Here is a 115,343-nt window from a genome sequence, read left to right on the forward strand (position 1 = left end):
TTTTTATCGTTGAATTTGAAACTCTTATTTCTTAGGAGCAATATCCATCAACTTCATGAATTCATCAAGCTTGGGCATAATGATGATCTCCGTTCTTCTGTTTTCTGCTCTTCCAGAAACACTCATGTTTGTCGCTTTAGGATTGTATTCAGAACGTCCACCTGCAGTAATTCTTGCAGGATCAACTCCAAATTGAGACTGTAAAACTTTAGCAATCGACGTACCTCTCAATGCAGAAAGATCCCAGTTGTCTCTCGGTAAATTTGGAGAACTTAAAGGAGAATTATCTGTGTTACCTTCGATCAATACTGAATATTTATCATAATCATTAATAACTTTAGCAACTTTTCCTAATACTTCCTGAGCTGCAGGCAACACATTGTAGTCTCCCACTTTGTATAACATTTTGTCTGAAAGTGAGATCATAACCACACCTTTCAATACTTTTACCTGAACATCATCGTCAGTTACGTTATCTAAAGATCTTTTTAATTTGTTTGATAACGCTAAATTTAAGCTGTCATTTTTAGCATTATTAGAAATCAACTGCTTGATATAAGAGTTTGAAGAGTTGATCTCGCTTACCAATTTATCAATATTTGCAGAGCTTTTTCCTGTATTAGATAAACAAGCGTCCAATGATGATTTTAAAGCATCATGCTGACTTTTTAGTAAATTATTCTCTCCTGATAATGCAGAGTTTTGAGATTTCAGATCTTGAATTTCTCTCTGTCTTTCGCCAATGTTTTCAATACATTGCTTGTAGTTTGAACTTAGAGCATCGTATTGCTTTTTGCTGATACAAGATGTCATCCCCAACGCCATCGCAGAAACTGCTAGAATTTTAATAATCTTCATAAATAATCTTTTTTAGACGAATCAAATTTAGGAAAATTCATTTTAATTAATGGTTTATCTTTGTATAAAAGAAATTCGCAGCACAGATGTTGGACTATTTAAGTTTTAAAAATCAATTAAAAAATCTTATTGAATCACCTGAAAATCATTCCTATTTATTGGCAGTGAGTGGCGGTGCCGATTCTATGGTCTTAGCCTCTCTTTTCCATGATTCTGGGCACAAATTTCATGTAGCGCACATCAACTATAAACTTCGTGGAGAAGATTCTGATCTGGATCAAAAAGTGGTTCAGGATTTTTGTGACAAAAATAACGTTCCATTTCACTTGTATGAAGTTTCTGAGAAAGATCAAAAGCCTGAAAATTCTATTCAGCTTTGGGCGAGAGAACTTCGATATAATTTCTTTAAACAAATCCAACAGCAAGAAAAGCTTCAATTTCTGATTACAGCCCATCATTTGAATGACCAACTGGAAACTTTTATCATTAATCTATCAAAAGCCGCCGGAATTAATGGTTTGAGTGGAATTCCTGCTAATGACAACAATATTATTCGTCCGCTTCTGCAATTTTCAAAAGAAGAAATTTATGAATTTGCGAAAGAAAATAGTATTAAATTCCGTGAAGATCTTTCCAATAAAAAAAGTGATTATTTAAGAAATAAAATCCGAAACGAAATTGTTCCCAAGCTTTTAGAAACGAACGAACATTTCCTTGAAAACTTCAAAAAAAGTTCTTCATATTTAAATCAAACCAAAGATTTTGTCCAGAATCAAATCAAAGAAATAGAAAATCGGCTTTCAACATTTAACAAAGACCATAAAATCTTATCCAAAGAAAAGCTGGATCGGGAAAGTGATTTTGTAAAGTTTGAGATCTTAAAAAAATATGGCTTCAATCAGGAAGAGGAAATTTCTAAAATTTTCAAAGCTGAAAACGGAAGCTCTTTTTTTTCAAAGGATTATCAATTGATGATTAGTCGAAATGAATTAATTCTTTCACCAATCAAAACATCTGATATTCTGAATGAAGAGCCTGAAGAAATTATTTTAGAAATTAAAGATCAAGAAATAATACTTCCAGAAAATATCGAATTTAAAACTTCAAATACTGAATCACTAGAATGGCATTTTGACTTTGAAAAAGTTAATCTTCCTTTAAAGCTAAGAAAAAAGAAAGAAGGTGATAACTTTTACCCGCTCGGAATGACAGGAAAAAAGAAGGTCTCTAAATTTCTGAGAGACGAAAAATTATCTTTTTTTGAAAAAGAAAATGCGTGGTTATTGTGCGATGCGAACGATCAAATTTTAGGAATACTTCCCTACAGACAAGACCGCAGATTGTGTACCGGCAAGCACACTCAAAAAACGCTGAAAATAAAATGGACAGAAAAACAACAAATACTCTAGTAATAGATGATTTCAAAAAGAACAGCAATGTAGCTTTCGCCATTTTATATCAACAATACTTTACCTACACTAAAAAATTTGTACTTAATAATAAGGGAAACCTGGAAGATGCTGAGGATATTTTTCAAGATGCATTGCTTATTTTGTACGAGAAATTATATGCTGACAACTTCAAGGTATACACTTGTCTTGGCATTTATGTTTCAGGAATCTCAAAAAATTTATGGTTAAAAAAACTAAGGAATAAAGAATTTTTAATAGAAATTCCAGAAAATTATTACAAAAAAAATCAGGCCGAAATTAATTTAGCTATTGAAAACGAAAGAGATTATTGGCATAAACTTAATGATTATATCAATTCTATTTCTACCCACTGTAAAAATCTAATTCAGGATATTTTTATGAAAAATAAAAGTATTGAAGAAATCCAAAGCAAATATCAATATTCCAGCAAGCATAATGCACAAAATCAGAAGCATAAATGTGTAGAGCAAATTAGAAAAATCAAAAACAATGATAATTTTTAAGACTGAAATACAGTTAATTATAAAAATAATTCAAAAGAACGGGTGATTTTTTTTTGTTTTTGGAACTTACTATTAAATATCAATATTATGTTTAAAACAATTGTATTAAGTCTGTGCTTATTGATCGGAATTTCCGCTAATGCACAAAGTAAAATAGGAATCGACTTCCAAAAAATTGATTTGGAAGCTGCAAAAAAGATCGCGAAAAAAGAAAATAAACTCATTTTCATAGACATATACACAACTTGGTGTGGTCCGTGTAAACTGATGCAGAAAAATACATTTACCGATCCTAAAATCGGAGAGTTATTCAACAAAAACTTTGTAAATCTTGCGATAGATGCAGAAAAAGAAGGTGTTGCGCTGGCAAAAGAATTTAAAATTGTCAATTTCCCTTCGTTTTTATTTTTAGATGCAGATGGGAAGTTGGTACAATATGATTTTGGATATTATAATGCTGAGCAATTTTCAACAGTCGGAATGTCAGTTTTAGATAAAGTTTCATCTCAATCAACTCCAAAAACGCTGGATATGGTGAAAGGAAAAATGGTTGGAGATAAAATTGCTGATTTTTCGGCAAAAGATCATTTGGGGAAAACATTTTCTTCATCAAATGAAAAAGAAAAATTAATTTTAGTTTTCATCCGTGGACAATGGTGCCCTTACTGTAATAAATATATTGAGTCTCTTCAAAATTTAGCTCCGGAATTAAAAGCTAAAAATGCAAGACTGGTTATTATCTCTCCTGAAAGACCGGAATTTATAGAGAAAACGATTTCTAAAACAAAAACCGGATACACTGTTTTGTATGATGAAGGATATAAAATTGCCGAAGCTTTTGACGTTCTCTATACTCCCGATAGTAAAACTTTGGCTGCCTATACTTCAAAAGTAGACGGTTTTGCGACAAGCAGATCTGATAATTCAGGAAGGCTGCCTGTTTCTGCAACATTTATTTTGGACGAAAATAAAGTGATCTCTTGGAGACATTTTAATCCTGATTATAAAGAAAGGGCTTCTGCAGAAGATATTTTGAAACAGTTATAAAGATATTTTCAAATCGTATGATTGAACGTATTGAGAAAATCAATAGAAGTACTTTTATGCAAAATTTTGATTCAAAAGCATACGTATCTCTATTACTACTAAGGTAAAATATATCAACGAGCATCTTTTGTAAAATTAATTGGTAGGAAAAACGAGATTCCTGAGTTTTTTTAAGGAGTAAAAATTAGCTATTTTAGCGAAGTAAAAATTTTAATCTTACTTGGAGAAAAAAATAATCCTTTTTTGGTTAAAAACAGACAACATGCATGGGATGAGAAAACAAAAAACATTCTCAAAACTTTTAATAAAAGAAAAATGAAATTTAAAAACTGGTTTTTATTAATACTGCTGTTTTTAGCAACAGGAATTAATGCACAAATCAAAAATCCTGTAAAATTTAAACTTACGGTTAACGAATTAGGAAACAATCAATATGAAGCCGTGTTGAATGCAACAATGGAAAGTGGTTGGCATATTTATTCTAAGGATATTCCTGAAGACACGGGAATTCCGACAGAATATAAAGTTTCCGGAAAAAATATTGAACTGATCGGAAAATTTACCGAAACAGGTAAAAAGCATGAAGAATTTTCTGAAGCTTTCGGCGGAACAATTATTTTTTATTCCAACAGTGCTGGTTTTAAGCAGAAATTTAAATTAAAAGACGGAACAAAACCTGGTGATGTAGTTGCAGAAATTACCTATCAGACTTGCGACGACCGAGTTTGTCTGGCTCCGAATACGCTGGAATTTACTCAAAAAATAACACCAAAAGGCGTAACGGAAGAAGTTACGGCAACAACAACTGAGCCTGCAAAAGACTCTGTTAAAACAATAGAAACGGCAGTACAAAATCCTGTAAAAACAGAAACAGCATTGGTTCTAGGAGCTTCAAAATTAGACCCAAAACAATTAAAAATAAAATCAATTGATTTCCAAAAACCTTTGACAGATTGCGGAACAGCAGCCGTTAAAGACAGCGAAAATTATTGGACTTATTTGTTCTTAGGATTTATCGGAGGATTGATTGCATTGTTGACTCCGTGCGTTTTCCCGATGATTCCTTTAACGGTTTCGTTCTTTACAAAAGGGAATAAAAATAAGGCAAAAGGTAAAAGAGACGCATTGATCTACGGATTTTTCATTCTTCTGATCTTTGTTTTATTAAGTGTTCCTTTTCATTTAATTGACGGAATTGCAGGAAATGTTTTCAACGAAATTTCCACAAGCATTTGGCTGAATATCGTATTCTTCATCGTATTTATTTTCTTTGCAGGAAGTTTCTTCGGATATTATGACATCTCGTTACCAAGTTCAATCGCAAACAAATCTTCAAAAGCAGAAGAAGCTGGTGGAATCATCGGTATTTTCTTCATGGCTTTGACGTTGGTAATCGTTTCTTTCTCTTGTACAGGTCCTATTTTAGGAAGTTTATTGGGAGGGTCATTATCCGGTTCATCACATATTCCAACGTTATTAACTTTGGCTTTAACAGGGTTTGGTTTAGCTTGGGCGATTATTTTCGGATTGCTGGCATTATTCCCGCAAGCATTACAAAGTCTTCCAAAATCTGGAGGATGGATGAATACAGTGAAAGTTGTGTTAGGATTTATTGAATTGGCTTTAGCGTTGAAATTCTTATCAAAAGCAGATCTTGTTTCTAAAACTTTCTTATTAAAAAGAGAACTTTTCATCGTGATCTGGATCGTTATCGGAATTGGATTAACTTTATATCTATTCGGATTAATAAGATTCCCGCATGATGATAAAAAACCGAAAATTTCTATTACTAGAAAAGTTTTAGGAGTATTGGGAATTGGTTTTGTGGTTTATATGATTCAAGGATTAATCCCATCAGAACGTCCGAAATTGCAATTGTTAAGTGGAATTTTACCTCCATTGAACGTAAGTTATTTCCACGACGAAAAAGACGGAATTTTAGGAATGCATCCTGAACATGACTTCTTCAAAGCTGTTGAACTAGCTAAAAAAGAAGACAAGCCTGTATTAATTGACTTCACAGGTTACGGTTGTGAAAACTGTAGAAAAATGGAAGAATTCGTTTGGAGCGAACCGGATATTTTGCCGATCCTTCAAAACGACATTGTTCTGGCTTCATTATATGTTGACGACAAAGAAGAACTTCCTGAAGATCAAAAAACTAAAATTGATCTTGGTGAAGGACAGGTGAAAAAAGTAAAGACTATTGGTGACAGATGGAGCTTGTTTCAACAAGTGAATTTTAATAATAATTCTCAACCACACTACGTCTTGATCACTCCGGACGGAAAAGTTATCAATTCTCCGGTTTCAGGTTATATGCCGAAAGAAGATTTCAAAAAATTCTTGGAATGCGGTGTTAATTATTACAAGAAGAGTAAATAAAAAATTTCAAAATATTATTTAAAACTCATACTGAAAAGTGTGAGTTTTTTTGTTTTACACAATCAAACACAATTACTTAAAATATCCTAAAACCTTATGAAATTAAAAACTCATGATGTTTTTTAATGTTAAATAATAATTGATTTTAGAAAATTTATAACATTTTGCAATTTTAGGTATAAACTTTGTATAGATTTTCTCAAATAAAGAACAATTATTCACTCTTTATTAAAAACTGTTTAACATTAAAAAATATTAATTATGGCTGAAGTAGTTGCACAAGAAAAACAAGGCGGCAAGCAAAAGAAAAAATTAATCAGAGTTGACATGACTCCAATGGTAGATCTAGGATTTTTATTAATTACCTTTTTCATGTTTACCACTAATTTTACAAAACCTAATGTGATGGATCTTGGATTGCCTGCGAAAGATCCGAATCCAAATCCAATTAACACTCCTGTGGTTGACGTGAAAAATCAAGTAACTTTTATTCTTGGTAAGGATAATAGAGTATTTTACCATCAACAAGATAAAGAAGATTTAAATACAAGCAATTTAAAAGAAACAGACTTCAGCGGAGTAAAGATTTCCAAAATTATTTCTGAAGCTTACAAAAACGCTCCAAAACCTGAAAATTTCACAGTAATTGTAAAACCTACAGATGAAGCGAATTACAAAAACTTCGTAGATATCTTAGATAATATCGCAATTTCTAAAAAAGAACGATACGGAATTACAGACATTAAACCTTGGGAAAAGAAAGTTTACGAGGATTTAACAAAATAAAACGAAAGGGCATTTTTAAAATGCTCTTTTTTATTTAATTTTGAGACTATAATTTTAAATATTGATGAAAAATCTAATAACCGCAATTACTATCACAACTTTAGTTGTTTCATGTTCAAAAAAAGACACACAATCGACACCAAATCAATCAGACAGCACGAAAATCGTTGATTCTATTAATGCAGCCCGAACAAAAATTAACGACAGCATTAAAGCCAAAAACAGTGAAAATAATTTCAAAGATTTTAGCGGAGATCACAAATTCACTTATCAAAGTCAAAATTCCTCCACAAAAACAGGCTCTGTAAATTTCAAAAAAATGGGCAGAGATGATTATGATGTTGCCGGAAGTATAAAATCGGGCGAAAATTCTGTAATCATTAAAGGCTCAGCTATTGTTGTTTCTCCTAAACATATGAATTTCACAGGGGAAATCACTCAACGTATATCTTCAGACAACAACGGAAAACCTTACACCAGAAAAGGCACAAAAACATTCATGTCTAAAGACGGTGGAAAAACCTGGAGACTTCAGGATATGGTAAACGGTTCGGGATTTGTAGATTATATTGATATTCATTTTTAATATTTGAAATCATGCTACATTTTGAGAAAAAAGGAAACGGAAAAGAGACATTGGTATTACTTCATGGTTTCATGGAAAACAGTTCCATTTGGAGCGATATGGAACCTCATTTGTCTGAAAATTTTTCATTATTAAAAATAGATCTTCCAGGCCACGGAAAATCTGATATTCTCGCAGAAATCCACACCATGGAACTGATGGCAGATGAAGTAAAAAAAGTGTTGGATGCTCAAAAATTAGAAAAAGTCCACTTACTAGGACATTCTATGGGAGGCTATACTTCCTTAGCTTTTGCAGAGAAATATCCCGAAACACTGAAAAGTTTAACCTTATTTTTCTCAACATATTTCCCCGATGATGAAGAAAAGAAAGAACAGCGTATAAAAAGTTACAGAATCATAAAAGATGCTTTTGCGCATTATGTAAGAGCAGGAATTCCTAATTTATTTAATCCAAACGAAAGAGATATTTTGGAAGGAAAAATTGAAACCGCTTTGGAGACTGCACTTTCAACAAATAATCTGGGAGCTTTAGCCTGTGTAAAAGGCATGGTTGCGAGAACCGACAAAAAGCATGTCCTAGAAAACCTTGAAGCGAAAATTTTAGTTCTCGCAGGAAAACATGACAACGCCGTAAAAACAGAAAAAACCATTAAAAATCTTCCCGACAAAACTAATATTAAGTCTTATGTTCTTGATTGCGGACATAACGGACACTGGGAAAAACCAGCAATTTGTGCTGAAATCATCAACACTGAGCTTCTTCACAATATGCCGAAAAATTTAGTTTTCTAAAAATAATATATGAGAATTTTAATCTTTTCACTAGTATTTCTTTCACTGCTTAGTTGTAAAAAAGAAACTCCATTTTCAAAAAAATCACTTCAAAATGATTCTGTTGCGGTTGTAGAAAACGTTTCAAAAGACACTTTAAAAGTTGAAAAAAGTGAACCGGAAATCTTTAATTTCCAAACTGAATTATGCGAAAATAAAGGTTATTTTGATGGAAGCAAATACACAAGAGAAGAACTTGAAGGAACGTACAAACTTTACTTTCAGCTAGGTTCAGTAATGTTGAGTACACCGCAGGTTTTCAGGCTTGAAGCACTGCAACAAGTAAGAAATAACAAGACTCAGATTCTCGAAAAATTAGATAAAGATTTCGCTGAAAAGAAAAATTTAATTGAAAATTTAAAGATTGTTAACATACCTTACTGGCAGAATATAAAGAAACAAACCTACGAATCTCTTCTCAAGGAATATGAAATGAGAAAAACAGAAGTTATTGCATTTTCTGATCCTTCCATTTTATTAAACAAAAAACATTCTAAAAACTGCGATCGTTTTGTAAAAGCTTTAAATTCCAACGAAACCGAAATGGTGGAAGAATGGCGAAAACTACGCGAAGAAATGAGCAAAAGAAACAGCGATCCACAAAGAATTATGAACGAGTTTGAAAGTCGCCTGAATTCTGTTGATAAAAAAGATTATGCTGTTTTGGATCTGGTTGTTTTCGGTTGGGGAAATTGTGCTAATGATGAAATTTCAGGTCCATTTCATGATGAGAAAATGATTAAAGAATTCAACTCGCTTTTCATAAAAATAGACTCTGATTGCGATGAGCCTTAATATTTTTTTATTAAAAATTAATGTATCTTAGTACAGATTAATATTCTCAATGGGGCTATTCTCTTTCAAAAAAAAGAAACCAATCATCGGCTTGACACTTTCAGGCGGAGGAATGCGCGGAATTGCCCACATTGCGGTTTTAAAAGCGTTGGAAGAATATAACCTAAAGCCAGATATCATTTCAGGGACGAGCGCCGGATCTATCGTAGCAGCTTTCTATTCTTTCGGAAAATCTCCGGACGAAATGATGGAAATTGTGAAACAAACCACATTTTTTTCGAGATCTTATTTAAGACTTTCAAAAAACGGAATTTTTAGTTCAAATTTTATTTTAAAACTTTTAAAAGATCATTTCCCTGAAGACGATTTTAAAATCCTGAAAATCCCCGTCTATGTCGCAGCTACAGAAATGACCCATGGAATTGTCGATTTCTTTTCTGAAGGCGAACTTTTCTGGCCTCTTTTAGCCTCATCAAGCGTTCCTTTTGTACTTCCACCAGTAAAAGTGGGCGAAAAAATATATATTGACGGAGGCGTTCTTGATAACCTTCCTATCGAGCCTATAATTGATAAATGTGATTTTTTAATTGCATCTCACGTCAATTCTATAAGCTATGACGGATTGCAAAATATGAGCTTAATGAAAGAATTTGACCGAATTTTACATTTAGCCATCGCAAAATCTGTTTACTCCAAAGCAAAATCCTGTGATATTTTTCTGGACCCGCCAAAAATGACAAAGTTCAGTTTATTCAACAAGAAAAATCTTGATGTAATGTTTCAGGAAGTTTACGAATATACGTGTAAAGAATTGGAAGACAAAGGTTACAGTCGAGTTTCTTGAGTGAGAGAGTTTGAGCATGATAGTGTTTTAGCGTCATTGCGAAGAGCCACAGTGACGAAGCAATTTCTTTCGAAAAGATTCTTCAAACGACTTATTTCGTTCCGAATGATAGACACATTATAGTCAACCAATTTCGCCCAATTACAAATTTTCCTCCGCTATTTTAGCTTTAAAATTTTCAAGCGTATCTGCTAAAGATGCATTAGATTTTCCGCCAGCTGCATTAATGTGACCTCCTCCACTGAAATATTTTCTCGAGAACTGATTTACATCCACATCATCTTTGCTTCTGAAAGATATTTTAATGAAATCATCATACAAATCTTCCATAAAGAACGCAGACATTCTTACGCCAACAATACTCAATCCGTAATTCACAAAACCTTCGGTATCTCCTTTCTGGAAACCGTATTCCTGAAGTTCTTTTCTTGTTAAGTATAAAACAGCTACTTTACCGTCATTCACCACTTCAATTCTTCCTAAAATCAAAGCCAATAAATGAAGACGTGAAACCGTGTTGGTATCCCAAGTATTGGAAGTTATAATCGAAGGATCGGCTCCTTTTTCAATTAAATTGGCAATAATTCTATGTGTCGCCGCACTTGTAGAACGGAAACGGAAACCTCCTGTATCCGTCATAATTCCTGTGTAAAGACATTCTGCAATATCTTTATTCACCAAATGTTCATCATTCATTGCTTCAATAAAGTGATAAACCATTTGACACGTTGCAGGAATTATGGTATCAGAATAGACATAATCAAATTGTTCAGGCTGCTGATGGTGGTCAATAAGAATTTTTTTAGCTCTGGCTTTTACTAACCAGTCACCCAAAATGCCGATTCTTGCAGGCGAATTAAAATCAAGACAGAAAATAACATCAGCTTCATTAATAAGATCAAAAGCTACCTTTCTTTTGTATTCTGCAACAATGTTTTTTCTTGCCTCAGGCATCCATTTCAGAAACTTAGGAAAATCGTTAGGTACAACCACTTCCGCATTGATCCCTTTTGCGTGCAAATAATGCTTCAAGCCCAAGCTAGAACCAATAGCATCTCCATCCGGATTATAGTGTGTAAGAATAACTATTTTGTTTTCAGGAATAAGAAGTGTATTAATTTCTAAAAGTTCTATGGGTGTAAACATTTATTTTCTTTAAATTTGAGTCTTCAAAGATAGAGCTTTTAAATAAATCATTAGTCATTATTTTTAAACAGCGCGTAAGTCATTTATTCATGGGCGTGATAAAATTAATGATAAAAAAAGATTCAACTTTTTCTAAAAAAAGAGTGGTTAAGTTTGGAACTTATAAAAAAATCTATATCTTTGCAACCTGAAAAATTAATATTAATTACGACTTAAATATATAGTAATGAGTAAAAGAACATTCCAACCATCGGAGAGAAAAAAAAGAAACAAACACGGTTTCAGAGAAAGAATGTCAACGCCTAACGGGAGAAGAGTTTTGGCAGCAAGAAGAGCTAAAGGTAGAAAGAGTCTATCTGTAAGTTCTGCAAGAGCTAAGAGATAATATCTTAAATTACAATATACAAAAATGCTTGAGAAGAACTTTTTCAGGCATTTTTTGTTGTTAAAATTTACTAAAATTTAGTTTCTTTAGGTTTCTTTTTTCTATTTTTAAGATCTGAAAAAATATTTTAGAAATAGCCTCTTAAATTTGAATTATGCCACATACAAATATCTCCGGAGATAGCATCATAAGTTTACAACACGCGAAGATTGCTCAAAAAAACTTCACGGTTCTTTCTGATGTGAATCTTAACATCAAAAAAGGCCGATTCTGTTATCTTATCGGAAAAACCGGTTCCGGGAAAAGCTCATTATTAAAGACTCTTTACGGACACATCCCGTTAGCGTCAGGACATGGAGCTGTTGTTGGTTTTGATCTCGCAAAAATGAGAACTTCCGACATCCCAAACCTTAGAAGAAAATTAGGAATTGTTTTCCAGGATTTCCAATTGCTTTCTGACAGAACTGTTGAGAAAAATCTGAAATTCGTTCTTGAAGCTACCGGATGGAGCGATAAAATAAAAATGGAAGACCGTATCAACGAGGTTCTTGGAAGCGTAAATATGAAAAGTAAAAAGCACAAAATGCCTCACGAACTTTCTGGTGGAGAACAACAGCGTGTGGCGATTGCAAGAGCTTTATTAAACCATCCAGATCTTATCTTAGCCGATGAGCCAACGGGAAACCTTGACCCTGAAACTTCAAATGAAATTATGACATTACTGAAACAAGTTGCTCTAGAAAACGGAGCTGCGGTAGTAATGGCAACACATGATTATCATATGATTCAAAATTTTCCTGGAGAGGCGATCAGATGTGAAGATGGAAAAGTTTCTGTATTGGATACAGCAGAATTATTTGAATAAAATTAAAAGATTCAGAAAATTAAGAGATTTAGATATTAATAACTTTTAAAATCTAATTTCTAACTTCTTTAAAGACATGAAACTCTTTCGTGAGTTCAAGATATTGGTCCGAGTATTGTCTCGGACTTTTTTCTATAATAAATTCAGATTCTTCGAGTTGATTTTCAATTAAAGAAAACTCCAAGATCAATCTTTTTACTTTTGAATTTTCTATTCCTTTAATGTTGATTCTTCGCGTTAAAAATAATTGATTTTCTTTAGCAATTTCAATAAAATCACTTCCAACCTCGGCAGGAATAATTACAGAAAAAATTCCTTTTTCAGAAAGTAACTTAGATGATTTTGAGATTAATTGTTGAAAGTTTAATTCAACCGTTTGCCGGGCAATTTTATCTTTTTCAGATCCGGATTCTTCAAAATAAGGTGGATTAGAAACTATTAAATCAAATTTTTCTTCTGTTTCAAAATTTTTAAAATCATGAAGAATATTTTTTAACCTTGAATTAAATTTAGACTTCTCGAAATTACATTTTGTAAGATGTACAGCTTCTTCATTAATATCTAAACCTAAAAATTCAGCTTTTGGATTTCTTTGAGCTAACATTAAAGAAATCAAACCCGTTCCTGTTCCGACTTCTAGGACTTTAGACTTGTTATCAATATTCGCTAAAGCGCCTAACAAAACCCCGTCTGTTCCTACACGGAAGACATTTTTAGACTGATAAATTTCGAATTGTTTAAACGTAAAAGGCTTCACTATAAATTGGTTGGCAATGTGATTGTGAATGTTGAACCTTTTCCTACTTCAGATTTCACAGAGATTTCTCCTTTGTAATCTTCCACCATTTTTCTGACCATGGAGAGACCAAGTCCCATCCCACTATTTTTTGACGTGAAATTAGGCTCAAAAATCCTTTCATATATATTTTCAGGAATCCCAATACCATTATCTTGAATAGAAACCATCACCCTTCTCTGATGCTGTTCTACATCCACATTAATAATCAATTTTCTTTCATCACTTTCGGCTTGTTTAGCATTGGTAACAAGATTTGTAATGATTCTGGACAGATAAATCCTATCCATATTGATCATGATATTACTCTTATTGGAATGTATAAAAATACTGTCATCATTGAAAACGCGCAGAATATCTTCAACCTCGCTATTCAGATTGATTACCTCATTATTTTTCTCAGGAAGTTTCGCAAATTCTGAAAAAGCAGACGCAACTGTGGCAATCAAGTCGATCTGATCAACCATTGTTTTACTCATCTGCTTTACTCTTTCTCTAATATTTGGATCTTCGGGATCGAATTTCCTTTCAAAATTTTGAATGGTTAATTTCATTGGCGTTAAAGGGTTTTTCACCTCATGAGCAACCTGTTTCGCCATCTCCCGCCAAGCTTCTTCCGATGCTTTAAAACGTAATCTTTCTTTTTGATCCTGAATTTGGAGAATCATCCTATTGTAAGCCCTTGCAAGAGCATTTAGTTCGTCATTTTTGTAATATCTGATAGGATGCATTTCATTTTCAAACAATGTAATACGGGTGATCATATCAGAAAATTTAGTAATCGTTTTTGCTAAATTATTAGAAGTAACCCAACTCAGCCAAATGCTGAATAAGATAAGAAAAATATCAACCAATAAAATGTATTTAACATATTGGTGAAGAACATCAAGATACGCAGATTCATTGTGATACAAAGGAATGTATACAATACCAACAGGATCCAGAACATTATTTTTCAACACTAAATAAGACGAAGTAAAAACCGCATCTTTAGCCTGATCATATCCTCTGATATCCACTCTGGCATCGGTAGCCAGAATTTTATTGACAATATTTAGAGGAATTGTTTTTTGCTCAACCAAACTTTCATCTTTATTAGAAAGCAGGTAGTTGCCTTTTAAATCATAAATAACAATATCGTGTTGATTGATATCCGCAATTTCAAGAATTTTATTTCCTAAAACTTCGGTAAGATCTTTTGTTTCCACAAGAGATCTACTCACAGCATAATCCAAATATCCCATAACGGCATTAGTCTTATCCTGCATATCTATCCTACTCTGTTCCAGAGAATTACTTCTTAAAACAAAATACGGAACCAGAGAAGAAGCTGCAACACTTAAAAGACATACGAGCAAGAAACCGAAAAAGACCCGATTTCTTAAACTATACCCTTTGTATTTATTTATTGCCATTCTGTTTATTAATTAACCTAGCAATATACTTACCAATTATGTCAAATTCCAGATTAACTTTATCTCCGATTTTAAGATGCTGCATATTGGTAAACTCCCATGTATATGGAATAATTGCTACAGAGAATTGAGAATCTTCACTTTTTGCAACGGTTAAACTAATTCCGTTTACTGTAATTGAACCTTGAGGAACGGTTACAAAGTTCCCGTTAGATTCATATTTTACGGTAATAAAATAGCTTCCGTCTTTATTCTCAATTCCTACAACCTCTCCCGTGTGATCCACGTGACCCTGAACGATATGACCGTCTAATCTTCCGTCCATCTTCATGCAACGTTCAAGATTTACAACTGTACCTATATCCCATTTTCCAAGGTTGGTTTTTTCTAAAGTTTCATTGATTGCCGTAACGACATATTGGTCACCTTTGATCTCCACAACAGTTAAGCAACAACCGTTATGAGCAAGGCTTTGATCTATTTTTAATTCATTGGTAAAAGGGCATGTTAAAGTAAAATCAATGTTACTTCCTTTTTCCTCAATCTTTTCAATAACTCCAACTGCTTCAATAATTCCTGTGAACATATTATTTTTTGCTAAATTTGTAAAATTATAATCTTCAAAGATAATCAAAATGAGCCCAAAAAACCATAAAGTACGAGTAGGAATTTCAATCGGGGATTTCAACGGCATAGGACCAGAAATCATCATGAAGTCTCTGAAAGACAAAACTATTACTGATTTTTTCACTCCGGTAATTTTTGGTTCGGGAAAATTATTTACCTATCAGAAAAATATTTTTAAGCTTAATTTAAACTTTAATTATATCAACGAAACTTCTCAGGCACAGGCAGGAAAGATCAATATGCTGAATCTTGTGAAAGATAATTCTAATGTAGAACTGGGAAAACCAACAGAAGAATCAACCAAATTGGCTATAGATTCTTTGGAAGCAGCAACTGAAGCTTTAATGAATGGAGAAATTGATGTTCTTGTAACAGCTCCTATCAATAAGGATGAAATGATGAAGATGGGCTTTAAACATGCCGGTCATACAGGATATTTTGAAGAAAAATTTAATAAAAAAGGATTGATGTTCTTAGTAACAGACGATTTAAAAGTTGCCGTTTCTACCCATCACATTCCATTGGCAAAAGTGGCGGAAAATATTTCTAAAGAGAAAATTAAAAAGCAGATTCGAGCTTTGAACCAAACTTTAATTGAAGATTTTAATATTTCCAGACCGAAAATTGCGGTTTTAGGATTAAATCCACACTCAGGAGACGGCGGCGTGATTGGAAATGAAGAAATTGAAATTATTTCTCCGGCGATCAAAGAACTTTCTGACAACGGAATTTTAGCTTTTGGACCTTTCCCGGCAGACAGTTTTTTCCAGCCTAGTAAATATAAAAGCTTCGATGCTGTTTTAGCAATGTATCATGATCAGGGCTTGGCACCGTTTAAAACATTAGCTTATGAAGAAGGTGTAAATTACACTGCTGCGCTTCCCTTTATCAGAACATCTCCCGACCACGGAGTTGCGTACGACATCGCAGGACAAAACATTGCAGATGAGCAGAGTTTTACAGAAGCAATCTTCACCGCGATTAAAATTTTCAAGAATAGAAGCGAATACAACGAATTGATGAGCAACCGTATGCAGCCAAGAAAAATGGTTACTGACAACGGAATTGACGAAGATTTACCTGATGAAACTGAAGCATAAATCATTAAAACCAACTTTAAATTAATTTGTTGGAGATTTTATTTGTAATTATAAAAAAAATGCATATTTTTGCACACTCATTTTATGGACAAGTTAAGAAACTATGACGTGAGCTTTTCCGGACTGAAAACCGGGAAGCATCAGTTCAAATTTGAGATAGACAAAACGTTCTTTCAATTATTTGACACTGAGCAGGAATTTACAAATCCTAAGATCACAGTAGATGTTTTTCTTGAGAAACATACTACTTTTTTAGAATTTGAGATTGAAACATCTGGGACTGTAGATCTGGTTTGCGATATTACAAACGCAGATTTTGAACATCCCATTGAAAACGACATTAAAGTTTTGGTGAAGTTTGGAGAAGAGTACGATGACAGCGAAGAAGATGTTATCACAATCTCAACCAGCGACCACGCTTTCAATGTAGCACAGTTGATTTACGAAAATGTAGCCCTTTCCATACCAATGAAAAAGGTTTCACCTAACGTAAGCGATGAAGATCTGGAAATTCTTGAAAAATTCAGCCCAAAAGAAGTTGAAAAAGAAAAAGAACCGGAAAGTGACCCCAGATGGGAAGCACTTAAGAAATTAAAAGATAAAAATTAAAATAATTTAAATATGATGAGAGGATGAAAAGAATCTCATCGCTCATCAAATTAAAAAAGTTATTACAAGATGGCACATCCAAAGAGAAGACAATCGTCCACAAGAAGAGATAAGAGAAGAACTCACTACAAAGCTGTAGTTCCTCAATTAGCTAAAGATGCAACAACAGGAGAAATGCACCTTTACCACAGAGCTCACTGGCATGAAGGGAAACTTTACTACAGAGGTAAAGTAGTATTGGAAAAAGAAGTAGCAACTACTGAAGAAAACTAAGAAGTCGTTTTTCACTGAAAAACACTCGTTTTTATACAAAAACCGCCCAATTTTTATAAAATTTGGCGGTTTTTTGTTGTTTTTTACGTTTTTTTGGTATCTTTGACCCAAAATCAAATATCAAATTTATGGACATTAAAGACATACAAAATCTTATTAAGTTTGTATCTAAGGCGGAAGTTTCTGAAGTGAAGTACAAAACTAAAGATTTCGAAATCACTATTAAAACTCCATTAGCTGGAAGCGAAGTAGCATATGCTCAACCTGCAGTTTACCATACTGCTCCTCAACAAGCTGCTCCTGCACAAGCTCCAGTTGCTACATCTACACCTGCTGAAAAAGCTGAGGCTGCATCTGATGACAGCAAATATATTACAATCAAATCTCCAATGATCGGAACTTTCTACAGAAAACCATCTCCTGATAAAGATGTTTTTGTAAACGTTGGTGATGAAGTTTCTGTTGGTAAAGTTGTTTGTGTAATTGAAGCAATGAAATTATTCAACCAGATCGATTCTGAGGTAAGCGGAAAAATCGTTAAGATTTTAGTTGATGATGCTACTCCGGTAGAATATGACCAACCTTTATTCTTAGTAGATCCATCTTAATTTAGGTTACAGTTTTTAGGTTGCAGAATAAATGTTTTGCAGACTAAATTTTCTAGTACCTATTACCTATTACCTAAAATCTAAAAAAAGATGTTCAAAAAAATATTAATTGCCAATCGTGGCGAAATTGCAATGCGTATCTTACGTACTTGTAAAGAAATGGGAATCAAAACTGTTGCAGTATACTCTACTGCCGACAAAGACAGTCTTCACGTAAGATTTGCTGACGAGGCTGTTTGTATTGGTCCTGCAATGAGTAAAGACTCATACCTAAAAATCCCTAACATTATTGCTGCTGCAGAAATTACAAATGCAGACGCAATACACCCAGGTTACGGATTCTTATCTGAAAATGCTAATTTCTCAAGAATCTGCCAGAAAAACGGTATCAAATTCATTGGTGCATCTCCTGAGCAAATTGAGAGAATGGGAGATAAAGCCAACGCTAAAGCTACCATGAAAGCAGCAGGTGTACCATGTGTACCTGGTTCTGAAGGATTAATTGAATCTTACGAACACGCTGTAAAAACTGCTGAAGAAACAGGATATCCTGTAATGATCAAAGCAACTGCCGGTGGTGGTGGAAAAGGAATGAGAGCTGTTTGGAAAGCTGAAGACCTTAAAGATCACTGGGAATCTGCAATTCAGGAAGCTGTGGCTGCATTCGGAAACGGAGGTATGTACATGGAAAAACTGATTGAAGAGCCTAGACACATCGAAATTCAGGTTGCGGGTGACCAATTTGGTAAAGCTTGCCACCTTTCTGAAAGAGACTGTTCTGTACAAAGAAGAAATCAGAAATTAACAGAAGAAACTCCTTCTCCGTTTATGACTGACGAACTTCGTGAGAAAATGGGTGACGCAGCCGTAAAAGCAGCCGAATTCATTGCTTATGAAGGTGTTGGTACCATTGAATTCTTGGTTGATAAACACAGAAATTTCTATTTCATGGAAATGAATACGAGAATTCAGGTTGAGCATCCAATTACTGAGCAGGTTATTGACTATGACTTAATCAGAGAACAAATTCTTTTGGCGGCTGGAACTCCAATTTCTGGAATTAATTATTATCCAAAATTACATTCAATCGAATGTAGAATTAATGCTGAGGATCCTTACGCAGATTTCAGACCATCTCCGGGGAAAATCACAGGATTAAACATTCCTGGCGGACACGGAATCAGAGTTGATACTCACGTTTATTCTGGATATACAATTCCTTCTAACTACGATTCAATGATTGCAAAACTGATCACAACGGCTCAAACTCGTGAGGAAGCCATTGCTAAAATGAGACGTGCTTTGGAAGAATTCTATATTGAAGGTGTAAAAACGACTATTCCTTTCCATAGACAATTGATGGATGATGAAGATTATCTTTCAGGAAACTATACTACAAAATTCATGGAGAGCTTTGTAATGGATAGAAAATATGATAATCATTAAGATTATTTTTAAATAAAAAAATTGAAAACTGTCTCATTTTGAGGCAGTTTTTGTTTTTATGTCTTCTCGTATTAAATTATTAACTTTGTACAAAACCAAAAATATATGTCAACAGTAGAAACAGCAAAAAACTCACAGTATTTTATTGACCTTGAGGACAAACATGGCGCACACAATTATCACCCACTTCCTGTAGTTTTAGACCGTGGAGAAGGCGTTTTTGTTTGGGATGTGGAAGGTAAGAAATATTATGATTTTCTTTCTGCTTATTCTGCTGTAAACCAAGGACATTCTCATCCTAAAATTGTTGAAGCTTTAGTAAATCAGGCTAAGAAATTAGCTTTAACATCAAGAGCTTTTTACAATTCTAATTTAGGAGAATACGAACAGAAAATCACTACCCTTTTTGGTTTTGATAAAGTTTTACCAATGAATTCCGGAGCAGAAGCTGTGGAAACTGCGGTAAAATTAGCAAGAAAGTGGAGTTATGAAGTAAAGGGAATCTCAGAAAACGCTGCAAAGATCATTGTTTGCGAGAATAATTTTCACGGAAGAACAACAACCATTGTTTCTTTTTCAAACGATCCTGATGCGAATCAAAATTATGGCCCTTTTACACCTGGTTTTATTAAAATTCCATACAACGATATTAAAGCTTTAGAGGAAATTTTAACTCAGGATGCTCAAAATATTGCGGCATTCTTGGTTGAACCAATTCAAGGTGAGGCCGGAGTTTATGTTCCGGATGAAAACTTCCTGAAAAACGCTTCTGAACTTTGTAAAAAACATAACGTTCTTTTCATTGCAGATGAAGTTCAGACAGGAATTGCAAGAACAGGTAGATTAATTGCTTGTCACCACGAAGATGTACAGCCTGATATTTTAATTTTAGGAAAAGCACTTTCTGGCGGAATGTATCCAGTTTCGGCTGTATTAGCAAACAATGAGATCATGAATGTTATTAAGCCTGGACAACATGGTTCGACATTTGGAGGAAACCCAATCGCTTGTGCAGTTGCAGTTGCAGCTTTGGATGTTGTTGCAGATGAAAAATTATCTGAAAGAGCAGAAGAATTAGGTCAGTTATTCAGAAGTGAAATAGAAAAAATCATTGAAAAATCTGATTTAATTACGAAAGTAAGAGGAAAAGGATTATTAAATGCTATTTTAATTAATGATACTCCGGACAGTTCTACAGCGTGGAATCTTTGTTTACAGTTAAAAGAAAACGGATTGCTGGCAAAGCCTACTCACGGAAACATTATCAGATTGGCACCACCTTTAGTAATTACAAGAGAGCAATTGCTAGATTGCGTACAAATTATAGAAAAAACACTAAATGAATTTTAAATAAAAAATGCCACTTTCCCTCGCGGTCATTACTTACAATGAAGAAGATAATATTGTAAGATTTTTAGACTCACTTATAGACACAGTTGATGAAATTATAGTCGTTGATAGCTTTTCAACAGACAAAACAAAAGAGATTTGTACTCAAAAATATCCTCAAGTAAAATTCTTTGAGAAACAGTTTAATGGGTATGGTGAACAAAAAAACCATGCCCTTACTTTATGCTCAAACGAATGGATCTTGTTTCTGGATGCGGATGAAGTTCCGGATGAGGATCTAAAAAAATCAATAAAAAAAATTATTTCTTCTGACAGCCCCGAATTTAATGTTTATAAAACGAAATTCAACAACCATCTTGGAATTCACCTGATAAAATATGGAGGTTGGGGGAACGTTTGTCGCGAAAGACTTTTCAAAAAAAGTTGCGCCCAATATTCTGATGATAAAGTACACGAATTTTTAATTACAGATGAAAAAAAAGGTCTACTGGAAGGAAAACTAGATCATTATACTTACAAAAGTATTCAGCATCACATTACCAAGATCAATAAGTATTCTGATATGATGGCAGAAAAAATGTTTGAAAAAGGCAAGAAAATCAAACGATTTAAAATAATTGTAAGTCCAATATTTGAATTTATAAAGGTTTTTATTTTTAAACTTGGTATTCTCGATGGTTTTCCAGGCTTTTATATTGCAAAAACAATGTCTTATTATACCTTTTTGAAATACATAAAGCTGTATGAAAAAATCAGGTTAATTGAAATCGAAAAAAAGCACGGTAAAATATTATGATTTTTTATTCTCTTATACTTTTATCCGCAATCTTTATTATATTCTATTTCCGTCTTTATCTTTTTATTTTTCAAAAGAATAGACTGATTATTTTAATGTATCATCAAGTTGAAAAAGAAAGCAGTGAAGATCTCACTATAAATCTGGAAAATCTTGAAAAACAATTTAAATATTTAAAAGAAAAAAATTACTTCCCAAAGTTTTTTACAGAAATCAATATCCCCTCAAAAAAGAGTGTAATTCTAACCTTTGATGATGGCTATAAAAATAACTTCGAATATTTACCTTCTTTGCTAGAAAAGTATGATTTGAAAGCAACAATTTTTATTTCAACAAAATTTATTCAGAAAGGTTATAAAGAGTATGACATGATGACTTTTGAGGATATCAGAAATTTAAATAAAAAATATTTCGAAATAGCGCTTCACACTCACGCTCATGAAGATTTCAGAAACGTGTCGATTGATTTTATTGAGAGTGATTTGAAAAAAAACATGCAACTTCTTACCAATGAAAACATAAATTATTCAACTGTTTTAGCTTATCCCTATGGAAAATATCCTAAAGAAATTGCTAACAAAATGAAACTTTTTTCAACTTTAAAAAATTTAGGAATTGATTTTGCATTAAGAATAGGCAATAAAGTGAATTATTTTCCTACAAACAAACCCTATGAGCTTTGTAGAATAGATATAAAAGGCAGAGATACGATAATAAAATTCAAATTAAAACTTATCTTTGGAAGATTAAAACTGTTTTAAAAAGATATAATTTTTATAGTTTTTAAACCTAATAACCGTTATGATGAATATAAGTGGCTTAATCATAACACAAAATGAAGAAAAAAACATACAGCAAGTCCTTGAATGTTTCGATTTTTGTAATGAAATAATTATCGTCGATTCATTCAGCACAGATAAAACTGTAGAAATTGCAGAAAAGTTCCCAAACGTAAAAATAATTCAACATAAGTTTGAAGATTTTACAAAACAAAGAAATTTGGCTTTAGATACTGCAAAAAATGATTGGGTGCTATTTCTCGATGGTGATGAGAGAATTACACCTGAATTAAGAAAAGAAATAATAGATGAATTAAATAAAGATCAGCAAAAAGACGCTTACTATTTTTATAGAAAATTCTTTTTTGCAGAAAAACCTATAAATTATTCAGGAACTCAGACAGATAAGAATTTTAGACTTTTCAGAAGGTCTAAGGCTAGATATATTGCTGGGAAAAAAGTTCATGAAACGTTAGAAGTTAACGGAACAATCGGAGAATTTAGAAATAAATTACTACATTATTCCGTTTCGGATTATGAGTCGTATAAACAAAAGATGATTCATTACGGAGTTTTAAAAGGACAGGAATTAGCTATAAAAGGTAAGAAATATAGTATTTTGGCTCAGTACGCTAAGACAGCATTTAAGTTTTTTAAAGCTTACATTATGAGACTTGGAATTTTCGACGGGAAGGAAGGTTATCAGCTTTCCTACCTGCAGTCATTAAGTGTTTTTGAAACTTATGAATCATTAAAAAAAGAGCAAAATTAGTTGATGAAGATTTGTATAATTAGTTATGATTTCTGGGGATATGATCAATATATTGTTGAGACATTAAGCAAAAAAGGCATTAATGCTCAACATATTAAGATCGCTTCAATCACTCACTCTAACTTTGGAGAAAGGGCTACAAATGCCCTAAGCAAAACTTTTCTCAACAGAAACTTAAAGAAAGAAAAAAGACAGCAATTTGTTCTGGATTCATTAGATGAACAAGGTCATTATGATCAGATCTTAGTTTTAAATCCGGACACATTCAGCATATTTACTTTAGAAAAAATAAAAAAACATACCAACAGGCTCATCACTTATCTTTATGATAGTCTGGACAGGGTTCCTGTAAGTGAAAATAAGTTAAAACTTTTTGATAAAATCTTCTCATTCGATATCGCAGATATTGAAAAATTTGGGTTTGAAAAATTAACAAATTACATTTATCTATCTCATTTGTCAAATGATGCACAGAAGCCTGAGATGGATCTTTTTTACATCACTTCTTACGACAACAAAAGGGTTTCGCTCATAAAAACACTGGCAAAAAGGTTAACAGATCTTAATCTAAAATTTCAGATCATGATCATTGGGAAAAAAGGCTGGAAACATCAATTTAAAAATATGTTTATCACAATTCCCGAAAACTTATCGATTATCTTTAGTATAAAAAAAATATGCCATCAAAAGCTTCCTGAATATTATCAAAATTCAAAAGCCTTATTGGACTTGACACGCGAAAATCAATACGGTCTTAGCTTCAGGGTTTTTGAAGCATTAGCTTTAGATAAAAAAATTATCACAGATAATGAAGCCATTAAAAATTACGATTTTTATAATCCTAATAATATCTTGGTTTTAAACGAAACATGTAGTAATCTTGACAAAGATTTCTTTGATAAGCCTTATGAAAAAATTCCGGAGGATATTTATCACCAATATACGCTTGATCATTGGACAAATAGAGTTTTTGAATTAAATAAAAACTAATAAATGGGAATCCTAAAGAAAATAAAAAAATATTTCAGAAGAAAAGAAAAACTCAAAGCTCTTAACACTAGTGATATTGTCAATATAGAATTATTTGATTCATCAAAAAAAACAATATTATTCGCTTCAAGAGACTTCCCTACTCATGATAAAGATTCCGGATCAAACAGATTAAAAGAGATCATTCTGATTTATAAACAATTGGGATACAACTGTATTCTATTTGCACCCAATATGTTTGAAGACGATTCATATGTAAAGTTTTACAAACAACATCAAGTTATTGTATTTGTAGAAAATACAAAGTATAAAGATATTTTTAGTTTTATTTCCAGCTTTAAAACTATTGATTATGTTTGGTTTAACGGTCCACTTGCTTTAAATTTATTCTACAAGAAAATGAAAAGCATTCTACCCAATACAAAATTCATCTATGATATGGTGGATATTCATTTTTTAAGATATAAAAGAGCAATCGAGATTGAACCTACCCGTATTTCTTTAAAGAAAAAATACAAACATTTCTTTCATCTAGAAACGGTAATTGCACCACAATTGGATTATATTATTGCAATTTCTGACAAAGAAAAAGAGGTAATGAGCCAATATGTGGATAAAAATAAGATCATTACCATTTCAAATATTCACTATCCGAAAATTGATATTTCCGAAAGAAAATCGTTTAACGAAAGTAAAGGAATCATTTTTATTGGTTCTATCCATGAGCCAAATATTGATGCCGTAAGATTTTTATACGAAAAAATAATGCCTCTTGTCTGGAAAACAAATCCGGATCTGGAAGTAAGTGTTATTGGTAACGTTGCAGATAAATTAGACATCAAGCAATTTCCTAAATTTAAGTTCTTAGGTTTTGTTGAAAGTATTGAAGAACATTTTATGACTTCAAAAATCATGGTCGCTCCGTTGAGATTTGGAGCTGGCGTTAAAGGAAAAATCGGCCAGGCTTTTGAGTATTTCTTTCCAGTAGTAACCACAGATATTGGTGCAGAAGGCATGCAATTGATGAATGAAAAAAATGTTTTGATCGCTAATGACGAAGTTTCTTTTGCAGAAGCTATTATTCGACTTAATAGTGAGGAAGAATTGTGGAATACATTAAGAAACAATTCAATAGACAGTCTGAAACCATTTTCTTTGGAAGCAGTGAGCTCTACATTAAAAGAAATTTAATCCCTTTAGATTTTTATCCATGAATAATTCCAACTTTCTGGTCAGTATTATTGTTCCTTGCTACAATGCATCTTATTATGTAAAAGATGTTCTTAAAAGTATTCAAAACCAGACTTCTCAAAATATCGAGTGTATTATCATCAATGATGGCAGTACGGACAATACGTTGGATATTATTAATGATTTTAAAGATCAGAGGTTTCACATTTACAACCAAGAAAACAAAGGTCTTTCTGATACAAGAAATTTCGGTTTGGAAAAAGCTACCGGAGATTTTATATTTTTCTGCGACAGCGATGATATTCTTCCTCCAAAAGCAATTGAATCTTTACTGTCAAAATATACCGGAAAAGAAGACATTATTGTTGGAAAAACAGCCAATTATTCATGGGAAGAGAAAAAAATAATCTCTTATTTACCTCATCCAAAAGAGCAACAGTTCTTAGCAAATAATAATTCTGAAGTTCTATTAAAAAATATAACCGAAGGATTAAGCCCAATTGCACAGAACAAATTGTATAATTCTAAATTTTTAAAAGAAAACAATTTAAGATTTTTAAGCGGAATTTACCATGAAGATGAATTGTGGTTTTTTGAGACCATGTTTAAAGCAAAAAACGTAATCTTCACGCCAGAAATTACCTATCATTATACTATTGATAATGCACAATCTATCACTAAAAAAAACAGTGATAAAAACCTTTTTGGATATTTAAGTGTCATTAAAACTATTTACGATAAATATTATTTAAAACATCCCGAAAAAAGCATTATCGCTTACTATATTTCTTATTTAAAGAAAATTATAATCGGAAATTACAAACATCATTCAAATTACTCAAACGAAGCACTTCAACGAATGGAAAAAACTTTCAAAGAAGTGAATCCTAAATTTAGTGATCATATTGAGCTGAAAAATATTGAGAAAAAGTATTTTAAATACATTAATAATGTAAGTTTAAAGGATGTCGATACAATAAAAAAAGAGTATTTTAATAATCCAGTTAATAGTTTAAGAAAGCAATATAAAATATTGTTGTTCAGTATCTTTAATTCAAAATAAAAAAGTGAAAAAGGAAAGATTTCTTTTGGTGATGCCCGATTATTCTGATTTTCCCAAACTATTTTTAGATAATTTGGAAAAGGAAGGTTTTGACACGTATTTAATAACGGACAAACTTCCAAAATTTAAATATAAAGGCAGCGAAAGCATTAAGAATTTTTTCGTTAAAAATATCCTTAGAAATAAAGATTACAAACAAAATCTCATCAACCAGCATAACCTTAAGAAACTTAATAAATGTCTTTCAGAAATTGATGGTGAATTAGATTACATTCTGGTCATTCGAGCGGATAATTTCCCAATTCCTTTTGTTAAAAATTTAAAGAAAAAAACAAAAAAACTCATTGCTTATCAATGGGATGGTATTGAAAAATTCCCGGAAATAAAAAACTATTTCAATCTTTTTGATACCTTCTTCTGCTTCGAAAAAGTAGAATCTGAATACAATATCAAGTCCATCACTAATTTTTATTTTGACCACTTACCCACATCTCAAAAAGTTTATGATACCGAAAAACCAAGATTGTATTTTGTTGGTCTATACTGGAAGAGTCGTGAAGAAAAGATTAATAAATTTATCGATCAGGTTTCTGATTTTCCTGTAGAATTATCAATTTTCATTCAATATTTCAAAGAACCTGAACGTAAAAACGACAAGATAAAGTATATTCAAAACAGAATAACTTTTGAGGAAAATCTTGAATTTGTAAAAAATTCCGACATCCTTTTAGATTTTGTTGATCCTCTACACAATGGGCTTTCTATCCGTTTTTTTGAAGGAATGTATTACAAGAAAAAAGTAATAACCGATAATATTATGGTGAAAAATTACGATTTTTACCACCAGGACAATATCTTTGTTGTAGAAAATGACAATTATAAAAATATTGAGCAGTTTTTAAAAGCTTCTTATCATGAATTACCTGAAGATGTTGTAAAAAAATATGGTTTCAGTAGTTGGATAAAAAAAATAATAAATGGTTAATATCTTCTAAAACATGAATGACTCAATAAAAATTTCAGTAATTGTTCCTTGTTATAATCAAGCATTTTTTTTGGATGATTGTATTAATTCTTTAATTGATCAAACCTATCAAAATTGGGAATGTATTCTTATAAATGACGGCAGTACAGATAATACTGAAGAAAAATCATTAGAATGGCAAAAAAATGACAGCAGAATAAAATATATAAAAAAAACAAACGGAGGATTAAGCTCTGCCAGAAATAAAGGTATTGAAAATATAACCGGTGATTTTGTTCAGTTTTTGGATTGTGATGACTTTCTGTATAAAGAAAAGTTCGAAAAATCTATACAAAAAATAAGTAATCTACATAATACTGTTATAATCACAAATTTCAAGAGATTTGATAATGCTACCAAAACAGATCTCCCTCCACATTGCATATTGGATGAAAAATATTTTTCTCAAAGAGAAATATTGCTAAAATGGGATAATACCTTTTCCATTCCTATTCACTGTGCTATATTTTCTAAGGATATTGTTGAAAAATATAAGTTTGACGAAGAACTTCGGGCAAAAGAAGATTGGGTATTCTGGCTGCAAGCATACGGAGAAAACCCCAAAACACACTACATTAATGAACCTCTTCTAGCTTACAGAATGAGCTCAGCAGGCATGACAAATAATGAATTTTTCATGTATGAGAACAAAGCAAAAGCGATCGTAAAATTCGAACAAATCATTTCTGATAAAGATCTATTAAGAGAATTTTTTAAAGAAAACCTTTTAGCCACCATGTACGAAAACTTTCAACTCATGGAAAGAATAAAATTACTTGGTTATAAAAGAACAATGAAATATAAAATCAACAAAGTACTGAAAGTATTACATCTTAAGAAAAAATAAAAAGTTTATTAATTCCTACTCTTTTGTATTCGCTATTAAATTCTTATAATCAAGAATTTACGTCCATAAAAAAACAGTAAAATCGTAATGATTTTACTGTTCAATATTTATAATCAGAAGTTCTATTTAATAGGCATAAAATTCTATGCCCTCATAAACATATCCGCTAGGTCTTATACTTGATTTTGAATAATAATGATCTTTTCCATTCCAATATCTATAGATTGGGACTGTATTTGGCTGTTGCGTCGCAAAAGCATTGAATTCTATCCCCTCATCCGAATATCCAGAATAATATCCAGGAGTTCTTGTATAATAATGATCCTTCCCATTCCAATATCTGTAAATTGGGATTGTATTAGGAGCTTTGTAAAGGAATGCATTAAACTCTATCCCTTCAAAGTTATATCCACTGTAATTTCCTGAAGTTCTTGTATAATAATGATCTGTCCCGTTAAAATACCTGTAAATAGGAATTGTTTTAAACTCAAGAAACACTTTATTATCAATTAAATATTGATCTACATACGCCTTCAGCTGAGCTTTTTTAGCAGGATCTTTCACCAAATCATAAATAAGAACCAAGCCATTACTTCCAAAATCAACTAAAACAGAATTGCTCGGATTAGAGCTATTTTGCCAGTTTGAAATATTGATTTTAGGATTATTCTGATCTAAGTTCAATTCTCCCATTAGTCCTATTGCAGGATTCCCTCCTCTTGTTCTGTAAGATAATTTTTTAGAATAATTTTGATTAGAACTTGAAGTATTTACATCATTCGTAACATCAACGTCAAAAATATCCTTCATCCCAGCTTTAATACCAACTCTAGCAGCATGATCACGACTTTGATTCATTGTTTCCGCTTGGAACATTATATCTAACTTAGCTCCTGTATAAATATCCAAAGCTACGTGAGTACCATAATCACTTACAATCTGTTGTGGAGTTTTTGTCTGTAAATCTTGTGTAAATTCCGGAGTTAAGTAATCTCCCAACATATCAGTAGTTGCATTAAATCTTAATCTTTTTTGTTTGATCGTTAAATTATAGCTACCATAAATATATTTTGCATCATATTTATTAGTATTTGTAACCGCAGAATTAAAAGAAACAGAAAGCGTTTTCTTGAATAAAGGAATTCCTGCTGTTGCATTTACTTTTGTAGATACCATTTTAGAATAAGTTTCCGCATTCTCTCCATATTCTTCTACATATTCCTGAGAAAAAGTATTTTCACTGATCAATCTTGCGGTTTGTTCATTTTTAAAACGCTCAACATCAACAACCTGAAAACCAGCAGAATTAGCATTTGCATATTCTCCTGCAACATCATAACCATGTCCTAAAATGTCGTAAATACCATCTCCAGCAGTTTTTCCAGATAACGAACGGTTAGAACTTCCGGCTTCGCCAGCAGTGATTTCATTATTTAGCTCATCAGTAGAACATGAAGCTAAAAATAGCATTAGAATAGCACTAATGCAAAATAGAATTTGTTTTTTCATGATAAAATAGTTTTTAAACTTGCGGCAAAGATAATATTCCACATTGTGTGAAAAAATTAAATTAAAATGATAAAAATCACATAATAGAGAATTTTAAACAACCTTAACTCTCTATTAATAAACAATTAATACTCAATAAATCAAAAAATATTTTAAAAAAACTCAAAAAAAAGGGCCAAATTATATACAATCTGACCCCCTTTTTAAATTTATAGTTAAGCTTTAACTTCTATCATACTCATCATCAATCCTCACAATATCATCTTCCCCGAAATAAGTTCCCGTCTGTACCTCAATGAAAACAACTGGGTTTTCAGAAAGATTCATCATACGGTGTTTTGCACCCAAAGGGATGAAAATACTTTCACCATACTTAAGACTGATTTCTTTGTCATCCAATACAATCGTAGCATCACCTTCGATGATCGTCCATTGCTCCTGTCTCTTGTGATGATACTGATAAGACAGTTTTTGTCCGGGGTTTACTTCTATTCTTTTTAATTTATAATTTGGCTCATCTGCCAAAACAAAATACTTTCCCCAAGGTCTTTCTCCGATTTCTAACATGACTTACTTCTTATTATTTATACAAATGTAAATATTCAAATCAAAAAAGCCAATATCGAAAGCATTAAACATCATTAAAACACATAATTTTAAGTAAATTTGCATCAAAATTTTAATTGAAATGGAGAAAGTTAGAGTACGTTTTGCTCCAAGTCCTACCGGACCTTTACATTTGGGAGGCGTAAGAACCGCATTATATGATTATCTTTTTGCTAAAAATCAAGGTGGCGAGTTTGTATTGAGAATTGAAGATACAGATACTGCAAGATACGTAGAAGGAGCTGAAGAGTATATAGAAGAAGCATTAGAATGGTGCGGCATCATTCCTGACGAAAGTCCTAAAAAAGGAGGGAAATTTGCTCCATACAGACAGTCTGAAAGAAGAGATATCTACGACAGATATACAGAGCAGATCTTGAAAACAGACTATGCTTACATCGCTTTTGATACGGCTGAAGAATTAGACGCTGTTCGTGCTGAATATGAAGCTAAAGGTGATGTTTTCTCTTATGACAACAAAACAAGAAACCGTTTAAAAAATAGTCTTACCCTTTCTGAAGAGGAAGTTAAGAAATTATTGGACGAAAAAACTCCGTATGTTGTAAGATTTAAAATGCCGATCGACAGAACTTTGAATCTTGTAGATATCATCAGAGGAAATTCTTCCGTAAATACTAATACGTTAGACGATAAAGTTTTAGTTAAAAACGACGGAATGCCGACTTACCATTTCGCCAACATCATCGATGACCACGAAATGGAAATTTCTCACGTGATCCGTGGTGAAGAATGGTTACCTTCTTTAGGTTTACACACTTTATTATATGAAGCAATGGGCTGGGAAGCTCCACAATTTGCGCACCTTTCTTTAATTTTAAAACCTGAAGGAAAAGGAAAATTAAGCAAAAGAGATGGAGATAAATTCGGATTCCCTGTATTTCCATTAGATTTCAAAGATCCTGAGACTGGAAATATCTCCAAAGGGTACAGAGAAAACGGATATTTACCAGATGCATTCATTAACATGGTTGCATTATTGGGATGGTCGCCTGCAGATGATAAAGAAATTTTACCTTTAGAAGAGATGATCAAAGAATTTGATCTTCATAAAGTACATAAAGCGGGTGCAAGATTTAGTAAAGAAAAATCAGAATGGTTTAATCACCAGTATATTCAATTAAAATCTGACGAAGAATTACTTCAAATTTTAAAAAAATCAGATTTAAATTTAAATATTGAAGACGAAAAATTGTTGAAAATCATTCATCTGATGAAAGAAAGAGCAACTTTCCCGAAAGATATTTACGAAAACGGAAAATTTTTCTTCGACGCTCCAACTTCTTATGATGAAAAAGCATCAAAAAAAGCTTGGAATGATGAAACTTCTGCTGTTTTAGGTGAATTGGCTACAACATTAGAAACTGCTGAATTTACTTCTGAAACATTAAAACAAGCAGTACACGATTTCGCCGAAAACAAAGGTTTAGGAATGGGTAAAGTAATGATGCCACTCCGTTTAGCCTTGGTTGGAGAATTGAAGGGACCAGACGTTCCGGACATTTTAGAAATCATTGGAAAACAAGAAAGTATAGCAAGAATAAACAATGCTATAAATAATTTTAAATAGAAATCCCATAATTTTTCATAAATTTGAAAGATTTAATTTACTTCAAGAAATGGAATATTTAAGTTTCGAACTTCCTATACAAGAATTGATGGAGCAATACCAGACATGTTCTTTGGTAGGAGAAGAAAGTGGTGTTGATGTAAAATTAGCATGCAGCCAGATTGAGGACAAGATCATAGAGAAGAAAAAAGAAATCTATTCTAATCTTACACCTTGGCAGAGAGTACAACTATCCCGTCATCCGGATCGTCCATATACCCTTGATTATATCAACGGAATGGTAGATAAAGGAAGTTTCCTTGAGCTTCACGGAGACAGAAACTTTGCAGATGATCCTGCAATGATCGGTGGTTTAGCGACTCTTGACGGTCAAAAAGTAATGATCATCGGAACTCAAAAAGGAAGAACAACTAAAGAAAGACAACACAGAAGATTTGGAATGCCAAATCCTGAAGGATACAGAAAAGCTTTACGACTAATGAAGCTTGCTGAAAAATTCCAGATTCCTGTGGTTACTTTGGTTGATACTCCGGGAGCTTATCCGGGATTGGAAGCTGAAGAAAGAGGTCAGGGAGAGGCTATTGCAAGAAACATTTTCACAATGGTTCAGCTGAAAACTCCGATATTTACGTATATCATTGGTGAAGGAGCAAGTGGTGGAGCATTAGGAATCGGTGTTGGAAACAAAGTTTACATGTTGGAAAACACTTGGTACACAGTAATTGCACCGGAAAGTTGTTCTTCTATCTTATGGAGAAACTGGGATCACAAAGAAGATGCTGCCAATGCATTGAATCTGACTCCAAAAGATGCCTTAAGAGAAAAGTTTATTGACGGAATCATTGAAGAACCGCTTGGAGGAGCTCATTATGATCCTGCAGCGACTTATCAGAATCTGAAAACTTCAATTTTACAAAACATCAAGGCTTTTTCTAAATTTACAGGACAAGAACTTGAAACCCAAAGACAAGACAAATTTATTGCAATGGGGCAATATAAAGGATAAAACAAAAAACGGTTGAGAAATTTCTCAACCGTTTTTTATTTCGTTTATAATTAAATATTATCAATCTTCCCTAAGATTCAATTCGATCTCAATATCTTTATTAATTCTTTTCAGTGAAGAATATTTTGCGTCACAAACCATGGTTGTTAAAATATATTCTCCTTTATCCACTAAAAGATAATTCTGGCTTTTAGCAGGCACATCCAAATTATAATATTTTTTCCCACTTATTTTTACAATTAAATTACATTTAGATCTGTTTTTAATATTAATATAAGCTTCCTTATCCATCGGATCATTATTGAACATGTGCGTTAACATCGCTGCTGTTTTCTTATTTTTTTCGCTTGGCTCTGCATTTTTATTTGTACTTGCTGCACTTGCATAATTTACCGTTTTATTTGGTGTTGCAACAGTCTTGTTATTTGCATTGGAAGCAATTGTTTTAGAATTGTTTAATTCGTTATTATTAACAATTTTTTCAACTTTTTCTTTACTAAGAGGTTTTATTACGGGTTTTGCTTCCGGAGAATTATCCGCCATTATGAGTTCTATCAATTTCTTTTTGAAATAATCCGTTTTGGCATGTCCCGGATTTTGCTTTAAAAATCCTGCAATTATTCGGGCTTCTTTTGTACTTTCGGCATCGTTTTCTGTATAGATGATCAAGGTTTCTTTTTCTACAATAGCCTTAGATTTGCCTTTTTTCTTCTTTTGGGAAAAACCAAGAGTAAAAACGCATAAAAATATGAGGAGAAATATTTTTTTCATTAACTAAGCATTTAAAATTTTATTAAATATACAAATAACGCAAAAAGTCATTTTTTAGTTTATCATTAAAATCATTATCTTTGCACTGCTCTAAAAATAAGCTAAAAAAATCAATACTAATCTTACAATAAAAAAATAATAGATATTATGTCTTATACACCAGCTGCTGCAGACGTAGCAAAATTGAGAAACATTACAGGTGCAGGTATGATGGACTGCAAGAAAGCTTTAGTTGAAGCTGAAGGAGATTTCGACAAAGCGATCGACATCCTTAGAAAAAAAGGACAGAAAGTTGCTGCTAACAGAGCTGACAGAGAGTCTGCTGAAGGTGCAGTTATCGCTAGAGTAAACGAAGATAACACATTAGGTGCTATTATTTCTTTAAACTGTGAAACTGATTTCGTTGCTAAAAACGAAGCGTTCATCGAGCTTGCTTACGAATTGGCTGAAATGGCTATCGTTGCTGCTACTAAAGAAGAGCTTTTAGCTACAGATTTCCACGGAATGACTGTTGCTGAAAAATTAATCGAGCAAACAGGTGTTATCGGTGAAAAAATCGAGATCGGTACTTTCGAAAGATTAGACGGTCCTTTCGTAGGAGCTTACATCCACGCTGGAAACAAAATCGCTGCAATCACTTCTCTTTCTGCAAAAGCAGACGGGGCTGAAGAGGCTGCTAAAGCTGTTTCTATGCAGGTTGCTGCTATGAACCCTATCGCTCTTGACGAAAATGCGGTTTCTCAGGAAACTATCGATAAAGAATTAGAAATCGAAAGACACAAACTTACTGAAGAAGGTAAGCCTGCAAACATCATCGAGAATATCTTGAAAGGTAAAATGCAGAGATTCTACAAAGACAACACTTTAGTACACCAAGATTTCATTAAAGACAGCAGTATTTCTGTTGCTGATTATGTAAAATCTGTAAACGGAGATCTTAAAGTAACAGGATTTGTAAGAGTAAGCTTAGCTTAATCAATCTTTCAAAGAAAAATAATAATCCCGGTGAATTTTTTCATCGGGATTTTTTTGTGCCCTATTTATAACAAAACCAAAAATCATCAGACTGAAATTATATCTGGGACGGAAGGGGCAACGGAAGAACTCTTCCTACAGGGACATATTGGTATATTTTAAAATGGATCTAGCCAGATACAAAATTACCCGTTTCATATTCTGGATGGATTTTAATCAAGAATCGCGAATAATTTAACAATTTTCTTTAAATTTTACTAACAATATCTCAAATATTATTTTAAATTTGTAGAAATCCTAATTCCACTTTTATATGAAAAGATTTCTACTTAGTCTAGTATTAGTTTTTTTTACAATTAATACGCTCTTTGCACAAAGAGATACAGAACATTGGTTTGCCCCAATGATGAATCGAACCGGTCTATCTGGAGGAGCCAATGGTCAGTCTATATATTTTTCTACTGATTCTGTAACACCATTTCCGGTAGAAATTTATAACAATAATGTTGTTATTGGTACCGTTACAATCAGTAAAGGAGATCCAAAGATTTTTGTGATCCCTGTGACTCCTTCTACATCTGTATCAGCTATTGTAACAACATCACAAACAGACCTTTTTACGCCTATTACAAAAGGAATTTATACAAAAGGAACAAAACCATACTATGCGAATCTTAGATTCTCAGTTACGAGTCACGGTGAGATTTTAACCTCTAAAGGAAAAGCCGGTATTGGTAAGAAATTTTATGCAGCTGCAGCTCCAATTACTGATTTAGGTGGTGGCTCTATCTACAACTTTATGGCAGGTATATTGGCAACTGAAGACAATACTGTTGTTACGGTTTCAGGATATTCAACTTCTGTTACATTTTCCAACGGGACAACTGGTCTTACCAATCCTACCATGACTTTCTCATTAAACAAAGGACAATCTTATATTATTGAAGGAAGAGGAAATCTGGCAGGTAACCAAACAGGATTCATTGGTGCAAAAATAGAATCAACCAAACCAATTTCTTTAACAAACGGTAACTTTAACGGGCAGTTTTCTTTAGGTTCTGTTGGAGGAAGTTCAGATATTATTATGGATCAGTCTGTACCGGTAGACAGATTAGGAAATGAATTCGTTCTAGTAAAAGGAAACGGAAATATTGATATCAAAGTAGAAGACGCATTAATTATTGCGACAGAAGATAATACCGAAATCTATGTTAATAACAGTACAACTCCTGTAGCTACTATTAATGAAGGAGGATATTACAGAGTTAATGCTATATCAAATACAAATTATATTGATCAGGGTAACGGGCATTTCAATATGTACATTAGAACAAGTAAAAATGTATACGTTTACCAACTTCTGGCAGGTCTTGCAACGAGTATTGCAACATTAGGATATAACTATATTCCACCATTGAATTGCTTTTTACCTAGAAAAATTGATGAAATTGCATTTATTAATGACCTTAACGGAAGTGCAAATGATATTAAACTTAATATCTTAACAGAAACCGGAGCCGTTGTTACAGTAAACGGAGGATCTCCAACAGCTGCACAAGGACCTTATCCTGTTTTGGGAACAACTTCTTGGGTATCCTACTCTATTCCCGGATTATCAGGAAACGTAACAGTAACATCTACCAAAGCCGTTACCGCAGGTATCGCCGGAGGAAGTGGAGCCGTAGGTTATGGTGGATATTTTGCAGGATTCTCTTCAATCCCTGTTATTGCAAAAAAATCAGGAGAATGTGCTCCAGGTATTATTTTGGAAGTTGATGATGGTTTTGAAACTTACCAATGGTTCAGAGAAGGAATTCTTATTCCAGGAGCAACATCCAGTACTTATGCCCCTACTCAATCAGGAAATTATACGGTAAAAGTAACAATGGGAACATGTCCTCCTGTTACGACACCAATATATAAAGTATATTCTTGTGTTAAAAATACAACTGTAAATGTAAATGCCTGTGCTACAAAAATTATAACTCCAACATTTTCAGGTTCAACACAAACTCCAGTTCCGAGCACTGTGACAATTACAACACAGCCTACTCATGGAACAGCTGTTGTAAATCCTGCAACGGGTATAATTACTTATAATCCTACAGCTGGATATACAGGAGCAGACGTTATCGTTTATAAATTCTGCGGTAATGGTACTGAATTTATAGATTGTGAAATTGTAACTGTGAACTTAACCGTAGTTCCGTTTATTGTAAAAGATGCTAAACTAGAAGCATGTCAATATGAAGACAAAGCGTTTTTTGATCTTACAAAAGCAAATGTTATTGATATATTAACAGTAACTAAAAAATACTATCCTACATTGGCAGATCTTAACGCCAATACAAACCAAATCATGGATCCTACGAACTATGGTTCTGCAGGAGGATTTGTATATGTAAAAATAACAAGTAATGAAGGTTGTACAGCAAATGCAAAAATTGAATTAATTGCAAAACCTATCAAAAAATCTCCAATTCTTGTTGACAAATATATCTGTATTGATTCAAGAACAAATCTGGAGGCAGGTCCTGGATATGATTCTTACCTATGGAGCACAGGTGCAACTACATCAGGTATCCAAGGAGTTGGTGTTGGAGAATACACAGTAGTTCTTGGAAAGAACGGATGTTTCGTTACACAGGTAGTAAGAGTTAATAAAACCGTAGATCCTGTTATTAAAGAAATCGAAATCACAAACAATACAGCAACAGTAAATGTCATCGGAGGAACTCCACCGTACAAATATTCTGTAGACGGAACTTCTAACTGGCAGGATTCTAATGTATTCACAGATCTTTCAAGAGGTCAGCATACATTCTATGTAAAAGATTCTAATAACTGTACACCTATTTCTGTTGAAATTACTGTACCTAACTTATTAAATGCTATTACGCCAAACGGAGATAACAAAAATGATTATATTGATTATAGCGAATTAGCTTACAAAGGAAATCTAAGCTTTGTTATCTATGACAGATACGGCAATAAGATATTCACAGGTGATAAGTTTAATAACTACCGATGGGATGGTAAGCATTTCGACAAGAAAATCTTAACCGGAACATACTGGTTCCACATCAACTGGAATGAACCAAATAAAGAAAAGACTCCAATAAAATACACAGGTTGGATTCTTGTAAAAAATAGAGAATAACAAATTACTTTTTAAACCACGATTTTAAAATCGTGGTTTTTTAATGCTATAAACCTTCATTTTAAACAATATTTTCAATACATATTAAAATATTCTGTTATTTTTGCAAGATCCTAATTCCAGTTTATGAAAAAATTTCTACTATCTTTAGTATTAATTGTCTTGGCAGTTAATACCCTCTTTGCGCAAAGAGACACAGACCATTGGTTTGCTCCTTATTTTAACTCCTCAACATCATCAACGTATCAACATGGTTTATACTTTTCCACCGATTCGGTTACTCCGTTTCCGGTAACGATTTACAACAACAATGCTGTGATCGGGACTGTAACCATTAGTAAAGGTAATCCGCAGATGTTTACATTGCCTTCGCAGTATATTACAACAACAAATACTTCGAGCGCTGCCGTTCCAAACAATATGGGAGTTTATACAAAGGGAGATAAACCTTATTTTACATCATTAAGAATATACAACAGTATTCATGGTGAGGTTGTGACTTCTAAAGGAAAAGCCGGCATCGGAACGACATTCTATGCTGCTGCAACTCCAATCACTACAAGTTTAACGAGTAGTAGTGCAATGAACTTCACAACAGGTATCATGGCAACCGAAGACAATACGAAAGTAACGGTTACCGGTTATGATCCCAACATTCAGTTTATCAACAATACAACACCTCCTTTAACATTAAATTTCACTTTAAATAAAGGACAGTCTTACATTCTTGCCGGTGTTGGAAATACAGTTGCCAACCAGGCAGGATTTATCGGAACAAAAATTTCATCTGATAAACCTGTTTCTGTAACGAACGGAAACGCAAACGGAATGTTCGCCACAGGAAATACAACCGCAGGATCTGACCTTGTTATGGATCAATCTGTTCCTACAACCCGTCTTGGAAACGAATTTGCAATGGTAAGAAGCTTATCTCCACTCACCAATCATTACGATATGGAAGGAGGAATAATAATTGCCACAGAAAATAACACCGAAATTTTTCTTAATGACGCTACAACACCTGTTGTAACGCTTAACGAAGGAGATTATTATAGAATTTTAAACAGTGCATACATCAGCCAAGGCGGCGGACATTATAATGTTTACGTTCGTAGTACAAAAAATATATACCTATATCAATTAATCGGATCATCAGGCGGAACTGCAACAGCAGGATATAATTATATTCCACCATTGAACTGTTTCTTACCAAGAAAAATTGATGAAATTGGTAATATTCAGGCAATGCCGACTTATACAGGTAACGTTGTTCTAAAACTTAATATCTTAACAGAAAAAGGTGCTGTTGTCACAGTAAATGGAGGCTTTCCAACTCCGGCTCAAGGTCCATATCCTCTTTTGGGTAATGACCAATGGGTAACATATGCCATCACCGGAATTACCGGAAATGTTGCTATTACTTCAACAAAAGCAGTTACTGCCGGTGTCAACGGTGGATATAGCACAGCAGGATATGGAGGTTATTTTGCAGGATTCTCTTCAATTCCTTTAATTGCTAAACAAACGGGAACTTGTATTCCTGGCTTAGTATTGGAGGTTGATGATAGTTTTGAAACCTATCAGTGGTTTAGAAATGGAATTGCTATTGCAGGAGCTAATGCTAACTCGTACACGCCGACACAATCCGGAGATTATACCGTAAGAATTACAATAGGATCATGTCCTCCCGAGACAACTCCTGTTTATAAAGTCTACACCTGTCTTCAAGAGACTACAAAAGCAATGACTGTTTGTGAAGGTCTTTTAAATATTGTTCCTCAGTTTACGACTTCAAGTCAAGTCCCTGTGCCGGGAACCGTAACGATTGTTACTCCTCCGGCAAATGGTACGGCAGGTATAGATCCTATAACAGGTGTAATCACTTACGTTCCAACCGTTGGATATTTCGGGGCAGATAAAATTGTTTATAAATTCTGTGGTAACGATCCAAACTTTGTGGATTGTGAGCAGATTACTTTAAATTTAACCGTATCAAAAAGTCCGGTAGTCAATAATGCAACTTTAAGATCTTGTTTCATCGAAACTAATCCGGCAACGGCATTATTTAATCTTACTTTAGCCAGCGTTTCTACAGAACCGGGAGTTACTAAAAGATATTTCCCATCTCCTACCGATGCAGCAAATGGGACGAATGAAATTAATAATCCAACAAATTATATCGCACCAAACGGTGTTATTTATGTAAGAGTCACAAACGCAAACGGATGTTTCAAAGTAGCTGAAGTTACACTTATCGTCCTTGCACCAGTAGAATCAGCTATATTGAAAGATAAGATCATCTGTATGGAAGATAAAACATCGCTGGATGCAGGTCCTGGTTTTAATGCTTACGAATGGAGCACAGGAGCAATAACTCCGTCTATCAATAACGTAGGTGTTGGTACTTATTGGGTAAAACTGAAAACAGGTGACTGTATTACAAAACAGACTGTAACAGTATATTCTTCTGAGCAGCCTGTTATCTCAAATATTGACATCACAAACAACACTGTGACGGCATATGTAGTAGGTGGAACTGCTCCATATAAATATTCTATGGACAATATCACTTGGCAGGATTCAAACATATTTAAAGACGTTCCTAGAGGAAACGGTACTGTATATGTAAAAGATGCTTATGACTGTAATCCTATTGAGGTTGAGATCACAATTCCTAATTTGATCAACGTAATTACGCCTAATAATGATGGTGTGAATGATATTATTGATTATTCTTCATTAGCCCACAAGCCTAATTTGGTTGTTAATATCTTCGACAGATACGGAAGCAAGATCTATCAGGCAGATAAAACAAACGGATACAAATGGGGCGGAACTACAAACGGAACCAATAAAGTATCCACAGGAAATTACTGGTACGATATCAGCTGGAATGAGCCTAATAAAAAGCAAACTCCAATTAAATTCTCCGGTTGGATCTTAGTGAAAAACAGAGAATAATTAATCTAAAATATTTTAATTAAAACCACGATTTCAGAATCGTGGTTTTTTTGTTATTTTTTCAAGGCTTTACTACTTTTTATTATTAAATTTGTGATAAAAGCTGATACTTGATGAAGAAATTTCTATCTTTTATATTTATGTTCTACATTTTCATGTCAACTTTCGCACAGTTGGACAGAGAACATTGGTTTGCCCCAATGGTAGATAGAACGGGGAACCCAAATCCCTATCAAAAATTGTATCTTTCTACCAATCGAACTACTTCTTTTCCGGTAAGCATTTATAATAACAATGTTTTGATCGGTACGGTGAATATCAGTAAAAACAACCCTCAAAAATTTGATGTATTAAGAAATTATATCATCACAACTCAGCAGGCTGATCTCTTTACCCCTACATCAAAAGGGCTTTATTTAAAAGCAGAATTTCCTTTTTATGCCAACTTAAGATTTTCGGTCTATAATCATGCGGAAATTATTACTTCCAAAGGAATTCCTGCCACAGGAAAAGTTTTTCATGCGGCAAATGTTCCTATCAGCGTAAGTAATGTAATTTTAAATTTCATGACAAGCGTTTTAGCAACTGAAGATAATACGACAGTTACTATTTCCGGATATAAAAGTACCGTTCAGTTCTCCAACGGAACGACCGGAGCTACAAACCCAACCATGACTTTTACGTTAAACAAAGGGAAATCCTATATCATTGACGGTAGCGGAGGTATTCCTGGGAACTTTGACGGATTCATCGGCGCTAAAATAGTTTCAGATAAACCCGTTAATATTACCAATGGAAATTTCAACGGTCAATATGCAGGAAATTTTCCCGGTAGTTCAGATATTTTAATGGATCAGGCGGTTCCTGTAGAAAGACTTGGAAATGAATTTGCCATTGTAAAGGGCAACGGTACCATCGGATCTCATATGGAAGGTGCTATGGTTATAGCCACACAAGATAATACCCAAATTTTTGTAAATAATGAAATACCTCCGGTAGCCACGATCAACACAGGCCAGTATTTTGTAATTCCGGATACCAAATATCAGTTACAGGGAAGCGGACATTATAATTTATACCTAAGAACATCAAAAAATGCATACGTTTATCAAATCTTAGCGGGAGCTTCAGGCTCAACTAGTGAAGTGGCAACAGGTGGTTTTAATTTTATTCCGGCTCTAAACTGTTATTTACCAAAGCAAATAAATGAATTAGGCTTAATTGATGAAAATTTTGTTCATTCCAACGCCAATCCTACCGGAATTTTAAATATTCCGACTAAGCTTAATTTAATTACAGAAAGAGGCGCTGTTGTAAACGTAAACGGAGGTGTTCCTCCTGCGACTACAGGTCCTTTTAATATGTCCGGTACCACCAATTGGGTGACTTACGGTATCCCGAATGTTACAGGAACTCTTACGGTAACTTCAACAAAGGCGATCATGGCAGGGATAAGTGCAGGAAGTGACGCGGTGGGATACGGTGGTTTCTTTGCAGGCTTCCCAACACAGCCTATGATTTTAAAATCTGGTGGAGATTGTGCACCCGGACTCGTTCTTACAGTCGACCCTATTATTTATGATACGTACCAATGGTATCGAAATGATGTTCTTATTCCCGGAGCCAATGCATCAACCTATATTCCTACACAATCCGGATATTATCATTGCTCGGTAACAATGGGAAGCTGCGCGCCTTTAGTTTCAGGAAAATACAAGGTTTTGAATTGTTTGAAACAGACTACGGCAATTTATGATGTCTGCTCAGTAAAGACTATTACTCCGGCTTTTAGCAGCTCAACACAAACACCGGTTCCTTCTACCGTTGCAATTACGACTCAGCCGACTTTAGGAACTGCAGTTGTAAATCCAACAACCGGAATAATTACCTATACGGTTACCAACCCAGGAACTACAGGAACAGATACTTTCACCTATACTTACTGCGGAAATGATCCGGAATTTCCGGACTGCGAAACAGTAACGGTAACGATTAATATTCAGTCATTAACGGTAAATAATGCAACATTAACCGCTTGTAACATCAATGGACAAGGAACTTTTAATTTAACAACAGCCACTGTTACCAACAACAGTCCGGTAACAATTACCTATTACCCTACCCTACTTGATGCTCAAAATGAGAATCTTGCAGCATTAATTACAGCTCCTACTACGTATACTGCTCCAAACGGAACCATTGTTTATGCTGTAGTTAAAAATAATATCGGCTGTAAAAGTATTGCTCAGATTACGCTTAACTTATATAATCTTGCCATTGTTTTAAATAATTATAATGGCGTATTTTGTGATGATAATTTAGATGGAACAGTAACCGTAAATTTATCCAACATTACTCCAATCGTTCTTAATAACCCTGGTTATTTTACGAATGTAAGATATTATGCTAATCTTGGCGATGCCAACCTAGGAAATGCCAATACACTTCCTAACAACTGGAGTTACACTGCACCCACAACAATTTACATAAGAGTTGATTCTCCTGACGGATGCGCAGCTGTTGTTCAACCTTTAAATTTCAGCATTGGCGCTAAGATACCTTTAATAAAAACTTCATATGTCGTAAGTGTCTGCGATAACGATCTTGACGGAATCAAAAACGTAGATCTGGCGCAATTTATTCCACAGTTTACGATAGATCCCAACGTTACGGTGACCTATCACGCGACTTTAGCAAATGCTCAGAATAATGTTGCCCCTCTTGGGAACCCAATGAACCTTACCGGAGCTCAGACCATCCATATCAGATTTGAAAAACCGGGAGTATGCCCTAATATAGCTTCAATTACTATTAATATAAAAACTCCGAAAAAATCAAATGTCCTTTTTGATAAAGTTGTTTGTCCTAAAACCAAAACCTCTTTAGATGCAGGACCAGGTTTCGACAGCTACCTTTGGAGCACAGGCGCAACAACACCTTCTATTACGAACGTTTCGGCCGGAACCTATTGGGTAGATCTTACTTTTGACGGCTGTACGTACAGACAAACTGTAAATGTAACAGAATCTGTTTTACCAGCAATCGTTTCCATCGAAATCAACGGAAATACAGTAACAGTCGGTGCAAGTGGCGGAACTCCTCCCTATGAATATTCTTTGGATGGAAATAATTGGCAAAGTTCTAATGTTTTCCAGAATGTACCGAGAGGAAATCACGTTTTACATGTTAGAGATTCCAGAAATTGTGATGAAATTACGAGAACATTTACTATCATTAATTTGATCAATACCATCACTCCAAATCATGACGGACATAATGATGATATTGATTATTCGGAATTAATGGGCAATAGCAATCTTGAATTCAGAATATTCGACAGATATGGTGCCGAAGTCTTCCGAGGAGCTCCTACCAATCGATTTACCTGGGATGGAAGCTTGGGCGGAAGACCTGTAAGTACGGCAACTTACTGGTATTTTATAAGCTGGACAGAATTCGGAGGAAGCACAAGCGTAAAATATACAAGCTGGCTATTGGTAAAGAACAGATAAATTAATGCATATAACAAACTAGGTTTATAACATTCATTAACAGTTTTATTATAAAGTTTAATATAACTTTAACCTGATTTCACTATTTAAGTAGGTATAAATTATTGGATTTCTATGTAATTTTGCCTCATTATATGAAGAAACTTATTACTCTAGTAGTCTTGCTTTTTCTGGTAAAAATCAATGCTCAAATATATAACGGAGAGGTCTTTTTAAGAGACAATTCGGTATTATATCTAAATCAGGTTTATGTAACCAATCTTACTACGCAAAGAACTGTTCTTACAGATTATAATGGTGATTTCAATATTGCTGCAAATGCTGGAGATGTTATTCGTTTTACCTCAATTGTTACCGAAAGGAAGGATATTATATTATCTCCTCAAATGCTTGGCTCTAAAAATTTAATTGAATTAAAAATAGCCTACCACGATATTCAGGAAGTTATCATCAGTAGATTTAAACCTACCGGAAATTTGAGATATGATGTAAACGCTCTTAAAAAAGAAAACAAAGCTCTGGCGCTGAAAAAAGTAATCGGCTTACCGGAACCAAAAGGCGACGGAAATCCACCGGAACTACCTGTTGCAGGACTTCGAGATGGCGGACTTACCTTTAGTTTAGAAAGTATCTACGATATTTTATCCGGAGAAAGGAAGAAAAAACAACGTTACGTTGCCTACGAAAAGATGAACAGCTCTGTTGCTCAAATTAAAAATTATTTAGGAAAAGATTATTTCCTGAAGTTTAAAATTCCGGAGAATTTGATTGATAATTTCCTTCAGTTCGTGTACACTTCAGAAAATATTCAACCATATATTATGAATGGTAATTTTGAGGCGGTAAAAATCCCGATTGAAAAGTATATGCCTATTTATCAGAGAAGACTTAGAAATTCTCACCTTCAGGATATTATAAAATAAATTAGCATCATATTTGCTGTAAAGGAATGTATGTCATAAAATTTAGTGATCTACATTCCTTTATTTTTTAAAAATATTTTTAATTTTATGACATAATTGGGTGTTACAGCTGTTATTATTAATTTCAATTTAGAAAACACCTAATTCTCAAAACACAATAAAGAAAAAGATTAATTTATTTTTTAAAACTTAATATTAGTGAATGAAAAAGTTACTTTTACTCTTTAGTACAGTGTTATTTTTTGGACTTCTTTCTGCTCAGAGAAAAGACAAAGATTACAGCAACATTTTAAAAAGCAAAAACATTTATGAGATAAATGCTTTCTTAAGAGATGCACACCCCGATGATCCGCGCAGATCCGTTCTAAAGCCAAGAGTAATGGAAATGATGAAGGAATATATTAAAACCGCGCGTCCCGAAGATCAGAAAGTAAAACAAATGCAAGAGCAGCTTGCTTTGTTGAAGAGAAGACCTTCAACTAAAATCTCTTTTGATGAGATGAACGCCATCATTAAACAAAAACAGATTGCAAAATATAATGCAGAATTACAGGCAAAACAATCTTTGGTTGTTTATACTCCCAGTAATGCAAAAAATGTATATGTTACCAACACAACCGCAGCAGCTTCAACAGCCGTTATTGCTGATACAGAAGCGGAAGAATTCAACATGCTGATGGCTGTTTCTCCCACGGAGCATAAGAATAAAACCGTACAGATATTAAACTCACTTTTCGATAATGACCCGATGAGTAAAGAATGTATCGTGCTTATTCAAAATAAATCCGACTGTAATATTATCGTAAGAATGGAAGGAATAGGTACTACAAAATACAGGCTTGCCGTTCCTGCTCATAACGAAAGTTCTGTTGTTGTGAATAAAGGTGATTATCTTTTTACAAGTGTTGTATGCGGATCTCAATATGCCTCTCAAAAAACAATCCAAAAACCTCTGATGGTGGCATTGGGAAGTTCTGCAAAAAAATAATAAATCCCCACATCCTTCTTTTATAGTTAAAAAACAAGGTCATCTTTCTAAATTTTGCTATTTTTGCAAGATTTTATATATCTCATGGGCAAAAATAAATTAGCAAGATTCGCTGAAAACAAAATATTACCAAACGTTATCCAACCAACAAGAGACGAAGCTTTAAATAGCTTTGGACTAAAAGGAAAATGGAGAACAGATTTCTTTAAAAACGATAACCCTATTGTTCTTGAATTAGGCTGTGGTAAAGGAGAATATTCTGTAGGTCTTGCAAAAACTTTCCCCGAGAAAAATTTTATTGGTATCGATATCAAAGGAGCAAGATTTTGGTTTGGAGCTAAAGAAGCCGTAGAAAATAACATGGGAAATGTTGCTTTTGTAAGGTCTCAGATAGAATTGGTAGACCATTTTTTTGGTGAGAACGAAGTAGATGAAATCTGGATCACGTTCCCGGATCCGCAGATCAAATACAGACGTACAAAACACAGGCTGACCCACCCCGATTTCCTTGAGAGATATAAAAAGTTTCTTAAACCAGGAGGTATCATTCATTTAAAAACAGATTCTGAATTTTTACATGGCTATACATTAGGCTACCTTCAAGGTGCAGGCTATGAAATCGTATCGGCACACCACGATATTTATGGAGCTGCTGAATATGATCCGGGTACAGAACATTTAAGAGATATAAAAACCTATTATGAAGAATTGTTTTCTGCAAAAGGAAAAACAATTACTTATATCAAATTTAAAATTAATTAAAAATACAACAGATGAAAAAAAACACCCCAATCATTTTACTTTAAATAATTAATCATTTTTCGATATTTGAGTGATAAAATTCACTCATAACAATAAAGGTTGTAAAAATTTACAACCTTGTATTAACATATCGTATACACAAAAACAACACAAGCACAAATGGAAATAATATTAATTAAATTTATTATTAATGAAAAAGAATTCCCTCATCATCACAATACTTTTCGTGATGATCTCAAACTCAGTTTATGCCCAGAAAAGATCAAAAAACATTCTTAAAAGTACAAATATTGCAGAGATTGAAGCATATTTGAAAAACTGTCATCCCGAAGACCCCAAAAAATTAGTTTTAAAACCAAAACTTATTGCCTTAAAAAATGAAGAATGGACAAAAGGCAAAAAAGGCGCAAAGCCAATGGAAGCCAGACCTGTTATTACAGATATTTCCAATAGCACGATGAGAAACTTAAAAGATGCTGAGGAGTTTAAACGTTTAATAACAGAAAATTCCGGAGAACATAAGGATAAAACAATTAAACTCCTAAATGCAATGTTTAATGAAGACATCACCAGCAAAGAAGTTATACTATTATGTAAGAATAGATCAGACTGCAATCTGATTTTAAGAATACAGGGCAAAAAATATTATAACCTGGCAATTCCTGCACATAGTGAAAACTTTATTGTTATTGAAAAAGGTAATTATACGCTCAACAGTAATGTTTGTGACGTACAATATAGCTCACAGAAAGAAATAAAAAAAGGAGTCTACATTACATTAAACAACCCTTCACAAGTTGGGAATAAAGCAATTTCAAATAATAAGTAAAAAAGATTATTTTTACATAACAAATTTCCATCATGAAAAAGACATTCCTTTTTTACAGCTTTGCATTGGCTATATTTTTAAATAGTTGCGGTACTACAAGCTATCGTTCAACTCCACCTGTTAAAAGACCAAGCTCCACTATTCCTTCGAGAGCAAATAACTCAGCAAGCCAAGTAGAAATGGAATACAATACCTTAATAAAGACTTATAAATCGGAAACGGCTGAAGTTCTTACAGACCTGTTAAACGGGTCAGATGGAGACAAAACGTCTATTACGGTTGAAAATAAGTCGAGATGCAATATGGTACTTACAATAAGTGGAAACAATTATTTTAAAAAGATCCCAATTGGGGCTAATAAAATAGGCACCGCGATGGTTCCTAAAAATCAAAACTATAACTTATCCGGAATGTTGTGTAATTCTGTTTATCAGAAAACCAAGTTTGTAACAACTTCTTATAATATTACACTTTCGAACTAATCTTAAATTAATAGGCACAAAAAAACCGCTAAACTTGTTTAGCGGTTTTAATATTTTAAAGAAAATCTTTAATTATTCAGCAGAATCGAAATCTGCATCTTTATCAGCAGATACTACTTCTCCTTCTTCTTTAGATTTTTCTTTATCAGCTTTTCTTTGAGTCTGACCATCTTTGATAGATTCTGAAACTACGCTCAAGATCATATCGATAGACTTAGAAGCATCATCGTTTCCTGGGATAACGAAGTCAACTTTTCTAGGATCAGAGTTTGTATCAACAATACCGAAAACTGGAATACCTAATTTCTTAGCTTCAGTTACAGCGATGTGTTCTCTCATAATATCTACAACGAAGATCGCAGAAGGAAGACGAACCATGTCAGAGATAGAACCTAAGTTTTTCTCTAAGTTAGCTCTTTGTCTGTCAACTTGTAATCTTTCTTTTTTAGATAAAGTTTCGAACGTACCGTCTTTTTTCATTTTGTCGATATGGTTCATTTTCTTAACAGCCTTTCTGATAGTAACAAAGTTTGTTAACATACCTCCCGGCCATCTTTCTGTAATATAAGGCATATTAAGTTCAGAAGCGTGTTTTGCAACAACTTCTTTTGCTTGCTTCTTAGTAGCTACAAAAAGAACTTTTTTACCTGCAGAAGTTAATTTTTCTAAAGCGCTACAAGCTTCATCCAATTTAACCGCTGTTTTATGTAAGTCTACAATGTGAATACCATTTTTCTCCATAAAAATGTATGGAGCCATATTTGGATTCCACTTTCTAGTCATGTGACCGAAGTGTACACCAGCCTCTAGAAGGTCTTTTACATTTGCTTTTGCCATGTTTTCTGTTTTTGTTAGTTTACTTTCCGCTTCTTATGCAATCAACAGCTTCTTTAGATGGGAGAAGTGTTTGGATGCTAAACGTAACGGGCAAAGTTGCTGTTGGCTTATTGCTTTTGGCAACTGGCTTCCCAGCTTTGGGTTAAAAAATAATTTTTTAAAAATTTTTCTAAAGCTATCCGCCATAAGCCAATAGCCATACGCTTTTTTAACGTTTTGAGAATTGGAATCTCTTTCTTGCTTTTTTCTGACCTGGCTTCTTTCTTTCCACCATTCTTGCATCTCTTGTAAGTAAACCAGCAGGTTTTAAAGCTAATCTGAATTCAGCATTGATTTCACATAAAGCTCTTGAAATACCTAATCTGATAGCTTCTGCCTGACCTGTATTACCACCACCGAAAACATTTACGGTAACGTCATACTGACCAACAGTTTCAGAAAGGATAAACGGTTGGTTTAATTTATAAACCATAACGTCTGTAGAGAAATAAGTTGCAGCCTCTTTACCGTTTACTGTAATGATTCCAGAACCTGGTTTTACATAAACTCTCGCTACAGAAGTTTTTCTTCTTCCGATTTTGTGAACTATAGACATATTAATTAATTATTTAAATTCGTTAACATTAATTGTTGCAGGCTGTTGAGCTTCATGTTTGTGCTCAGTTCCTTCATATAAGTAAAGGTTCTTCAATAAAGCAGATCCTAATCTGTTTTTAGGTAACATACCTTTTACAGATTTTTCTAATACTTTTAAAGAATCTTTCTTTTGAAGTTCAGCTGCAGTCATAGACTTTTGACCTCCAGGGTAACCTGTATGCCAGATATAAGTCTTATCGTTCCACTTGTTTCCGGAAAGAGTAACTTTCCCAGCATTCAAAACAATAACGTTATCACCACAATCTACGTGAGGTGTAAAGTTTGTTTTGTGCTTACCTCTCAAAATCTTTGCAACCGTAGAAGCTAGTCTTCCTAACGGCTGTCCTTCAGCGTCTACCACAACCCATTCTTTATTAGCAGTAGCTTTGTTCGCTGAAACAGTTTTGTAACTTAATGTATTCACACGTTTTAGTTAAAGATTAAACATAATTTTCCCCATAAGGGTGTGCAAAGGTACAAATTAATTTTGTAACCCGAAAGTATATTTTATATAATGTCTTGAAACTAAGTTTCGATTAAACGATTCAACAGATTTTGTCTATTTACATTATTTCTGGCATAAATGTTGTAAATAATTTGACGATGAAAAAAACGTTTTAGAAAATTCTAAAAACACAGGTGATAAAGTAAAGAGTTTGGCAACTCAAACTCTTGCTTTATTAACTTTTCCTTAAATATTTCCGTAAAAGATTATCGATATAATTATGTTATAAGGTTAAATAATTATCTTTGCGCAAAACCCTCAATATCCATGAGCCACGGAAAAATCAGAGAAGATAAAACTTGTTTAAACTGCAATAATGAAGTAGAAGATAGATTCTGCCCTCACTGCGGACAGGAAAACACCGAACCAAGACAGCCTTTTCATTATCTCTTTACCCACTTTATTGAGGATTTTACGCATTACGACGGTCAATTTTGGAAAACATTGAAATACTTGATGGTTCGTCCAGGTCAACTGACAAAAGAATATATTGCCGGGAAAAGACAAATTTATGTAGCACCTGTAAAACTTTACATTTTTATAAGTTTCATTACATTTTTACTTCCTGCTTTTTTACCATCTGGAGAAAAACATAAAGAAAAAGAAACCATATCAACAACTATTGAGCAAAAACAGATCGAAAAAGAAAAAGTAAAAGAGGCTCTGAAAACAATACAGGATAATGGAGTTATTTCAGCAAAAAATGCAGAAAAGGCAAAAAAAATTATTGACAAACAAACTGATTCTATTAAATATGATGCCGATGAAGAGCTAATTGAAAAGACCTTTAGTAAAGAAAACAATAAAATTCTTGGCGCAAGTAATTTAAAGCAATATGATTCGCTACAACAAAAAAGTGGCAGTGCAATTTATACCCTTTCAAGACCATTTGCGAAAAAAACTTTTGAATTAAAAGAAGAAGGATTAAGCAAGGAAGAAATTAAAGAACGTTTCGTCGAAACATTTATTCATACATTACCAAAAGCATTATTTATTTACTTACCAATTTTTGCATTCTTTCTATGGGTATTTCACAATAAGAAAAAATGGTGGTATTTTGACCACGGGATTTTCACCTTACACTATTTTTCGTTCTTCTTATTATGTATATTACTATTTATGGTAAAAGACAGTCTTATATCTTTACTACCACAACATGGCATTATTACAACATTAAATAGATTAGCATCCATTATTCTTTTCTTTTACTTATGCATTTATTTTTTCATCGCACATCACAAAGTATACGAAACGAGAAAAAGAATAAGTATCTTAAACGGTATTTTATTGTTTATAATAAATTCCTTTGGATTAATTATTCTGCTAATAGCATTAGTATCTATAAGCTTCCTGATGATCCACTAAATAAAAAATGAGACCGCCTTTCAAGACAGTCTCATTTTTTTATTTTCTTAATGACTTACTTCCCCTGAAGCTTGCAATTAAATAATACGCTACAAAAACCATCGAAAATTTAAGGATCGAAGGAATTGCCAATTCTAAGCTAAAAATTAATGTTCCGATCAGCACTAAAGCACCCATCGCGACAAAAGACAATCCTAGTTTTTGTGGAAGGGTAATATTGGGTGTATCTAAATAGTAAGCGATCCCCCACGCTATCCCAAAAGCCAGCGCGTAGTATATATCAAGACCTACATTGTTCGAACTATAAAAGAAATAATTGATCAGGAAACTTAAAACCGTTCCTAAAGCAAAATACATTAAAGCCTTTTTCATACCATATATAATATGATGCAAAAATAAAGAAATTAGTTAGCATTCCTAAACCAATGTTTGTTCAGCTGGGAGAAACTCAATTCTACAAAAACACTTAATTATTTGATTTAAAACAAATTAAATATAAAAATCGGGTTGTTATTTTATTATTATATTTGGAATTCAGAAATTTTCTAGATTTTTATGGAAACCCAAAAATATACTCCAACAAACAAAGTAAGAATTGTAACAGCAGCGTCGTTATTCGACGGACATGATGCAGCTATTAATATCATGCGTCGTGTGATTCAGGGAACAGGATGTGAAGTCATTCACCTTGGCCACGATAAATCGGCCGAGGAAGTTGTAAACACAGCCATTCAGGAAGATGCCAACGCGATTGCATTAACTTCTTATCAAGGTGGTCACAACGAATATTTTAAATATATCTACGACCTTTTAAGAGAGAAAAACTCTCCACAGATCAAAATTTTTGGCGGCGGCGGCGGTGTAATTCTGCCTGAGGAAATCGAAGACATCATGTCTTACGGAATCGACAGAATTTATTCTCCGGATGATGGCCGTGAACTTGGTTTACAGGGAATGATCGATGATTTGGTTAAAAGATCAGACTTCGCAACAGGAAAAGATGTAACTGCAGAAGATTTAGATTCAATTAGTTTCGAAAATTCTACAAGCATCGCTAAAATCATTTCTGCCGTTGAAAACTTCTCAGAAGAAAAACCGGAATTGGTAAAAGCAATTGACGAAAAATCAAAAGATTTAAATATTCCGATCATCGGTATCACAGGTACAGGTGGAGCCGGAAAATCTTCTTTGACAGATGAATTGGTAAGACGTTTCTTACGTTCCAATACAGATAAAAAAATTGCCATCATCTCCATAGACCCTTCGAAAAAGAAAACTGGAGGTGCATTGTTGGGAGATAGAATTCGTATGAACGCGATCAATGATCCGAGAGTTTATATGCGTTCAATGGCGACAAGAGAGAATAACGTTTCAGTTTCTCCGTTCATTCATTCAGCATTAAATGTGTTGAAATTAGCTCATCCTGATGTTATCATCTTGGAAACTTCGGGTATCGGACAATCCGGCTCGGAAGTATCTGATTTTGCTGATGTTTCCATGTATGTAATGACTCCTGAATACGGAGCTTCGACTCAGTTGGAAAAAATCGACATGTTAGATTATGCAGATTTAGTTGCTTTAAATAAATCTGATAAAAGAGGAGCTTTAGATGCCCTTCAAGCTGTAAGAAAACAGTTCCAGAGAAACCATTTGTTGTGGGAAAGTCCACTGGATGACATGCCGGTTTATGCAACAAAAGCTTCTCAATTCAACGACCACGGAACAACTGATTTATACAATAGATTAGTTGAAAAAGTAAATGATAAGTTTTCTGATTTAAACTTGCAAGGCTTTGTTGAACAAGAGGTTTCTGAAGATATCACAATCATACCTCCAAAAAGAGTACGTTATTTATCGGAAATTGTTGAAAATAATAGAATTTACGACGCGAATGTTGAAAAACAGGCTGAATTAGCAAGAAAAATGTATCATATTGAAGGAGTGAAAAAATTCCTTTCTAATGAAACTTTGGATGCTGAATATCAAAAAGCAGAAAAAGATCTTCAACAAGAAAATATCGACTTCTTAAAAAATTGGGATGATACGAAAGATGCTTTCAAAGCTGAGTTTTATTCTTATTTCGTTCGTGGAAAAGAAATTAAAGTTGAAACCTCAACGGAATCTTTATCCCATTTAAAAATTCCAAAAATATCTTTACCAAAATATACCGATTGGGGTGATTTGATCAAATGGAAAGGTCAGGAAAATCTTCCTGGAGGATTCCCTTATACGGCTGGAATTTATCCTTTCAAAAGAACAGGTGAAGACCCGACAAGAATGTTTGCCGGAGAAGGAGGCCCTGAAAGAACCAACAGAAGATTCCACTACGTTTCTGCGGAAATGGATGCAAAACGTTTGTCTACAGCCTTTGACTCTGTAACTTTATACGGTCAGGATCCTGCTCTACCACCAGATATTTATGGTAAAATCGGAAATGCGGGAGTTTCTATCGCAACTTTGGATGATGCGAAAAAACTATATTCCGGATTTGATTTGGTGAATGCAATGACTTCGGTTTCAATGACGATTAACGGACCTGCACCGATGTTGTTGGCTTTCTTCATGAATGCAGCAATTGACCAAAACGTTGAAAAATATATTGCTGAGCATAAGCTTGAAGCGAATGTTGAAAAAGCTTTAAAAGCAAAATTCGATGATAAAGGCTTAGAAAGACCAAAATATAATGGCGAATTACCGCCTTCAAATAATGGTTTAGGTTTAAAATTATTAGGAATCACGGGAGATGAAGTCATTCCTGCTGAGGCTTATGCTGAAATTAAAGCTAAAACGATCGCGACAGTTCGTGGAACGGTTCAAGCTGATATTTTAAAAGAAGATCAGGCTCAGAATACTTGTATTTTCTCTACTGAATTTGCCCTTAGATTGATGGGTGACGTTCAGGAATATTTTATCACAGAAAAAGTAAGAAATTTCTACTCGGTTTCTATTTCAGGATATCACATTGCTGAAGCGGGTGCGAATCCGGTTTCTCAATTAGCATTTACCCTAGCGAATGGTTTCACTTATGTTGAATATTATTTGTCAAGAGGAATGGACATTAATGATTTCGCGCCAAACTTATCATTCTTCTTCTCCAACGGTATCGATCCTGAATATTCAGTGATCGGACGTGTAGCAAGAAGAATCTGGGCAAAAGCCATGAAACTGAAATACGGAGCAGACGAAAGAAGCCAGATGTTAAAATATCACATTCAAACTTCAGGACGTTCGCTTCACGCCCAGGAAATTGATTTTAATGATATCAGAACGACTTTACAGGCTCTTTATGCAATCTATGATAACTGTAATTCACTTCACACCAATGCGTATGATGAGGCGATTACAACTCCGACTGAGCAATCTGTAAGAAGAGCGATGGCCATTCAGTTGATCATCAATAAAGAATTAGGATTGGCCAAAAATGAAAATCCACTTCAAGGTTCATTTATTATTGAGGAATTAACGGATCTTGTTGAAGAAGCTGTTTATGCAGAATTCGACAGAATTACAGAAAGAGGTGGTGTTCTTGGTGCGATGGAAACAATGTACCAACGTTCGAAAATCCAGGAAGAATCGATGCATTACGAATGGTTGAAACACACAGGAGAATATCCGATCATCGGTGTAAATACTTTCCTTGGAAAAGACGGTTCACCAACAGTTCGTCCGGGAGAAGTTATCCGTTCGACTGAGGAAGAAAAACAGGTTCAGATTGAAACGCTTCATAATTTCCAACAATCTAATGAAGATAAATCCGAAGCCGCTTTAAAAACTTTACAATACGCTGCCATCAATCAACAGAATTTATTTAACGTAATGATGGATGCCGTTAAATATTGCTCACTTGGGCAAATCACCAATGCTTTGTTTGAAGTAGGTGGTAAGTACAGAAGAAACATGTAACGGCAGTGCCGTAGACAATTATTGACTACTAACTGTATCAACAATTATCAATTAAACCTCAAGGAATTTTCTTTGAGGTTTTTTTGTACTAATTTTATGAATGAATTTCTATTTTTACAACACAATAATTCTCAATGAAGCCCAAAGCCATTTTCAACTGGAGCAGCGGAAAAGATTCTGCCCTTGCCTTATATAAAACCTTACAAGAAAACCGTTTTGAGATCACTTCCCTTCTTACGAGTGTGAACGAAGAATTTCAACGGATTTCTATGCATGGCGTTCATAAAGATCTTTTGCAACAACAGGCTTCAAGTCTCGGAATTCCATTAATGACAATGCAAATTCCCAAAGAACCGACAATGGAGCAATATCGTGAGATCATGATTTCAACGATGGATAAAATAAAATCTCAAGGAAATACACATTCAATTTTTGGAGATATTTTTTTGGAAGATCTCCGAAAATATCGTGAGGAACAATTACAATCTATCGGAATGGAAGCCGTTTTTCCACTCTGGAAAAATGATACAACCGAGCTCATTCATGAATTTTTAAATCTTGGTTTTAAAACAATAGTCACATGTGTGAATGAAACTTATTTAGATAAAAGCTTCGCAGGAAAAATTATTGATAAATATTTCATTAATGATTTACCCAAAACTGTTGATCCTTGTGGAGAAAACGGCGAATTTCACACCTTTACTTTTGACGGACCTATTTTTAAAAATCCAATTCAGTTTGAAATTGGAGAAACAATAAAGAAAACGTATCCCAAACCAAAATCAGAAGAAAATGACGCTGATGGAGAATATGTTTTCTGGTTTTGTGATCTGATCTCGAAATAAAATTTACTCAGTTTTATTTACAAAACAATATTTTTCACCTACCATTTATATATTTACTCAAAACCCCTTAAGTGAAATTAGGAGGTTTTTCTTATTTTTGAGGAACAATGTTGATTTAAAAAAATTATTTACTCTCAAATGACACAAAAAAATTATTTTTTTCCTGCGCTTCTATTCCTTTTGGTTATTTTAATTTCATGTGAGAAAAATGAGATTAAACAAATAGCTGCAAAACCAATCGACAAAAATGTAATCATAGATTCTACCATCACAGCTTTTGAAAAAAAATTGCTTGAACAACAAATAGATTCTGTTTTTAAGAAATATGACTTTAATGGAAGTGTTGCGGTTTTCAAAGATTCTGTTCAGCTTTATAGAAAAGAAAACGGTTTTTCAAATTTTAAAACTAAAACCAAGATCGATGACAATACGGTTTTTGCTATTGGTTCCGTAAGTAAACAATTTACCGCGGTGATGGTTTTACTTGAAATGGAACAGGGAAAACTGAAGGTTGATGATAAAGTTTCAAAATATTTAAAGGAATTTCAGACTAAAGAATACGAAAATATCACCATTCATCAGCTTTTAAATCATACTTCTGGCTTGAATTTGTTTGGAGGAAAACTGATGTTTAAAAGTGGTTCCAGCTTTTTCTACTCTAATGACGGTTTTAATGCATTAGGAAAAATCGTTGAAACTGTTTCCGGAAAATCTTATGATGAAAATGTTTTAAACCTTTTCAAAAAAGTAGGAATGAACAGTTCATCCACCGGAAATATTTTTAAAGGAACCGATTTCGCCTCAGCTTATCTTGGTAACGATAAACATTTTGAGGAAATCAAAAATATGCCCAAAAGATTAGGCGGAAAAGAAATTGGAACTCCCGCAGGAGGTATTCTTTCAACCATTCAGGATCTGCATATCTGGAATAATGCTTTGTATAGCGGGAAAATTTTAAATCATGAAACGCTTCAGAAATTCACTGCTAAAAGTTCAGAAAGACAGCATCAAATCTTCGGAAAAATGGGTTACGGCTACGGAATTATGCTTAACATTGGGAAACAAACCGCCTATTTCCACAGCGGATATATCAAAGGCTCCCCTTCTCTGAATATCTATTATCCCGAAACCAAAACTTCCGTTATTATCTTATCCAATATTGCTGATGAAGAAAAAGGGAAAAGCTCGATTTTCAGACCTCATATTGAGATCAAAAAAATTACGGATGGGATTGAAAATACGGTGATTGATTTAGGAAAAGAAATGAAAGTACCAATTTCAGCAGAAATAGTTTCTTAAATTCAATTTATGAAAAAGCTCTATTTCATAGCCATTTACCCACCTCAACAAATCATTGATGAGGTAAAAATATTTAAGCAAGATTTGGCATTAAACTATAACAATTCAAAAGCATTAAAAAATGATGCCCACATCACTTTATTTCCCCCATTTTCCAGAGAAATAGAATTAGAAGAAGATATTCATATTGCTTTTCAAAAAATTGACACCAATATTTCACCATTTGAAATTATATTAAATGGTTTTGACGGTTTTCCAAATAAAAGCCCTGTCCTTTTTATAAAACCCGATAACAATGAGCATCTGATTGAACTTTATAATAGAGTAAAACAGCGTTTTAATTTCATGAGATATGCTTTCAACCCTCATATGACGGTTGGTTACAGAGATTTAAGCTTCGAGAATTATCTTAAAGCATTAGAAGTTTATAAAAACAAAAAATACAAAACTAAATTCTTAGTTGACAAAATCACACTACTTCGTCATGACGTAAAGTGGATTCCTATAGCTGAGAAAAAACTAGGATGAATCACAAAAAAATCGGCCGTGTAGCCGATCCAATTCATTATTTAATCAAAATTATTCTTTGATAATTTTTTGTGAGATGATTAATTCTTTATCCTGAGTTACACTTAAAGTATACGTTCCGATGATCAAGTTATTAACATCTACAAATATGGTAGAAGAATCCTTCATTTCATATTTCACAGGAATCAATTTACCTGAAGCATCATATAAAACTACTTTGGTGTTCTTTGAAAAATCCTGTTTCCCTTTAATATAAAACTCACTGTTTGCAGGATTAGGATAAATACTGAATCTTCTTTCTGTAGCATTTACTTCTGACGTTCCAAGAGTAGATTTATTCAACGTCCAGCTTACATTGGTAAAATGAACTGTGCTGTGTCCTGTAACATTTACCAAAGTTGTATTATCCTTCACCGAAAAAAGCAGTGTATTATTTCCATTATTCAATTGGCTCGGAGTTACAGTTAATGAATTTCCAGTAGAAGCAAGTGGAGTTCCGTTCAATGTCCATGAATTGACCAATGTATTTGGAATTGGCAGGATTTCATTCACCGTAAATGTCACATTTGTATTGGCACTTACAGAGCTGCTGTTTGCAGGCGTATAAGAATCAACCGGAGAAACTAAAGAATGGATTCTTTCAATAATTTGTTCTCTACAGACAGAACAAAATTGTCTGTCCAGATACCTCATCTCGCAATTTTGATGCGGACGGAACCAAGACGGACTTTCTGTGTAAGGATAAATACCAACATTATTTACACCTACCCAATTTTTCCATTTAATCGTTGCAGGATTTGAGTTTTGAGTTTTATTTGGAGATTCACCAGTACCAGAAAACCAATATTCATCGGCAAGCTGACCAAATGAGTGTCCCAATTCATGAACAACGATTTCATTAGCAGAAGCGTTTAATGAAGCAAAGGCATAAGTTCCGCCACAGCCACCATATTCTGTAGAATTACCCAGAACATAGGTGATATCATAATCCGGAAGATTAGCCGCTAAAACCTGCGCTACTTTATTGGTAGAATTGCTGTAAATACATCGATGAACCCCAAAATCAAACGAAGAACCTAAATAATTATTCGGATTAGAAACCGGAATTACTGGCTCTGTCACATCTGTTGCCGTTCCGGGATGTTTTACTCCCGTTTCTGCAGAAATTACTTTTATGCCGTAAGCATTAAAATAATTTTTATATTCTGTGTAAGGACTTTTTGTGAAAAGATAATTGATTGTAGACTGAGCCGAAGAAACAAAATTGGTCTGTTGAGCAGCCGTAAATCCGTCCCCTAAAACTGCAATATTGATTCGTTTATCATTTGACCCGCTCTGCAAAAGTGGAACTACATCGAAGACCTGAGAAAAGCAAAATGTGCTGGCAAACAGGAAAAGTAAAGTTTTTTTCATGATTATAGTTTTTGGGTGAATAATAATTGAGTTCCGGCGGTTGTTACTTTCACAACTCTAACAACTTTTATTTCTTCAGAATGAGAATATCTCACACTGAATTCTGCATTTTGAAGAGTAACTTTATTTCTGCTTATTCCTTCTCCATCAAACCTTTCCAATTCCGGATTTAAAGGATTTTCTACGATCTGCTTTACGATCTCTTTCCCGTTTTCATCATTTAAAGAGATAATAAAATCTCCTGTTTTGGCTGAATTTCTATCAAAAGAAGGTTTGGATTTTAGTCTTCCCTCCATGATTTTTTTATCTTCCAAAACTACTTTTTCTGCCCCTGAAATATTTTTTTCAACTTTAAAAAACAGATAAACAATCTGGCCCTTTGCTTCCAATGACTTCTCATTTTCAACACAACCATTTCCCTGTAAGTCTTTCACCTGCAAAAAATTACAAAACAGAAAGACCGGAAACATAAAAAAGATCAATAAGTTTTTCATAATCATTTTTTTGTTTAAGTTAAGAAGTTTTTGGTAAAACTTTAATATTTCACCTGAATTTTTTCATCGTTAAGAATTAATGAAAGTCATATCTTTGACGTGATGATTTCAGAAAAAATAATTTTAGGAATAGACCCCGGAACCGCTATCATGGGTTTTGGTATTATTTCCGTTAAAAAAGGCAATATGGAGATGGTTTCGATTCATGAATTGATATTAAAAAAATATCCGAACCACGAAACCAAGCTTAAATATATCTTTGATAAGACGTTGGCATTAATCGACGAATACCATCCCGATGAAGTAGCTCTTGAAGCTCCTTTCTTTGGAAAAAACGTTCAGAGTATGCTTAAATTGGGTCGTGCGCAGGGTGTAGCGATGGCGGCCAGTCTGTACAGAAATATTCCGATCACGGAATATTCACCGAAAAAGATAAAAATGGCCATCACCGGAAACGGTAATGCCAGCAAAGAACAGGTTGCAGGGATGCTTCAAAGTTTATTAAAACTAAAAGAATTTCCCACAAAATATCTGGATGCATCCGATGGGCTGGCAGTTGCCGTCTGTCATCACTTTAATTCAGGAACCATAAGTAGTGACAAATCCTATACGGGTTGGGACAGCTTTTTAAAACAAAATCCGGATCGCTTGAAATAAGCATCCGGATTTTTTTAATTATTTATGGTTAAAATTATTTCTTTTTATATTCTGCAGAGGTAACAGAAAAATCTGCTGTTGGTTTTCCGTTTTTGTCATAGTAAACATATTTCAATGTAACGTCATTATCTCTAAATTCCTGCATATCGGCAGAAGTCTTGATCGCATTTACAGCGCCTTCTTTTGCTTCTTTTTTAAAAGAATTGATCTCTTCTTCCGTTACATTTTCTTTTACATCCTGTATCAATGTATAATTATATTTAAAAACTTTATTTGGCTCTGCTGAGACGCTGTCCAGACGTATTCCGTCATTTAGAATTTGCGGAGTAAGCTTGTTCATATTGATTGCAGCTTCTTTCAATTCGTCATCAATTGTTTTCTCTTTATTACAAGAAATTAATAATAGGAATGAACTTAATGAAAGTACGATTAAATTTTTCATAATTAAAGATTTTGGTGATTTGATACTTAAAGATATGATTATTTAAATTAAACAATCAAGCACCTGTATATCATCAATTTAAAAATTACTTTTACCTTTCATAAACATCTTCAATTTCTCTTACTTTGCCATCAAGAATATCACTATATACAATTGAAAATTTATCTTTAGACAGTATTTTATATTGATCAAGTTTCTTTAAATCTGCATCCCAATAAGAAAAAGAACTTTGATTTATCACAACCGTAATTTTGCCCGAAGAACTTTTAATAGTACAGTCTTTTCCTGTAGCATAGTTTTTAGTTAAAAACAGATTTCCATTTTCTTTTTCGAAAACGAGATAATATTTTTTCATACACTCATGAAGAGGATAGATCTTTTTCTCAGTTCCATCAAGATATTTTTTTTCAACAAACTTCCAGGTTCCTAAAAAATATTCAGCGTCACTTTTTACCGATATTGTAGGTTTGCTTTTTATTTCTTTCTTTTTATGTTGAGACTGACAGCTAGTCACCATTATGCACAGTAATAAAATACTTATAATTTTCCCCATATCCTTATTATAAAAAAGAAGCCCTTTAAAAAAGGGCTTCTAGTAATTTAGTTATTTAAGAATTTCTTAGATCCTTTTTGATCTTTATTTGAATAATTAATAATGTAAGCTCCTTTTACCAACTCTTGGTTGATTTTAACTTCATTTGTTTTAGAAATTCCTTTTTGGATTAGTTTTCCACTAAGGTCATAGATCTGATAATCTCCAAATATATTATTTCTACTTCCTACAAGGGTAAGTCTATTTTCTCCTTTTGAATATACAATTTTAGCATCTGAGTTGTCTTTAACTTCAGAAGTACTCAATACATCCAAGATCTTCACTGCATAATCTTCCATCTGACCGTATTGTAATTGTGAACAAGCCGTAAAATCAGGAAGCACCGCTGAAGCAAATGTCGCAGCATCTACAGCAACTCTCATTCTTAAATAGGTATTTTTTACAGCAGAAGCCGGCGGAGTAATATTATTGGTAACCGTTATTGAAGCTCCAGAAGCTACATTTGTTGCAGAAGTATTATTCACAACCAATTCACTAGCTTCGAAAGCACCGTTATTATTATAATCAATCCAAACCTTTGTTCTGAATTTATCTGCCTGACCAAATCCGTTCAGATAAGTTACTTTCAATGGCGTACTAGAATTTGAATTGATATCCGTATAATATGCCGGTCTTATACAAGTTGCCGTAGAATAATCTGCATAATAGATAGGTGCTACCTCATCTGAATCATATCCGTTTGTCGTACTACTAATCGATCCGAAATTCACTCTATAAGGTCCTATCGCAAAATTGTTATTTGTCGGATGCGCCGTTCCTGCAGGGTTACACTGTGCTGCCACAACAGAAACCGTGGAAGGAATAACAACTGAAGGATCTTTTCCTGCTGTAGAATTCAACAAGCTTTTTCTGTATTCCATCATTAGCATTATAGCTCTATCTCTTTGGCCGTCTGTGAATTTACGGTTAGAGTTAGTATAATTCATTACATTATATTGAGTACCATCGTAGTTTACTCCTGTACAAGGGTCTGTTGCCGTATTATTAGGAACAGCCACTCCATACATACTTCTTGATGGTGAAGTATCACAAACTCTATCTCCGTCTGTTGCACAGTTATTATTTACCGGGCAAGTAGTCTGGTTCGTATAATTAACTCCTTGGAAAGTATGGTATAAACCAAACGCATGTCCCAACTCGTGCGTTAATGTTGTGTCATTTGTATTTTTAATTGTAGCAACCTTCATAAAACTTTCATAGCTATAATCATAAGAATCAGGGAACATCGCATATCCCATTAATCCGTAAGATAATTGTTGCTGTCCGTCGAAACCGGTCACTACATAAATATTAAAATAAGATGTTTCCGGCCAATGCGGCGCCAATTGACTTTTAATATCATAATCTGCTACTCCATTATTAGTCTGCATTTTTACCCCATAAGTATCGTAAGACGGAAGCGTACTACCATTATATCTTACAATTCCTGTTGTAGGTTCGCAGCTAGGAGATCTTTTAGCCAGTACAAGTTTAAAAGGTATTACCGAACCACCTGTTGGACCAGTACCTTCTGCATAAAAACCATTTCCAAAAGTAGTAGCATACATTTTGTTTGCTCTGTCAATCCAATTTATAATCTCCTGATCTGTTAAAGCTAAATTAGCATTTGCAGTAGCCTGAGATTCGATAACGTGTACGACTACAGGAATTTCATAGACCTGTCCTGTATATAGCCCGTTCCAAGATGTTGTTGCGCCTACTTTATTTAGATAAGAATGCTTATCCAGATTACTTAATCTAGCTTCAGTTTCCTCTCTTTTTTTCTTTAAATCTGGATATTTGCTATCCATTTTTCTCATTACTTCGTCAAAACCACAAAATTTATGTTGGTCTTGAGAAAATGCATTAAAAAAAATCATCAATGCACAAAAGATCATAATTCTCTTCATTTATATACTTTTTGTTATTTTATTTCATGCAAAACTATATTTTTTTTACGAAAATGCAAATTGAAAAATCATAAAAAATCACATCGATTAGAAATAATTTAACCACTAAAATATAACATATTAATTATCAAAACATTATATGTAAAATTACATATACTTGGTAAAACATAATACTATCTTTAACATTGGTACGATTTTTAGTATTACTTTTGTATAAATTTTCAATAATGAAAAACAATCAACAAACTATAAATCAGGTGAATCATAAAATAAATTGGTTCCAGAAGTTTCTGATGGTTTGCTCCGGAGGAAACATCCATATTCTAAGAAAAACACCGAGTGAATGGAACAAGTTTGCGGGCATCGGAGGCATCGTTCTTTTCACTGCTGTTTTTGCTACACTTTCGGCAGGTTATGCCATGTTTACTGTCTTTGATAATATTTGGGCATCCATCGGTTTCGGAATTTTGTGGGGACTGATGATTTTTAACCTTGACCGTTATATTGTTTCATCAATTAAAAAAACGGGAACATGGTGGAATCAGATCTTAATGGCAATTCCACGTCTAATTTTAGCAACTTTTCTGGGAATTATTATTTCTAAACCTTTAGAACTTAAAATTTTTGAAAAAGAAGTTAATAAACAATTAAATACCATTATTCAGAGAAATAAAAAACAGCTTCAAGGAGAAATGAACGGAAGAATCCTTCAACAAAGCGGACCTTTTGAAACTGAAAAGAAACAAATCTCCGAAAAGGTGGTTCAATATCAAAAATCATATGATTCTGCTGCTGTAGAGCTCGAAAAAGAGATCCTAGGAAAGCAATCTGGCTTAACGAGCGGAAAAGAAGGTTTTGGCCCCAATGCGAAACGAAAACAAGAGCTTAAAGAACAACGCAGACAGGATTTGGAAAATTATCAAAAACAAATTGCTCCACGCCTCGATTATCTTGATAAAGAAATTTCAAAAGTATATACCAATCTTGAAACTGAAAGAAAATCTACAGAAACTTTTGAAGATAAATTCAACGGATTTGCCGCAAGATTGCAGGCTTTGGATGAATTAGGGAAAAATTCCGCCATTATTGGATTAGCTGCAGCTTTCATTATGGGACTTTTTATCTGTCTTGAGATTTCTCCCGTATTGGTAAAGCTGATCTCATCGGTTGGACCTTATGATCATCTTCTTGAAAAAACTGAAAATGATTTCCGACTTTATGCCAAAGAAAAAATTGAAAAAGGGAATGCACTCACCGATTTTAGAATCGAAGATTTTAAAGATAATCTAGATAAATAAAACAATTATTTTAACACAATATTGCCTTTCAGTTAACTCTGAAAGGTTTTTTGTTTTAATAATATAAATATGTAAAATATTATTTAACTTTACTTAACTAAACTTGATTATCATGAAAAACTTTACATTAGCATGTGCACTGCTTATCAGCTGTGCATTTACACCTACCTTAAAAGCTCAGGCATCAGAACCTTTTCTTGGGCAAATCGCTTTCGTTCCTTATAATTTTGTTCCTAAAAACTGGGCAGCCTGTAACGGACAATTATTACCAATTTCACAAAATCAGGCACTTTTTGCTCTTTTAGGTACTCAATACGGAGGAAATGGAACGACTAACTTTGCATTACCTGATATGAGAGGAAGAATGCTTGTTCACGAAGGGCAAGCTCCGGGAGGTCCTACTAATTATACAATGGGACAAACAGGAGGTTCAGAGTCTGTCACTTTATTAGTAACTCAGATGCCTACGCACTCACACACCGTGAATGCTGTAACAGCAGAAGGAAACCAAAATACACCGAGCAACACACTTCCTGCAGATACAAAAACATTAGACAAGGAATATTCTGATGCTGCTGCCAATACGACAATGAAAAGTACAATGGTGAATCCGTCAGGAGGAAATCAACCACACGAAAACAGACCTCCTTTTCTTACTTTGAAATGTATTATTTCATTACAAGGAGTTTTCCCATCACAATTTTAATAGATTATGAAAGCTTTATATTTATTATGTCTTGCACTCGGAAGCTCAGCTTTCGCGCAGACGATAACGTTTAAGGGCTGTTATAATTTATTTGACGACCAAGTTTTTACTTTTACTAAAACAGGTGTGGATGCAAACGGCAAGGGCATTTACATCACAACACCTATTGATGGGCAACCTTGTGGCGGTTTAGGAACTTGTGAATTTAAAATCCAATGGAACAATACTTTAACGAGATGGGAGTTTTTAGCAGATGAAGGAAACGGTACTTTTGCAAGCCCAAATCTAATTTACTATAACTCTACCGGAAACAGTGCATTTACAAATCCTCCGGCCAACACAATCGGTACGTGGGTTGAAAACACAACTATTACAACGGGACAATGCGGAGGAAACCTTACATCGGCTAACTCTACAATGACCGGAGATGTTCATACCTCAACATTAGGTACATCAGACGTTACAAAAACTAAAATCCAGATCTTCCCTAATCCAGTCTCGGAAGCCATCAGTATTTCAGGTATTGAAAAAGCAGAATCTATTCATATATACAACATGGCAGGGCAACTGGTAGTATCAGAAGCGTTCAGCAAAAAAATAAATGTATCACAATTAACTTCGGGAGTTTATTTACTAAGGATAAATACCAGAGATTCTCAAATTCATGAATTTAAGTTCGTGAAGAAATAAAAACACTATTTTTTATAATGAAAGCTTTCGGAATTCCGGAAGCTTTTTTTAGTTTTAAAATAAAGAATATCTTAAATTTCAACAATAAATATCAGAATAAAAATATTTAAGACAATAAAAAAGCCCCTATAAAATAGAGGCTTTGATATTTTGATTCTAAAATAATTATTTAATAATCAATTTAGTAGTTTTAGTATCTTTCCCGTTAGAGATCTGAACCATATAAACTCCTTTTTCAAGGTTATGATTTACTCTGAAAGTTCCGTTACTTTCTTGCGTTAAAGATGGAGTTGCTACTAATCTTCCTGACATATCAGAGATTGTAACGTTAAGATTTTTAGCATTTTTAGCTTTAATAAATACCTTATCTCCAGCAACACTTGGGTTAGGATAAATTACAAAATCATTATCACTTGCTTTTACATCAGCAGTACCTAAAGTCGTAACAAATTTCACTGTATAATCTTCTGCCTGACCGTAAGCTAATTGTCCACATGCAGTCATGGTTGCAGGGTTATTCGGAGCATCAGCAATAACTCTCATTCTTAAAGGAGTATTTAATACCACTGAAGCAGGAGCTGTGAATGTAGCACTCAATAATCCTTGTCCATTAGCATCTACAGCAACATCATCACCTGTAGCAACCAATTCTGACGCTTCAAATGTTCCGTTGTTGTTATAATCGATCCAAACTCTAACAGACTGGTCATTATTCACAAATCCAACCTGAATAGTCTGAGCCTGAGTAGCTAATAATTCTGTATAAGCATTCATACTACAAGCTTTTGTAGTATAATCTACATAATAAGAAGGCGCTCCAGCCCAATAACCAGCTGAAGAATTATCAATCTGACCAAGTTTAACAGATGTTGGTCCTACCAAATAACTTCCCGGAGTAGTAACTCCCGGAGGCATACAAGATGCTGCAACCGGAGTTCCAGTAACAACCGGAGTTGCAGGCAAAGCTGTAGCTCCTTTAGAAGTTGTTAAACTACTTCTGATCAACATGAATAAATCATTAATTCTATCTCCTTGTCCTGCAGTAAATTTCTGCGCAACAGAATTAGAATAATTCATCATATTATATTGTACACCTTGATAATTTACACCTGTACAAGGATTAAGCTGAGAGTTTGTAGGCACCGGCCATAATGTATAACCGCTTCCTGCTCTTTCTGTATCACAAACCTGATCATCATCATCCGCACAAACACCTGTAGTTGGCGGACAGAAATCTGCATCTCCCGGAACAGCATCAAATGTTCCTCCATCAAAAGTATGATATAATCCCATCGCATGACCGAATTCGTGCGCAAAAGTAGTATCATGAGCATTTGTAACAACGCCTGATTTCATGAACGATTCGTAGTTTGCGTCAAGGTTGTTCGGGAATGCTGCAAACCCCATCAAACCTGCATTAGGTGTAGGATCAGCATCAAACATACTGATTACATAAATGTTAAAATAAGATGCTTCCGGCCAGTGTGGAGCCAACCCTTTGATAGCAGCTCTATTTGCTCCACTAGCAGTTTGATAAGCCATACCAGAGGTATTATATCCCGCCAATGTTCCACCGTCGTATCTCACGATACCTGTTGTTGCATTACAGTTAGGATCTCTCTTAGCCAATACTAACTTGATAGGAAATACTTGAGCTTGTCCAAAATCCGCAGGTACACCTGCAGCCGGCCATGCGTATGTTCCTGCATACATTTGGTTAGCACGATCAAGCCAAGCCTGAATTTGAGCATCTGTTTTGTTATAAGTACTTCCAATTGTTGCACCTGATGGGTGAACCAAATGAACGACTACAGGTATTTCATATACACCATCTACTGTCTTTCCAAACGCTGAAGAAGAGTTGTTCTTCTTTTCAGTGTGAATCTTTTGAATAATTTTATCAAAAGTCTGTCTTAATCCAGGATTAGCTTTGTCCTGTTCTTGCAATGTTTGATCAAAACCACACCATCTTTGTTGTGCAGTTAATGAAACGGATAACACAAGCGCTCCATAAAGGAAAATTCTCTTCATTGTTTTCTAATTTAAACGTATTCAAATTTAATATTATTTACATAATTCCACTACAACCCTTTAAAAATTCATTTAATTAATTCAAATAGTGAAAATATTTATAATATGTCCTCATTATTTTCAGTTTGTTACATCAATATTATATTTATGTTAAAATTTATTTAAGAGGCAATAGTTAATTATTTGAACACTAATGACTAATTTTAACTAAATTTCTATCAATTTTATTACTTAAATCATTAAAAATTTTAAATATGATATTAGAAAAAGGAAAACCGGCACCAGATTTTGAACTTCACGCAACTCCAGACCAAAAATTAAAGCGATCTGACTTTTTAGGTAAAAATTTAATCTTGGTATTTTATCCCGCAGACTGGAGCCCGGTTTGTGGAGATCAGGTGGCCTTATACAACGAAATGCTCAGTATCTTCCATAAATACAATGCAGATATTCTTGGAATTTCTGTGGATAGCTCTTGGTGTCATGATGCTTTTATGGCAGACCGATTAATATGGCGATGTATGATATGATTGCACAAATGCATGTTGTCTCTAAAATGTCAGCTCATACCATATATTCTCATCATACTCCTCTTGTATCTACAACCAATATTGAGTATTTTAATAATAATCCTATTACATCTTCAACTCAATATACTTATGGAATGATTAATCATCATCAACTAACCAAACAAAAAACCACTTTCCCAGACGCTTCTATTAACGAAACCACTTACAACTACGCCAACGAGAAAGGCAACCAACTGATGATCGATAAAAATATGATCGGTATCCCGTTGGAAACCTCAACAACTCAAACGATTGGTACAGCTACAAAAATGTTAGCAAAATCAGAAACGGTTTATCCAAAGACAACCGTAGAAATCATCAATAACAGTGCAGGTTTGGTGCTCCCGTTATCTGTAAAATTGTATGATATATCCAATTTAAGTAATACTCCATCAACAGAAATCACTTATGATAAATACGATGTAAAAGGAAACTTACAACAGTACACCACAAAAGATGGAGTTCCTGTAGCAATTATCTGGGGATATAATAATACTCAACCTATTGCAAAAATAGAAGGTGCAAAACTTTCAGATATTCAACAATCTTTTATTGACAGTATCGTTAATGCATCCAATACCGATGCTTTAGCAACTCCAAATAGTGACGAAACTTTATTTTTATCTGTCTTGAATACCTTTAAAAATAATTTACCAAATTATCAGGTGACAACCTACACCTACGATCCATTGATTGGAGTAAGAAGTATTACACCTCCGTCAGGCATCAGAGAGGTATATTTCTATGATACCGCTAACAGATTGAAAGAAATAAAGCAAGAGGTGAAGAATGCCAATGGTAGCTTAGAGTATAAAATTTTGAAAGAATTCAACTACAATTACAAAAACTAACACACGATGAAAAAGATAATTATTCCAATTGGAGCTTTACTTATCACGAGTTTAGCCCATGCACAAAATCTGCCCAATACAGAAAATTATATTGAAACCAGAACTTATCTTGAACCCGTCACAATAAGCAGTTCTACAGCAAAACAAATTTATACCGTCCAGTATTTTGATGGACTAGGAAGACCTAAACAAGTGGTAAATGTAAAAGCATCACCATTAGGAAGAGATGTTGTAAATCATATTGAATATGACGGTTTTGGGAGACAGGCAAAAGACTTTTTACCTATCCCGCAATCTTCAACACAAAACGGAGCTAATTTTTCCGACACCACTAGGTAATGCACCAGCTATTTATGGGGGAGAAAAAATCTATGCTGAAAAGATCTTAGAAAACTCACCCTTAGACAGAATCCAGCAACAAATACAGGTTGGAACTGATTGGAATTCTAAACCTGTGAACTTTAGCTATGATACCAATATCACCAATGAGTTGTTTAAATTTGCAACTTCTACTACCTGGGAAAATGGAGCTACTAAAAGCACTCTTACAAATTTATGGGGATACCCTCCCAGTCAGCTTTACAAAAATACGTTAATAGACGAAGACGGAAACAAAACCATAGAATTTAAAAACGGACTGGGGCAGACACTTTTGGTGAGAAAAATGCTTAATGATACAGAATATGCCGATACTTATTACGTGTATAATGAGTATAATCAGTTAGCATTTGTCATTCCTCCAAAGGCAGTAAATCAGCCTATAACGGATGACCTACTGAATAATTTATGCTATCAATATCGATATGACGGCAGAAACCGTTTGGTTGAAAAGAAAGTTCCAGGTAAAGGCTGGGAACAGATGATTTATAATAAAAGAGGTCAAATTGTTTATTCCCGTGATATTAATCTTAAAAAAGGAATAGCTAATTTCGTAGCTGACGAAGCATGGGTTTTCACAAAGTATGACAAGTTTGGAAGACCTGTTTATACGGGGATTTGTAGAGACGGGACTCCAAGACAGACGATTCAGCAAGCTGTAGATAATCAAGCAATTGATTATGAAACAAGAGGAGGAAGCCTTAGTATGAACGGAATGACTATTGAATACGGAAATACTTCTTACCCCACTTATCTGGATAAGATTCTTTCTGTAAACTATTATGATACCTATCCGACAGGATCACCTGCCATTCCTACACTGGTTTTGGGTCAGGATGTTTTACCGCAGGATACTTCAAACTCATCTGTAAGTACTAAAAGTCTTCCTACTGCTTCTTATGTAAAAAATATCGAGGATGACAGCTGGACAAAAAATTATTCTTATTATGATACCAGAGGAAGGGTTGTCGGAACATATTCTATCAATCATTTGGGAGGATTTACAGAAACAAAATCTGAGCTTGATTTTGCGGGGGCTGTTAAGCAGAATATAACCCGCCACAAAAGATTAGATTCTGATACTGAAAAAGTTATTACCCAAACTTTTGAATATGATCATCAAAACAGGCTACTCGTTCACAAACATAAAGTAGATAACAATACTGAGGAAATTTTAGCTCAAAATAAGTACAATGAACTTTCACAGTTAGAATCTAAAAAAGTTGGAGGGACAAGTATTGCAACGCCACTTCAACAAATTGATTATGCATACAATATCAGAGGTTGGATGACTCAGATTAATAATCCTGCAAATTTAGGAAATGATTTATTTGGGTATAAAATAAATTATAATCAGGTAGAAGGTTTGGAAATTCCAAATTCAGATTTTCCAGATCTTAAAGTAAAACCGAAATATAACGGGAATATTGCAGAAGTATCTTGGAAAACATTAACTCAAGAAAATGATCCTTTGAAAAGATATGGATATTCATATGACGTTTTAAACAGACTTTCAGCAGGGTTTTATCAAAAAGAAGGATCGGAAACAGCAAAAGAATATTTTGAAAAACTAGATTACGATCTTAATGGGAATATCCAGAGATTAAAAAGATCGGAAGGAGTTTTAACAGGAACGAATACTGCAATAGTTATCGATAACCTTAAATATGATTATACAGGAAACAGACTGATAAAAGTAACCGAAGAACAGATTGGAAACAGTAATGGTTACCCTTATCTTGCAACTCATAATACTATTCCTTATGATGACAATGGGAATATGATTGCACACATTGATAAAGGTATTTCTTCTATTCAATATAATTATTTAAATTTACCAAAACAGATTACTCAGAACTCTACAGTGACAAATACCACTTACAGAGCAGACGGAGTAAAAGTAAAGAAGCTCTTTGGAGACATAGAAACAGATTATTTGGATGTTTTCAGTATAAATCCACAAAACCCTCGGAATCAGGTGTGGAGGGTTGATAGGTATTGGAGATCCAAACGAAGTTGCTGAAATGAAACTAAGAATTATTCCAACCTCGGAAGGATATTATGATGCACTTGGAAATCAATATATTTATAATTTCACTGATCATTTAGGAAATGTAAGATTAAGCTATGCAGATACCAATAAAGATGGAGTTATACAACCTAGACAGTATCGTGTTCAGCAATGTGACGGACCTTGGAATCCTTGGAACCTGCCAAACTGTATTGATTATTGGAAGCCAGGGGAAATTGTAGAAGTGAATAATTATTATCCATTTGGATTATTGCATAATTACACTGTAACTACACAGAATGCTTATCAATACAAGTACAATGGAAAAGAATTGCAGGAGTCTGGGATGTATGATTATGGGGTGAGAATGTATATGGCGGATATTGGAAGATGGGGTGTGGTAGATCCGTTGGCTGAGAAATCAAGACGTTGGTCGCCTTATACCTATGCTTATAATAATCCTATCCGCTTTGTTGATCCTGATGGTAGATCCAATAAGGATATTATTAAAGTAAATAATGAAGGTTTTGTTCAAGATATTATTCCTCAAGAGGGACGACATGTAGTTCAAGATATGGAAGGGAATCAGCTAAATACCAATGATTCTGATGCCGATCAGGAGCAATTACAGGCACTTGTTGATTATGCTGGAACAATGACGGATTACGAGGTACAGGATGCAGAAGTTAGGTTATTTACACCATATTCGGCACAAGATATGGTAGACAAATTCAATGCTTTAGGTATTGGTGAAATTAAAGATACAGCACAAACGTTAAACAGTATTGGTGGAATCGGTTGGGCGGCAGCGTATTTAGGTTTGGTAGGACATTCTGAATTTGATTTTGTAGAACATTTGTCATCCTTATCACAACAAACAGATAATGCATATAGTTCTATACAAGGAGGAGGAGCTACACCTCCAGATGGAGCGGGAGGTTTTATACGTTTTGAGAGTACAAATACTCTTTACAACATTTATGATGCAGGAAATTTTATGACAGGAAAAGCTTTTCAAATGATCGGGATAAAACAAGAGTCTCTTTTAAAGGGGGCTGATTTAAGTAGTAGATATATATCTCGTCAAGGTCCTGATACAGCAACAGATCAAAGAGCAGTTACTAATGGATATAATTATAACAGAGTAGGATGGAAAAAATAAATATTAAAAATTTTGCGGTATTATCTTTTATTATCTTTTTGTTGAATTTTTCTACATTTATCTTTATTGACATATTAGAGTGGATTAATCCTTATTCTTCATTTAATAAAAAAGTAAGTTTTTTTATTTTATTTCCTCTAAATATAATAGGAATACTAATATCATTTTTTGTGATTATAAAGAATACTTTGAATAAAGGTGGATTTATTTATTCATTATTATGTATTCCTTTATTACTATTATTATTTTATTTCTTCTTTCTTAAAGGAGTCTATCTAAAATAAAAGTTACCCCGCTCCTGTACGATTGTATCGTGTGGCAGATAACAAAAACCCTCGCAAAATTGCGAGGGTTTTATAGACACCGTATCATCATTCAATAAAGCATCACCACAGCTCGTGATATGCTGAAAGGAGCCATTGATAACCACAGAACAGATTATCAGGTTAATTCTGATAACACAAAAAGTACATCAATTGATACTGTCGGTTCTCGTGGAGAAACAATTGATGGGGTTTATGGAGCAACCATAACATATGATTTAAATATTAATACTAATCAAATTGATAAATTTGTTGCAGGAACTAGCGAGGCTCTAAATCCATTAACTATGGGATATGGCATGTCTACTTTACATGAAATAAGTCATAAATATAATAACTTGGAAGATCAAAATGTAATTTATGGTTCAGCTGGTCCGAATGAAAAAGTTATTAATACTATTAGAAGAGAGCTAGATGCTTCTGGGCAATTTAACTTACCATTCGGCCAAAGAAATTCATATAGTCCAATAGATGTCTTATATAAAGGAAAGGTGCATAATTTTACACCTTTTGAAAGAGCGCCTGCTGTTATGGATGGTAATTTTAATAAAATTAATGTAAGGAAAAATTTATTTATGCTAACACCAAAAACTAAATAATGAAATATTTAATAATCATTTTATTCTTATGCTTTAATCTTTTAACATATGGACAATGTGTATGTGAGAGATATGAAAAAGGGATTGAATATATAAAACAAGATTTTAAAAATAAAGGGACGGAAAAGTATTATGAAAATATTTTAAATTCCGGAGCTTATGGAATATCCATTTATGAAAGTATTTTTCCATTATATAAGTCTGATAATTATTTTAGTTGGTTAAATATTGAAAAAACTAAGCCGATAAAAAAAAGTAACTGCTTATCTAAATTAAATAAAAAATATTGGGGTAAATCATGGAAATCATCGGATTACTATAAAAACCAAAATGTTTTTACTAAGGATAAATTTAAAGGACCTTCACATATAGCATTTTTTAATGAGTTCAAAAATGATTCTTTAAGAGTTGATGTTATATCAAATTCGCGTGAGGGTTTAAAATATTGTGGTAGTATTAATAAATATCTATTGATTTTTGATAAAGAAAATAATATCAAAGAAACGAAAACCTGGACTGATCATTACGAGTGTCTGTAAACCCGCTACGCAAAGTCTGTGACTTTGAGTAGATAAAAATAACCCACCGCAGTTGCGGTGGGTTTTGCGTATTATAGCGTTACAATATTTTTAGGAGGTACATTTTCGTAGTTGGATCGATAAAAGTACAGAGCAAATGTATTAGAAGGAATCATTGCTGCTAAAGAATGTGGATTTGTGGATAAAGCCAACACTGAAACCCGCACCCATTTTACCCACAAGTCCACATTTACAACAACACCGACAACAATACAAATTTTCCACATTTTTAGAAATGAATTTATTTTTTCAATTAAAATAAAAAACTTTGCGAATAAAAATCGCGTGCCGCCGAAATTTTTATTTTTCAAATGAATAAATCTGTATTTTTGAAAAGTGACAGAAAAGCGTTCAAAAACTAAGCGGTCGCGCGAGAAAAAATGAAGTTGGCAAATCTCCAAAAATACAGTAGACTACGGAATGTATGATTATGGGGCAAGATTTTATATGCCTGACTTAGGAAGATGGGGCGTAGTTGACCCTCTAGCGGAACAATATCGCAGACACTCTACTTATAACTATGCAATGAATAACCCAATAAGATTCATAGACCCTGATGGCCGTGGTGTTGTAGAAACTACTTCAGGTACTACATACACAGGAGCACATGCTCAATCTGCATTTCTACAATTAATAAGCTCAATGACAAATTCATCTAGTAGCTCACCTGATTGGCACAAAGACAAAAAGGGAAATTTAGTAAAAGATAAAGGAGACAATGCTAGTACGTTGTTAAGCTACGTTAATAATAATTATAAGGATGAAAAGCTTAGTGAATCTGCTGCTAATACTTTATACTCTACTCTAGAAGATGGGAAAGTCGATTTAAATCAATTAAATCCAGAAACCTTAAATAAGAATCTATTTGGGTATAATTATCCCGGTGGGAAAAACCCAAGAAAATATAATGGCGAATCTGATTATTCAGTAGCACCAACTGAAATAGAAGTTCCAGCTTTTATTCACGATAAGGATTATGATAAATTACACGCTGTAGGAGTGCATTATTTAACAATACGGCTACAATTATAGCAGATGATCGTTTTGTTGATAGTATGGGTAAATTAGAGAATAAATATCGAAAAGAAGGAAATAATAAACTTATGATTCAGGCAAAAATATTGGGAAGGGGATTGAATAGTGCTTCTCAGCCTAAAAGGCAAACTATCAAAAGTATTTTGAAACAAGCTATAACATTTCCATCAATAAGATAATATATGAAGAAAAATAAAATTTTATTAGGAACAATGCTATTTAGTTTGATATATGTATTGCTAGGGACTTTGGTTGTTTTGGTTAGTTTCCCAGAATATTCTTTATTTGGCTTCGATTACAATAGCCCCCTTTGGACACCACTTGTAATAATTACTTATCCTGTTAATATTTTATTATTTGGATTAGTTATGGTTGATGTTTCCTTTTTATCGGTATTTATATTGCAAACAATAGTTTTTCTAATTTTATGGTTTGTCTTATATAGGTTTGTTTTATACTACTTCAAGATAAGAAATAGGAAAAAATCTTAATAACAAAAGCCACCCCCGCTGCGCAAAGTCTGTGACTTTGAGTAGATAAAAATAACCCACCGCAATTGCGGTGGGTTTTGTTTTATATAATGTTCTTTTTTGTATATGAAAACAGAACTATAGCACTGCCGAATTTTTAGCAAAAAAAAATATTTAGCCCTTTTAATGACACTCATTTTCCCATGATTCGAAAAATGGCTGGCTTGTCTTCTTCTTTTTCTTCTTCGAGTTGCTGAATAACATTTATTTGTTCTATTTTAATTAATCCATAACATTTTTTCAATATCCAAATTCTTATTCATAATTTTACTAATCAAACTACAAAAATATGATATTAGAAAAAGGAAAACCAGCACCAGATTTTGAACTTCACGCCACTCCCGACCAAAAATTAAAGCGATCTGACTTTTTAGGTAAAAATTTAATCTTAGTATTTTATCCTGCAGACTGGAGCCCGGTTTGTGGAGATCAGGTGGCTTTATACAACGAAATGCTCAGTATTTTTCATAAATATAATGCAGATATTCTTGGAATTTCTGTGGATAGCTCTTGGTGTCATGATGCTTTTATGGCAGACCGAAAATTACATTATCCGTTATTGGCAGATTTTAATCCTAAAGGTGAAGTTTCCAAAGCGTATGGAGTTTATAATGAAGAAAATGGGACTTCCAAAAGAGCGTTGTTTGTCATTGATAAAGATGGAATTATCCAATGGAGTTATTTGTATCCTGATGGGATTAATCCGGGAGCTGACGGAATCATTGATGCATTAGAAAATTTAAAATAAAATAATATTATGTCTACTTTAAGAATTCCGATTGGTCAGAATGATCATGTTCAAGGAAATCCGGAAACTGCAAAAATTGTGTTGGTTGAATATGGTGATTATCAATGTCCATATTGCGGCCATGCTTTTCCTTTGTTGAAAAAATTTGTGGAGGAATATCCGGATGATGTTGCTTTTGTTTTCAGAAACTTTCCTTTAACGGATTCTCACGAATATGCAATGTCGGCGGCCGCAATCGCAGAAGCCGCGGGAAATCAAGGAAGATTCTGGGAAATGCATGATCTTATTTATGATAATCAAAATTTACTGAATGAAGGTTTATTGAAAGAATGTGTAAAAGTTTTACAACTGGATGTTAATAAAATTGAAAACGATATTAATACCTCTGAAATTCAGGATAAAATTGAAGCTGATTTTGAAGGCGGCGTAAGAAGTGGCGTTAACGGAACTCCATCATTTTTTGTGAATGGTCAAAAATGGGAAGATTACGACGGAACGTATGATTGTTTTGTTGACCTGCTTTCTTAGTTGAAGATTAATAAATTGGTGGCTAACGTTCTCGAAGCCACCAATTCATTTAAATATAAGTTTTGGCTAAAGCCAATTTAGCAGTCTTACAGTGAAAGCGGACTAAAGTCCGCTCCTATAGGTAACTAAACAATTATTCAAAATACAAAAGCCACACAAATTGTGTGGCTTTTAATTTATCTCTTACAAATATCTTATAAAGAATAATTTGGAGCTTCCTGAGTGATGATAACATCATGAGGGTGAGATTCTTTCAATCCGCTTCCTGTGATCATTACCATTTTGGTTTCTGTTTGTAAAGCTTCAATATCTTTAGCTCCACAATATCCCATTCCGGCTCTAAGACCTCCAGTTAATTGGAAAATCACATCTTCCAATTTCCCTTTGTGTGGTACTCTACCTTCAATTCCTTCCGGAACAAATTTCTTAGCTTCACTTTGGAAATATCTTTCTTTTCCTCCTCTCTTCATTGCAGAAAGACTTCCCATACCTTGGTAAGACTTGAATTTTCTACCCTGGAAAATAATTTCTTCTCCCGGAGCTTCATCCGTTCCGGCTAAAAGAGAACCCAACATTACTGCTCCTGCTCCACTTGCGATAGCTTTTACGATATCTCCTGAAAGTTTAATACCTCCATCGGCGATTACTGCTACATTTTTAGATTTAGCATATTCGTAAACGTTGTAAATAGCAGATAATTGAGGAACTCCAACTCCTGCAACAACTCTCGTTGTACAGATAGAACCCGGACCAACTCCTACTTTAAGAACATTTGCCCCAGCTTTAATTAGATCTTCCGCAGCTTCTGCAGTTACAATATTTCCACCAACGATATCTAAATCCGGATACATTTCTCTGATCTGAGAGATTTTATCTAAAACACCTTTAGAATGACCGTGTGCAGAATCAATACCAATAATATCAACACCGGCTTTTACCAATGCTGCAATTCTATCCATTGTGTCTTCTCCAACACCAACTCCGGCACCTACAATAAGGCGGCCTTTTTGATCTTTATTGGAGTTTGGATATTCTAATTGATTGTCGATATCCTTAATGGTAATCAAACCAACCAATTTATTTTCAGAATCTACGATCGGAAGTTTTTCAACACGGCTTTTAAGAAGAATTTCTTTTGCCTGCTCAAGGTTGGTATTTTTATCAGAAGTGATCAGATTTTCTTTCGTCATGATCTCTTCAACCTTCATATCAAGATTTTCCTGATATTTTACATCTCTGTTGGTGATGATTCCGATCAATACATTATTAGCATCTACAACCGGTAAACCTGAGATTTTATATCTGCTCATCGTTTCTTTAGCTTCAGCTAAAGTATGATCTTTTGAAAGGGTAACAGGATCTGAGATCATTCCGTTTTCAGAACGCTTTACACGGTTAACCTGTGCAGCCTGCTCTTCGATCGTCATGTTTTTGTGGATGAAACCTAAACCTCCGACTCTTGCCAAAGCAATAGCGAGGTCACCTTCAGTAACTGTGTCCATTGCAGCAGATACTATCGGAACATTCAGCGTGATTTTGTCGGTAAGTCTTGATTTTAATGAAACCTGGTTAGGTAAAACTTCTGAATAAGAAGGGACTAGAAGAACGTCATCGAAAGTGATGGCTGTCTCTACAATTTTGTTATGAATAGACATCTTTACTTTCTTTGCAAAATTAGGCTATTTCAACGAGATATGAAAGTCCTATTTAATAGTTTAAATAAAAATTAATAATCAATTATTTAAATCAAAAAACCGAACTTATTAGGAACGGTCTTTCTTGTACAAAATAACTTGAATATATAAGGGTTAACTTATTCTGGATATTATAAAAGCTTCAATTATTATTTCCGAAAATGATAGCTTATTTATTTTTCCGCAAAAGTAAGGCAGAAATATGAGAAAACAAGTTTTATATTATTATTTTAATATTAATTTAATTTTAACTTAAAAATAATAATTAATACTAACAAATAAGTTTAAATATTAAATATTCTAAACATAAAAACCGCTCTTAAAATAAGAACGGTCTTCTTGTACAAAATAATTGAGTATATGAAGGGTTTAAAAATTTACTTATCTGTTGCAGAATTAATCATTTTTGAAATATCATCTGCCGTAAAACTTCCTTTTACATCTACAAAAACCAATTCTTTATCAGAATTTACCGTAATCAGCATGTTTTTTATGGTTTCTCCTGTTTGTTTCACTTTGATGTTTACATTATCACCGTCATGTTTTATGGTTGCCCAGTCTTCGTAATTGTTGTTATTTAAATATTTAGCATAATCTTTCAGCATTGCCTGGTCGCCATTTTCTACGGTCAACACTTTAATTTTAGAAACTTTTTTTACAAGATTGATCAATTCTTCATCTCCGCCGTCTTCTCTTAAAGCTTTTTTAATAAAAGGTTTAGCTAAAAACATCGGTACATTGAAACTTTCAAACTTAGCACCTTTAAAATCATAATCAGTGTTGCTGAAGAAATCCATATCAGGCTTGCGGGAACCTCCTATACATGATTGCAATACGAATATTGTACAGGCGATAATAAAAATGTTTTTAAAAATTTTCATGGCAATTAGATTTTTAGTTAATCGGTTTTAAGCTTCCGCCGGACATTTTACTGATATTGGAGTCAATTTTAGGATTTCCTTTATACTTTACAAGACCTCCGGAAGATGCTTTTACCTTCAATGTGGTTGTAACATTTACAGAAAGACTTCCGCCTGATGTAGACTCTACTACTGCACTGCTTGATCTTAGATTCTCTGCTTTACAAAGCGCTCCACTGCTGATATCAAATACTGCTGCCGCAACTTCTCCTTCAAAACTGGTGTCGGAACCACTTGAAGCTTTCAATTCAAAATTCTCCGAATTAACATCAGCTTTAATATTTGATCCTGAAGTCGCTTCAACATTCGTTGTATTGGATACATTGAATTTTCCTTTAATCGTAGATCCTGAGGAAGCATCAATTGCAAGATTTTTTTCATTCACAGAATTTACTGTTGAGAAATTGGCGCCTGAAGAAGTTTTGATCTCACTCATTCTCGGAGAAGAAACGTTAACGCTTAAATTTTTAAACCTTAAGTTTTTCACTCCTTTATTATCAATGTACACTTTCAGAATACCGTTTTCAACTTTTGTAATAACGTATTGAAGTTTATCAGCATCCGCAATGACTTTGATGTTGGTAGGACTTTCCTGTTTGTAAACCACATTTACACCTGTGCTTACATTAATTCCTGAAAATTCTCCTACATTTCTGGCTTCACCATTCAAATAAGACGGATTATTATCCGAAGTCTGCGTATTTCTTGTGTGACTTATCGTATTTGATTTTGTCTCGCTCGAATTAATGATCTTGTTGACATCATCCATAGAAAGTTTCCCGTCAAGCATGACAAGAATATTTTCTCCGCTGTCGCTGTTGATACTTAATAAAAGATCATCTAAAATTCCGTCTTTGGCTTCCGAAGAGAGGAACTTTATTTTCGCTCCGGAATTATTTACAGACATAATTTCGCTGTAATTCAAACTTTTAAGATAAGAAGAAACGTCTTTCTTTAATTCTGTAAGATTGTTCTGAACTATTCTGCCTTCCGGACTGTTGGCTTTTTCCGGATTTTCTGTGATTAGAACTTTTAATCCGTTGATCTTTGCCAGTAACGGCTTGATCTGATCCAGCTGAGCGTCGTCAATATTAAGACTGCTAAGCATTCCAAACATTGGTTTTGCTATCTTGATAGAAGTTACACCTTCTACCTCCTGATATTTTTCAAAAAGTTTATCAAATTTGTCTCCTTGCCCATAAACATTATAGAAATGGGAAAAAGCAAATGCGAATATTATCAATATTTTTTTCATGAGTCAATTTTTATTTTTACTGAGATGATTAATGCCTGATCAGGTTCATAAATCTTTGTTTTTAGGTTAATAATCGTCGTCCATCACCTTGGGTTGTGCTAATTTTTCACTAACGTTATTTGCAAATATCTGAAATGAGTACTTAGTCACATTAATAGCTTCTTCTACATTTTCGATCTTTTTTCCGTTTACAATAACATACGAGTCTTTGTAACCTGAAGAATCTTTTTCGGAAGAATCATGTTTTTTAGAAGAAGAATTATCTACAAACTGAGGTCTTCTTTCTTTTTTTAATCTTCCTCTTTTTGGGAGAATTTGATCTAAAACATCTTTCTCGGCAACCGAATTTTCCTGAAAGATCGAATCTTTTTTCGCTGCGGGAATCGTATCATTCACATGATTTACGGCAACCTGCGTTTGATGATCACTATTTTCGTCAATGAAATCTTTTTTCTGCTGCTTGATCTGATTTTCAACAAGTTTCGCCTGATCTTCTACATCGGATTTTTGATTATAATTAAAAACCAATCCGATTCCGAAAAGCAAAACCACGCTTGCTGCCATCCAAAACCATTTCGGGAAAGATGGCTTCGCTTTCGTTTGAAGCGGAATAATAGGGGTTTCTTTATTTTCAGATTCTCCGCCTTCTGCTTTTTGAAGGAAATCTTCAAAGTCCCAGTCCATTTTTTCTTCCTTTATGTTTTGGAAGACTTCGTTGTATTTATCTTGAAATTTGTCGTTGTTCATAATTCATCAGTTGTGAGATTTGTTCTTTTACTTTTTGTCTTGCTCTCATAAGATTTACTCTTACCGCGTTTTCTTCCATTTCCAGCATTTCAGAAATTTCAGAAACTTCATACTCTTCTACATCTTTCAAATGGATCACCATTTTTTGTTTCTCCGGAAGCTGATTTATAAAACCTACAATGTGTTCTTTTAAATTATTGACTTCCATACTGTAAAGCTCCGATCGATGTAATTGCAGATCTGCAAAACCCTGCCTTACGTCGTGATGCTTGAGTCTGTTCAAACACTCGTTCCGGACAGCCTTCAATGCATAGGATTTTAAATTTCCAAACTGCGCCAGCTCCTCTTTTTTCTGCCAGAACTTAATCATAAGATCCTGAACCACATCTTCTGCCTCATCACTACTCATAACGAATCTTTTCGCAAAGCGATACATCTCATTTTTGAGAATGAATACCGTATTCTTAAAAGTTTCTTGGGTCATGAGTTTTGTTTCTATTAGTAAGACAATTAAAAATTGTATTCTATTACATCGTAAATAAAAAAAACTTCAAAAATGTTGAAGTTTTAATTTATAATCGTTTAATATGTTTCAAAAACATATTTCAAAATAGCCTTATCATCATCTGTTAAAGGCACTTTTCGTCTCGCCATTGCTTTTTCTGCAACTTCGTAGGCTTTATCTAATTTAAATTTTTCATCGCCTTTAAATCCGCCCCAAGAAAAATTCTCTACAAGATTGGGAGGAAAGCCTTCTTTGAAAATATTAGAAGCAACACCTATAACAGTTCCTGTATTTAATTGAGTATTAATCGCTGTTTTAGAATGGTCACCCATAATTAAACCTGCAAATTGCAATCCTGTATCTTCAAAAGCTTTGGTTCTGTAGTTCCAAAGTTTTACGTGTCCATAATTATTTTTAAGGTTGGAAGAATTGGTATCTGCACCGAAATTACACCACTCACCGATTACCGAATTTCCAATGAAACCGTCATGACCTTTACTCGAATATCCAAAAATAATGATGTTATTAACTTCTCCACCAACTTTACAGTGGGGACCGATCGTTGTTGCGCCATAAATTTTAGAACCTAAATGGAATTTAGAATTTTCTCCAAGCGTGATTGGACCACGAAGATTACAACCTTCCATTACCTCAGCATTTTTGCCGATATAGATCTTTCCGGTTTTTGTATTGATCGTTGAAAACTCAACTTGCGCTCCTTCTTCTATGAATAAGTCTTTCTTATCACCCAAAAATCCGTTGGTTGAAGAAAGCTCTTGAGAAGTTTTTCCTTTAGTTAATAATTCAAAATCAAAATCAATTGCTTTATCATTATAAGTAAAAAGGTCTGTTGGTTTTTTAAAGAAAATCAGTTCTTCTTTAATATCTGTCATTTTTTCGATCTGATGAAGCGAAAAATCTTTCATATTGATCTTTGCTGCGACTAATTCGTCTTCATAAACTAAAGCTTCACCTTGTTTCAGTTCTTTAATTTGTTGAATAACATTTTCAGTAGGCAAAAAATTAGTGACTAAAAAAAGACTTTCTTTTTCTTCCGGATTTTTAAATTTTTGCTGTAAATAATTTTCGGTGAAATAAGAAATTTCTGTATTTTCTAAAACTTTCTGCCATCTTTCGGAGAAAGTAAGAATTCCACATCGCATTTCGGCAACGGGACGGGTAAAAGTAAGCGGAAGAAAATCTTCCCAATATTGTGCATCTGAAAATACTAATTGCATTTTTTATATAAGATGTTAGAAGTTAGTAGTTAGAAATTAGTAGACAAAGTAAAATCTATTATCTATTTTTTAGCTAATTTCTACTTAATGCAAAAATACAAATAAAATTTTCCTGAATTATTTTAAATAGAGAACAAAATCTAAACTTAAATCAAACTTAACTTAAAAACTAACTTCTATTTACAAACAAAAAAGCCTTCCAATGGTTTTGGAAGGCTTTAATATTTTTTAGTGGCAAAAAATTACTTAGAGAATTTTTTGTACTTGTTCATGAACTTGTCTACTCTACCTGCAGTATCAACCAACTTCACTTTTCCTGTGTAGAAAGGGTGAGAAGTAGAAGAGATTTCCATTTTGATCAATGGGTACTCTTGTCCTTCATACTCGATAGTATCTTTTGTCTCTGCAGTAGATTTGCAAAGAAACACCTCGTCGTTACTCATATCTTTGAAAACAACAAGTCTATAATTTTCTGGGTGAATTCCGTTTTTCATAATACAATTTTTTAAAAAATTAAAGTTTTGCTTTCGAAATAGTAATGGTATTTCTCTGCTAATTTTAGGGTGCAAAAATACAATATTTTTTCTAATTTCCAAATACTCACGCAATATTTTTTTGAGGATAAGAAAATTAAAGTATTTTCGTTAAATTTGAAATCTATATTAAACTTTATTTTCGATGAAATTCAAATTATTACTGGCTTTTTCTTTTTGGATGCTTCTCATTGCGGTATCTTGTAACAAGGATGACATCAATTTTGATGCTCCTTCACAGCAGCTTAGCTTTTCAAGAGATACTGTATTCTGTGATACGGTTTATCATCAGGTTCGTTCTGAAACTTATGCTGTAAAAGTATATAATAATGAAGATAAGGATATTCTTATCCCAAGAATCAACCTTGAAAAAGGAGCAACATCTTTATATAAAATCAATGTAGACGGGAAATCCGGATATGATTTTAAAGATGTTCCGTTAAGAAAGAATGACAGTTTATACATTTTCGTTGAAATTGCTCCTGAGGCTACAGGTCCGGAAGCGATTGCTGAAGACAAAGTAATCTTTACAAGTCCGGCAGGTCAGCAACATGTGACTTTATTCTCCGTGGTTCAGGATGCGGAATTTTTTATTCAAACTCCCTCAAATCCAAATGTTATTACTAATAATACAACCTGGAATAATGATAAAGCTAAAATTATCTACGGAGATCTTACCGTTGATCCCAATGTAGTATTGAATATTCAGGCCGGAACGAAAGTTTATTTCCACAAAAACAGCGGAATGAAAATTTCTACAGGATCTACTTTAAATATTAATGGAACCTTAGACAAAGAAGTTATTCTTCGAGGAGACAGAAATGATCCTTATTATGATACCATTCCTAAGAACTGGAACTCTATCAGAATGGCTGCCAATTCTACTCTTAATATGAATCACGCAAGACTTTTCGGAGGAACGAAAGGTTTAGACATGAGACAGACCAATGCAACGATAAGCAATTCTTTCATCCATACTTTCCAGGAATACGGAATATATGCTGTTGCTTCTACGATAAATGCTAAAAACTTAGTCATGAACAACTGTGGAGAATCTTGTATCGGAATCTTCAAAGGTGGAAATCATACTTACACTCATGCTACGATTGCTAATTATTCTCAAGTTCTATCTTCAATGAACAGAAACGGAATTTTCGCAACCAACGAATGGCAAAATGATGCAGGACAAACAGAGCAAGGTGCATTACAGCAGCTTAATATAAGAAACAGCATCGTATATTCTGACAGAGATAATTCTGTGAATTTTGAGCAGACACCGGGACAACAATTTAATTTTATCATTCAAAACAGTTTGTTGAAATATGCAGGAACAACAGAAGCAGGCTTCCCTTTTGACAGCAATCCAAGTGTGATCCAAAGTTATAAGAATGAAGATCCTCAGTTTGTAAATTATTTTACCGCTCATCTTAATCTAAGAGTAAAACCGGCTTCTTTCGCGAAAGGAAAAGGAAATACAACCATTGCAGGAACCGTTCCTACAGACATCGTTAACGTATCAAGAACGACCAGCCCGACGCTTGGAGCCTATCAATAATGGAAATTACAAATCTACAGCAGCAAGTTGACGAATGGATAAAGACAAACGGTGTCCGTTATTTCAATGAACTGACCAACATGGCAATGCTGACCGAAGAAGTCGGTGAAGTTGCCCGAATTATCGCCAGAAGATATGGCGAGCAAAGTGAAAAAGAAAGCGATAAAAGCAAAGATCTTGGAGAGGAATTAGCAGATGTATTGTTTGTAACTTTATGTCTTGCCAACCAAACAGGAGTTAATCTGCAGGAAGCTTTCGATAAAAAAATGAAGATAAAAACTGATCGCGATAAAGACCGTCATCAGAATAATGAAAAATTAAAATAGCTGGATGTTGGAAGTTGGATGCTGGAAGTTTTTTACATAAAACTTTTTACCTCCCGCTTCCAGCTTCTGGCTTCCAACTTAGAAGAACAATGAAGAAGCTAGAAAAATCAAAATTAACAGGAAATAAAACAGTACAAATCAGCGGTTCGAAAAGTATTTCGAATCGTTTGTTGATTTTGGAAAGTCTGTTTAAAAATATAAAAATCGGGAATTTATCCAATTCTCAGGACACGCAATTGCTGAAAAAAGCACTGTCTGAAACTACTGAAACTGTAGACATTCACCATGCAGGAACAGCCATGCGTTTTCTTACCTCTTATTATTCTATTGCCGAAGGAAAAACAACTATTCTTACGGGTTCAAAAAGAATGAAAGAAAGGCCTATCAAGAATTTGGTAAGCGCTCTTCAGGATCTTGGAGTGGAAATTGAGTACATGGAAAATGAAGGTTTTCCGCCTTTAAAAATTACAGGAAAAAAGATCACTCAAACTCAGGTTAATGTTCCGTCCAATATTTCAAGTCAATTTATCACTTCTCTTTTGCTTATCGCAGGAAAATTAGAAAACGGATTAGAAATTAACCTTGTAGGCGAAGTTACTTCAAGGTCTTATATTGAAATGACGTTGGATATTTTAACAAAATTCGGAATTAAAAATAGCTTTATTGGCAATATAATAAAGGTCGAATCATTCATCAATGATCATTCATCAGTTATTAATTATGAAGTCGAAAGCGACTGGAGCTCTGCGTCTTACTTCTACTCTATCTGCGCGTTGGGAAGAGAAACTATTCACCTGAAAAGTTTTTACAAAGAATCAACTCAGGGAGATTCTGCGATTGCAAAAATCTATGAAGAGTTTTTTGGAATTAAAACGATTTTCTCAGAAGATGAACACAAATTGACTCTTCAACCAGATCCTAATTTTTCATTTCCAGAAAAGATTATTTTGGATATGAATAATTGTCCGGACATCGCACAAACTCTTTGCGTAACGGCTGCAGCTTTGAAAATTCCATTTGAGATTTCAGGGTTGGGAACTTTAAAAGTAAAAGAAACCGATCGACTTTTAGCTTTACACATCGAATTGAAAAAGCTGGGAACAGAAACTGAAATTACAGATTTAACCATCAAATCAATCAGCTTCGATGAGCCGCAAGAAAATATTTCTATTAAAACGTACCAAGATCACAGAATGGCTATGAGTTTTGCACCATTTTGTTTGATTAAAGAATTAAATATTGAAGAGGAAGATGTTGTGGAAAAATCTTATCCAATGTTTTGGGAGGATTTAGAAACTATTTTAATTAAAAATTAATAATGAATAACGTAAAAACTATAATCATCACAGGAACCTCATCAGGAATCGGTTTCGTTTTAGCCGAATATTTTGGAAAAAAAGGTCATAAAGTCTACGGTTTAAGCCGAAAACATACGGAAAGTCAATATTTCAAATCAATTCCAACTGATGTTACGGATAACAACGCCGTTCAAAATGCCATCGCAGAAGTGTTGAAAACTGAAACAAGAATTGACGTTTTGATCAACAATGCAGGAATGGGAATGGTTGGTGCTGTGGAAGATTCTACAAAAGAAGATATTTTAAAATTATTTAATTTAAATCTTGTCGGAGCGGTACAAATGATGACTGCCGTTATGCCGAAAATGCGTGAAAACAAATTCGGACAGATCATCAATGTTTCCAGCATTGGAAGTGAAATGGGACTGCCTTTCCGTGGATTTTATTCTGCTTCAAAATCTGCTTTAGACAAAGTAACAGAAGCTATGAGATATGAAGTTTATCCTTGGAATGTCAATGTTTGTTCGCTTCATTTAGGCGATATCAAAACCAATATTGCAGAAAACAGAGTGAAAACAAAAGTTTCTCAGCCTTACGCAACTGTCTTTGATAAAGTTTATGCTCTAATGAACTCTCACGTAGGCCACGGAACCGAACCTTTGGAAGTTGCAGAATACGTTGAAAATCTTTTAGGAAAAAATAAATGGAAAGCTCATTATTATTTTGGTAAATTCGGGCAGAAAATTGGAGTTCCGTTGAAATGGATACTTCCTCAGGGAACTTATGAGAATTTAATGAAGAAATATAATAAACTGGACTAGTTTCAGTTTTTAAAAGAGTTTGAAGTTATTTCTAAAAATATTTTTTATCCTGTTTTGCGTTTTTGTACAAGCGCAAAAGAAACACTATTTTCTAATAGATTCTGAAACTAAAGTCAAGAAAAAGGTTAGAGATTCCGTCTCTGCAGTGAAGTTTCTGGATTCTCTGGCTCAAAACAATTATTTTTTCACTGAATTAAAAGACGTAAAAATAAAAGGTGATAGTACAGAAATATTTTACAATAAAGGAAAAAATTTCAATGAAACGTATGTCAATCTTTCAGATTCTATTACCCAAAAATTAAAAATTCAGAAAGATTTTTTCACTAAAAATTTAGACTCAACCAAAAAAGTTATCAACAAAAAATATATTGATGACGGATATTCTTTCAGCAGAATTAAGTCTAAATATAAAGGTCAGAAAAACGGTTATCCAATTGTAGAATTAGATATCAACAAAAACGACAAAAGAACCATCGATGGATTTGTGGTAAAAAATTACGTAAGAGTTCCGAAAAGATTCATGAAAAACCTGGAAAAAGAATTCAAGGGTAAAACGTATGATGATAAAAATCTTTTAGCGATCAATAAAACCTTTCAGGGACATCCTTTTCTTAGTTTAGAACGGCAGCCTCAGACTTTGTTTACGAAAGATTCTACCCAGATCTACCTCTTCATGGAAAAGAAAAAAACCAACACTTTTGACGGTGTAATCGGTTTCGGAAACGATAAAACAGATAAATTTACGCTAAACGGAACCTTGAATGTCAATTTTAAAAATATGTTCAACGGCTTTGAGACCGTCAATTTATACTGGCAGAGAAACCCTGACAAAGGGCAAAACTTCGATTTGCAAACTGACATTCCTTATCTTTTCAATTCCAATGTAGGTCTAAATATGAAGGTTAATATCTTCAGACAGGATTCTACTTTTGCGAATGTGAAAGCACTTCCCGCTTTCTATTATCATCTAAATAACCGAAACAAAATAGGTCTTCGAGGGACTTTTGAAAGCTCAAGTATTATCGATACTTTATACGTTCAGGGAAAAGATTATAACAAAAAAGGAATCGGGATCTGGTTTGAAATGGTGGAACCTACTGACGTTGATCTTTTCTTATATAAAACAAAAATAAGTGCCGGATATGATTATCTGACAACAACTTACACCAAAGACAATATTAAAGCTCCGCAAAATCAATTCTACTTTTTTGGGGAACATAATTATAATATCAACGGAAATCATTTCCTGAATATAAAGGCAGAAGGAGCCATGATGGACTCAAAAGTTGAGTTCTCTGCCAACGAATTATATCGTTTTGGAGGCTGGAATTCCATGCGGGGATTCAATGAAAACTCCTTAGCCGCCGATTTCTATTATTATGGAAGTTTAGAATATCGATACCTCATCGGAAATCAGGCCTTTTTTGATGTCTTCGGACAATACGGACAGCTCAATAATAAATCATTAAATGTCAAACCTAAGCTCTACAGTGTCGGGCTCGGATTCAACTTCTTCATTCCGATCGGGTTGATGAGCTTCCAACTGTCGAATGGGAACGAATTTGGGAATCCGTTTAAATTCAATGATATAAAAATCCATTGGGGAATCTTGAGTAGATTTTAAGATTAAAAACATCCTTTTACCTATTAATAATACTATTTAAAATAAAGCAAAAACTCTTATATAAATAGCTTTTTCCGCTTTATCCTTTCGTTAATTTTTCCATTGTCTCTTATTGAAATCGTATTTTTATCTTAATGCAGGATTAAGATTTAAGTAACAGTGTACCGCTAAATTTGCTCTCAAAAAAAATGAAGAAGACTTTAGCTACTTTTGCGATTTTTTTACTCCCCCTTTATTTAACTGCCCAAGAGATCAACATTTCCGGAAATGTAAAATCCGAAAATGGTTCTACAATTTCAGGTGTAAATATCACCGACAAAAACTCAGGAAAATCTGTAACGACAGATCAAAACGGTAATTTTACCATCACAGCCAATCCTAAAGATATTCTTGAATTTTATTCTCCGGAATTTTCAAGTTACTCCATTGAGGTTTCTTCTAAAAGAAATTATTCTGTTGTCTTAAAAAAGGTAAGTGAAAAACAAATTGAAGGCGTTGTAATTACCGCTCTGGGTATTGCGAAAAAGAAAGAAAAAATTGGTTATTCCACTCAGGAAGTCGGGACAAAACAATTTGAATCTATTACAACACCAAGCATTGGAAATCTGTTTTCAGGGCAGGTTGCCGGATTGAATGTTTCGAACCCAACAGGAATGCAGCAGGCTCCGGAATTTACGTTAAGAGGAAATTCCAATTTAGTTTTTGTTATTGATGGAGTAATTGTTGAAAAAGGAGTTTTTCAGAATTTAGATCCCAATAATATTGAAAATATCAATGTTCTGAAAGGCGCTCCTGCATCTGCATTATACGGTTCTAGAGGAAGATACGGGGCGGTTTTAATCACAACAAAAAGTGCTAAAAAGAAAGGCTTCACCGTTGAGTTTTCTCAAAATACAATGGTTACAGGCGGATTTACCAATCTTCCAAAAACTCAGACAGAATACGGAAATGGTTCTCACGGACAATATGAATTCTGGGACGGCGCTGACGGCGGGGTGAATGACGGAGATATGATCTGGGGTCCAAAATTCGTTCCCGGAACTAAAATCGCACAATGGAACAGTCCGATCCGAGATAAAGTAACCGGACAAACAATTCCGTGGTATGGAGCAGTGACCGGAACTCAGTACAATGATAAATCAAGATATGAAAGAGTTCCGATCGATTGGGAATATCATGATAATCTTTCTACTTTCTTAAAACCTGCGGTTATTAACAATAACAGTTTTTCCGTAAGCTATAAAAATAATAAAGATACCTACAGGCTTTCCGGGAATTTCATGAATTATGATGACAGAGTTCCGGAAGCTTATCTGCAACGTTATGGAATTAATTTTTCTTCAGAAAATCATTTGGGAGACAAATTAATTTTTGACACAAAGTTTAATTTTACACAGACCTTTACTCCAAACATTCCGAATTACGACTACAATCCGAGTGGTCACATGTACACAATCCTGATCTGGATGGGTGGCGATGTAGACGGAAGAGATCTTAAAAACCATATGTGGATTCCCGGAAAAGAGGGAACTGCCCAGGCAAATTGGAACTACGCTTGGTACAACAACCCTTGGTTCGGAGCCGAATACTACAAAAATAAAAACAGAACTGATGTTATCAATGCACAGACCGGTTTAGAGTATAAAGCCACACAGGATTTCTCCGTAAAAGGGAAAATATCTCTTGTTGAGAACCATAACAAGCAGGAAATTTTAAGTCCGTATTCTTATTTCAATTACAGCGCACCGAGAAGTGGCGGTTATATTTTGAACGATACGAAAACCTGGAATCTCAACTCTGATGTTTTAGCAACTTATAAAAAGAAAATTTCAGACAATTTTGATTTCACGATCAATGCCGGAGGTTCTACTTTTTATTATAAAAACGATGTTGACAACGCTTCAACAGACGGTTTGAAAGTACCTGAACAATATACGTTAGACAACTCTATAGGTTCTGTAAAATATTACGATTATTTAAAGGAAAAATTAATTTACAGTGTCTATTCTACGATCGACGTTGGTTTGTATAATGCTTTTTTCATCAACGTTTCAGGGCGTAATGACTGGTCTTCAACCTTACCGAAAGCTAATAGATCATATTTCTATCCGTCTGCTTCATTAAGTGCAGTGATTTCGAATTTAGTTAAAATGCCGGAATCTATTAATTTACTAAAATTATCAGCTTCATGGGCAAAAGTAGCGTACGATTTTCAGCCTTATTCAATTCGAAATTATTACTTGAATAATAGCGGTGTTACCTACAACGGAAATCCTACTTATTATTATCCGACAACGCTGAATTATGAAAATTCTTTAAAACCTGAACAGACAAAATCTTATGAATTAGGATTAAGCGCAGGCTTATTCAATAACAGAATTACATTAGACGCAACGTATTTCAGAACATTGGATTATAATAATATCCTTCAGTTCCCGAGTGCGCAGTCATCAGGTTTCACTTCGCAATACGTCAATGGAAATGAATATACCACAAAAGGTGTTGAAATTTCATTAGGATTAGTTCCGATTAAAACCGCCAATTTCACTTGGAAATCTTTGATCAACTGGAGTAAGTATGAACAAAAATTAACTTCCATTTATGGAGATATGCCAAATTACAATAACATCAAGCTTGGTGAAAGAATGGACAGTTATTATGACATCACATGGCAAAAATCTCCGGACGGAAAAGTCATTTTGGATGCAGAAACAGGAATGCCGACAAGAGCTACAACTCCTACTAACTTAGGACATTTCAATCCGGATTGGACGTTTGGTTTTAACAATACATTTAAATATAAAAAATTCACTTTAAACATCGGGATCGATGGAAGTATAGGTGGTGTGATGAGATCTCAGGTAGTCGAAAAAATGTGGTGGGGTGGAAAACATCCGAACTCTACAGCTTACAGAGACCAGGAATATGCGAATCCGGGAACGTATTATTTCGTTCCGGATGGTGTAAATTATAATGCCGCAACAGGAACTTATACTCCGCACACCAAAGCAATCAGCTTCCAGGATTGGGCACAGAATTATCCATATCAGGCTAGGGTAACAGAAGATGAAAGCGAATTATTTGCTAATGTTTTCGACAGAACTTTTGTGAAATTAAGATCTGTAGTTCTGGAATATGACTTCTCATATCTTCTTAATCCAAAAGGTATGGTAAAAGGTTTCACAGCCAATATTTCTGCCTACAATCTTGCAATGTGGAAAAAATCTAAAAATTTGTACTCTGATCCGGATTTCCAGATCAAAACAGGTAATGATATTCAGGATCCGTCAAGCAGATGGTTCGGAGTAGGATTTAATCTTAAATTTTAATTAAAAAGCATTTCAATCAACATGAAAAATATTATAAAAGCATTATTTATCGTAGGATTATTTGCATTGACGTCTTGCGAAACCAATCTTGACACAATCAACGAAAATCCGAACGATCAGGCGAGTATTGATCCTAAATTCCTTTTAACATACGTTTCAAAATCTGCTTTTCAGGTGAATGGCGACAATATGTACGCTTCAAGAATGATGATTGGTACAGACGGAGAAAATACTTATCAATACATGAAATGGAACGATGCTTCGTTCGACACTTACTCTTCAGGGCTTTTGAACACTGCTAAAATGATGCAGGAAGCCGAAAAGATCAACAATAAAAACTATCAGGCGATCGGTAAATTTTACAGAGCCTATTATTTTTTTAATTTAAGTTTAAAATTCGGAAGCATCCCTTATTCTGAGGCTTTAAAAGGAGAATCTGGCATCACACAACCAAAATACGATACTCAGGAAACGGTGATGTCCGGAATTTTATCTGAATTAAAAGAAGCCAACGATCTCATTAATTCCAATGATAAAATTGAAGGTGACATCATCTACAACGGAGATGCCACAAAATGGAAAAAACTGATTAATTCTTTCCGTTTGAAAATCTTAATTACAATGTCTAAAAAAATGACATTAGGAACTTATAATATTGCAACGGAATTTGCTTCCATCGCAGGAACTCAGCCTTTAATGACTTCAATTTCTGAAAATGGAGAATTGAAATTTGCAGATGCTGCAGACAGCAGATACACGATGTTCAATAACAGTGGTTACGGTTCGAGTTTGTATATGGCAGATTATTTTATCAATCTGTTTAAAGCCAGACAAGATCCGCGTTTGTTTACTTTTGCAGCGCAGACTACAGGGGCGAAAGAAGCAGGAAAAGCAATCACCGATTTCACAGCATATAACGGTGGAAATCCAACTTCCCCTTATTCTGATAATGCGGCTTTGGTTACAGCAAAAAATATTTCTAAAGTAAACGACAGATTTTATAAAGATGCTACGAATGAGCCTTCATCGGTTTTAAGTTATCCGGAATTAGAGTTTATTTTAGCAGAGGCTACCGCGAGAGGATGGATTTCGGGATCGGCAAAAACGCATTATGATAATGCAATTAAAGCTAGTTTTAATTTTTATCAGACCTATGTAAAAAATCCGAATCAGTATTTTGCAGGTTTTGATGTGAATCAATATTTGACGACTTCTTTAGTTGGTTACAACGATACCGCTCCGCTGCAAACTCAGTTGGAAAAGATCATGACTCAGAAATATATGACGATGTTTCATCAATCACAATGGACTTCTTATTACGATTATCTGAGAACAGGATTTCCAAATTACCCTTTACAAACGGGAGTTTCAGCACCTTTCAGATTCAGATATCCACAATCTGAATATAATTATAACAGTACCAATCTGAAGGCTGCACTAACATCACAATATGGAGGAAATGACAACATCAATTCTAAACCTTGGTGGTTACAGTAAAAATCTAACTATTTTTTAATATCAAAAAAGAAATCACAGGAAAATCTATTATCTTGTGGTTCCTTTCTTATTACGATTGAATATGAACAGAAGAGAATTTTTAGAAAAATCAAGTCTTTTATTAGCCGGATTGGGAACTTCAAGCATTTTGCATCCTGCTATTTTAAAAGCACTAACAATTGAACCCGCTGCCCTGTCTACTTTTTATGACGCAGAACATGTTGTAATCTTAATGCAGGAAAACCGTTCCTTTGATCACGCTTTCGGAGCTTTGAAAGGAGTGAGAGGTTTTTTAGATAAAAGAACTTTCATCAAACCAGATGGACATTCGGCATTCTTTCAAAAAAATGATGCAGGAAAATATGCTTCACCCGCCCGTTTAGATCTTAGAAATACAAAATCTACCTGGATGAGCTCCCTTCCGCACTCTTGGGACAATCAGCAAAAAGCTTTGAATAAAGGAAAATACGATCAATGGCTTCAGGCAAAATCATCAGGAAATAAAGATTACAAAGAAATTCCGTTGACGTTAGGATATTATAATCGTGAAGACCTTCCGTTTTATTATCAATTGGCGGATGCATTTACTATTTTTGATCAATATTTCTGTTCATCACTCACGGGAACTACACCAAACCGACTTTTCCATTGGTCCGGAACGTTAAGAGAACAACAAACTGGCAAAGCAAAAGCCAATGTTTTTAATGAAAATATTGATTACGAAAAAGCTAAACAAGCCCGTTGGAAAAGCTTTCCTGAAATTTTAGAGGAAAATAATGTTTCATGGAAAATATATCAAAACGAAATAAGTCTTCCAAAAGGAATGTCGGGCGAACAGGAAGCTTGGCTGAGTAATTTCACAGACAACCCGATTGAATGGTTCTCCAACTTCAATGTAAAATTTTCAAAAGGATATTATAAAAATATTCCGAATATTATTTCTTATTTAAAACAGGAAATTGAGAAAAATCCAAATCAGAAAGAAAGATTTGAAGGAATGATTACCGAACTTAATGAAGATCTTGAAAAATATAAACCTGAAAATTTTGCCAACCTTTCTCAATACGAAAAAAATCTTCACGAAAAAGCATTCACTATCAACTCAAATGATCCCGAATATTGGGATCTGGAAATAGGCACGGATGAAAATGGAGAAAAATTGGTAGTTCCGAAAAGTGACGTATTATTTCAGTTCCGAAAAGATGTTGAGGAGAAAAAATTGCCGTTGGTTTCATGGCTGGTTGCTCCCGAGCATTTTTCTGATCATCCCGGTTCGCCTTGGTACGGAGCGTGGTATATTTCTGAAGTCTTGAATATTTTAACCAAAGATCCTGAAACCTGGAAAAAAACAATTTTCATTATTAATTATGATGAAAACGATGGTTATTTTGATCATGTTTTGCCTTTTGCCCCACCCATGAATCCTAGCCAACCTGTTGATATGAATGGAAAAGAAGGTGCAGAATATGTCAGCAAAAATCAGGAATATATGTTGACTCAAAAGCTAAAAGATCATGAAAGAATTGAAGGAACGGTTGGTTTAGGATACAGAGTCCCGATGATCATTGCGTCACCCTGGACGAAGGGTGGTTTTGTAAATTCTGAAGTTTCGGATCATACTTCTGTGTTACAGTTTTTAGAAAAATTCATTCAGAAAAAATATAAAAAAGATGTTACAGTTCATAACATTAGCGATTGGAGAAGAGCGATTTGCGGAGATCTGACTTCCGCTTTTAATTCATCTAATGTGAAAGCTCCACAGATGGATTATTTAAATCAAAAAGATTACACAAAGACCATCAACGCTGCGAAGAATAAACCTGTCCCGAATTTAAAATGGTATTCTGAAAACGAGTTGAATGATAATTTATTGGACATTCAGGAGAAAGGAACAAAACCATCCAATCCACTTCCTTATGATTATCATGTAAATTTAGATAAAGGGAAAATTAAAATGACCAATTTAAAAGAAACAGCGGTTCCTTTGTTGATCTATGACAGAACACAGTTTGATCATGATAACTTCCATTTTTCTTATGCATTATATTCAAAACAGGAATTGTCACATTCTATAAATGAAGAAAAATATGATCATGAAGTTTTTGGACCAAATGGTTTTTACAGAAAATTTAAAGGAGAAAATGATCCTAAACTAAAAATTTCGTTGATCAATAACCCTTCTAAAAATGAGGTTGTATTACTTATTGAAAAGAATAAAAAAGAAAGCAAAAGTGTCAGTATTGAGTTAGAAGATCTTTATGAAAAGAAGAAAACTAAAATCTCATTAGGTATGATAGAAGAAATAAGGATCAATTTAAATAAAACTAAAGGCTGGTATGATCTGAAGATTAATTTGGATGATAGCATCTGGCATTTTGCAGGACGAATAGAAACCGGAAAAACCTCTATTTCAGATCCGCATTGGGCTTAATTTAAAACAGAATTTATGCTAAAAAAGTCTTATACAATTTTGTGTGAGACTTTTTTTTGATTGACTACAATCATAAATTAAATACAGATTATTTAATAAATTTCTAAAAAATTCAACAATAAAAATGGATAACAAGATATTGATAGTGAATAAATAAGCATATAAAAAATATCATAAAAATATTTCATACTTTGTTGAATTTTATTAACTTCACAGTACCAAACTTTAAATACCATGAAAAAAATTAAATTTTCAATTGCAATGTCTCTAGTTGCATTTGCTGTGTCTGCTAATCTTAACGCACAAGATACAAACACAGACAATCACACAATCTCTATTACCATCCCGGAAGTAGCATTGGTAGATATTGAACCTGCCGCTACAAAAAACATTACTTTAGGCTTTACAGCTCCTACAGAAGCCGGATTACCCATTACAGCTGCTACTACAAACAATACACTTTGGTTGAATTATTCATCTATTAAATCTGTTGCTGATGCTACCCGTAACGTTTCTGTAAAAGTAAATGCAGTTATTCCCGGAATAGACATCCAAGTTACCGCTGCTGCCGCTACAGGTGCAGGCGGAGGTACATTAGGAACACCCTCTGCTCAGTTAACTTTGAGTGCTGCAGACCAAACCATTGTTTCAGGAATCGGTAGTGCTTATACAGGAGATGGTGCCAATAACGGTCATAATCTTACCTATGCATTAGCTGCAGGAAGTGGACCTGGCGGAATAGCCGCCTATGCGGATTTAGAAGCAACTGCAACAGCTGTTGCAACGGTGACTTATACTATTTCGGACAACTAGTATCTCAACTTTAAAATTATAACTAGAAGAAATCGCATGTCTGTTTCTTCTTAGTTTTTTATTGTCTTTTTTCAACCCTAAACTTTACATACATAATGATAAAGCGCATTTTCTTTTTCCTTTTTTTCATCTTACAATTTGGTTTATCACAAGCAAGTATTGTGGTTATTAATGGTCTTACCCACAATTATAAAGTAGAAAGCGGACAGGTTTATAAAGGAAAAATAGCCATAGAAAACACTGATAATACGCCACAAAATGTAAAAATATTTTTGCAGGATTTCACTTATAAGGCAGATGGCTCTATCAATTATTCAGCTCCCAATACCAATATCAAGACAAATACGAACTGGATAAAACTTAATACCAACTTAATAACTTTAAAAGCAAGAGAAAAGACCGAGGTCTACTATGAAATAACGGTACCTAACAATGTCACTAAACCCGGAAGTTATTGGAGCGTCATTATTGTAGAACCAGTAGAAGACATCAAACCGACAGACAATAAAGATGGAGTAAATATCACATCTGTCATAAGATATGCTGTTCAAATCATCACCGATTATGATGCTGAAAAGGCAAAACCAAACTTACAATTTGAAAGTGTAAAAATTGATAAAGAAGAAGGAAGACAGATATTAAAGATCGCAATAGCCAACACGGGAGAACTTTATTGCAAACCAACGGCTGTTATTGAAATATACAACCGTAAGAACGGACAGAAAATTGGAAATTTTTCTAGTCAGGCAATGGGATTATTACCTACAACCTCCAAATCATTTCACATTGATATCAGCAAAATCCCGCCAGACAAATACAATTCTGTAATAATAGCAACTGACGAGGACGAAAACGCTTTTGCACTGAATGTGGAACTAGAAGTAAAAAATGATTAAAAATTGGGTTCTATACATTACCATACTATTCCCAGTACTAATTTTTGCTCAAAAACAACCAAACGATTTTGTCAACAAAAAAGATAGTCTACTGCCGGGAACGGCTACGTCTATTTCATTTACTATAGAAAACAATACTTCTGAGAAAAAAAATTATACTATTGAAATTAAAACTTCCAGCCCGAATATCAGTCCGATTTTAACGAAAGGAGAATTTAAAATTTCAGGAAATGAAAGTACTTCTTACATCGTTCCTTTAAGGATCGCAACAGAAACTCCACAAGGAAAATATACTGTGACATTATATGGAACCGATCAAAATGACGATAGTAAATTCATCAAAACCGAAGAAATAACTGTTTCCGCTAACCGAAACCTCTCGGTCACAGCATTAGACACTCCCGAATTTGTACGAGCGGGAGAAACCATTAAAGCCTCATTTCTACTAAAAAATGGAGGAAATGTAACCGAAAATCTTATATTAGAAAGCAAAAACACCAGTATTGATCAGGGCTATTCGATAGTTTTGCCGCCTGGCGAAACAAAAGTAATTACCATTACAAAAAATACAGATCCCGAACTCGGTAAAAGTGAATACCAAAATATAAACCTTACTGCTAGATCAGCTTTTAATTTAAATGAAAATCAGACAGCTTATACAAGTGTAAAAATTATCTCAATAAAGCCCTCCGAAGATGATATTTACCATCGTTTTCCTGTTTCTGCATCGTTATCTTTTGTCGGAATGCAAAACAGAGGAGTTTACAATGATGGCTTTCAGGGTGAATTGTACGGAAAAGGCAGTTTAGATAAAGAAAATAAAGGATTATTAGAATTCCATGCGGTGACAAAAAATCCGGTTGAGTTTAATTCTTTTACTCAATATGAAGAATATTTTGTGAATTATAGACGGGATAATTTCTATGCTCATCTTGGTGATAAAATGTATTCATCATCATTTTTAACTGAATTTGCCAGATATGGTCGTGGCGCCGAGCTTCGTTATGATTTTGAAAAACTTAGTTTTGGAGGTTTTTATAATCATCCAAGATTTTTTCGTGATATTAAAGATGAATTTAATATTTATTCGAAATTCAGGTTTAATAAAGAGACCGAAATTACGGCAGGATATCTTTATAAAATCCCGCGTAATGAAGCCAGCTATAGTTTTAATAATATGAAACTGGATTCTAATGCGCATCTCCCGTATATGACAGGAAAATTTAAAGTTTTAAAAAAGATCGATATTTTGGGAGAAGTCGCTTACAGTAAAACAGATAAAACTGAAGGAAATGCTTATATGATCCAGGCTCAGAGTAATTTTCAAAAGCTGAATGGAAATATCATGTACATGAAAGCGAGTCCACAATTTGCTGGATATTTTACCAATACAAGTACATTTAACGGAAATCTGCAGTATCGGATTTCTGATAAATTCAATGTTTTTGCCAATTATGTACAGGATGCCCGAAACTTTCAGAGAGATACGTTGCTACTGGCCGCACCTTACAGAAAATTTCTTCAATATGGCTTGGGTTACAGGTATATGAAAGCTGGAAATGTTATAATTTACAACGGTTCTCAAAGATATGAAGATAGATTAGAACCAAAAGAATTTGATTATTTTGAACGATTTTTTAAAGTAAGCATTGATCAGCAGATTGGTATTTTTCAACTTAATCTGGAAGGACAATTTGGAAAAACGAATAATTATCTGACAGATTTTAGTGGAAATTCACGTTTTTATACGGCTAATCTAAGCTTTGAAAAATTTAAAACATCTTTTAATTTATATGGAAGTTATGCGGTAACATCTCGCTACCAAATGCAAAACCAGAAACAGGTTTATTACGGAGCACGCGTTATCAGCCGATATTCTGATAAATCTTATTTCAGTTTATTCTATCAAAATAATTATCTTCCCGAAGAATATTTTAACGACAGAAATCTCTTTGAACTCCTTTTTCATCAACAGATTTTCCCTAATCATGAATTAGACCTTTCCGGTCGTTATACTTTACAGCGCGGTCAACTTGGCGATAAAGATTTTATTTTTTCATTGCGTTACACGTTACGCATGAATGTTCCGATACAAAAAATCGCAGAATATACATCCTTATCCGGAAATGTAAATAATCTTGGCGTTAAAAAAACAGAAGGAATAAGATTAATGCTTGGAAAGCATCTATCAATCACCGATAAAAATGGAAATTTCACCTTTAAAAATATTATTCCCGGAGATTATTTTCTTGAGATAGACAGATCAACAACTGAAATTAATGACATTCCTGATGTTAATTTCCCTGCATCTTTAGTATTAATTAATAAAGAAAATATTTTTAATTTCGGATTAACGACAGCTTCTACCATCCAGGGCAACATCCAACTTACAGAAGTTGAAGAAAAAGATCAGCCGAGTTTTGCACAATTTCAACTTAAAAAAGAGAAAAAGCGAAAAAACAATATCATTATTGAAGCTTCCGATGGCAAGCAGACATATCGGAAAATTGCTGTTATGGGTGAAAAATTTGATTTTACTTATTTACGTCCCGGAGATTGGATCGTGAAAATTTTCAGAAACGGATTGGATAAACGCTACAAAATATCAATGGATACTTTTCATTTTACATTAAAGCCTTCTGAAACCAAAAATATAACCATCAACATCGTAAAACAGCAGATAGAAATTAAATACCAGCAAGACTCCATAAAAGTAGGATATAATGAAATAAAAAAGCGAAAATGAGACTTATTAAAAACATATTAATCATGATTTGCTTTATTTTATCCTACAAAGCATTATCACAAACCACAGGAAACAAAACAATTGCTGTGACCTTACCTATCGTAACATTATTAGACATAGAACCAACAGGAAATATCAACCTAAGTTTTGCTGCTCCAACAGAAGCGGGAAGATCCATCGTAAATCCTGCAGCCAACACAACCAAATGGATCAATTACACATCAGCAATTGCGCCGGCAGGTCTTACAAGAAGAATTACAGCCTCCGTTAATCAAACTATTCCCGGAGTTGATATAAAAGTACAGGCAGCAACGGCCGCCGGAGCAGGTGGTGGAACTTTTGGAACGCCATCAGGTTTGGTTACTCTTACAACAGCTTCTACCACAATCATAAATGGAATTGGTGGAGCTTTCACAGGAAACGGAGCCAATAATGGTCACCGATTGACAATCTCATTGACCCAGAATACGTATGCTAATTTATCTGCCCGTACAAATACTCCAGTTGTAATTACGTATACAATTACTGAATAAAATTAAAAGAAATGAAATTAAGCAAATATATTTTTCTAAAAGACCTACATTCAACTGAAAGACTTTTATTTATTTTAATTTTAATAACATTCAGTGTTTTTATTAAAGCGCAGAGAACGATAACTGTTGGCGGTACCAACTGGACACCCACCATACCTTCTATTACTGAAGCAGGAAATAATTATTCCGGAACATACGAAAGTGCAACCAATCAAATCTTATTAGCAACCAGTGTCCCATTATTATTAGGAAGCGGAAAAGTTTCAGTGCATTATGCTGCTAATCCGACATGGCATAATTCTCTGATTTTAAATATTAAAAGAACAGGAAATGGAACAACGACCTGTTTAGCATGTAGCTTAACCGGAGGCACAGCCTATCAGATTCTGACTTTGACTGATGTTGAATTATTCAGAATTAATGCTGTCCTGGCACTTGCTTCCTATTCTAATATTCCGATACAATTACAATTGAGTGGTGTATCTGTAACAATCCCAGCAACTACGTATAACAGCAGAGTAGTTTTTACCATCAGTGCTCTTTAAATAAAAAAGTACCTCCCTTCAAAAAAACACTGAAAGGAGGATAACATAAATAAACTAGTAGGTTTAATGTTTTGCCCACCAAAGCGGGGTAAGAATTTCGTCTGCTCCTCCTAACAATTGGACAGCCTTAGTATAACCGTTGGGATCCGAGTTTCTGAAGGAGCTTGGATAAGGTAATCTTTGTGGGAAATTTTTTACTGAATTTGTCATAAAGTTGGAAGAATTTAAATTCGGCAAATTCGGCAATGGGGTTTCAACCGCAGGATTTTCAAAGAAAGGTAAGCCCAATCTTCTTTGATCACTCCATGTTTCAAGCGGTAACCATGGAGTATTAGCTATGAATTTTTGAGTAATAATTTTAGTTAATTTATCATTTCTGATATTTCCACCTTTATAAATTGTATTTGAAGGATAATTAATTGTAACAGTTCCAGCTACGTTTGTTTTACCATCAATATAATTCATTACGTGTGAAGCTCCTAGTTCTGTTGTATGAGAATAGCTTGCAGATGTACCATCTCTATTATAATCTGTTGAAGAGATGTAAGCAGAATAATATTGTCCAACTCCGTTATAAGATAAACTTTCCTGAACACCTTTATTGTATGCTGCTTCATCTGACATAGGTGTAATCCATCCTCTTAAATTAGCTTCAGCAATTAAAAGATAGCTTTCCCAACTTCCGAAAAACACTCTTTTGTTAGTACTGCTTCTATATTGCTGTCCTATACTCGGCGTATAATTGGCTGATCCTCTTACATCATTTAATGATAGGGCAGTTCCCCAGTTTCCAATTGTATAAGCATTCCATGTATATTTAGTATTAACGGTAACTTTTGATCCGTCAGAATATCTCATATCTCTCATCATAGCTGCATCTGAAAGCGCATATCCTTGCGGAAATATAGGACTTGTAGTATTTCCAGGAATAAAAAAAGTTTTATATGCTCTTGGATCTATTTTGTTAGGTAAGCCATCTAAGAAATAACCTGTTGAAGGATCATTCGTTTTTTGAGGATATTGGCTTGAAAACTTTTTACCGATGTACCCATCAGGTTTAATGTAAGCCTGCAAATCCGATGACAATTGATTTTGTGATGGCACACCTCCTAAACCAAGATACAAATTATTGAGCGTGGCTGAGATTATTTGCTGATTCCAAGGTCTGGACATCACTCCTGTCAAATCATTCCAGCCATCTTTTTCGGCAACAGCAAAATTTTCATCAGCATTAGATATAAATTTATTGGAAGATACAGCATCTTCAAATTCTGTTTTAGCTTTTGAAGGATCAACTTCAGATAATCTCATTGCTAATCTCATTCTTAGCGAGTTGCCGTATTTCACCCATTTATTCCAATCCATTTGATAGGCTAGATCTCCAGCTTTAGTTTTGTCACTTATACCTGTTATGCTTGGATCTATTTTAGCAACAGCATCTTTTAATTCTGATAAAATATAGTAATAAAAATCTTTTTGAGAATTAAATTCAGGATTTACACCTTGGAAAGCTTCATTGGGTATTGGACCGAAATTATCGGACAATTCACTCATTAAATAAGCACGCCATATTCTTGATATTTGGATTATATTTTCGTTATAATTTGAGGCTGTACCATTTAATTTTTTTTCATTTCCAATTTGGATTGCTTTATTAGCATTATTAAGCCATCCCGAAATATATCCCCAATAGTTGGTTGTATATCCATCATCATAATTTCCGCCTGCAATAAATGTTTGATAATGTTGTCTTCCAGCTGTTTTCCAATAAAGAACGAATGTTCTTTCTGCTACTTCAGGATTCATTTGAGCTCCTAAAATAGAAGAAGTTAGAAAATATTCCGGCAAAATCTGTTCGGAAGTAGCAGCATCAGGGTCTTTATTAATATCCTCGAATCTATCACAGCTATTAATTGAAAGTGTAGCTAATAAAGTGAATAGAGTAATTTTTATAGTATTTTTTTTCATTTTGATAACGTTTTAGAATCCAACAGTTAGATTAAATACAAAGTTTCTTGATGTAGGGAATGATAAGTTTTCATACCCTGTTGCATTGGAACTTACAGCAGATGCTGATTCCGGATCGATTCCTTTTATTTTACTATAAAGCATCCAAACATTATTTACAGATAATGAGATTCTTGCACTTTGAAATGCTGAATTAATAAATAATGATTTAGGGAAAATATAGGTTAATTGTACATTTCTAATTCTAATATTTGTAGCATCATAAATATTATCCTCATGTATTCCTAAATTACTGCTTCTACTAGAAACTGCTGACCAATAGTTTTCCGGAGTAACAGCAATAGTATTTGGAGTATAGCTTCCATTTCCATTTGCAATAACTCCATCTGCTACAAATGATTCTCTACCACCATTCACAACCGTTTCTTTTGCCAGCCCTGATCCCTTTAATGCACGCATTGTTCCAGAATAAAACTGACCTCCAAAGCGACCGTCTATCTGAAAAGAGAAATTAAAATTTTTGATAGTGAATCCATTTGTAATTCCTAATAATGCTCTAGGAGTTTGGTCTCCTAAAATATATTGATTTCCATTTGAGGTAGGAAGTCCTTCGCTATCCAATACTCTCTGTCCAAAATAAGGGCTGTTGGGATCTTCAACCCTAGTGTATTTAGTTCCCAGTATTACTCCATATCGTTGCCCAACATAAGCCACAAAACGTAATTTATCAAAAGGAGGACGTTGTATATCATAGATTTCAATATCGTCATAGAGTGAATTTATTTTATTCTCATTTTTAGAGAAATTAACATTCATATTCCATAGGAAATTTTGTTTTTTAATGATATCTGTATTCAACATAATTTCAATTCCTTTATTTCCTATATCACCTGCATTAATTTTTTTATAATTATACCCTGATAAAGGATTCATTGGTAAGTCAATAAGTTGATTTTTAGCATGTGTATCGTAGTAGTTTACATCTAAATCTACCCTGTCGAAAAAACGCAGATTAAGCCCAGCTTCATAAGTTTTTAAATTTTCACTAACTACGTTAGAATTAAACAATACATCTCCCAAATTACTACTTGTAATATTTCCGTTCGGATCATGTCCAATACTATAGCTGTTATACAATTGATAAGGAGGTAAGGAATTTCCTGTTTCTGCGTATGAAGCTCTAATTTTTGCAAACGTGATAAACTTTCCAAATAGATCTTTATCCCAAAGCTTTTTGAACATATCCGTTAATATTAATGAAGAACTTACGGATGAATAAGAAAAAGATCTATTTTTTTCAATCAATGTAGATGTCCAGTCATTTCTAAAAGTTCCATTAATAAACCAAAAGCCATCATAGTTAATATCCATTGTTGCAAAAGCAGAATTAATTTGTTGTTTTCTTCTTACTTCTGAAACTGTAGGCTGATTATTAATTGCATTCTGAACACTAAAATAATTAGGCACATCCAAAACGGCAGAAATTGAATTGGAATTAAAATTATTTGTCATTACTTGTCCGAAAACAGAAAAAGCTCCTCCCCATTTTCCAAACAAATTATCTTTTTTAAAATTTAAGCTACCGATATAATTGTTTTCAATAGATCTATTAAACGAGGTAGAATATAAGTTTACTGCATTTCCTCCGGTATATGTTCTCTGTTCCCCTTTAGTATTATACATATCAGAACCAACCTTCAAATCTATATTAGCCCAGTCCGTAAAATTATATTTTACATTTCCGGTAACAAGAAATCTATTTCTAGCATCCTGATTTAGTCTATTATATACATTCCAATAAGGATTATCGCCACCCGGAATATACCACCGCTGTTTTATACCCAATACATCCATTCCTTCTCTAAAATCAGCAATATTAATCGTTGAAGGTAGAGTTAATATAGTTCCATAGTAATTTTGAGAGTTTTGCCCGCCAACAGGTCTATTTTTTGCAAATGAATTTATATACTGAATTTTTACATCTGTAAACCATCTGTTGTTACGGCCAAACTTTGAAGTGACATGGGTTGCGGCATTAAATCTTTCATATTTTGTTTCAGGAATCATTCCGCCATCATTTAAATAACTAGCAGAAGAAAATATAGTTGTGTTTTCTCCAATCGCCTGTTGAAATGTTAATGTATTATTATTAGATATTCCTGGTTTAAAAAATGTTTTATAGTTATCATAAGAACGTAATTTTATATCCCTACCTTCCCAATCCTGTACAGTTTGCCCTATTATTGATTCCCCCCAACTCGCACTACCATCTTTAACATAATTCCCAGCTGTCCCTTGTGAAAATTGTTTTTGCAACTGAGGAACCATAAAAAGAGTTTGTACACTTAGGGTATTTGAATATGTTATTCCTGCCCCTTTACCTTTTCTACCTGTTTTAGTTGTAATCATTATTACACCATTACCGGCTCTGGATCCATATAATGCGGATGCTGCACCTCCTTTTAAAACGGTAATATTCTCAATATCTTCAGGATTAAGATCACTTAATCCATTACCCATGTCCATCTCAGGATTCCAAAAATCATTATTTCCTGCTCCCACAAAATTTGACATTGGTGTCCCGTCAATAACAATTAACGGCTGGTTATCTCCAGTTAAAGAATTAAAACCTCTTAAAATAATTTTTGAAGATGACGCTGGTCCTGCACTAGATTTTACTAATTGTAGTCCGGTAACTTTACCTACTAATGCATTTGTGACATTATTCTCTCTTGCATCAACCATTGTAGAGCCTTTAATGTCTTGGTAAACATATCCTAAAGCTTTTTTCTCTTTTTTTATACCATATGCCGTAACTACAACTTCATCTATTTTTGATGTTTTAAGAGAATCTTTTTCTTGGGCATAAAATCCATTAAGACAAAATAATGTAGACTGGAGTATTCCAATCTTAAATATTGTTTTTTTCATATTTATGTGCTTTGATACAAACATAATAATATTTTAATATTTTTTAACATATTAAAACAAGTCATATTAAATTTTAAGCGCAGCAGAAACAAAAACAAAGGAATATATTAATGAAAATGAATTTAAAAAAAGAAATAAAGAAAATTTTTAAAAAGAAAATGAATGATAATGAATAATAAAAAACACACCTGAAGAAGCTTAAACGTTTTATCCTAAAGAATAATTAGGAAAAAAAGAAAAAAAGAAATGCCAAAAATTGATGTCAGTATCAAACTTATCTAAAATGTTGACTAATTATTTCGATTTTATAAAGGAATTATTTTTTAACATTGGCTTGTATTACTTAAAAACATTGCAATCATAAATTAAAAATTAATTGACTTGGGTATATATACTCACATACTAATCCAGCATGAAACTATCACATAATTGATTGTATTCGATTTTTAATTTGTAGTAGCAGTAAGTAAGTTTATTATTTACTATTAATGTTATAACAAGATTAATTCTATTAAAAATACGGATCATTTATAAATGATGAGTGATGATTGATTTCTTTGCGTTATGTACCAAAAAAAGTCTCATCCCTTATTGTATGGGCATAAAAAAACTCCTTCATCAATAGATGAAGGAGTTTTAAATAAAAACTGGCGGCGACCTACTCTCCCGCTTTCGCAGTACCATCGGCGCTGGTGGGCTTAACTTCTGTGTTCGGAATGGGAACAGGTGAGCCCCACCGCTAAAACCACCCTAAAGGCGTTATATAAGGTTGCAGGTTGATGGTTATAGATTGCAGGGAAAACCTGCTTTCTGACAGCTAACATCTGCTACCTGATTTTAATCGATAAAAACACTCACAAAGACAAAACCTTTCTTGCACTTGCAAGTCTCTTGAGATAGGTTTTTAATGTAATATTAATGATTACTCATTTGATGATTATATTTATTCCTTCAATAGGCAATAAATCTACGGGTAATTAGTACTACTCGGCTATGCTGTTACCAACTTTACACCTGTAGCCTATCAACGTCGTCATCTCCAACGACCCTTAAAAGATGTCTCATCTTGAGGCGAGTTTCGCACTTATATGCTTTCAGTGCTTATCTCTTCCAAACGTAGCTACTCAGCGGTGCTCCTGGCGGAACAACTGATACACCAGAGGTTTGTTCAATTCGGTCCTCTCGTACTAGAATCAAGCCCTCTCAAACATCTAACGCCCGCAATAGATAGAGACCGAACTGTCTCACGACGTTCTGAACCCAGCTCGCGTGCCACTTTAATGGGCGAACAGCCCAACCCTTGGGACCTTCTCCAGCCCCAGGATGTGACGAGCCGACATCGAGGTGCCGAACCTCCCCGTCGATGTGAGCTCTTGGGGGAGACTAGCCTGTTATCCCCGGAGTACCTTTTATCCTATGAGCGATGGCCCTTCCATACGGAACCACCGGATCACTATGTCCTGCTTTCGCACCTGATCGACTTGTAGGTCTCACAGTCAAGCACCCTTATGCCATTACACTCTACGCACGGTTACCAAGCGTGCTGAGGGTACCTTTGAAAGCCTCCGTTACTCTTTTGGAGGCGACCACCCCAGTCAAACTACCCACCACGCAATGTCCTTCTAAAAGAAGTTAGGCTCCAAGTAAGTAAAGGGTGGTATTTCAACGTTGACTCCACAAACACTAGCGTGCCTGCTTCAAAGTCTCCCACCTATCCTACACATTACTTACTCAAAGTCAATACGAAGTTATAGTAAAGGTTCACAGGGTCTTTTCGTCCCATTGCGGGTACTCGGCATCTTCACCGAGACTACAATTTCACAGAGCTCATGGTTGAGACAGTGCCCAGATCGTTACACCATTCGTGCAGGTCGGAACTTACCCGACAAGGAATTTCGCTACCTTAGGACCGTTATAGTTACGGCCGCCGTTTACTGGGGCTTCAGTCAAACGCTTCGCATTACTGCTAACGCCCTTCCTTAACCTTCCAGCACCGGGCAGGTGTCAGACCCTATACAGCATCTTTCGATTTAGCAGAGTCCTGTGTTTTTGATAAACAGTCGCCTGGGCCTTTTTACTGCGGCCACCATTGCTGATGGCGTCTCTTCTCCCGAAGTTACGAGACTATTTTGCCTAGTTCCTTAACCATGATTCACTCTAGCACCTTAGGATTCTCTCCTCGACTACCTGTGTCGGTTTTGGTACGGGTTGCTTCACTTCGGCTTTTCTTGGAAGCACTTTCCTTACAGCAACTTCGCCCGAAGGCTAGGTCTTGACTATTCCGTCAGTCTCCAGTAAGTACGGCACTCCGTCCCCTTTTTAGTGTGAGCAAGTATGGGAATATTAACCCATTGTCCATCCACTACCCCTTTCGGGTTCGCGTTAGGTCCCGACTAACCCTCAGCTGATTAGCATGGCTGAGGAAACCTTAGTCTTTCGGTGAGCGGGTTTCTCGCCCGCTTTATCGTTACTTATGCCTACATTTTCTTTTCTGTACGCTCCACAATGGCTCACGCCACTGCTTCTGTGCAAACAGAATGCTCCCCTACCAGATATAACCCAATGGTTATAAATCCATAGCTTCGGTACTCTATTTATGCCCGATTATTATCCATGCCGGACCGCTCGACTAGTGAGCTGTTACGCACTCTTTAAATGAATGGCTGCTTCCAAGCCAACATCCTAGCTGTCAATGCAGTCCAACCGCGTTGCTTCAACTTAATAGAGATTTGGGGACCTTAGCTGTTGGTCTGGGTTCTTTCCCTCTCGGACACGGACCTTAGCACCCGCGCCCTCACTGCCGTGGAACATTTATTAGCATTCGGAGTTTGTCAGGAATTGGTAGGATTTGACTCCCCCGCATCCAATCAGTAGCTCTACCTCTAATAAACTTATACACGACGCTGCACCTAAATGCATTTCGGGGAGTACGAGCTATCTCCCAGTTTGATTGGCCTTTCACCCCTACCCACAGGTCATCCGAAGACTTTTCAACGTCAACCGGTTCGGTCCTCCACTTTGTGTTACCAAAGCTTCAACCTGCCCATGGGTAGATCACAAGGTTTCGCGTCTAATACTACTAACTAAGCGCCCTATTCAGACTCGCTTTCGCTCCGGCTCCGGACCTGAAGTCCTTAACCTCGCTAGTAACATTAACTCGTAGGCTCATTATGCAAAAGGCACGCCGTCACCCAACATGTGGGCTCCGACCGCTTGTAGGCGTACGGTTTCAGGTTCTATTTCACCCTTCTATTCGAAGTGCTTTTCACCTTTCCTTCACAGTACTTGTTCACTATCGGTCTTTCAGGAGTATTTAGCCTTGGAGGATGGTCCCCCCATATTCAGACAGGATTTCACGTGTCCCGCCCTACTCATTTATCATCAAAATATACCTTTCAAATACGGGGCTATCACCCTCTATGGCTGTTCTTTCCAGAACATTCTTTTAAATATATAAAGACTTTTGGGCTAATCCGCGTTCGCTCGCCACTACTTACGGAATCTCTTCGATTTCTTTTCCTCCGGGTACTTAGATGTTTCAGTTCTCCGGGTTTGCTCTCTAAATAAATTTAGAGTGACATGTCTTCAACATGCCGGGTTGCCCCATTCGGACATCTGCGGATCAATTCGTGTGTGCCGATCCCCGCAGCTTTTCGCAGCTTACCGCGTCCTTCTTCGCCTCTGAAAGCCTAGGCATCCGCCATACGCCCTTAACGATTTCTTTCCTATTTTATTAATTACTCAAGCACTCGCAAGTGCTCGGTTTTCTCTTTGTGATATTTTTACCGTTAATGTCAATGATCTTTAATGTCTTTCTGCTTGTCTGATAAATGAATATTTGTTTTGGCTCTATTCATCGTACTTTTAAATCAGACTCACAAAACTGTGGAGAATAAGGGAGTCGAACCCTTGACCTCCTGCGTGCAAGGCAGGCGCTCTAGCCAGCTGAGCTAATTCCCCCTCTAGTCAGATGTTAGATGTTAGTAATTAGATATTAGTAAAAAACTAACTTCTAAGTTCTAATTTCTAACCTCTATTTTAATTAGTAGTCTCGGGCAGGCTCGAACTGCCGACCTCTACATTATCAGTGTAGCGCTCTAACCAGCTGAGCTACGAGACTTCATTATTTAGATATTAGAGGCTAGATTTTAGATGTTAGACTAATTTCTAACGACTAACTTCTAATTTCTAATTCTAAAATCTCTTTCTCCCTGATACTAATTTCTAGTGGGTTTTGTATTTTTTTAATATAAATCAACCGAGTAAAAAACTAAAACGTCCTTTAAGTAAGTACATGGTACACTTAAGTACCTTAATTTTGTTTAACGTCTAAAGACGCTCTAAAATGAGATGTTCCAGCCGCACCTTCCGGTACGGCTACCTTGTTACGACTTAGCCCTAGTTACCTGTTTTACCCTAGGCAGCTCCTGTTACGGTCACCGACTTCAGGTACCCCAGACTTCCATGGCTTGACGGGCGGTGTGTACAAGGCCCGGGAACGTATTCACCGCGCCATGGCTGATGCGCGATTACTAGCGATTCCAGCTTCATAGAGTCGAGTTGCAGACTCCAATCCGAACTGAGACCGGCTTTCGAGATTTGCATCACATCGCTGTGTAGCTGCCCTCTGTACCGGCCATTGTATTACGTGTGTGGCCCAAGGCGTAAGGGCCGTGATGATTTGACGTCATCCCCACCTTCCTCTCTACTTGCGTAGGCAGTCTCACTAGAGTCCTCAACTTAATGCTAGCAACTAGTGACAGGGGTTGCGCTCGTTGCAGGACTTAACCTAACACCTCACGGCACGAGCTGACGACAACCATGCAGCACCTTGAAAATTGTCCGAAGAAAAGTCTATTTCTAAACCTGTCAATTCCCATTTAAGCCTTGGTAAGGTTCCTCGCGTATCATCGAATTAAACCACATAATCCACCGCTTGTGCGGGCCCCCGTCAATTCCTTTGAGTTTCATTCTTGCGAACGTACTCCCCAGGTGGCTAACTTATCACTTTCGCTTAGTCTCTGAATCCGAAAACCCAAAAACGAGTTAGCATCGTTTACGGCGTGGACTACCAGGGTATCTAATCCTGTTCGCTCCCCACGCTTTCGTCCATCAGCGTCAGTTAAGACATGGTAACCTGCCTTCGCAATTGGTGTTCTAAGTAATATCTATGCATTTCACCGCTACACTACTTATTCCAGCTACCTCTACCTTACTCAAGGCTCGCAGTATCAATGGCAGTTTCATAGTTAAGCTATGAGATTTCACCACTGACTTACGAGCCCGCCTACGGACCCTTTAAACCCAATAAATCCGGATAACGCTTGCACCCTCCGTATTACCGCGGCTGCTGGCACGGAGTTAGCCGGTGCTTATTCGTATAGTACCTTCAGCTTTCCACACGTGGAAAGGTTTATCCCTATACAAAAGAAGTTTACAACCCATAGGGCCGTCGTCCTTCACGCGGGATGGCTGGATCAGGCTCTCACCCATTGTCCAATATTCCTCACTGCTGCCTCCCGTAGGAGTCTGGTCCGTGTCTCAGTACCAGTGTGGGGGATCACCCTCTCAGGCCCCCTAAAGATCATTGACTTGGTGAGCCGTTACCTCACCAACTATCTAATCTTGCGCGTGCCCATCTCTATCCACCGGAGTTTTCAATATCAAATGATGCCATCTAATATATTATGGGGTATTAATCTTCCTTTCGAAAGGCTATCCCCCAGATAAAGGCAGGTTGCACACGTGTTCCGCACCCGTACGCCGCTCTCAAGATCCCGAAAGATCTCTACCGCTCGGCTTGCATGTGTTAGGCCTCCCGCTAGCGTTCATCCTGAGCCAGGATCAAACTCTCCATTGTATGTTTGTCTGACTCACTCAAAGTTATTAACGTTCTAGTCTTTTCCTTACTTGGTTGTTATATCTATTTTTCAATGATCTTCTTGTATCTTCCGCTTTTTACCATACCTAATTTTCTGTCGTTTTCAGTATAGATTTGCGTGTGCAAAAGTAATTATTTATTTCTAATTGACCAAGATATTTTTGATTTAATTTAAAGTTTTTTAATTTACCCTAATCTCATCTTTCAATATCCCAATCTTCTACTCCTCTGCTCCCGTTTTACCGGACTGCAAAGATACAAATCTTTTTAAACCTTACAACTTTTATTTACTAAAAATTTAAAGTTTATTTCTAATCCGTTTCGTAGTATTCATACTCTATTACCTACTTCTGCGCTACTTCCAACATATCGTTTTCAGTGGGGCAAAAGTACTCCAATCTTACCCACCATTCCAAATATATTTAACATAAAATTTACTTTTAGTTCATATTTAAGGGTAAGTAATTGATAACGTGGAAGAATAATTTTAAACTAATGCTTGTTTTTTTGAGGTATTAGGCCTGAGGAATTAAGGATAAGGCAGTAGGCGGAAGGGCTGAAGTGGTTTAGAGTGGGAGGATATGAGTCTTTCGAGGAGAAGATTTTGGGATTAACAGGAAGGATATTGGGTTTTTGCGCTTTAAAGTTGGAGATAAAAATGTGTTTTTTTTTGAATTAGGATAGTAAAGGGTTAATTCTGGGAAAGTAGAATAGAAAATGTAATTGATAAGGATGGATAATTAACCGGAACTTTTTAAGCTTTCAAATAATTTGAAAAATATACCCGGAAAATATTCTAAAGAAAAATAGAAAACGACAACAAGTGTGAAGGATAAAATCATCAGGATCCGGAATAAGCATGAAGCTATTGATTTTTATTTAAGGTTAGGCTAAAGCCCACTCCTATTGAATAGGGCTTACATCTTAAATTATAATCAATTAATACATGCCTTATGCGAAATTTTAATTTACCACAGATCACACGGATTTTCACAGATGTTTGTTAATATTTTTTAATTGAAAGATTATTTACTGCTACAGGCAACGAACATCTATAAAAGGGATTGCTTTACTTCAACAGGCTCAATACAGGCTAGCTTCGCTCCTCACAATGACACAAAAAAGTATTTAGTATTTAGTAAAAAATAAGGATGACAAGAAAAATAGCTTTTCTACACGGTATCAAGTTTGATAAGAATGATCTCTCGCAGATTAAGCGGATAAAGCAGATTTTTAAATAAATTTAAAAAGAGGTTTTAGATCCTTCCAGGATGACAAAGAGAGCGGGAGAGTTAAGGGTTTAAGAGTTGGAAGGTTTGATTGCTTTTAGCTTTTAGCTTTTAGCTTTTAGCTTTTAGCTTTTAGCTTTTAGCTTTTAGCTTTTAGCTTTTAGCTTTTAGCTTTTAGCTTTTAGCTTTTAGCAAAATTACTTATTCCCCGTGGCAATGATTTCTTATTATCTATTACCCATTATTTATATTATTCATGTATTGTGGTATGGACATAAAAAAACTCCTTCATCAATAGATGAAGGAGTTTTAAATAAAAACTGGCGGCGACCTACTCTCCC

General features: G+C 34.4%; 93 protein-coding genes, 2 tRNA genes, 4 rRNA genes and 1 pseudogene (1 of these 100 only partly in view). 66 read left to right on the top strand and 34 right to left on the bottom strand.

Annotated elements, in window-relative coordinates:
- Positions 1-24: 24 nt before the first annotated feature.
- Positions 25-858: an OmpA family protein gene (locus EG348_RS04345; RefSeq protein ID WP_072411117.1), complete on the bottom strand. Its 834-nt coding sequence runs from the start codon at positions 856-858 to the stop codon at positions 25-27.
- A gap of 86 nt (positions 859-944) precedes the next feature.
- Between EG348_RS04345 and tilS the strand changes: the two genes are divergently transcribed.
- From tilS to EG348_RS04390, 9 genes are all read left to right on the top strand, one after another.
- Positions 945-2,267, top strand: coding sequence for a tRNA lysidine(34) synthetase TilS (gene tilS / locus EG348_RS04350; protein ID WP_123980985.1), 1,323 nt, complete (start codon positions 945-947; stop codon positions 2,265-2,267).
- Positions 2,240-2,794, top strand: a complete 555-nt coding sequence (locus tag EG348_RS04355; RefSeq protein ID WP_123980987.1) for an RNA polymerase sigma factor — start codon at positions 2,240-2,242, stop codon at positions 2,792-2,794. The genes tilS and EG348_RS04355 overlap by 28 nt, the downstream gene beginning before the upstream one ends.
- Positions 2,795-2,881: 87 nt before the next feature.
- On the top strand, positions 2,882-3,841 hold the full coding sequence (locus EG348_RS04360; RefSeq protein WP_123980989.1) for a redoxin domain-containing protein: 960 nt from the start codon (positions 2,882-2,884) through the stop codon (positions 3,839-3,841).
- 315 nt (positions 3,842-4,156) lie between these two features.
- A complete protein-coding gene (locus tag EG348_RS04365) occupies positions 4,157-6,226 on the top strand; it encodes a protein-disulfide reductase DsbD family protein (protein WP_123980991.1) in 2,070 nt (689 codons plus the stop codon).
- Positions 6,227-6,487: 261 nt separating this feature from the next.
- Positions 6,488-7,012 (top strand): biopolymer transporter ExbD, encoded by a 525-nt coding sequence (locus tag EG348_RS04370; protein WP_123980993.1) that lies wholly within the window; start codon positions 6,488-6,490, stop codon positions 7,010-7,012.
- Positions 7,013-7,076: 64 nt separating this feature from the next.
- Entirely contained in the window at positions 7,077-7,598 is a 522-nt protein-coding gene (locus EG348_RS04375; protein WP_123980995.1) for a hypothetical protein, read from the top strand.
- Positions 7,599-7,609: 11 nt separating this feature from the next.
- The gene (locus tag EG348_RS04380) at positions 7,610-8,392 is read left to right on the top strand and encodes an alpha/beta fold hydrolase (RefSeq protein ID WP_123980997.1); all 783 of its coding nucleotides are present in this window, start codon (positions 7,610-7,612) and stop codon (positions 8,390-8,392) included.
- A gap of 9 nt (positions 8,393-8,401) precedes the next feature.
- The gene (locus EG348_RS04385; protein ID WP_123980999.1) at positions 8,402-9,226 is read left to right on the top strand and encodes a hypothetical protein; all 825 of its coding nucleotides are present in this window, start codon (positions 8,402-8,404) and stop codon (positions 9,224-9,226) included.
- A gap of 49 nt (positions 9,227-9,275) precedes the next feature.
- Positions 9,276-10,070, top strand: a complete 795-nt coding sequence (locus EG348_RS04390; protein ID WP_123981001.1) for a patatin-like phospholipase family protein — start codon at positions 9,276-9,278, stop codon at positions 10,068-10,070.
- A 141-nt stretch (positions 10,071-10,211) separates the two neighbouring features.
- Here EG348_RS04390 and EG348_RS04395 read toward each other — a convergent pair whose 3' ends face one another.
- Positions 10,212-11,216: a DHH family phosphoesterase gene (locus EG348_RS04395; RefSeq protein WP_123981003.1), complete on the bottom strand. Its 1,005-nt coding sequence runs from the start codon at positions 11,214-11,216 to the stop codon at positions 10,212-10,214.
- Positions 11,217-11,442: 226 nt separating this feature from the next.
- Between EG348_RS04395 and rpmH the strand changes: the two genes are divergently transcribed.
- The gene (rpmH, locus tag EG348_RS04400) at positions 11,443-11,601 is read left to right on the top strand and encodes a 50S ribosomal protein L34 (protein WP_054511485.1); all 159 of its coding nucleotides are present in this window, start codon (positions 11,443-11,445) and stop codon (positions 11,599-11,601) included.
- A 154-nt stretch (positions 11,602-11,755) separates the two neighbouring features.
- Positions 11,756-12,466 (top strand): cell division ATP-binding protein FtsE, encoded by a 711-nt coding sequence (locus EG348_RS04405; RefSeq protein WP_123981005.1) that lies wholly within the window; start codon positions 11,756-11,758, stop codon positions 12,464-12,466.
- 52 nt (positions 12,467-12,518) lie between these two features.
- Here the strand turns inward: EG348_RS04405 and EG348_RS04410 are convergent, their stop codons facing one another.
- From EG348_RS04410 to EG348_RS04420, 3 genes are read right to left on the bottom strand one after another with little or no spacing between them, the layout of a single operon-like run.
- Positions 12,519-13,223, bottom strand: a complete 705-nt coding sequence (locus EG348_RS04410) for a tRNA1(Val) (adenine(37)-N6)-methyltransferase (RefSeq protein ID WP_123981008.1) — start codon at positions 13,221-13,223, stop codon at positions 12,519-12,521.
- On the bottom strand, positions 13,223-14,677 hold the full coding sequence (locus EG348_RS04415; RefSeq protein WP_123981010.1) for a sensor histidine kinase: 1,455 nt from the start codon (positions 14,675-14,677) through the stop codon (positions 13,223-13,225). The genes EG348_RS04410 and EG348_RS04415 overlap by 1 nt, the downstream gene beginning before the upstream one ends.
- Entirely contained in the window at positions 14,664-15,263 is a 600-nt protein-coding gene (locus EG348_RS04420; protein ID WP_123981012.1) for a riboflavin synthase, read from the bottom strand. Before EG348_RS04420 ends, EG348_RS04415 begins: the two co-directional genes overlap by 14 nt.
- A gap of 49 nt (positions 15,264-15,312) precedes the next feature.
- Here EG348_RS04420 and pdxA point away from each other — a divergent pair, with 49 nt between their 5' ends.
- From pdxA to EG348_RS04490, 14 genes are all read left to right on the top strand, one after another.
- Positions 15,313-16,404 (top strand): 4-hydroxythreonine-4-phosphate dehydrogenase PdxA, encoded by a 1,092-nt coding sequence (gene pdxA, locus EG348_RS04425; protein WP_123981014.1) that lies wholly within the window; start codon positions 15,313-15,315, stop codon positions 16,402-16,404.
- An 84-nt stretch (positions 16,405-16,488) separates the two neighbouring features.
- The gene (locus EG348_RS04430) at positions 16,489-17,013 is read left to right on the top strand and encodes a YceD family protein (RefSeq protein WP_123981016.1); all 525 of its coding nucleotides are present in this window, start codon (positions 16,489-16,491) and stop codon (positions 17,011-17,013) included.
- Between the two features lie 69 nt (positions 17,014-17,082).
- Positions 17,083-17,286 (top strand): 50S ribosomal protein L32, encoded by a 204-nt coding sequence (rpmF, locus tag EG348_RS04435; RefSeq protein ID WP_034678990.1) that lies wholly within the window; start codon positions 17,083-17,085, stop codon positions 17,284-17,286.
- Positions 17,287-17,414: 128 nt separating this feature from the next.
- Positions 17,415-17,894 carry an acetyl-CoA carboxylase biotin carboxyl carrier protein gene (gene accB / locus EG348_RS04440; RefSeq protein ID WP_123981018.1) on the top strand — a complete coding sequence of 160 codons (480 nt, stop codon included), beginning with the start codon at positions 17,415-17,417 and terminating at the stop codon, positions 17,892-17,894.
- A gap of 90 nt (positions 17,895-17,984) precedes the next feature.
- Entirely contained in the window at positions 17,985-19,340 is a 1,356-nt protein-coding gene (gene accC, locus EG348_RS04445) for an acetyl-CoA carboxylase biotin carboxylase subunit (RefSeq protein ID WP_123981020.1), read from the top strand.
- 105 nt (positions 19,341-19,445) lie between these two features.
- Complete coding sequence (gene rocD / locus EG348_RS04450; protein WP_123981022.1) at positions 19,446-20,690, top strand: ornithine--oxo-acid transaminase; 1,245 nt, start codon at positions 19,446-19,448, stop codon at positions 20,688-20,690.
- A gap of 7 nt (positions 20,691-20,697) precedes the next feature.
- A complete protein-coding gene (locus EG348_RS04455; protein WP_123981025.1) occupies positions 20,698-21,486 on the top strand; it encodes a glycosyltransferase family 2 protein in 789 nt (262 codons plus the stop codon).
- A gap of 95 nt (positions 21,487-21,581) precedes the next feature.
- Complete coding sequence (locus tag EG348_RS04460; protein WP_164463254.1) at positions 21,582-22,247, top strand: polysaccharide deacetylase family protein; 666 nt, start codon at positions 21,582-21,584, stop codon at positions 22,245-22,247.
- A gap of 40 nt (positions 22,248-22,287) precedes the next feature.
- Complete coding sequence (locus EG348_RS04465; RefSeq protein WP_123981029.1) at positions 22,288-23,037, top strand: glycosyltransferase family 2 protein; 750 nt, start codon at positions 22,288-22,290, stop codon at positions 23,035-23,037.
- A gap of 3 nt (positions 23,038-23,040) precedes the next feature.
- Positions 23,041-24,027, top strand: coding sequence for a hypothetical protein (locus EG348_RS04470; protein ID WP_123981031.1), 987 nt, complete (start codon positions 23,041-23,043; stop codon positions 24,025-24,027).
- A 3-nt stretch (positions 24,028-24,030) separates the two neighbouring features.
- Positions 24,031-25,218: a glycosyltransferase gene (locus EG348_RS04475; RefSeq protein ID WP_123981033.1), complete on the top strand. Its 1,188-nt coding sequence runs from the start codon at positions 24,031-24,033 to the stop codon at positions 25,216-25,218.
- Between the two features lie 19 nt (positions 25,219-25,237).
- Positions 25,238-26,281: a glycosyltransferase family 2 protein gene (locus tag EG348_RS04480; protein ID WP_123981035.1), complete on the top strand. Its 1,044-nt coding sequence runs from the start codon at positions 25,238-25,240 to the stop codon at positions 26,279-26,281.
- Positions 26,282-26,285: 4 nt separating this feature from the next.
- Positions 26,286-27,266, top strand: coding sequence for a hypothetical protein (locus EG348_RS04485; protein WP_123981037.1), 981 nt, complete (start codon positions 26,286-26,288; stop codon positions 27,264-27,266).
- 13 nt (positions 27,267-27,279) lie between these two features.
- Positions 27,280-28,152, top strand: a complete 873-nt coding sequence (locus tag EG348_RS04490) for a glycosyltransferase family 2 protein (protein ID WP_123981039.1) — start codon at positions 27,280-27,282, stop codon at positions 28,150-28,152.
- A 126-nt stretch (positions 28,153-28,278) separates the two neighbouring features.
- Here EG348_RS04490 and EG348_RS04495 read toward each other — a convergent pair whose 3' ends face one another.
- Both EG348_RS04495 and EG348_RS04500 read right to left on the bottom strand, forming a co-directional pair.
- Positions 28,279-29,661, bottom strand: coding sequence for an MAC/perforin domain-containing protein (locus EG348_RS04495; RefSeq protein ID WP_123981041.1), 1,383 nt, complete (start codon positions 29,659-29,661; stop codon positions 28,279-28,281).
- Between the two features lie 222 nt (positions 29,662-29,883).
- Positions 29,884-30,228 carry a phosphomannose isomerase type II C-terminal cupin domain gene (locus tag EG348_RS04500; RefSeq protein WP_123981043.1) on the bottom strand — a complete coding sequence of 115 codons (345 nt, stop codon included), beginning with the start codon at positions 30,226-30,228 and terminating at the stop codon, positions 29,884-29,886.
- Positions 30,229-30,349: 121 nt separating this feature from the next.
- Here EG348_RS04500 and gltX point away from each other — a divergent pair, with 121 nt between their 5' ends.
- Together gltX and EG348_RS04510 are read left to right on the top strand one after the other, a co-directional pair.
- Entirely contained in the window at positions 30,350-31,855 is a 1,506-nt protein-coding gene (gene gltX, locus EG348_RS04505) for a glutamate--tRNA ligase (protein ID WP_123981045.1), read from the top strand.
- A gap of 49 nt (positions 31,856-31,904) precedes the next feature.
- Positions 31,905-32,861, top strand: coding sequence for an acetyl-CoA carboxylase carboxyltransferase subunit alpha (locus EG348_RS04510; RefSeq protein ID WP_123981047.1), 957 nt, complete (start codon positions 31,905-31,907; stop codon positions 32,859-32,861).
- Between the two features lie 60 nt (positions 32,862-32,921).
- Here the strand turns inward: EG348_RS04510 and EG348_RS04515 are convergent, their stop codons facing one another.
- Positions 32,922-33,632: a DUF6759 domain-containing protein gene (locus tag EG348_RS04515; RefSeq protein ID WP_123981049.1), complete on the bottom strand. Its 711-nt coding sequence runs from the start codon at positions 33,630-33,632 to the stop codon at positions 32,922-32,924.
- Positions 33,633-33,779: 147 nt separating this feature from the next.
- Here EG348_RS04515 and tsf point away from each other — a divergent pair, with 147 nt between their 5' ends.
- From tsf to EG348_RS04560, 9 genes are all read left to right on the top strand, one after another.
- Positions 33,780-34,607: a translation elongation factor Ts gene (tsf, locus tag EG348_RS04520; protein ID WP_123981051.1), complete on the top strand. Its 828-nt coding sequence runs from the start codon at positions 33,780-33,782 to the stop codon at positions 34,605-34,607.
- A 313-nt stretch (positions 34,608-34,920) separates the two neighbouring features.
- Positions 34,921-37,767 carry a gliding motility-associated C-terminal domain-containing protein gene (locus tag EG348_RS04525; protein WP_123981053.1) on the top strand — a complete coding sequence of 949 codons (2,847 nt, stop codon included), beginning with the start codon at positions 34,921-34,923 and terminating at the stop codon, positions 37,765-37,767.
- Positions 37,768-37,893: 126 nt separating this feature from the next.
- Positions 37,894-40,728: a T9SS type B sorting domain-containing protein gene (locus EG348_RS04530; RefSeq protein ID WP_123981055.1), complete on the top strand. Its 2,835-nt coding sequence runs from the start codon at positions 37,894-37,896 to the stop codon at positions 40,726-40,728.
- 113 nt (positions 40,729-40,841) lie between these two features.
- Positions 40,842-44,240: a T9SS type B sorting domain-containing protein gene (locus tag EG348_RS04535; RefSeq protein ID WP_123981057.1), complete on the top strand. Its 3,399-nt coding sequence runs from the start codon at positions 40,842-40,844 to the stop codon at positions 44,238-44,240.
- 134 nt (positions 44,241-44,374) lie between these two features.
- Positions 44,375-45,163 (top strand): hypothetical protein, encoded by a 789-nt coding sequence (locus EG348_RS04540; RefSeq protein ID WP_123981059.1) that lies wholly within the window; start codon positions 44,375-44,377, stop codon positions 45,161-45,163.
- A 202-nt stretch (positions 45,164-45,365) separates the two neighbouring features.
- Positions 45,366-46,151, top strand: a complete 786-nt coding sequence (locus EG348_RS04545) for a DUF6759 domain-containing protein (RefSeq protein WP_123981061.1) — start codon at positions 45,366-45,368, stop codon at positions 46,149-46,151.
- Positions 46,152-46,235: 84 nt separating this feature from the next.
- Positions 46,236-46,913 (top strand): tRNA (guanosine(46)-N7)-methyltransferase TrmB, encoded by a 678-nt coding sequence (trmB, locus tag EG348_RS04550; RefSeq protein ID WP_123981063.1) that lies wholly within the window; start codon positions 46,236-46,238, stop codon positions 46,911-46,913.
- Positions 46,914-47,103: 190 nt separating this feature from the next.
- Positions 47,104-47,742, top strand: coding sequence for a DUF6759 domain-containing protein (locus tag EG348_RS04555; RefSeq protein WP_123981065.1), 639 nt, complete (start codon positions 47,104-47,106; stop codon positions 47,740-47,742).
- 32 nt (positions 47,743-47,774) lie between these two features.
- Positions 47,775-48,224 (top strand): DUF6759 domain-containing protein, encoded by a 450-nt coding sequence (locus EG348_RS04560; protein ID WP_123981067.1) that lies wholly within the window; start codon positions 47,775-47,777, stop codon positions 48,222-48,224.
- A gap of 72 nt (positions 48,225-48,296) precedes the next feature.
- On the opposite strand, the gene rpsB is transcribed toward EG348_RS04560, so the two are convergent.
- From rpsB to rplM, 3 genes are all read right to left on the bottom strand, one after another.
- On the bottom strand, positions 48,297-49,061 hold the full coding sequence (gene rpsB, locus EG348_RS04565; protein ID WP_066754696.1) for a 30S ribosomal protein S2: 765 nt from the start codon (positions 49,059-49,061) through the stop codon (positions 48,297-48,299).
- A gap of 208 nt (positions 49,062-49,269) precedes the next feature.
- Positions 49,270-49,656, bottom strand: coding sequence for a 30S ribosomal protein S9 (rpsI, locus tag EG348_RS04570; RefSeq protein WP_054511446.1), 387 nt, complete (start codon positions 49,654-49,656; stop codon positions 49,270-49,272).
- A 9-nt stretch (positions 49,657-49,665) separates the two neighbouring features.
- On the bottom strand, positions 49,666-50,121 hold the full coding sequence (rplM, locus tag EG348_RS04575; protein WP_066754694.1) for a 50S ribosomal protein L13: 456 nt from the start codon (positions 50,119-50,121) through the stop codon (positions 49,666-49,668).
- A gap of 348 nt (positions 50,122-50,469) precedes the next feature.
- On the opposite strand from rplM, the gene EG348_RS04580 reads away from it, so the two are divergent.
- The gene (locus EG348_RS04580) at positions 50,470-51,567 is read left to right on the top strand and encodes a DUF3667 domain-containing protein (protein WP_123981069.1); all 1,098 of its coding nucleotides are present in this window, start codon (positions 50,470-50,472) and stop codon (positions 51,565-51,567) included.
- A 39-nt stretch (positions 51,568-51,606) separates the two neighbouring features.
- On the opposite strand, the gene EG348_RS04585 is transcribed toward EG348_RS04580, so the two are convergent.
- On the bottom strand, positions 51,607-51,939 hold the full coding sequence (locus EG348_RS04585) for a hypothetical protein (protein WP_123981071.1): 333 nt from the start codon (positions 51,937-51,939) through the stop codon (positions 51,607-51,609).
- A 183-nt stretch (positions 51,940-52,122) separates the two neighbouring features.
- On the opposite strand from EG348_RS04585, the gene EG348_RS04590 reads away from it, so the two are divergent.
- The 4 genes from EG348_RS04590 to EG348_RS04605 all read left to right on the top strand — a co-directional run bounded on the left by EG348_RS04590 (position 52,123) and on the right by EG348_RS04605 (position 58,142).
- Positions 52,123-55,470, top strand: coding sequence for a methylmalonyl-CoA mutase family protein (locus EG348_RS04590; protein WP_123981074.1), 3,348 nt, complete (start codon positions 52,123-52,125; stop codon positions 55,468-55,470).
- Between the two features lie 134 nt (positions 55,471-55,604).
- Positions 55,605-56,315: a diphthine--ammonia ligase gene (locus EG348_RS04595; RefSeq protein WP_123981077.1), complete on the top strand. Its 711-nt coding sequence runs from the start codon at positions 55,605-55,607 to the stop codon at positions 56,313-56,315.
- A gap of 138 nt (positions 56,316-56,453) precedes the next feature.
- Positions 56,454-57,614, top strand: coding sequence for a serine hydrolase domain-containing protein (locus EG348_RS04600; protein ID WP_123981079.1), 1,161 nt, complete (start codon positions 56,454-56,456; stop codon positions 57,612-57,614).
- Positions 57,615-57,623: 9 nt separating this feature from the next.
- A complete protein-coding gene (locus EG348_RS04605) occupies positions 57,624-58,142 on the top strand; it encodes a 2'-5' RNA ligase family protein (protein ID WP_123981081.1) in 519 nt (172 codons plus the stop codon).
- 51 nt (positions 58,143-58,193) lie between these two features.
- On the opposite strand, the gene EG348_RS04610 is transcribed toward EG348_RS04605, so the two are convergent.
- Entirely contained in the window at positions 58,194-59,555 is a 1,362-nt protein-coding gene (locus tag EG348_RS04610; protein ID WP_123981083.1) for a M64 family metallopeptidase, read from the bottom strand.
- 2 nt (positions 59,556-59,557) lie between these two features.
- Positions 59,558-60,049 carry a hypothetical protein gene (locus tag EG348_RS04615; RefSeq protein ID WP_123981085.1) on the bottom strand — a complete coding sequence of 164 codons (492 nt, stop codon included), beginning with the start codon at positions 60,047-60,049 and terminating at the stop codon, positions 59,558-59,560.
- A gap of 102 nt (positions 60,050-60,151) precedes the next feature.
- Here EG348_RS04615 and ruvC point away from each other — a divergent pair, with 102 nt between their 5' ends.
- Positions 60,152-60,706: a crossover junction endodeoxyribonuclease RuvC gene (ruvC, locus tag EG348_RS04620; protein ID WP_072411035.1), complete on the top strand. Its 555-nt coding sequence runs from the start codon at positions 60,152-60,154 to the stop codon at positions 60,704-60,706.
- A gap of 34 nt (positions 60,707-60,740) precedes the next feature.
- On the opposite strand, the gene EG348_RS04625 is transcribed toward ruvC, so the two are convergent.
- The 3 genes from EG348_RS04625 to EG348_RS04635 form a co-directional block, all read right to left on the bottom strand.
- On the bottom strand, positions 60,741-61,148 hold the full coding sequence (locus EG348_RS04625) for a hypothetical protein (protein WP_123981087.1): 408 nt from the start codon (positions 61,146-61,148) through the stop codon (positions 60,741-60,743).
- A 91-nt stretch (positions 61,149-61,239) separates the two neighbouring features.
- Entirely contained in the window at positions 61,240-61,701 is a 462-nt protein-coding gene (locus EG348_RS04630) for a lipocalin family protein (protein WP_123981089.1), read from the bottom strand.
- A 47-nt stretch (positions 61,702-61,748) separates the two neighbouring features.
- Positions 61,749-63,650 (bottom strand): zinc-dependent metalloprotease, encoded by a 1,902-nt coding sequence (locus EG348_RS04635; protein WP_123981091.1) that lies wholly within the window; start codon positions 63,648-63,650, stop codon positions 61,749-61,751.
- 227 nt (positions 63,651-63,877) lie between these two features.
- Between EG348_RS04635 and EG348_RS04640 the strand changes: the two genes are divergently transcribed.
- The 3 genes from EG348_RS04640 (at position 63,878) to EG348_RS04650 (ending at position 66,344) form a co-directional block, all read left to right on the top strand.
- Entirely contained in the window at positions 63,878-64,948 is a 1,071-nt protein-coding gene (locus tag EG348_RS04640; RefSeq protein ID WP_123981093.1) for a DUF4407 domain-containing protein, read from the top strand.
- A 112-nt stretch (positions 64,949-65,060) separates the two neighbouring features.
- Entirely contained in the window at positions 65,061-65,654 is a 594-nt protein-coding gene (locus EG348_RS04645) for a phage tail protein (protein ID WP_123981095.1), read from the top strand.
- 6 nt (positions 65,655-65,660) lie between these two features.
- Positions 65,661-66,344, top strand: a complete 684-nt coding sequence (locus EG348_RS04650) for a T9SS type A sorting domain-containing protein (RefSeq protein ID WP_123981097.1) — start codon at positions 65,661-65,663, stop codon at positions 66,342-66,344.
- 165 nt (positions 66,345-66,509) lie between these two features.
- Here the strand turns inward: EG348_RS04650 and EG348_RS04655 are convergent, their stop codons facing one another.
- Complete coding sequence (locus EG348_RS04655) at positions 66,510-68,375, bottom strand: GEVED domain-containing protein (protein WP_123981099.1); 1,866 nt, start codon at positions 68,373-68,375, stop codon at positions 66,510-66,512.
- 254 nt (positions 68,376-68,629) lie between these two features.
- Between EG348_RS04655 and EG348_RS04660 the strand changes: the two genes are divergently transcribed.
- The 5 genes and pseudogenes from EG348_RS04660 (at position 68,630) to EG348_RS04690 (ending at position 74,807) form a co-directional block, all read left to right on the top strand.
- A complete protein-coding gene (locus EG348_RS04660; protein ID WP_228414833.1) occupies positions 68,630-68,905 on the top strand; it encodes a redoxin domain-containing protein in 276 nt (91 codons plus the stop codon).
- Positions 68,906-68,931: 26 nt separating this feature from the next.
- Complete coding sequence (locus tag EG348_RS04665) at positions 68,932-69,795, top strand: hypothetical protein (RefSeq protein WP_123981101.1); 864 nt, start codon at positions 68,932-68,934, stop codon at positions 69,793-69,795.
- Between the two features lie 6 nt (positions 69,796-69,801).
- Positions 69,802-72,686: pseudogene (locus EG348_RS21825) on the top strand (DUF6443 domain-containing protein); the annotation flags it as partial.
- A gap of 1,063 nt (positions 72,687-73,749) precedes the next feature.
- The gene (locus tag EG348_RS04685) at positions 73,750-74,268 is read left to right on the top strand and encodes a hypothetical protein (protein WP_123981109.1); all 519 of its coding nucleotides are present in this window, start codon (positions 73,750-73,752) and stop codon (positions 74,266-74,268) included.
- A complete protein-coding gene (locus tag EG348_RS04690) occupies positions 74,268-74,807 on the top strand; it encodes a hypothetical protein (RefSeq protein WP_123981110.1) in 540 nt (179 codons plus the stop codon). Before EG348_RS04685 ends, EG348_RS04690 begins: the two co-directional genes overlap by 1 nt.
- 71 nt (positions 74,808-74,878) lie before the next feature.
- Here the strand turns inward: EG348_RS04690 and EG348_RS04695 are convergent, their stop codons facing one another.
- Positions 74,879-75,073 (bottom strand): hypothetical protein, encoded by a 195-nt coding sequence (locus EG348_RS04695; protein ID WP_123981112.1) that lies wholly within the window; start codon positions 75,071-75,073, stop codon positions 74,879-74,881.
- A 193-nt stretch (positions 75,074-75,266) separates the two neighbouring features.
- Between EG348_RS04695 and EG348_RS04700 the strand changes: the two genes are divergently transcribed.
- From EG348_RS04700 to EG348_RS04715, 3 genes are all read left to right on the top strand, one after another.
- Entirely contained in the window at positions 75,267-75,878 is a 612-nt protein-coding gene (locus EG348_RS04700; RefSeq protein ID WP_123981113.1) for an RHS repeat-associated core domain-containing protein, read from the top strand.
- Positions 75,879-76,700: 822 nt separating this feature from the next.
- Positions 76,701-77,159, top strand: a complete 459-nt coding sequence (locus EG348_RS04710) for a redoxin domain-containing protein (RefSeq protein ID WP_123981117.1) — start codon at positions 76,701-76,703, stop codon at positions 77,157-77,159.
- A 9-nt stretch (positions 77,160-77,168) separates the two neighbouring features.
- A complete protein-coding gene (locus EG348_RS04715; RefSeq protein WP_123981119.1) occupies positions 77,169-77,687 on the top strand; it encodes a DsbA family protein in 519 nt (172 codons plus the stop codon).
- A 194-nt stretch (positions 77,688-77,881) separates the two neighbouring features.
- Here EG348_RS04715 and guaB read toward each other — a convergent pair whose 3' ends face one another.
- The 7 genes from guaB to EG348_RS04750 form a co-directional block, all read right to left on the bottom strand.
- Entirely contained in the window at positions 77,882-79,342 is a 1,461-nt protein-coding gene (gene guaB, locus EG348_RS04720) for an IMP dehydrogenase (protein ID WP_123981121.1), read from the bottom strand.
- A gap of 416 nt (positions 79,343-79,758) precedes the next feature.
- Positions 79,759-80,262 carry a DUF4252 domain-containing protein gene (locus tag EG348_RS04725; RefSeq protein WP_123981123.1) on the bottom strand — a complete coding sequence of 168 codons (504 nt, stop codon included), beginning with the start codon at positions 80,260-80,262 and terminating at the stop codon, positions 79,759-79,761.
- A gap of 13 nt (positions 80,263-80,275) precedes the next feature.
- Positions 80,276-81,556, bottom strand: coding sequence for a DUF4252 domain-containing protein (locus EG348_RS04730; protein ID WP_123981125.1), 1,281 nt, complete (start codon positions 81,554-81,556; stop codon positions 80,276-80,278).
- A 66-nt stretch (positions 81,557-81,622) separates the two neighbouring features.
- Complete coding sequence (locus EG348_RS04735) at positions 81,623-82,303, bottom strand: hypothetical protein (protein WP_185145496.1); 681 nt, start codon at positions 82,301-82,303, stop codon at positions 81,623-81,625.
- The gene (locus EG348_RS04740) at positions 82,278-82,787 is read right to left on the bottom strand and encodes an RNA polymerase sigma factor (RefSeq protein ID WP_123981127.1); all 510 of its coding nucleotides are present in this window, start codon (positions 82,785-82,787) and stop codon (positions 82,278-82,280) included. The genes EG348_RS04735 and EG348_RS04740 overlap by 26 nt, the downstream gene beginning before the upstream one ends.
- 98 nt (positions 82,788-82,885) lie before the next feature.
- Complete coding sequence (locus EG348_RS04745) at positions 82,886-84,046, bottom strand: GlmU family protein (RefSeq protein ID WP_123981129.1); 1,161 nt, start codon at positions 84,044-84,046, stop codon at positions 82,886-82,888.
- Between the two features lie 242 nt (positions 84,047-84,288).
- A complete protein-coding gene (locus tag EG348_RS04750) occupies positions 84,289-84,540 on the bottom strand; it encodes a type B 50S ribosomal protein L31 (protein ID WP_123981131.1) in 252 nt (83 codons plus the stop codon).
- Positions 84,541-84,724: 184 nt separating this feature from the next.
- On the opposite strand from EG348_RS04750, the gene EG348_RS04755 reads away from it, so the two are divergent.
- The 13 genes from EG348_RS04755 to EG348_RS04815 all read left to right on the top strand — a co-directional run bounded on the left by EG348_RS04755 (position 84,725) and on the right by EG348_RS04815 (position 102,993).
- Positions 84,725-86,134: a hypothetical protein gene (locus EG348_RS04755; protein ID WP_123981133.1), complete on the top strand. Its 1,410-nt coding sequence runs from the start codon at positions 84,725-84,727 to the stop codon at positions 86,132-86,134.
- On the top strand, positions 86,134-86,460 hold the full coding sequence (locus tag EG348_RS04760; RefSeq protein ID WP_123981135.1) for a nucleotide pyrophosphohydrolase: 327 nt from the start codon (positions 86,134-86,136) through the stop codon (positions 86,458-86,460). Before EG348_RS04755 ends, EG348_RS04760 begins: the two co-directional genes overlap by 1 nt.
- A gap of 89 nt (positions 86,461-86,549) precedes the next feature.
- Positions 86,550-87,776 (top strand): 3-phosphoshikimate 1-carboxyvinyltransferase, encoded by a 1,227-nt coding sequence (locus EG348_RS04765; protein ID WP_123981137.1) that lies wholly within the window; start codon positions 86,550-86,552, stop codon positions 87,774-87,776.
- 2 nt (positions 87,777-87,778) lie between these two features.
- Complete coding sequence (locus tag EG348_RS04770) at positions 87,779-88,579, top strand: SDR family oxidoreductase (protein WP_123981139.1); 801 nt, start codon at positions 87,779-87,781, stop codon at positions 88,577-88,579.
- Between the two features lie 19 nt (positions 88,580-88,598).
- Positions 88,599-90,203, top strand: coding sequence for a hypothetical protein (locus EG348_RS04775; protein ID WP_123981141.1), 1,605 nt, complete (start codon positions 88,599-88,601; stop codon positions 90,201-90,203).
- Positions 90,204-90,391: 188 nt separating this feature from the next.
- Positions 90,392-93,532, top strand: coding sequence for a SusC/RagA family TonB-linked outer membrane protein (locus EG348_RS04780; RefSeq protein WP_123981143.1), 3,141 nt, complete (start codon positions 90,392-90,394; stop codon positions 93,530-93,532).
- Positions 93,533-93,553: 21 nt separating this feature from the next.
- Positions 93,554-95,029, top strand: a complete 1,476-nt coding sequence (locus tag EG348_RS04785; RefSeq protein ID WP_123981145.1) for a SusD/RagB family nutrient-binding outer membrane lipoprotein — start codon at positions 93,554-93,556, stop codon at positions 95,027-95,029.
- An 82-nt stretch (positions 95,030-95,111) separates the two neighbouring features.
- The gene (locus EG348_RS04790) at positions 95,112-97,460 is read left to right on the top strand and encodes a phosphocholine-specific phospholipase C (RefSeq protein ID WP_123981147.1); all 2,349 of its coding nucleotides are present in this window, start codon (positions 95,112-95,114) and stop codon (positions 97,458-97,460) included.
- Positions 97,461-97,694: 234 nt separating this feature from the next.
- Entirely contained in the window at positions 97,695-98,273 is a 579-nt protein-coding gene (locus tag EG348_RS04795) for a hypothetical protein (protein WP_123981149.1), read from the top strand.
- A 95-nt stretch (positions 98,274-98,368) separates the two neighbouring features.
- The gene (locus EG348_RS04800; RefSeq protein ID WP_123981151.1) at positions 98,369-99,169 is read left to right on the top strand and encodes a WxL protein host-binding domain-containing protein; all 801 of its coding nucleotides are present in this window, start codon (positions 98,369-98,371) and stop codon (positions 99,167-99,169) included.
- Complete coding sequence (locus tag EG348_RS04805) at positions 99,162-101,915, top strand: hypothetical protein (protein ID WP_123981153.1); 2,754 nt, start codon at positions 99,162-99,164, stop codon at positions 101,913-101,915. The genes EG348_RS04800 and EG348_RS04805 overlap by 8 nt, the downstream gene beginning before the upstream one ends.
- 23 nt (positions 101,916-101,938) lie before the next feature.
- Positions 101,939-102,448: a hypothetical protein gene (locus tag EG348_RS04810; protein WP_228414834.1), complete on the top strand. Its 510-nt coding sequence runs from the start codon at positions 101,939-101,941 to the stop codon at positions 102,446-102,448.
- A gap of 11 nt (positions 102,449-102,459) precedes the next feature.
- Complete coding sequence (locus EG348_RS04815; protein WP_185145497.1) at positions 102,460-102,993, top strand: hypothetical protein; 534 nt, start codon at positions 102,460-102,462, stop codon at positions 102,991-102,993.
- Positions 102,994-103,056: 63 nt separating this feature from the next.
- Here EG348_RS04815 and EG348_RS04820 read toward each other — a convergent pair whose 3' ends face one another.
- The 8 genes from EG348_RS04820 to rrf (EG348_RS04855) form a co-directional block, all read right to left on the bottom strand.
- On the bottom strand, positions 103,057-104,961 hold the full coding sequence (locus tag EG348_RS04820) for a SusD/RagB family nutrient-binding outer membrane lipoprotein (RefSeq protein ID WP_123981157.1): 1,905 nt from the start codon (positions 104,959-104,961) through the stop codon (positions 103,057-103,059).
- Positions 104,962-104,973: 12 nt separating this feature from the next.
- Positions 104,974-107,892, bottom strand: a complete 2,919-nt coding sequence (locus EG348_RS04825; protein ID WP_123981159.1) for a SusC/RagA family TonB-linked outer membrane protein — start codon at positions 107,890-107,892, stop codon at positions 104,974-104,976.
- Positions 107,893-108,537: 645 nt separating this feature from the next.
- Positions 108,538-108,645, bottom strand: a 5S ribosomal RNA gene (gene rrf / locus EG348_RS04830).
- Between the two features lie 204 nt (positions 108,646-108,849).
- Positions 108,850-111,616 (bottom strand): 23S ribosomal RNA (locus EG348_RS04835).
- Between the two features lie 162 nt (positions 111,617-111,778).
- Positions 111,779-111,852: transfer RNA gene (locus EG348_RS04840), tRNA-Ala, on the bottom strand.
- Between the two features lie 86 nt (positions 111,853-111,938).
- Positions 111,939-112,012 (bottom strand) — tRNA-Ile (locus EG348_RS04845).
- Positions 112,013-112,235: 223 nt separating this feature from the next.
- A 16S ribosomal RNA gene (locus tag EG348_RS04850) occupies positions 112,236-113,752 on the bottom strand.
- A gap of 1,568 nt (positions 113,753-115,320) precedes the next feature.
- Positions 115,321-115,343 (bottom strand): 5S ribosomal RNA (gene rrf / locus EG348_RS04855) (it continues 85 nt past the right edge of the window).
- Together the 16S, 23S and 5S rRNA genes with 2 tRNA genes alongside form the textbook arrangement of a ribosomal RNA operon.

The organism is Chryseobacterium sp. G0201 (assembly GCF_003815655.1).
GTDB lineage: Bacteria > Bacteroidota > Bacteroidia > Flavobacteriales > Weeksellaceae > Chryseobacterium.

Bases quoted from the DNA above. Each gene is read 5' to 3' on its own strand.
- EG348_RS04750 (WP_123981131.1), bottom strand. From the start codon at position 84,540: ATGAAAAACGGAATTCACCCAGAAAATTATAGACTTGTTGTTTTCAAA.
- EG348_RS04355 (WP_123980987.1), top strand. From the start codon at position 2,240: ATGGACAGAAAAACAACAAATACTCTAGTAATAGATGATTTCAAAAAG.
- EG348_RS04625 (WP_123981087.1), bottom strand. From the start codon at position 61,148: ATGAAAAATTTAATCGTACTTTCATTAAGTTCATTCCTATTATTAATT.
- EG348_RS04810 (WP_228414834.1), top strand. From the start codon at position 101,939: ATGATTTGCTTTATTTTATCCTACAAAGCATTATCACAAACCACAGGA.
- EG348_RS04645 (WP_123981095.1), top strand. From the start codon at position 65,061: ATGAAAAACTTTACATTAGCATGTGCACTGCTTATCAGCTGTGCATTT.
- EG348_RS04545 (WP_123981061.1), top strand. From the start codon at position 45,366: ATGAAAAAGTTACTTTTACTCTTTAGTACAGTGTTATTTTTTGGACTT.
- rpsB (WP_066754696.1), bottom strand. From the start codon at position 49,061: ATGGCAAAAGCAAATGTAAAAGACCTTCTAGAGGCTGGTGTACACTTC.
- EG348_RS04800 (WP_123981151.1), top strand. From the start codon at position 98,369: ATGATAAAGCGCATTTTCTTTTTCCTTTTTTTCATCTTACAATTTGGT.
- EG348_RS04415 (WP_123981010.1), bottom strand. From the start codon at position 14,677: ATGGCAATAAATAAATACAAAGGGTATAGTTTAAGAAATCGGGTCTTT.
- EG348_RS04660 (WP_228414833.1), top strand. From the start codon at position 68,630: ATGATATTAGAAAAAGGAAAACCGGCACCAGATTTTGAACTTCACGCA.
- EG348_RS04755 (WP_123981133.1), top strand. From the start codon at position 84,725: ATGAAATTCAAATTATTACTGGCTTTTTCTTTTTGGATGCTTCTCATT.
- EG348_RS04360 (WP_123980989.1), top strand. From the start codon at position 2,882: ATGTTTAAAACAATTGTATTAAGTCTGTGCTTATTGATCGGAATTTCC.
- EG348_RS04760 (WP_123981135.1), top strand. From the start codon at position 86,134: ATGGAAATTACAAATCTACAGCAGCAAGTTGACGAATGGATAAAGACA.
- EG348_RS04790 (WP_123981147.1), top strand. From the start codon at position 95,112: ATGAACAGAAGAGAATTTTTAGAAAAATCAAGTCTTTTATTAGCCGGA.
- EG348_RS04475 (WP_123981033.1), top strand. From the start codon at position 24,031: ATGGGAATCCTAAAGAAAATAAAAAAATATTTCAGAAGAAAAGAAAAA.
- EG348_RS04765 (WP_123981137.1), top strand. From the start codon at position 86,550: ATGAAGAAGCTAGAAAAATCAAAATTAACAGGAAATAAAACAGTACAA.
- EG348_RS04455 (WP_123981025.1), top strand. From the start codon at position 20,698: ATGCCACTTTCCCTCGCGGTCATTACTTACAATGAAGAAGATAATATT.
- EG348_RS04535 (WP_123981057.1), top strand. From the start codon at position 40,842: ATGAAGAAATTTCTATCTTTTATATTTATGTTCTACATTTTCATGTCA.
- EG348_RS04635 (WP_123981091.1), bottom strand. From the start codon at position 63,650: ATGAAGAGAATTATGATCTTTTGTGCATTGATGATTTTTTTTAATGCA.
- EG348_RS04770 (WP_123981139.1), top strand. From the start codon at position 87,779: ATGAATAACGTAAAAACTATAATCATCACAGGAACCTCATCAGGAATC.
- EG348_RS04730 (WP_123981125.1), bottom strand. From the start codon at position 81,556: ATGAAAAAAATATTGATAATATTCGCATTTGCTTTTTCCCATTTCTAT.
- EG348_RS04710 (WP_123981117.1), top strand. From the start codon at position 76,701: ATGATATTAGAAAAAGGAAAACCAGCACCAGATTTTGAACTTCACGCC.
- EG348_RS04530 (WP_123981055.1), top strand. From the start codon at position 37,894: ATGAAAAAATTTCTACTATCTTTAGTATTAATTGTCTTGGCAGTTAAT.
- EG348_RS04725 (WP_123981123.1), bottom strand. From the start codon at position 80,262: ATGAAAATTTTTAAAAACATTTTTATTATCGCCTGTACAATATTCGTA.
- EG348_RS04650 (WP_123981097.1), top strand. From the start codon at position 65,661: ATGAAAGCTTTATATTTATTATGTCTTGCACTCGGAAGCTCAGCTTTC.
- accB (WP_123981018.1), top strand. From the start codon at position 17,415: ATGGACATTAAAGACATACAAAATCTTATTAAGTTTGTATCTAAGGCG.
- rpmH (WP_054511485.1), top strand. From the start codon at position 11,443: ATGAGTAAAAGAACATTCCAACCATCGGAGAGAAAAAAAAGAAACAAA.
- EG348_RS04655 (WP_123981099.1), bottom strand. From the start codon at position 68,375: ATGAAGAGAATTTTCCTTTATGGAGCGCTTGTGTTATCCGTTTCATTA.
- EG348_RS04385 (WP_123980999.1), top strand. From the start codon at position 8,402: ATGAGAATTTTAATCTTTTCACTAGTATTTCTTTCACTGCTTAGTTGT.
- EG348_RS04590 (WP_123981074.1), top strand. From the start codon at position 52,123: ATGGAAACCCAAAAATATACTCCAACAAACAAAGTAAGAATTGTAACA.
- EG348_RS04715 (WP_123981119.1), top strand. From the start codon at position 77,169: ATGTCTACTTTAAGAATTCCGATTGGTCAGAATGATCATGTTCAAGGA.
- EG348_RS04380 (WP_123980997.1), top strand. From the start codon at position 7,610: ATGCTACATTTTGAGAAAAAAGGAAACGGAAAAGAGACATTGGTATTA.
- EG348_RS04595 (WP_123981077.1), top strand. From the start codon at position 55,605: ATGAAGCCCAAAGCCATTTTCAACTGGAGCAGCGGAAAAGATTCTGCC.
- EG348_RS04785 (WP_123981145.1), top strand. From the start codon at position 93,554: ATGAAAAATATTATAAAAGCATTATTTATCGTAGGATTATTTGCATTG.
- accC (WP_123981020.1), top strand. From the start codon at position 17,985: ATGTTCAAAAAAATATTAATTGCCAATCGTGGCGAAATTGCAATGCGT.
- EG348_RS04470 (WP_123981031.1), top strand. From the start codon at position 23,041: ATGAAGATTTGTATAATTAGTTATGATTTCTGGGGATATGATCAATAT.
- EG348_RS04365 (WP_123980991.1), top strand. From the start codon at position 4,157: ATGAAATTTAAAAACTGGTTTTTATTAATACTGCTGTTTTTAGCAACA.
- EG348_RS04665 (WP_123981101.1), top strand. From the start codon at position 68,932: ATGTCAGCTCATACCATATATTCTCATCATACTCCTCTTGTATCTACA.
- trmB (WP_123981063.1), top strand. From the start codon at position 46,236: ATGGGCAAAAATAAATTAGCAAGATTCGCTGAAAACAAAATATTACCA.
- EG348_RS04345 (WP_072411117.1), bottom strand. From the start codon at position 858: ATGAAGATTATTAAAATTCTAGCAGTTTCTGCGATGGCGTTGGGGATG.
- EG348_RS04610 (WP_123981083.1), bottom strand. From the start codon at position 59,555: ATGAAAAAAACTTTACTTTTCCTGTTTGCCAGCACATTTTGCTTTTCT.
- EG348_RS04805 (WP_123981153.1), top strand. From the start codon at position 99,162: ATGATTAAAAATTGGGTTCTATACATTACCATACTATTCCCAGTACTA.
- EG348_RS04390 (WP_123981001.1), top strand. From the start codon at position 9,276: ATGGGGCTATTCTCTTTCAAAAAAAAGAAACCAATCATCGGCTTGACA.
- EG348_RS04540 (WP_123981059.1), top strand. From the start codon at position 44,375: ATGAAGAAACTTATTACTCTAGTAGTCTTGCTTTTTCTGGTAAAAATC.
- rpmF (WP_034678990.1), top strand. From the start codon at position 17,083: ATGGCACATCCAAAGAGAAGACAATCGTCCACAAGAAGAGATAAGAGA.
- EG348_RS04560 (WP_123981067.1), top strand. From the start codon at position 47,775: ATGAAAAAGACATTCCTTTTTTACAGCTTTGCATTGGCTATATTTTTA.
- EG348_RS04580 (WP_123981069.1), top strand. From the start codon at position 50,470: ATGAGCCACGGAAAAATCAGAGAAGATAAAACTTGTTTAAACTGCAAT.
- gltX (WP_123981045.1), top strand. From the start codon at position 30,350: ATGGAGAAAGTTAGAGTACGTTTTGCTCCAAGTCCTACCGGACCTTTA.
- EG348_RS04370 (WP_123980993.1), top strand. From the start codon at position 6,488: ATGGCTGAAGTAGTTGCACAAGAAAAACAAGGCGGCAAGCAAAAGAAA.
- EG348_RS04780 (WP_123981143.1), top strand. From the start codon at position 90,392: ATGAAGAAGACTTTAGCTACTTTTGCGATTTTTTTACTCCCCCTTTAT.
- tilS (WP_123980985.1), top strand. From the start codon at position 945: ATGTTGGACTATTTAAGTTTTAAAAATCAATTAAAAAATCTTATTGAA.
- EG348_RS04555 (WP_123981065.1), top strand. From the start codon at position 47,104: ATGAAAAAGAATTCCCTCATCATCACAATACTTTTCGTGATGATCTCA.
- EG348_RS04480 (WP_123981035.1), top strand. From the start codon at position 25,238: ATGAATAATTCCAACTTTCTGGTCAGTATTATTGTTCCTTGCTACAAT.
- rpsI (WP_054511446.1), bottom strand. From the start codon at position 49,656: ATGTCTATAGTTCACAAAATCGGAAGAAGAAAAACTTCTGTAGCGAGA.
- EG348_RS04395 (WP_123981003.1), bottom strand. From the start codon at position 11,216: ATGTTTACACCCATAGAACTTTTAGAAATTAATACACTTCTTATTCCT.
- EG348_RS04795 (WP_123981149.1), top strand. From the start codon at position 97,695: ATGAAAAAAATTAAATTTTCAATTGCAATGTCTCTAGTTGCATTTGCT.
- EG348_RS04585 (WP_123981071.1), bottom strand. From the start codon at position 51,939: ATGAAAAAGGCTTTAATGTATTTTGCTTTAGGAACGGTTTTAAGTTTC.
- EG348_RS04500 (WP_123981043.1), bottom strand. From the start codon at position 30,228: ATGTTAGAAATCGGAGAAAGACCTTGGGGAAAGTATTTTGTTTTGGCA.
- EG348_RS04690 (WP_123981110.1), top strand. From the start codon at position 74,268: ATGAAATATTTAATAATCATTTTATTCTTATGCTTTAATCTTTTAACA.
- EG348_RS04640 (WP_123981093.1), top strand. From the start codon at position 63,878: ATGAAAAACAATCAACAAACTATAAATCAGGTGAATCATAAAATAAAT.
- tsf (WP_123981051.1), top strand. From the start codon at position 33,780: ATGTCTTATACACCAGCTGCTGCAGACGTAGCAAAATTGAGAAACATT.
- EG348_RS04740 (WP_123981127.1), bottom strand. From the start codon at position 82,787: ATGACCCAAGAAACTTTTAAGAATACGGTATTCATTCTCAAAAATGAG.
- EG348_RS04465 (WP_123981029.1), top strand. From the start codon at position 22,288: ATGATGAATATAAGTGGCTTAATCATAACACAAAATGAAGAAAAAAAC.
- EG348_RS04525 (WP_123981053.1), top strand. From the start codon at position 34,921: ATGAAAAGATTTCTACTTAGTCTAGTATTAGTTTTTTTTACAATTAAT.
- EG348_RS04375 (WP_123980995.1), top strand. From the start codon at position 7,077: ATGAAAAATCTAATAACCGCAATTACTATCACAACTTTAGTTGTTTCA.
- EG348_RS04695 (WP_123981112.1), bottom strand. From the start codon at position 75,073: ATGTGGAAAATTTGTATTGTTGTCGGTGTTGTTGTAAATGTGGACTTG.
- EG348_RS04815 (WP_185145497.1), top strand. From the start codon at position 102,460: ATGAAATTAAGCAAATATATTTTTCTAAAAGACCTACATTCAACTGAA.
- EG348_RS04405 (WP_123981005.1), top strand. From the start codon at position 11,756: ATGCCACATACAAATATCTCCGGAGATAGCATCATAAGTTTACAACAC.
- EG348_RS04510 (WP_123981047.1), top strand. From the start codon at position 31,905: ATGGAATATTTAAGTTTCGAACTTCCTATACAAGAATTGATGGAGCAA.
- EG348_RS04460 (WP_164463254.1), top strand. From the start codon at position 21,582: ATGTATCATCAAGTTGAAAAAGAAAGCAGTGAAGATCTCACTATAAAT.
- guaB (WP_123981121.1), bottom strand. From the start codon at position 79,342: ATGTCTATTCATAACAAAATTGTAGAGACAGCCATCACTTTCGATGAC.
- EG348_RS04820 (WP_123981157.1), bottom strand. From the start codon at position 104,961: ATGAAAAAAAATACTATAAAAATTACTCTATTCACTTTATTAGCTACA.
- EG348_RS04420 (WP_123981012.1), bottom strand. From the start codon at position 15,263: ATGTTCACAGGAATTATTGAAGCAGTTGGAGTTATTGAAAAGATTGAG.
- EG348_RS04430 (WP_123981016.1), top strand. From the start codon at position 16,489: ATGGACAAGTTAAGAAACTATGACGTGAGCTTTTCCGGACTGAAAACC.
- EG348_RS04735 (WP_185145496.1), bottom strand. From the start codon at position 82,303: ATGAACAACGACAAATTTCAAGATAAATACAACGAAGTCTTCCAAAAC.
- EG348_RS04700 (WP_123981113.1), top strand. From the start codon at position 75,267: ATGTATGATTATGGGGCAAGATTTTATATGCCTGACTTAGGAAGATGG.
- pdxA (WP_123981014.1), top strand. From the start codon at position 15,313: ATGAGCCCAAAAAACCATAAAGTACGAGTAGGAATTTCAATCGGGGAT.
- EG348_RS04490 (WP_123981039.1), top strand. From the start codon at position 27,280: ATGAATGACTCAATAAAAATTTCAGTAATTGTTCCTTGTTATAATCAA.
- EG348_RS04600 (WP_123981079.1), top strand. From the start codon at position 56,454: ATGACACAAAAAAATTATTTTTTTCCTGCGCTTCTATTCCTTTTGGTT.
- ruvC (WP_072411035.1), top strand. From the start codon at position 60,152: ATGATTTCAGAAAAAATAATTTTAGGAATAGACCCCGGAACCGCTATC.
- EG348_RS04685 (WP_123981109.1), top strand. From the start codon at position 73,750: ATGCTGAAAGGAGCCATTGATAACCACAGAACAGATTATCAGGTTAAT.
- EG348_RS04615 (WP_123981085.1), bottom strand. From the start codon at position 60,049: ATGAAAAACTTATTGATCTTTTTTATGTTTCCGGTCTTTCTGTTTTGT.
- EG348_RS04745 (WP_123981129.1), bottom strand. From the start codon at position 84,046: ATGCAATTAGTATTTTCAGATGCACAATATTGGGAAGATTTTCTTCCG.
- EG348_RS04630 (WP_123981089.1), bottom strand. From the start codon at position 61,701: ATGGGGAAAATTATAAGTATTTTATTACTGTGCATAATGGTGACTAGC.
- EG348_RS04515 (WP_123981049.1), bottom strand. From the start codon at position 33,632: ATGAAAAAAATATTTCTCCTCATATTTTTATGCGTTTTTACTCTTGGT.
- rocD (WP_123981022.1), top strand. From the start codon at position 19,446: ATGTCAACAGTAGAAACAGCAAAAAACTCACAGTATTTTATTGACCTT.
- EG348_RS04825 (WP_123981159.1), bottom strand. From the start codon at position 107,892: ATGAAAAAAACAATATTTAAGATTGGAATACTCCAGTCTACATTATTT.
- EG348_RS04605 (WP_123981081.1), top strand. From the start codon at position 57,624: ATGAAAAAGCTCTATTTCATAGCCATTTACCCACCTCAACAAATCATT.
- EG348_RS04495 (WP_123981041.1), bottom strand. From the start codon at position 29,661: ATGAAAAAACAAATTCTATTTTGCATTAGTGCTATTCTAATGCTATTT.